General features: G+C 42.2%; 100 protein-coding genes, 8 pseudogenes and 3 riboswitches (2 of these 111 only partly in view). Of the genes and pseudogenes, 77 read left to right on the forward strand and 31 right to left on the reverse strand.

All coding sequences use genetic code 11. The features are described 5' to 3' along the window. On the forward strand, nucleotides 1–24 hold the end of the coding sequence (locus MUO15_RS14710) for a carbohydrate ABC transporter permease (RefSeq protein ID WP_245036045.1). The gene continues 795 nt to the left of window position 1, outside the view; 24 of the gene's 819 nt are visible here — the last part of the coding sequence; its start codon lies beyond the left edge, outside the window; the stop codon is at nucleotides 22–24. Nucleotides 25–136: 112 nt separating this feature from the next. Here the strand turns inward: MUO15_RS14710 and MUO15_RS14715 are convergent, their stop codons facing one another. Together MUO15_RS14715 and MUO15_RS14720 are read right to left on the reverse strand one after the other, a co-directional pair. Beyond that, nucleotides 137–853 carry a 3-ketoacyl-ACP reductase gene (locus MUO15_RS14715; RefSeq protein WP_245030276.1) on the reverse strand — a complete coding sequence of 239 codons (717 nt, stop codon included), beginning with the start codon at nucleotides 851–853 and terminating at the stop codon, nucleotides 137–139. A gap of 3 nt (nucleotides 854–856) precedes the next feature. Further along, nucleotides 857–1,884 (reverse strand): annotated as a pseudogene (locus MUO15_RS14720) (LLM class flavin-dependent oxidoreductase). 244 nt (nucleotides 1,885–2,128) lie between these two features. Between MUO15_RS14720 and MUO15_RS14725 the strand changes: the two are divergent. From MUO15_RS14725 to MUO15_RS14790, 14 genes and pseudogenes are all read left to right on the forward strand, one after another. Continuing rightward, nucleotides 2,129–2,440 carry a YrhK family protein gene (locus tag MUO15_RS14725; protein ID WP_245030278.1) on the forward strand — a complete coding sequence of 104 codons (312 nt, stop codon included), beginning with the start codon at nucleotides 2,129–2,131 and terminating at the stop codon, nucleotides 2,438–2,440. A gap of 221 nt (nucleotides 2,441–2,661) precedes the next feature. Continuing rightward, nucleotides 2,662–4,563: a 1,4-alpha-glucan branching protein GlgB gene (gene glgB, locus MUO15_RS14730; protein WP_245036046.1), complete on the forward strand. Its 1,902-nt coding sequence runs from the start codon at nucleotides 2,662–2,664 to the stop codon at nucleotides 4,561–4,563. Next, nucleotides 4,553–5,712 (forward strand): annotated as a pseudogene (locus MUO15_RS14735) (glucose-1-phosphate adenylyltransferase). The gene glgB and the pseudogene MUO15_RS14735 overlap by 11 nt, the downstream one beginning before the upstream one ends. 13 nt (nucleotides 5,713–5,725) lie before the next feature. Continuing rightward, a pseudogene (gene glgD / locus MUO15_RS14740) lies at nucleotides 5,726–6,831 on the forward strand (glucose-1-phosphate adenylyltransferase subunit GlgD). A 289-nt stretch (nucleotides 6,832–7,120) separates the two neighbouring features. After that, a complete protein-coding gene (gene glgA / locus MUO15_RS14745; RefSeq protein WP_245030279.1) occupies nucleotides 7,121–8,551 on the forward strand; it encodes a glycogen synthase GlgA in 1,431 nt (476 codons plus the stop codon). Nucleotides 8,552–8,575: 24 nt separating this feature from the next. Further along, nucleotides 8,576–11,014, forward strand: a complete 2,439-nt coding sequence (locus MUO15_RS14750) for a glycogen/starch/alpha-glucan phosphorylase (RefSeq protein ID WP_245030280.1) — start codon at nucleotides 8,576–8,578, stop codon at nucleotides 11,012–11,014. Between the two features lie 23 nt (nucleotides 11,015–11,037). Beyond that, nucleotides 11,038–12,951 carry a glycoside hydrolase family 13 protein gene (locus MUO15_RS14755; protein ID WP_245030281.1) on the forward strand — a complete coding sequence of 638 codons (1,914 nt, stop codon included), beginning with the start codon at nucleotides 11,038–11,040 and terminating at the stop codon, nucleotides 12,949–12,951. A 112-nt stretch (nucleotides 12,952–13,063) separates the two neighbouring features. Further along, nucleotides 13,064–13,438 carry a PH domain-containing protein gene (locus MUO15_RS14760; RefSeq protein ID WP_245036047.1) on the forward strand — a complete coding sequence of 125 codons (375 nt, stop codon included), beginning with the start codon at nucleotides 13,064–13,066 and terminating at the stop codon, nucleotides 13,436–13,438. 280 nt (nucleotides 13,439–13,718) lie between these two features. Continuing rightward, nucleotides 13,719–14,297 (forward strand): biotin transporter BioY, encoded by a 579-nt coding sequence (locus MUO15_RS14765; protein ID WP_245030282.1) that lies wholly within the window; start codon nucleotides 13,719–13,721, stop codon nucleotides 14,295–14,297. Between the two features lie 63 nt (nucleotides 14,298–14,360). Next, nucleotides 14,361–15,830: an AMP-binding protein gene (locus MUO15_RS14770; RefSeq protein WP_245030283.1), complete on the forward strand. Its 1,470-nt coding sequence runs from the start codon at nucleotides 14,361–14,363 to the stop codon at nucleotides 15,828–15,830. Continuing rightward, nucleotides 15,831–16,966 (forward strand): annotated as a pseudogene (locus MUO15_RS14775) (thiolase family protein). It begins immediately after the preceding gene. A 392-nt stretch (nucleotides 16,967–17,358) separates the two neighbouring features. Beyond that, nucleotides 17,359–17,787 (forward strand): hypothetical protein, encoded by a 429-nt coding sequence (locus tag MUO15_RS14780; RefSeq protein WP_245030284.1) that lies wholly within the window; start codon nucleotides 17,359–17,361, stop codon nucleotides 17,785–17,787. Nucleotides 17,788–17,873: 86 nt separating this feature from the next. Continuing rightward, the gene (locus MUO15_RS14785) at nucleotides 17,874–19,337 is read left to right on the forward strand and encodes an aldehyde dehydrogenase family protein (protein WP_245030286.1); all 1,464 of its coding nucleotides are present in this window, start codon (nucleotides 17,874–17,876) and stop codon (nucleotides 19,335–19,337) included. A gap of 148 nt (nucleotides 19,338–19,485) precedes the next feature. Continuing rightward, complete coding sequence (locus MUO15_RS14790) at nucleotides 19,486–20,694, forward strand: CynX/NimT family MFS transporter (RefSeq protein WP_245030288.1); 1,209 nt, start codon at nucleotides 19,486–19,488, stop codon at nucleotides 20,692–20,694. Between the two features lie 163 nt (nucleotides 20,695–20,857). Here MUO15_RS14790 and MUO15_RS14795 read toward each other — a convergent pair whose 3' ends face one another. Both MUO15_RS14795 and MUO15_RS14800 read right to left on the reverse strand, forming a co-directional pair. Next, nucleotides 20,858–21,676, reverse strand: a complete 819-nt coding sequence (locus MUO15_RS14795; protein ID WP_245030290.1) for an alpha/beta fold hydrolase — start codon at nucleotides 21,674–21,676, stop codon at nucleotides 20,858–20,860. Nucleotides 21,677–22,027: 351 nt separating this feature from the next. Further along, nucleotides 22,028–22,933, reverse strand: coding sequence for an N-acetylmuramoyl-L-alanine amidase (locus MUO15_RS14800; protein WP_245030292.1), 906 nt, complete (start codon nucleotides 22,931–22,933; stop codon nucleotides 22,028–22,030). A gap of 336 nt (nucleotides 22,934–23,269) precedes the next feature. Then, nucleotides 23,270–23,452, forward strand: a riboswitch (cobalamin riboswitch). 145 nt (nucleotides 23,453–23,597) lie between these two features. On the opposite strand from MUO15_RS14800, the gene MUO15_RS14805 reads away from it, so the two are divergent. The 19 genes and pseudogenes from MUO15_RS14805 (at nucleotide 23,598) to purU (ending at nucleotide 39,913) form a co-directional block, all read left to right on the forward strand. Further along, nucleotides 23,598–24,587 carry an ABC transporter substrate-binding protein gene (locus MUO15_RS14805; protein WP_245030294.1) on the forward strand — a complete coding sequence of 330 codons (990 nt, stop codon included), beginning with the start codon at nucleotides 23,598–23,600 and terminating at the stop codon, nucleotides 24,585–24,587. Beyond that, nucleotides 24,580–25,604: pseudogene (locus MUO15_RS14810) on the forward strand (FecCD family ABC transporter permease). Before MUO15_RS14805 ends, MUO15_RS14810 begins: the two are co-directional and overlap by 8 nt. Next, entirely contained in the window at nucleotides 25,601–26,485 is an 885-nt protein-coding gene (locus MUO15_RS14815; protein ID WP_245030296.1) for an ABC transporter ATP-binding protein, read from the forward strand. The pseudogene MUO15_RS14810 and the gene MUO15_RS14815 overlap by 4 nt, the downstream one beginning before the upstream one ends. Next, nucleotides 26,485–27,066 carry an adenosylcobinamide amidohydrolase gene (locus MUO15_RS14820; protein WP_245030298.1) on the forward strand — a complete coding sequence of 194 codons (582 nt, stop codon included), beginning with the start codon at nucleotides 26,485–26,487 and terminating at the stop codon, nucleotides 27,064–27,066. Before MUO15_RS14815 ends, MUO15_RS14820 begins: the two co-directional genes overlap by 1 nt. A 2-nt stretch (nucleotides 27,067–27,068) precedes the next feature. Beyond that, on the forward strand, nucleotides 27,069–28,028 hold the full coding sequence (cbiB, locus tag MUO15_RS14825) for an adenosylcobinamide-phosphate synthase CbiB (protein ID WP_245036048.1): 960 nt from the start codon (nucleotides 27,069–27,071) through the stop codon (nucleotides 28,026–28,028). Continuing rightward, nucleotides 28,003–29,070, forward strand: coding sequence for a threonine-phosphate decarboxylase CobD (gene cobD, locus MUO15_RS14830; protein WP_245030300.1), 1,068 nt, complete (start codon nucleotides 28,003–28,005; stop codon nucleotides 29,068–29,070). The genes cbiB and cobD overlap by 26 nt, the downstream gene beginning before the upstream one ends. Beyond that, a complete protein-coding gene (locus MUO15_RS14835; protein ID WP_245030301.1) occupies nucleotides 29,067–29,600 on the forward strand; it encodes a bifunctional adenosylcobinamide kinase/adenosylcobinamide-phosphate guanylyltransferase in 534 nt (177 codons plus the stop codon). The genes cobD and MUO15_RS14835 overlap by 4 nt, the downstream gene beginning before the upstream one ends. Then, on the forward strand, nucleotides 29,597–31,069 hold the full coding sequence (locus MUO15_RS14840; protein ID WP_245030303.1) for a cobyric acid synthase: 1,473 nt from the start codon (nucleotides 29,597–29,599) through the stop codon (nucleotides 31,067–31,069). The genes MUO15_RS14835 and MUO15_RS14840 overlap by 4 nt, the downstream gene beginning before the upstream one ends. Next, the gene (gene cobS / locus MUO15_RS14845) at nucleotides 31,066–31,842 is read left to right on the forward strand and encodes an adenosylcobinamide-GDP ribazoletransferase (RefSeq protein WP_245030305.1); all 777 of its coding nucleotides are present in this window, start codon (nucleotides 31,066–31,068) and stop codon (nucleotides 31,840–31,842) included. Before MUO15_RS14840 ends, cobS begins: the two co-directional genes overlap by 4 nt. Further along, on the forward strand, nucleotides 31,815–32,411 hold the full coding sequence (locus MUO15_RS14850; RefSeq protein WP_245030306.1) for a histidine phosphatase family protein: 597 nt from the start codon (nucleotides 31,815–31,817) through the stop codon (nucleotides 32,409–32,411). The genes cobS and MUO15_RS14850 overlap by 28 nt, the downstream gene beginning before the upstream one ends. Further along, nucleotides 32,372–32,776 carry a bifunctional adenosylcobinamide kinase/adenosylcobinamide-phosphate guanylyltransferase gene (locus tag MUO15_RS14855; RefSeq protein WP_245030308.1) on the forward strand — a complete coding sequence of 135 codons (405 nt, stop codon included), beginning with the start codon at nucleotides 32,372–32,374 and terminating at the stop codon, nucleotides 32,774–32,776. Before MUO15_RS14850 ends, MUO15_RS14855 begins: the two co-directional genes overlap by 40 nt. Nucleotides 32,777–32,789: 13 nt before the next feature. Further along, nucleotides 32,790–33,377 carry a cob(I)yrinic acid a,c-diamide adenosyltransferase gene (locus MUO15_RS14860; protein ID WP_245030310.1) on the forward strand — a complete coding sequence of 196 codons (588 nt, stop codon included), beginning with the start codon at nucleotides 32,790–32,792 and terminating at the stop codon, nucleotides 33,375–33,377. A gap of 4 nt (nucleotides 33,378–33,381) precedes the next feature. Beyond that, a complete protein-coding gene (locus MUO15_RS14865; protein WP_245030312.1) occupies nucleotides 33,382–34,092 on the forward strand; it encodes an ATPase in 711 nt (236 codons plus the stop codon). 180 nt (nucleotides 34,093–34,272) lie between these two features. Beyond that, a complete protein-coding gene (locus MUO15_RS14870) occupies nucleotides 34,273–34,458 on the forward strand; it encodes a hypothetical protein (protein ID WP_245030314.1) in 186 nt (61 codons plus the stop codon). 1,102 nt (nucleotides 34,459–35,560) lie between these two features. Continuing rightward, complete coding sequence (locus MUO15_RS14875; protein ID WP_245030316.1) at nucleotides 35,561–36,259, forward strand: phosphatase PAP2 family protein; 699 nt, start codon at nucleotides 35,561–35,563, stop codon at nucleotides 36,257–36,259. Beyond that, a complete protein-coding gene (locus MUO15_RS14880; RefSeq protein ID WP_245030318.1) occupies nucleotides 36,256–36,408 on the forward strand; it encodes a hypothetical protein in 153 nt (50 codons plus the stop codon). The genes MUO15_RS14875 and MUO15_RS14880 overlap by 4 nt, the downstream gene beginning before the upstream one ends. Before the next feature lie 23 nt (nucleotides 36,409–36,431). Further along, on the forward strand, nucleotides 36,432–37,145 hold the full coding sequence (locus MUO15_RS14885) for a metallophosphoesterase (protein ID WP_245030320.1): 714 nt from the start codon (nucleotides 36,432–36,434) through the stop codon (nucleotides 37,143–37,145). A 361-nt stretch (nucleotides 37,146–37,506) separates the two neighbouring features. Beyond that, nucleotides 37,507–38,508: a S8 family peptidase gene (locus MUO15_RS14890; RefSeq protein ID WP_245030322.1), complete on the forward strand. Its 1,002-nt coding sequence runs from the start codon at nucleotides 37,507–37,509 to the stop codon at nucleotides 38,506–38,508. Nucleotides 38,509–39,013: 505 nt separating this feature from the next. Then, nucleotides 39,014–39,913 carry a formyltetrahydrofolate deformylase gene (gene purU / locus MUO15_RS14895; RefSeq protein ID WP_245030324.1) on the forward strand — a complete coding sequence of 300 codons (900 nt, stop codon included), beginning with the start codon at nucleotides 39,014–39,016 and terminating at the stop codon, nucleotides 39,911–39,913. A 76-nt stretch (nucleotides 39,914–39,989) separates the two neighbouring features. Here purU and MUO15_RS14900 read toward each other — a convergent pair whose 3' ends face one another. Next, nucleotides 39,990–41,051 carry a DmpA family aminopeptidase gene (locus tag MUO15_RS14900; RefSeq protein ID WP_245030326.1) on the reverse strand — a complete coding sequence of 354 codons (1,062 nt, stop codon included), beginning with the start codon at nucleotides 41,049–41,051 and terminating at the stop codon, nucleotides 39,990–39,992. A gap of 351 nt (nucleotides 41,052–41,402) precedes the next feature. Between MUO15_RS14900 and gltB the strand changes: the two genes are divergently transcribed. The 3 genes from gltB (at nucleotide 41,403) to MUO15_RS14915 (ending at nucleotide 49,800) form a co-directional block, all read left to right on the forward strand. Continuing rightward, a complete protein-coding gene (gltB, locus tag MUO15_RS14905) occupies nucleotides 41,403–45,995 on the forward strand; it encodes a glutamate synthase large subunit (RefSeq protein WP_245030327.1) in 4,593 nt (1,530 codons plus the stop codon). Nucleotides 45,996–46,019: 24 nt separating this feature from the next. Further along, entirely contained in the window at nucleotides 46,020–47,507 is a 1,488-nt protein-coding gene (locus tag MUO15_RS14910) for a glutamate synthase subunit beta (RefSeq protein ID WP_245030329.1), read from the forward strand. A 241-nt stretch (nucleotides 47,508–47,748) separates the two neighbouring features. After that, entirely contained in the window at nucleotides 47,749–49,800 is a 2,052-nt protein-coding gene (locus tag MUO15_RS14915; RefSeq protein ID WP_245030331.1) for a catalase, read from the forward strand. Between the two features lie 267 nt (nucleotides 49,801–50,067). On the opposite strand, the gene MUO15_RS14920 is transcribed toward MUO15_RS14915, so the two are convergent. From MUO15_RS14920 to gnd, 4 genes are all read right to left on the reverse strand, one after another. Next, nucleotides 50,068–52,497: a molybdopterin-dependent oxidoreductase gene (locus MUO15_RS14920; RefSeq protein WP_245030332.1), complete on the reverse strand. Its 2,430-nt coding sequence runs from the start codon at nucleotides 52,495–52,497 to the stop codon at nucleotides 50,068–50,070. Between the two features lie 15 nt (nucleotides 52,498–52,512). Continuing rightward, a complete protein-coding gene (locus tag MUO15_RS14925; protein ID WP_245030334.1) occupies nucleotides 52,513–52,935 on the reverse strand; it encodes a hypothetical protein in 423 nt (140 codons plus the stop codon). Nucleotides 52,936–53,065: 130 nt separating this feature from the next. Next, nucleotides 53,066–54,607: a gluconokinase gene (gntK, locus tag MUO15_RS14930; protein ID WP_245030336.1), complete on the reverse strand. Its 1,542-nt coding sequence runs from the start codon at nucleotides 54,605–54,607 to the stop codon at nucleotides 53,066–53,068. A gap of 79 nt (nucleotides 54,608–54,686) precedes the next feature. Further along, nucleotides 54,687–55,583, reverse strand: coding sequence for a phosphogluconate dehydrogenase (NAD(+)-dependent, decarboxylating) (gene gnd / locus MUO15_RS14935; RefSeq protein ID WP_245030338.1), 897 nt, complete (start codon nucleotides 55,581–55,583; stop codon nucleotides 54,687–54,689). A gap of 139 nt (nucleotides 55,584–55,722) precedes the next feature. Here gnd and MUO15_RS14940 point away from each other — a divergent pair, with 139 nt between their 5' ends. After that, entirely contained in the window at nucleotides 55,723–56,577 is an 855-nt protein-coding gene (locus MUO15_RS14940) for a MurR/RpiR family transcriptional regulator (RefSeq protein WP_245030340.1), read from the forward strand. A gap of 310 nt (nucleotides 56,578–56,887) precedes the next feature. Here the strand turns inward: MUO15_RS14940 and MUO15_RS14945 are convergent. Beyond that, nucleotides 56,888–58,530 (reverse strand): annotated as a pseudogene (locus MUO15_RS14945) (SLC13 family permease). Nucleotides 58,531–58,676: 146 nt separating this feature from the next. Here MUO15_RS14945 and MUO15_RS14950 point away from each other — a divergent pair. After that, complete coding sequence (locus tag MUO15_RS14950) at nucleotides 58,677–60,026, forward strand: dipeptidase (RefSeq protein WP_245030342.1); 1,350 nt, start codon at nucleotides 58,677–58,679, stop codon at nucleotides 60,024–60,026. Nucleotides 60,027–60,071: 45 nt separating this feature from the next. Here the strand turns inward: MUO15_RS14950 and MUO15_RS21710 are convergent, their stop codons facing one another. From MUO15_RS21710 to MUO15_RS14965, 4 genes are all read right to left on the reverse strand, one after another. Then, nucleotides 60,072–60,206 (reverse strand): hypothetical protein, encoded by a 135-nt coding sequence (locus tag MUO15_RS21710; protein ID WP_256464135.1) that lies wholly within the window; start codon nucleotides 60,204–60,206, stop codon nucleotides 60,072–60,074. A gap of 17 nt (nucleotides 60,207–60,223) precedes the next feature. Beyond that, nucleotides 60,224–60,580, reverse strand: coding sequence for a DUF488 domain-containing protein (locus MUO15_RS14955; protein WP_245030344.1), 357 nt, complete (start codon nucleotides 60,578–60,580; stop codon nucleotides 60,224–60,226). A 91-nt stretch (nucleotides 60,581–60,671) separates the two neighbouring features. Continuing rightward, nucleotides 60,672–61,874 carry an MFS transporter gene (locus MUO15_RS14960; RefSeq protein WP_245030345.1) on the reverse strand — a complete coding sequence of 401 codons (1,203 nt, stop codon included), beginning with the start codon at nucleotides 61,872–61,874 and terminating at the stop codon, nucleotides 60,672–60,674. Continuing rightward, a complete protein-coding gene (locus tag MUO15_RS14965; protein ID WP_245030347.1) occupies nucleotides 61,861–62,301 on the reverse strand; it encodes a MarR family winged helix-turn-helix transcriptional regulator in 441 nt (146 codons plus the stop codon). The genes MUO15_RS14960 and MUO15_RS14965 overlap by 14 nt, the downstream gene beginning before the upstream one ends. A gap of 202 nt (nucleotides 62,302–62,503) precedes the next feature. Between MUO15_RS14965 and MUO15_RS14970 the strand changes: the two genes are divergently transcribed. From MUO15_RS14970 to MUO15_RS14985, 4 genes are all read left to right on the forward strand, one after another. Next, a complete protein-coding gene (locus tag MUO15_RS14970; protein ID WP_245030349.1) occupies nucleotides 62,504–63,703 on the forward strand; it encodes a class I SAM-dependent rRNA methyltransferase in 1,200 nt (399 codons plus the stop codon). A gap of 116 nt (nucleotides 63,704–63,819) precedes the next feature. After that, nucleotides 63,820–64,584 (forward strand): SDR family NAD(P)-dependent oxidoreductase, encoded by a 765-nt coding sequence (locus tag MUO15_RS14975; protein ID WP_245030351.1) that lies wholly within the window; start codon nucleotides 63,820–63,822, stop codon nucleotides 64,582–64,584. 613 nt (nucleotides 64,585–65,197) lie between these two features. Further along, on the forward strand, nucleotides 65,198–66,367 hold the full coding sequence (locus MUO15_RS14980; protein WP_245030353.1) for a ParM/StbA family protein: 1,170 nt from the start codon (nucleotides 65,198–65,200) through the stop codon (nucleotides 66,365–66,367). Between the two features lie 9 nt (nucleotides 66,368–66,376). Continuing rightward, nucleotides 66,377–66,967 carry a hypothetical protein gene (locus MUO15_RS14985; protein ID WP_245030355.1) on the forward strand — a complete coding sequence of 197 codons (591 nt, stop codon included), beginning with the start codon at nucleotides 66,377–66,379 and terminating at the stop codon, nucleotides 66,965–66,967. Nucleotides 66,968–67,086: 119 nt separating this feature from the next. Here the strand turns inward: MUO15_RS14985 and MUO15_RS14990 are convergent, their stop codons facing one another. Next, nucleotides 67,087–67,332: a DNA alkylation repair protein gene (locus tag MUO15_RS14990; RefSeq protein ID WP_245030357.1), complete on the reverse strand. Its 246-nt coding sequence runs from the start codon at nucleotides 67,330–67,332 to the stop codon at nucleotides 67,087–67,089. Nucleotides 67,333–67,539: 207 nt separating this feature from the next. On the opposite strand from MUO15_RS14990, the gene MUO15_RS14995 reads away from it, so the two are divergent. Further along, nucleotides 67,540–68,268 carry a sulfite exporter TauE/SafE family protein gene (locus MUO15_RS14995; RefSeq protein WP_245036049.1) on the forward strand — a complete coding sequence of 243 codons (729 nt, stop codon included), beginning with the start codon at nucleotides 67,540–67,542 and terminating at the stop codon, nucleotides 68,266–68,268. A gap of 306 nt (nucleotides 68,269–68,574) precedes the next feature. On the opposite strand, the gene MUO15_RS15000 is transcribed toward MUO15_RS14995, so the two are convergent. Together MUO15_RS15000 and MUO15_RS15005 are read right to left on the reverse strand one after the other, a co-directional pair. Next, nucleotides 68,575–69,486, reverse strand: a complete 912-nt coding sequence (locus MUO15_RS15000) for an IS3 family transposase (RefSeq protein ID WP_245030359.1) — start codon at nucleotides 69,484–69,486, stop codon at nucleotides 68,575–68,577. Beyond that, nucleotides 69,486–69,791, reverse strand: coding sequence for a transposase (locus MUO15_RS15005; RefSeq protein ID WP_245029473.1), 306 nt, complete (start codon nucleotides 69,789–69,791; stop codon nucleotides 69,486–69,488). Before MUO15_RS15005 ends, MUO15_RS15000 begins: the two co-directional genes overlap by 1 nt. A gap of 288 nt (nucleotides 69,792–70,079) precedes the next feature. On the opposite strand from MUO15_RS15005, the gene MUO15_RS15010 reads away from it, so the two are divergent. Next, nucleotides 70,080–70,253, forward strand: a complete 174-nt coding sequence (locus MUO15_RS15010; RefSeq protein ID WP_245030361.1) for a hypothetical protein — start codon at nucleotides 70,080–70,082, stop codon at nucleotides 70,251–70,253. Nucleotides 70,254–70,468: 215 nt separating this feature from the next. Here the strand turns inward: MUO15_RS15010 and MUO15_RS15015 are convergent, their stop codons facing one another. The 4 genes and pseudogenes from MUO15_RS15015 to MUO15_RS15030 all read right to left on the reverse strand — a co-directional run bounded on the left by MUO15_RS15015 (nucleotide 70,469) and on the right by MUO15_RS15030 (nucleotide 73,146). Then, nucleotides 70,469–70,801, reverse strand: a complete 333-nt coding sequence (locus MUO15_RS15015) for a winged helix-turn-helix transcriptional regulator (protein WP_245030363.1) — start codon at nucleotides 70,799–70,801, stop codon at nucleotides 70,469–70,471. A 147-nt stretch (nucleotides 70,802–70,948) separates the two neighbouring features. Continuing rightward, a complete protein-coding gene (locus tag MUO15_RS15020; RefSeq protein ID WP_245030365.1) occupies nucleotides 70,949–72,085 on the reverse strand; it encodes a CapA family protein in 1,137 nt (378 codons plus the stop codon). Nucleotides 72,086–72,277: 192 nt separating this feature from the next. Then, nucleotides 72,278–72,630: pseudogene (locus tag MUO15_RS22200) on the reverse strand (biotin transporter BioY). Between the two features lie 60 nt (nucleotides 72,631–72,690). Continuing rightward, nucleotides 72,691–73,146, reverse strand: coding sequence for a DinB family protein (locus MUO15_RS15030; RefSeq protein WP_245030367.1), 456 nt, complete (start codon nucleotides 73,144–73,146; stop codon nucleotides 72,691–72,693). Between the two features lie 252 nt (nucleotides 73,147–73,398). Between MUO15_RS15030 and MUO15_RS15035 the strand changes: the two genes are divergently transcribed. The 6 genes from MUO15_RS15035 to MUO15_RS15060 all read left to right on the forward strand — a co-directional run bounded on the left by MUO15_RS15035 (nucleotide 73,399) and on the right by MUO15_RS15060 (nucleotide 81,412). After that, nucleotides 73,399–75,312: an LTA synthase family protein gene (locus MUO15_RS15035; RefSeq protein WP_245030369.1), complete on the forward strand. Its 1,914-nt coding sequence runs from the start codon at nucleotides 73,399–73,401 to the stop codon at nucleotides 75,310–75,312. 200 nt (nucleotides 75,313–75,512) lie between these two features. After that, nucleotides 75,513–76,250 carry a Cof-type HAD-IIB family hydrolase gene (locus MUO15_RS15040; RefSeq protein ID WP_245030371.1) on the forward strand — a complete coding sequence of 246 codons (738 nt, stop codon included), beginning with the start codon at nucleotides 75,513–75,515 and terminating at the stop codon, nucleotides 76,248–76,250. A gap of 382 nt (nucleotides 76,251–76,632) precedes the next feature. Then, nucleotides 76,633–77,781 (forward strand): acyl-CoA dehydrogenase family protein, encoded by a 1,149-nt coding sequence (locus MUO15_RS15045; protein ID WP_245030373.1) that lies wholly within the window; start codon nucleotides 76,633–76,635, stop codon nucleotides 77,779–77,781. Between the two features lie 24 nt (nucleotides 77,782–77,805). Beyond that, nucleotides 77,806–78,960 carry a thiolase family protein gene (locus MUO15_RS15050; RefSeq protein WP_245030375.1) on the forward strand — a complete coding sequence of 385 codons (1,155 nt, stop codon included), beginning with the start codon at nucleotides 77,806–77,808 and terminating at the stop codon, nucleotides 78,958–78,960. A gap of 2 nt (nucleotides 78,961–78,962) precedes the next feature. Continuing rightward, nucleotides 78,963–79,730 carry a 3-hydroxyacyl-CoA dehydrogenase gene (locus MUO15_RS15055; RefSeq protein ID WP_245030377.1) on the forward strand — a complete coding sequence of 256 codons (768 nt, stop codon included), beginning with the start codon at nucleotides 78,963–78,965 and terminating at the stop codon, nucleotides 79,728–79,730. A gap of 125 nt (nucleotides 79,731–79,855) precedes the next feature. After that, a complete protein-coding gene (locus MUO15_RS15060) occupies nucleotides 79,856–81,412 on the forward strand; it encodes a long-chain-fatty-acid--CoA ligase (RefSeq protein WP_245030380.1) in 1,557 nt (518 codons plus the stop codon). Nucleotides 81,413–81,524: 112 nt separating this feature from the next. On the opposite strand, the gene ligD is transcribed toward MUO15_RS15060, so the two are convergent. Next, nucleotides 81,525–83,297, reverse strand: coding sequence for a DNA ligase D (gene ligD, locus MUO15_RS15065; protein ID WP_245030382.1), 1,773 nt, complete (start codon nucleotides 83,295–83,297; stop codon nucleotides 81,525–81,527). A 132-nt stretch (nucleotides 83,298–83,429) separates the two neighbouring features. Between ligD and ku the strand changes: the two genes are divergently transcribed. The 11 genes from ku (at nucleotide 83,430) to MUO15_RS15120 (ending at nucleotide 92,015) form a co-directional block, all read left to right on the forward strand. Further along, the gene (ku, locus tag MUO15_RS15070) at nucleotides 83,430–84,284 is read left to right on the forward strand and encodes a non-homologous end joining protein Ku (protein WP_245030384.1); all 855 of its coding nucleotides are present in this window, start codon (nucleotides 83,430–83,432) and stop codon (nucleotides 84,282–84,284) included. A 97-nt stretch (nucleotides 84,285–84,381) separates the two neighbouring features. Further along, nucleotides 84,382–84,561: a hypothetical protein gene (locus MUO15_RS15075; protein ID WP_245030386.1), complete on the forward strand. Its 180-nt coding sequence runs from the start codon at nucleotides 84,382–84,384 to the stop codon at nucleotides 84,559–84,561. Continuing rightward, the gene (locus MUO15_RS15080; RefSeq protein WP_245030388.1) at nucleotides 84,554–85,147 is read left to right on the forward strand and encodes a Fic/DOC family protein; all 594 of its coding nucleotides are present in this window, start codon (nucleotides 84,554–84,556) and stop codon (nucleotides 85,145–85,147) included. The genes MUO15_RS15075 and MUO15_RS15080 overlap by 8 nt, the downstream gene beginning before the upstream one ends. A gap of 103 nt (nucleotides 85,148–85,250) precedes the next feature. Next, nucleotides 85,251–86,219 carry a pyridoxal-phosphate dependent enzyme gene (locus MUO15_RS15085; protein ID WP_245030390.1) on the forward strand — a complete coding sequence of 323 codons (969 nt, stop codon included), beginning with the start codon at nucleotides 85,251–85,253 and terminating at the stop codon, nucleotides 86,217–86,219. Between the two features lie 18 nt (nucleotides 86,220–86,237). Next, nucleotides 86,238–87,923 (forward strand): PucR family transcriptional regulator, encoded by a 1,686-nt coding sequence (locus MUO15_RS15090; RefSeq protein ID WP_245030392.1) that lies wholly within the window; start codon nucleotides 86,238–86,240, stop codon nucleotides 87,921–87,923. Between the two features lie 56 nt (nucleotides 87,924–87,979). After that, a riboswitch (TPP riboswitch) is annotated at nucleotides 87,980–88,091 on the forward strand. 123 nt (nucleotides 88,092–88,214) lie between these two features. Beyond that, entirely contained in the window at nucleotides 88,215–88,709 is a 495-nt protein-coding gene (gene thiW / locus MUO15_RS15095; protein WP_245030394.1) for an energy coupling factor transporter S component ThiW, read from the forward strand. A gap of 5 nt (nucleotides 88,710–88,714) precedes the next feature. After that, a riboswitch (TPP riboswitch) is annotated at nucleotides 88,715–88,818 on the forward strand. Between the two features lie 40 nt (nucleotides 88,819–88,858). Then, entirely contained in the window at nucleotides 88,859–89,548 is a 690-nt protein-coding gene (gene tenA / locus MUO15_RS15100; protein ID WP_245030396.1) for a thiaminase II, read from the forward strand. Then, the gene (gene thiD / locus MUO15_RS15105; protein WP_245030398.1) at nucleotides 89,545–90,357 is read left to right on the forward strand and encodes a bifunctional hydroxymethylpyrimidine kinase/phosphomethylpyrimidine kinase; all 813 of its coding nucleotides are present in this window, start codon (nucleotides 89,545–89,547) and stop codon (nucleotides 90,355–90,357) included. The genes tenA and thiD overlap by 4 nt, the downstream gene beginning before the upstream one ends. Beyond that, on the forward strand, nucleotides 90,348–91,124 hold the full coding sequence (gene thiM, locus MUO15_RS15110; protein ID WP_245030400.1) for a hydroxyethylthiazole kinase: 777 nt from the start codon (nucleotides 90,348–90,350) through the stop codon (nucleotides 91,122–91,124). Before thiD ends, thiM begins: the two co-directional genes overlap by 10 nt. Continuing rightward, nucleotides 91,121–91,738, forward strand: a complete 618-nt coding sequence (gene thiE / locus MUO15_RS15115) for a thiamine phosphate synthase (protein ID WP_245030402.1) — start codon at nucleotides 91,121–91,123, stop codon at nucleotides 91,736–91,738. Before thiM ends, thiE begins: the two co-directional genes overlap by 4 nt. A gap of 13 nt (nucleotides 91,739–91,751) precedes the next feature. Further along, the gene (locus MUO15_RS15120; RefSeq protein ID WP_245030404.1) at nucleotides 91,752–92,015 is read left to right on the forward strand and encodes a hypothetical protein; all 264 of its coding nucleotides are present in this window, start codon (nucleotides 91,752–91,754) and stop codon (nucleotides 92,013–92,015) included. Here MUO15_RS15120 and MUO15_RS15125 read toward each other — a convergent pair. Continuing rightward, complete coding sequence (locus MUO15_RS15125; protein ID WP_245030406.1) at nucleotides 92,005–92,811, reverse strand: alpha/beta fold hydrolase; 807 nt, start codon at nucleotides 92,809–92,811, stop codon at nucleotides 92,005–92,007. The genes MUO15_RS15120 and MUO15_RS15125 overlap by 11 nt on opposite strands. Nucleotides 92,812–93,117: 306 nt before the next feature. On the opposite strand from MUO15_RS15125, the gene MUO15_RS15130 reads away from it, so the two are divergent. After that, nucleotides 93,118–93,390 (forward strand): spore morphogenesis/germination protein YwcE, encoded by a 273-nt coding sequence (locus MUO15_RS15130; RefSeq protein ID WP_245030408.1) that lies wholly within the window; start codon nucleotides 93,118–93,120, stop codon nucleotides 93,388–93,390. A 53-nt stretch (nucleotides 93,391–93,443) separates the two neighbouring features. Here MUO15_RS15130 and MUO15_RS15135 read toward each other — a convergent pair whose 3' ends face one another. The 6 genes from MUO15_RS15135 to MUO15_RS15160 all read right to left on the reverse strand — a co-directional run bounded on the left by MUO15_RS15135 (nucleotide 93,444) and on the right by MUO15_RS15160 (nucleotide 99,380). After that, on the reverse strand, nucleotides 93,444–93,665 hold the full coding sequence (locus MUO15_RS15135) for a hypothetical protein (protein ID WP_245030410.1): 222 nt from the start codon (nucleotides 93,663–93,665) through the stop codon (nucleotides 93,444–93,446). An 81-nt stretch (nucleotides 93,666–93,746) separates the two neighbouring features. Beyond that, nucleotides 93,747–94,112, reverse strand: a complete 366-nt coding sequence (qoxD, locus tag MUO15_RS15140; RefSeq protein ID WP_245030412.1) for a cytochrome aa3 quinol oxidase subunit IV — start codon at nucleotides 94,110–94,112, stop codon at nucleotides 93,747–93,749. 1 nt (nucleotide 94,113) lies between these two features. After that, complete coding sequence (qoxC, locus tag MUO15_RS15145) at nucleotides 94,114–94,719, reverse strand: cytochrome aa3 quinol oxidase subunit III (RefSeq protein WP_245030414.1); 606 nt, start codon at nucleotides 94,717–94,719, stop codon at nucleotides 94,114–94,116. Between the two features lies 1 nt (nucleotide 94,720). Further along, nucleotides 94,721–96,655 (reverse strand): cytochrome aa3 quinol oxidase subunit I, encoded by a 1,935-nt coding sequence (qoxB, locus tag MUO15_RS15150; RefSeq protein ID WP_245030416.1) that lies wholly within the window; start codon nucleotides 96,653–96,655, stop codon nucleotides 94,721–94,723. 23 nt (nucleotides 96,656–96,678) lie between these two features. After that, nucleotides 96,679–97,593 (reverse strand): cytochrome aa3 quinol oxidase subunit II, encoded by a 915-nt coding sequence (qoxA, locus tag MUO15_RS15155; RefSeq protein ID WP_245030418.1) that lies wholly within the window; start codon nucleotides 97,591–97,593, stop codon nucleotides 96,679–96,681. Nucleotides 97,594–98,201: 608 nt separating this feature from the next. Next, nucleotides 98,202–99,380, reverse strand: a complete 1,179-nt coding sequence (locus MUO15_RS15160) for an IS256 family transposase (protein WP_245030420.1) — start codon at nucleotides 99,378–99,380, stop codon at nucleotides 98,202–98,204. 603 nt (nucleotides 99,381–99,983) lie between these two features. Between MUO15_RS15160 and MUO15_RS15165 the strand changes: the two genes are divergently transcribed. The 12 genes and pseudogenes from MUO15_RS15165 (at nucleotide 99,984) to MUO15_RS15215 (ending at nucleotide 111,554) form a co-directional block, all read left to right on the forward strand. After that, the gene (locus tag MUO15_RS15165; RefSeq protein WP_245030422.1) at nucleotides 99,984–101,195 is read left to right on the forward strand and encodes a M24 family metallopeptidase; all 1,212 of its coding nucleotides are present in this window, start codon (nucleotides 99,984–99,986) and stop codon (nucleotides 101,193–101,195) included. A gap of 14 nt (nucleotides 101,196–101,209) precedes the next feature. After that, on the forward strand, nucleotides 101,210–102,178 hold the full coding sequence (locus MUO15_RS15170) for a cyclodeaminase (protein ID WP_245030424.1): 969 nt from the start codon (nucleotides 101,210–101,212) through the stop codon (nucleotides 102,176–102,178). Next, a complete protein-coding gene (locus tag MUO15_RS15175; protein WP_245030426.1) occupies nucleotides 102,171–103,370 on the forward strand; it encodes a cystathionine gamma-synthase family protein in 1,200 nt (399 codons plus the stop codon). The genes MUO15_RS15170 and MUO15_RS15175 overlap by 8 nt, the downstream gene beginning before the upstream one ends. A gap of 16 nt (nucleotides 103,371–103,386) precedes the next feature. Next, a complete protein-coding gene (locus MUO15_RS15180; protein ID WP_318036165.1) occupies nucleotides 103,387–104,268 on the forward strand; it encodes a M20 metallopeptidase family protein in 882 nt (293 codons plus the stop codon). Nucleotides 104,269–104,312: 44 nt separating this feature from the next. Next, on the forward strand, nucleotides 104,313–104,567 hold the full coding sequence (locus MUO15_RS21990; RefSeq protein ID WP_318036234.1) for a M20/M25/M40 family metallo-hydrolase: 255 nt from the start codon (nucleotides 104,313–104,315) through the stop codon (nucleotides 104,565–104,567). 12 nt (nucleotides 104,568–104,579) lie between these two features. Further along, the gene (locus MUO15_RS15185) at nucleotides 104,580–105,632 is read left to right on the forward strand and encodes a homoserine dehydrogenase (protein WP_245036050.1); all 1,053 of its coding nucleotides are present in this window, start codon (nucleotides 104,580–104,582) and stop codon (nucleotides 105,630–105,632) included. Nucleotides 105,633–105,646: 14 nt separating this feature from the next. Next, complete coding sequence (locus MUO15_RS15190) at nucleotides 105,647–107,095, forward strand: aldehyde dehydrogenase family protein (protein ID WP_245030427.1); 1,449 nt, start codon at nucleotides 105,647–105,649, stop codon at nucleotides 107,093–107,095. Between the two features lie 180 nt (nucleotides 107,096–107,275). Next, nucleotides 107,276–107,956, forward strand: a complete 681-nt coding sequence (locus MUO15_RS15195; protein WP_245030428.1) for a CAP domain-containing protein — start codon at nucleotides 107,276–107,278, stop codon at nucleotides 107,954–107,956. Nucleotides 107,957–108,118: 162 nt separating this feature from the next. Further along, nucleotides 108,119–108,829 (forward strand): SGNH/GDSL hydrolase family protein, encoded by a 711-nt coding sequence (locus tag MUO15_RS15200; protein WP_245030429.1) that lies wholly within the window; start codon nucleotides 108,119–108,121, stop codon nucleotides 108,827–108,829. A 105-nt stretch (nucleotides 108,830–108,934) separates the two neighbouring features. Next, nucleotides 108,935–109,803: pseudogene (locus MUO15_RS15205) on the forward strand (alpha/beta fold hydrolase). Then, nucleotides 109,790–110,305 carry a GrpB family protein gene (locus MUO15_RS15210; protein WP_245030431.1) on the forward strand — a complete coding sequence of 172 codons (516 nt, stop codon included), beginning with the start codon at nucleotides 109,790–109,792 and terminating at the stop codon, nucleotides 110,303–110,305. Before MUO15_RS15205 ends, MUO15_RS15210 begins: the two are co-directional and overlap by 14 nt. Nucleotides 110,306–110,567: 262 nt before the next feature. Continuing rightward, on the forward strand, nucleotides 110,568–111,554 hold the full coding sequence (locus MUO15_RS15215) for a Gfo/Idh/MocA family protein (RefSeq protein WP_245036051.1): 987 nt from the start codon (nucleotides 110,568–110,570) through the stop codon (nucleotides 111,552–111,554). Nucleotides 111,555–111,605: 51 nt separating this feature from the next. Here MUO15_RS15215 and MUO15_RS15220 read toward each other — a convergent pair whose 3' ends face one another. Together MUO15_RS15220 and MUO15_RS15225 are read right to left on the reverse strand one after the other, a co-directional pair. Continuing rightward, complete coding sequence (locus tag MUO15_RS15220; protein WP_245030432.1) at nucleotides 111,606–111,944, reverse strand: winged helix-turn-helix transcriptional regulator; 339 nt, start codon at nucleotides 111,942–111,944, stop codon at nucleotides 111,606–111,608. Nucleotides 111,945–111,966: 22 nt separating this feature from the next. Then, entirely contained in the window at nucleotides 111,967–112,149 is a 183-nt protein-coding gene (locus tag MUO15_RS15225; protein ID WP_245030438.1) for a hypothetical protein, read from the reverse strand. 596 nt (nucleotides 112,150–112,745) lie between these two features. On the opposite strand from MUO15_RS15225, the gene MUO15_RS15230 reads away from it, so the two are divergent. Continuing rightward, entirely contained in the window at nucleotides 112,746–114,455 is a 1,710-nt protein-coding gene (locus tag MUO15_RS15230; RefSeq protein WP_245030440.1) for an ABC transporter ATP-binding protein, read from the forward strand. After that, a protein-coding gene (locus MUO15_RS15235) for an ABC transporter ATP-binding protein (protein WP_245030442.1) crosses the window boundary here: on the forward strand, nucleotides 114,455–115,343 show its 5' end (the start). The gene runs 932 nt beyond the window's last position; only the first 889 of its 1,821 coding nucleotides appear in the window; the start codon lies at nucleotides 114,455–114,457; its stop codon lies off the right edge, out of view. Before MUO15_RS15230 ends, MUO15_RS15235 begins: the two co-directional genes overlap by 1 nt.

The raw sequence follows: 115,343 nt of genomic DNA on the forward strand, positions 1-115,343 counted from the left end.
ACAGAAGGGGCTATCAAAGGGTAAGGTTTTCGGAGGTTGCGAAGTTGGCATTCGCGGTGAAGGTGAAATAATCGATCATCCTTTTAAAAGGCAACTCCCCCAAGGCGTCTCTCGCACCTTGGGGGAGTTTTTATCCTTAAAAAGGATTCGTCGCCCATAGACTGGCAGACTTAACAAACGTTCGCGGATTAAGTTTAAGCTGGGAAACAATATATTCAGCTAAGTCCTCAGGCTGCATCAAATGTTCAGTTTCCTCATCTGCTTGATACTGTCCAGTAAAGTTTGTGACCACCCGGCTTGGTGTGATCGCATTCACACGAATGTTGTGCTTTCTTACTTCCTGCATTAAGGATTCAGACAGACCAAGTATACCGAACTTTGATGCACTGTAGGCACTTGAGTTAGCTGTTCCTCTTAGCCCTGAGGTGGAAGAAATATTAACGATGTCACCGCTCTTCTGTTCTACCATCCCCGGCAAAACGGCCCTAGTGACATAATAGGTACCCATTAAGTTAACCTGGATCACTTTTTCCCATTCTTCAGGATTTAAGTCCATAAATCCGCCATATTTACCAATTCCAGCGTTGTTAATTAGGATATCGATGGAACCTAGATCGTTTTTTACTTTCTTAACAGCTTGATTGACAGATTCGATATCAGACACATCTGCTGAGACAATTGATCTCTTTACGCCAACGCTATCAAGTTCTGCTGAAACTTTTTCTAAATGGGCTTCGGTTAACCCGACTAATCCAATATGAACACCTTCTTGTGCTAAGGCGATTGCAGTGGCTCGGCCGATTCCGCGGCCTGCTCCGGTAATTAATGCCTTTTTCCCTTGTAGTGATTGCATTCTTTATCCCTCCTCTTTAATCTCAGCTACGATTTCATAGGAGCGCAGACGTTTTTTATGGTCATAGATTTGCGAGGTAATCATGAGTTCATCTGCCTGCGTCTCCTCAATGAACGACTGCAGTTTTTGCTTCACTGTTTCCTTACTTCCGATTATGGAAGCCCCTAACTGTTGCTGCAAAGCGGCCTTCTCGTGTTCAGTCCAAATTTCATCCATGTTTTCAATAGGCGGCTGCAGGGGTGTCTCACGATTTCGAATGATGTTCAGGAATTGCTGTTGTAAGGTTGTGGCCAGGTACTCAGCTTCCTCATCCGTGTCTGCTGCAACGACATTGACACCTAACATCGCGTGCGGAGCTTCGAGCGTTTTTGATGGTTTAAAGTTGCGGCGGTATAAGTCAAGAGCAGACATCGTGTTGTTTGGTGAGAAATGGCTAGCGAATGAAAAAGGCAGTCCGAGCTGACCGGAAAGCTGGGCGCTGAAGCCGCTTGAACCTAATAGCCATATCGGGATATTCAAACCTTCCCTGGAACTGCTCTGACATGATTTTTTTCTGAACGTAAATCAGGGTCAAAATAAGCACGTAGTTCGGCGAGCTGCTGCGGAAAATCACTGCCGTCACTTCTTGAATCTCTTCTTAGTGCTCTGATTGTGAGTGGATCTGTTCCTGGTGCTCGTCCTAAACCAAGGTCAACTCTACCGGGAAAAAGTGATTCAAGTGTTCCGAATTGTTCAGCTATGACGAGGGGTGCATGATTTGGCAGCATCACACCACCAGAGCCGACCCTTATTGTTGAGGTATGGGCGGCGACATGTCCAATAATAACGGAAGTCGCTGAACTGGCGATAAATGGCATGTTATGGTGCTCAGCCATCCAATATCTGTTGTAGTCCCATTTCTCCACATGCTTGGCCAGATCAATCGTGTTCTTAAAGGCATCTGATGCTGTATGCCCGACGGTGATCGGAGCAAGGTCAAGTACTGAAAATGGGATCGTATTCAACTGTTTGGATTTCGTTTCTTCAGACATGATTTCATCTTCCTTCTTTTTGTACTTAAATACAGCTACATCTTATCAATGATTATTCGTGTCTCAAAATAACTTGCTTTTAAGAGGTTGTTCAAAAAGTCACCAAATGATAAGCGGCGAATCTCTTCGTTAGCTTGCTTCTCATTTGGCAACTTTTTGAACACTCATTTTAAATAGGTTTATTGTGGCATTGATTAGGAAAAATAAAACAAGGAGATTTTTTACGATAAAAGGAGCGGTGCCTGTGGCGACACGTAAGGAGCAAACAGCTAATGCGCAAACGAATAGCAAGCAAGATTACGTGGATATAAAGATGGGCAATCATGACCTTTTTGTTAAAAAAGGCTATGACATGATGTATACCATCAATGATTTTTTGCTAGGAATGTGGTTCCTGATCGGAAGTATTTTCTTTTATTTCGAATCGTTAAAAGATTGGGGCGTGACGTTATTTGTCCTAGGAAGTGTGCAGATGTTAATACGTCCGACGATTCGTTTATTTCATCGCTTTCAGCTACGAAAGCATTATGAAAATGAGTATGACCGAAAACAATAGCTATTTATGAAGATGTGGAAGAGTTTCAGGCTCCTCCACATCTTTTTTTGTATCATCTATTATAGGTGTGCAAGATTCTCCATAAGTTGACAAATTTTTCAGAAAATTTTAATTGTAATCGTTACATGAACCTTTTATGCTTATAGTACAAACAAAAAAGTTATGTTATGAAAAATCTAGCATATGAATAGGGGAGTAATGGTGTGGTAGACGAAACAGCAATGGATCACGATATTTATTTGTTTCACCAAGGAAATCTTCGCTATAGCTATCAGCTCCTCGGAGCACATGTGAGAACAGTGGATGGAAAAGCAGGGGTCCGATTTATAGTATGGGCTCCGAATGCTGAGCAAGTAAGTGTCGTAGGAATCTTTAATGAGTGGGATGGCAGGCAGCATCGGATGGAGAAGCTGAGTGAAAACGGCTTGTGGTGTTTGTTCATTCCTAAACTAGAGAAGGGCACCATTTATAAGTATGAAGTTTTGACGGCACATGGGCACTTACAGTTAAAGGCTGATCCCTATGCGTTCACAAGTGAGATTCGCCCCGCTACAGCTTCGGTCGTGCATTCGCTCGATGATTACGTTTGGCAGGATGAACAGTGGATGAAGCGGCGAGAGGAGATGAATCTATATGAATCACCCATGTCTATCTATGAACTGCATTTGGGATCATGGAAAAATATTGAGACAGAAGTTTTTTATAACTATCGCGATTACGCGGAAATGGTTATTCCCTATGTGAAGGAGCTTGGTTATACACATATTGAACTGCTGCCGTTAACGGAGCATCCGTTTGATCGCTCGTGGGGGTATCAGGCTACCGGCTATTACGCGGTTACTGCAAGGTATGGAACACCTGATGATTTTCGCTATTTCGTTGATCAGTGTCATGAGCACGGCATAGGAGTGATTCTTGACTGGGTACCCGGTCATTTTTGTAAAGACCAACACGGACTGAGACGCTTTGATGGGGAGGCCCTCTATGAATATGCTGACCCTAAAAAGGCAGAGAAAACGCAGTGGGGAACGCTGACTTTTGATTTTGCTAGGAACGAGGTTCAGAGTTTTCTAATCTCTAATGCGATTTATTGGTTAAAAGAGTTCCATTTGGATGGACTGAGAGTCGATGCTGTTGCTAGTATGTTGTATTTGGATTTTGGTAAAGAAGATGGGGAATGGGAGTTAAATGAATATGGGGGAAGAGAGAATCTTGAGGCGGTCGATTTTATTAAAGGAATGAATGAGGCGATCTTTGAAGAGGTGCCAAATGTGCTAATGATGGCTGAAGAATCAACGTCGTGGCCGCTTGTGAGCTCACCTACATACATAGGAGGACTTGGATTTAACTATAAATGGAATATGGGCTGGATGAATGACATGCTTCGTTATATGGAGATGGAGCCGATTCACCGCAAACACCATCACAACCTGATTACCTTCTCGCTTCATTATGCCTATTCAGAGAACTTTGTGCTGCCGATTTCTCATGATGAAGTCGTCCATGGGAAGAAATCGTTGTTAAATAAAATGCCGGGTGATTATTGGCAAAAGTTTGCTAATCTCCGTGTGTTTTTAGCTTATATGTATGCACATCCCGGGAAAAAGCTTTTATTTATGGGAGGTGAATTCGGGCAGTTTGATGAATGGAAGGATATGGATGACCTGGACTGGGAATTGTTGGAGTATGACTCCCATGGGGCCATTTTGAATTTTATGAAACAGCTCCATCAATTGTACCTGGATATGCCCGCGCTATGGGAACTTGATCATGATCAAAAAGGTTTCTGTTGGATTGATCCGCATAATTTTGAGCAAAGTATTCTTTCTTTTGTACGGAATAGCCGTTCTACAAATGATCAGCTTGTAGTTGTTTGCAACTTCACTCCTGAGGTTTACCACGGCTACAAGGTTGGTGTGCCGAAAAACGGTACGTATAAAGAAATCTTTACAAGTGACGCGGTTCATTTTGGTGGCTCAGGGCAATCGAATGGCCTTACATTAGAAGCAATCACCGAGCCCTGGCAAGGCCAGGATCAACATATCGAGATGACGATCCCGCCACTCGCCGTAAGCTTTTTGAAATGTACATCAAAAGTAAAGGGGGAGGCCCATGAAAGGTAAAGAATGTGTGGCAATGCTATTAGCTGGTGGTCAAGGCACAAGGTTAAAGTCTCTAACGAAGAAGATCGCAAAGCCAGCCGTATATTTCGGCGGTAAATATCGAATCATTGATTTTCCTTTAAGCAATTGCACGAATTCTGGAATCGACACTGTTGGGGTCCTGACCCAATATGAACCGCTTATTTTAAACAATTATATCGGGATAGGTTCTTCGTGGGACTTGGACCGTAAACATGGCGGTGTATCTGTGCTTCCTCCGTATATGCAAGCAGAAGGCGGCGGCTGGTACACAGGAACGGCCAATGCAATCTACCGGAATATCGATTTTTTAAATCAATACAATCCTGAACACGTGCTGATTCTATCAGGGGATCATATTTATAAAATGGATTACGGAGAAATGCTAGATTACCATCGCGGCAGTGGAGCAGATGCTACGATATCAGTCATTGAGGTGCCCTGGGAGGAAGCGAGTCGATTCGGGATCATGAATACAGATGGGCAAGGGCGAATTACCGAATTTGACGAGAAGCCGGAGTATCCAATGAGCAACCTTGCGTCAATGGGTGTGTACATTTTTCGCTGGGATGTTTTGAAAAGTTATTTAATTGAGGATGAAGAGAAAAGCCACTCCTCTCATGATTTTGGGAAAGATATCATACCTAAACTGCTTGCTGATCAGAAAAGGCTGATGGCCTACACGTTTGAAGGATACTGGAAGGATGTTGGAACGGTCGAAAGCTTGTGGGAAGCGAATATGGATTTGCTTAAAAAACAACCCGAACTTAATTTAAGTGATCACACGTGGCGGATCTATTCGAAAAACCCAAATCAGCCGGCTCAATACATTTCCCCCTCAGCCTCGGTTCGAGGGCTTTGATCAATGAAGGCTGCCGGATTTCCGGCACGGTTGACATGTCGATTATTTTTTATGGTGTGCACGTAAATGAAGGGACCATTGTTAAAGATTCAGTCGTCATGCCAAATGTGAAAATTGGCAAAAATGTAAAGATTAATCGGGCCATTATTGCTGAGGGAAGTGTGATTGAGGACAATGCCGTGGTCGGTGATCCCGCACCAGACAGTGAGATCACTTTAGTGGCAGATGAAGGGAGTGTCATGGCGACGAGTTATGCAGCAAATAACTAAGGAGGAAGCTCTCATGGATCGAATAGCCGGCGTTATTAATCTGGATCATGAACAAGATGTGTTAGATGAACTCACTTATTTTCGCTGTGGGGCGGCGGTCCCATTCGCTGGTCGCTATCGAATGATTGATTTTGCAATATCCAATATGACGAATTCGCGGATCGAATCGGTAGCCGTTTTTGCACGGCGCAAGTATCGTTCCCTAATGGATCATTTAGAACAGGGAAAGGCATGGGATTTAGACCGTAAGCGTGGCGGGCTGTTTATTTTGCCACCGGATTGGAATGACCCTACTGATATTTCTCGGGGGATTTGCAGCATTTTCATAATAATATCGATTTTATTGAAAGAACTTATGCTGACTACATCTTAGTTTCTGGCTCGCAGAACATTTGTAATATTAACTTTCAGGATGTGTTAGAAGCTCATAAGGAATCGAATGCGGAAGTTACGGTCATTTATAAAAAGGTAGATGAACTGTATCCTGAGCACAATCTGGCCCACAAGCTCAGCTTTGACGATAATCAAAGGGTTACGGGGATTCATAATGATAAACGGTCTAGAAATGTCTATATGGATATGTACTTAATCGAAAAAAATTGCATGCATGAGCTGATCGAAGAGGGAATTGCTCATGGGAGCTCACACTTTTTCCTTGATGGAATAAAGGCAAGGCTTCCGAATATTCATATTCATGCCTATGAGTATGAGGGTGCCCATGCACTGATTAATTCCGTTGAAAGCTATTATCGCCACAGTGCGAGCTTACTTAATGAAAAGGAGCATAATAAGTTATTTAAAGACGATTTTCCGATCTTTACAAAGGTGAAAAATGAAGCGCCATCGAAGTATTCCCAAACATCGAATGTGACGAATACGCTCGTAGCCAATGGTTGTGTGATCGATGGTCAGGTTGAGGACAGTATCCTTTTCCGAGGAGTCAAGATAGGGGAAGGTGCGGTTGTGAAAAATTCAATCATCATGCAGCGTTGTGAAATTGAGAGTGGTGCCGTGCTTGAAAATGTCATTCTGGATAAAGACTGTAAAATATCGCAAGGGCGGATGTTAATTGGTGCACCAGAAAAGCCTTTTGTCCTCGCCAAGCGAAAAACGATGTAAGGTTTGATAGGAGGAACTGTCTGAACTACTATTCTGGCAGTTCTTTTTACATAATATAAGTGTGTGTCAAAAAGTTGCCAAATTAGAACGTCGACAAAGATCGTCACATCCTGTGACAAAGTCGACACTAGCACGTCCTGTGCGTCGCAAGAAGTTCGAGGCGCGAAAGTTTTGAGAACCACAGCGTATGTCTTTCATACGTGAGGATCGGAAAAACCGAGCAACGAAGAAATTCGCCGTTTATCATTTGGTGACTTTTTGAACATCCTCTATAAGGAGTGAATTGTAGATGAACGTGTTAATGGTTGGGTCTGAGTGTACCCCTTTTATTAAAACAGGTGGACTTGCTGATGTGCTTGGGTCTTTGCCCCAGGCGTTAGTTGCCCAGGGGCATGACGTGCGTGTCGTGCTGCCTAAATATGAGGAGATGAGTGACGAATGGAAGGAACAGTTGAGCTTACTGCATCAACTGAATGTGCAGATAGGCTGGCGCAACCAATATGCAGGTGTTGAGTACATTGAATATGATGGGATCCCTGTTTATTTTATTGATAATGAGTATTATTTTAAGCGGTCGAATCTGTATGGATATGAGGATGAAGCGGAGCGGTTTGTCTTCTTTAACAAGGCTGTGCTTGAAATGGTGTGTGCGCTTGAGTGGACTCCTGATGTTTTGCATTGCCACGATTGGCAGACAGGCTTGATTCCTGTTTTCTTACATACTCATTACCAGGATGATGAAAAGGTAAAAGGTATGAAAACCGTGTTTACGATTCATAATTTGAAGTACCAGGGGATCTTTGCTGACTCGGTGCTGCACGATTTGATGGATTTGGACGAACGGATGATGACGGAAGATGGATTGGAATTTTTCGGAGACATCAATTTTATGAAAGGGGCCTTAAATCACGCAGATGCAATCACAACCGTGAGTGAAACCTATGCAAAGGAGATTCAAACCCCTTATTATGGGGAAAACTTAGATGGGGTACTCAGAAAACAATCCGACAGTTTAGCGGGGATCGTAAATGGGATTAATGATAAAGACTACAATCCGTTAAGCGATGCAGCTCTCGCTTTTCCTTACCGCAGTTCACTTTCGAAAAAGACTCAAAATAAAACATGGCTGCAGGAGAAATTGGGGCTGCCTATTCGGAAGGACGTGCCGATGATCGGCATCGTTTCGAGGCTCGTCGAGCAAAAAGGCTTCGACCTTGTTGCGCGAGTGATGGACGAGCTTTTATATCACGAGGATATTCAACTAGTACTACTCGGAACAGGTGAATATGATTATGAGCAAATGTTTGAGTGGGCGCAAGTAAAGTATCCAGAAAAGGTGTCTGCGAATATCATGTTTAGTGAAGCTCTATCTCGACAGGTGTATGCGGCTAGTGATCTATTTTTAGTGCCATCTCGGTTTGAACCTTGCGGGATTGGCCAACTGATCGCATTAAGGTATTTAGCTGTACCTATCGTTCGTGAAACCGGCGGGCTCGTTGATACCGTAATTCCATTTAATGAAAAGACAGAAGAAGGAAGTGGCTTCACCTTTACCAATTATAATGCACACGACATGCTGTTTACGATCCGCCGTGCGCTCGAACTTTATCATAATAAGGATGCATGGAAGAAGCTAATGAAAAACATGGCGAAGACTCAGTTCCCATGGAAATATTCTGCTCGACGATATAGTGAGGTGTATGAGTCGACGCTTCAGTAGCAGGGAATGAATGGAGGATACGATATGTTCAACAGCAAAGAGGAGTTCATACAGGCCTTTTCTGAAAAGCTCGAAACTGAGCTTGGAATGGGTGTGGAAACAGCGACGGAGCACGATGCTTATCGATCTCTTGGTGCGTTAGTAAAAGATCATATCAACAAAAACTGGCTGCAAACAAACCACCAGTATGAAAGTAACCAAAACAAACAAGTGTACTATTTTTCGATGGAATTTTTAATGGGACGTCTGTTGGGTAATAATTTGCTGAATATGCAGTTGCTTTCACTAGTGAAAGAAGGCCTGGCTGATTTAGGCTTTTCTTTAACGAGTCTTGAAGAACAAGAGAATGATGCGGGCCTTGGGAATGGAGGGTTAGGTCGTTTAGCTGCTTGTTTTTTAGATTCGTTAGCTTCTTTAGGTTTAGCTGGTCATGGGTATGGCATTCGCTACAAATACGGCATGTTTGAACAAGCAATCATTGATGGCTATCAAGTGGAGCTCCCTGATCGTTGGCTCGCCAATGAATTTGTTTGGGAGGTTCGCAGGCCGGAGCAATCCCTTGAGGTTCGGTTTGGCGGTCATGTTAATTCTAGAGTAAGTTCTGATGGCACCCTGATTTTTGAGCATGTGGATTATGAACAAGTGCAAGCTGTTCCTTATGATGTGCCAGTGGTTGGTTATAACAACGAAACGGTGAACACTCTAAGGCTGTGGTCGGCTGAAGCATCGCAAGAAGATACATTAAAAAGGGCATCACAGCAGGATGGATTCGGTAACTTCCTTACTCATAAGCGGTCACTGGAGGAAATGTCCGAGTTTCTCTATCCAGATGATTCCCATGAAGCAGGGAGGAAATTACGATTGAAGCAGGAGTACTTCCTCGTTTCAGCGGGTGTGCAAAGTGCGATTCGTTCGTTTGAACACTTGAATTTACCTCTATCCTCCTTTCCGGAAAAAGTATCACTTCATATTAATGATACCCACCCTGCCCTCGTCATTCCTGAATTGATGCGTGTATTGATCGATGAGAAAGGACTCGGCTGGGAGGCAGCATGGACAATTACGCAAGCATCTGTCTCTTATACGAACCACACCACACTTAGTGAGGCGCTTGAGACGTGGCCTGTGGATTTCGTACGCACACTGCTTCCGAGGCTTCACATGGTAATCGAGGAAATCAATGAACGTTTTTGTCAACAGCTTTGGGGTCAAGATCCAGGCGACTTTGACCGCATTGCCAAGCTTGCTATTATAGCTGATGGCCAGGTGAAAATGGCTCATCTGGCCATAGTAGGCAGTCATAGTGTGAATGGTGTTGCCAAGTTGCACACGGAAATTTTGAAGACCCGTGAAATGAAGAACTTCTATGCTGTTTTTCCAGAACGTTTTAACAATAAAACAAATGGCATTACCCACAGGCGCTGGCTTTTGCATGCCAACAAACTGTTAGCTAATCATATTAAGGAAGCGATTGGAGACCGCTGGATTTCCCAGCCGGATCAATTAAGAGATTTGATTGGGAAGAAAGATGACGAAGCCTTTTTAGACCAACTGGGCGGGATTAAGCAGCAGAAGAAACGGGAACTTGCTTCATTTATTAAAGATAATTATGGAATTGCCGTTGACACTAATTCTATATTTGATGTTCACATTAAACGACTGCACGGCTACAAACGCCAGCTGTTAAATGTGCTTCATATTATGTATGTCTATCATGAGCTGAAGTCAAATCCATCGTTTGAAATGACACCCAGGACGTTTATTTTTGCCGCTAAAGCAGCACCGAGCTATCATTTTGCCAAAAAGGTAATTAAGCTCATTACGAGGGTGGCAGGCGTTGTGAATAATGATCCTGCTGTAAACGGACAAATGAAGGTTGTTTTTCTAGAAAATTATTCTGTTTCACTTGCTGAACGGATCATCCCTGCTACAGATATTAGTGAACAAATTTCAACGGCTAGTAAGGAAGCTTCGGGAACAGGAAACATGAAGTTTATGATGAATGGTGCCTTGACGCTTGGGACGATGGATGGAGCTAACGTTGAAATTCACGATTTGGTTGGGGATAAGGCTATCTACACATTTGGGTTAAGTTCTGAGGACGTGCTAAGCTATGGACAAAATGGAGGGTACTCTTCACGTGAAGTGTATGAGTCAGATGAACGTGTCCGCCGCACCCTAGATCAACTCGTCCATTATAGCCCTTTTTCAAAAGGAGAAACCGAATTTCGGGATCTTTATGACTCGCTGCTCGCTTACAACGATGAATACTTTGTTGTGAAGGATTTTGCCAATTATGTAGCCACTCAGCAGCGAATTGGCTATGATTATCAACAAAAACGAGAATGGAACGCTAAAAGTCTGCTGAATATCGCTCATTCCGGCAGGTTCTCAAGTGACCGTACAATACAAGAATATGCACAAGATATATGGGATATACGACCAGTACGTACCTTGAAGTGACAATCTTGAGGGGAGATTATGCCGTGAAATCGCTGGATATTTACCATAATAGTTTTGCACTACAGTATCGGGAACCTTTTGGTGCTGTGCCAAAAGGCTCTTCGGTTACATTAACCATTGATATCGATCAACGTCATCCTTTATTACATGTGATTCTTCACTGCATTCATGACAAGACAAATGAGGAACAGACGATTGAGATGGATCAAGTTAGTGGAAGGAACTCATATTGTACCTTTGAAGCGAACCTTATTATGCCAGAGGAGCCCCAGCTCGTTTGGTATTTTTTCGAGATCCAGCTTGAGGATAAAATGATGTATTACGGTCGATTAAATAGTGAGGAGAGCGGGGAGGGCGAAGTATATGAGGAGCATCCCCCATCCTGGCAAATTACTGTTTATGACCCAAGTTACCAAACCCCTGCCTGGTGGAAGAATGCGACCATGTATCAAATCTTTCCTGACCGATTTAAGAATGCAGGTGGACTGAAGTTTGAAGATGCACCGAAAACAAGTCTCATGCATAATCATTGGGAAAACGATCCTTTCTATATCCGTAATGAAAAAGGAGAGGTGGTTCGTTGGGATTTCTTTGGAGGTAATATTCAAGGAATTATTGAAAAACTCGACTACATTGAATCGCTAGGCGCAACAGTGATTTATTTGAACCCGATTTTTGAAGCAGAAAGTAATCATCGTTATGACACAGGGGACTATCACAAAATTGATCCACTGCTTGGCAGTAAGGAAGACTTCGAGAGACTTGTAAAAGAAGCTTCTAAACGAGAGATTGAGGTGATGCTCGATGGTGTGTTTAGTCACACAGGCAGCAACAGCAAGTATTTTAACCAAAGGGATCAGTACGACACGGTCGGTGCCTATCAATCTACTGACTCTCCCTATTACTCTTGGTACACTTTTCATGATTATCCTGATGAGTACGAAGCTTGGTGGGGAGTAGGTACACTTCCGACATTAAATAAAGAGGACAAAAGCTATCAAAACTTTCTAATTTATGATGACGATAGTGTGATAAAAACTTGGCAGCAATCAGGTGTAAAACATTGGCGTCTTGATGTTGCCGATGAGCTGACAGATTGTTTAATTAAGCAAATCTATCAACAGCTGAAAGAGGGGGATCCATCGAGTGTGTTGTTAGGAGAAGTATGGGAGGATGCCTCCAATAAATCTGCCTACGGAAAACGTAGGGATTACTTTCTGGGTGGTGTACTTGATTCTGTGATGAATTATCCTTTACGAGAGTTAATGCTCGGTTTCATAAAAGGGGAAGTGGACGCTTACTACATTCACCGTCGGCTCCTTACATTAAGTGAGCATTATCCAGCTCAATACTTTTATTCCCTCATGAACATGCTGTCTAGTCATGATGTAGAACGAGTGAAGACGTTGCTTCAAGGATTTTTGCCAAAAGAGGGGATTGACCAAGAGAAAACCGTTAAAAGTCAATTGAAGTCTTTGAGTCTATGGCTCTATACATTTCCGGGGATTCCATCGCTTTATTATGGGGATGAAGCGGGGCTGACAGGTGGAGAAGATCCTGATAATCGTAAGCCATATCCTTGGGGAAGAGAAGATCAAGAGCTTGTTTCATGGTATAAAACACTAGGAGGCTTGAGAGCGAACTATCCATCACTGAGGACAGGAAGCTGGGTGCCACATGCTCCACATGAAGATGTCTATGGCTTTGAACGCTTAATTGAAAATGAGGTTGATCAGTTTGGTGAATATGCAATGGATGAGCATATGATTTACCTCATTAATCGAAATGCGAGTGAGGAAAGGGAGGTTACGTTACCGGTACGAAAAGGAAGATGGCAGCATGTGATTAACAAACAGCGAATGTTCCACGTGAAACAAAGTGGGATAACGATAACACTAGGTCCTTGCGAAAGTGTATTGCTGAGGCGTTTAAATTGAGTGTTCCATCCATTTATTGGATGACCTGAGGTGGGAGTTTATGGAATGCTTTGAGTGGGGGAGGGTAAAATGGTTTTTAAAAGTCGATTATCCATACAAGGGAGTGTTTACTATCGGGTTTTTAGATGGATTAATGGGAAATGCAAGTGAAGTCGATCGTGAGGCGATTGCCAAAGAGCTTGAGGAAGTTCTTGTAGAAGGAGAAGAATTCCAAAGCGGTTATAAAGTATTGCGTGATTCATTCATTTTCACGAATAAGCGTTTGATTCTGATTGACAAACAAGGGATGACAGGTAAGAAGGTAGGGTACCATTCCATTCCTTATAATAGTGTTACCCACTTTAGTGTAGAGACGGCAGGCGGTTTCGATCTAGAATCAGAATTGAAAATATGGTTGTCTGGGACTAGTGAACCTATTGGAAAGACTTTTAAAAAGGACAGTCCGATTCAAGAAGTACAAAGGAATCTTGCTAAGTATGTTTTGTAATTGTACGGCGTCAGCTTCCTAGTAAGGGAGGCTGACCCTTTTTATGTGGGCGCATTTTCTAGATTAAAACCGAAATATGCAATTAATCTTCCTTCTGTGAAATTATGGTTTATTTCGTGCAAATAAGCTCTCAAATCGTGCATAAATCAAGAAATATGTGCAATTATTTCTGTCACCCTTCATGGACAAACATAAGTTAACCATAAACTATCGCAGGTTGACAGATTAAAGGGGATAAGATAATCTTCACTACATACATACTGAAAAGCAGGTGTTGATTGTGAAGCTTAGAACAATGGTTTATGCATCTTTGTTTGCAGCAATAATCGGAGCGCTCGGTCTACTACCACCGATCGTCACTCCATTTACTCCTGTACCGATCACAGCTCAAACCTTAGGAGTTATGCTGGCCGGTTCTATCCTAGGAGCGAAACGAGGCGGGTTAAGTCTATTAGTCTTTGTCTTACTAGTAACATTTGGTGCCCCCCTGCTTTCAGGAGGGCGGGGCGGCTTAGGAGTTCTATTTGGCCCCTCAGGCGGTTACATACTGGCCTGGCCATTTGCCGCTGTTACGATAGGTTTTCTCATAGAATGTTTCTGGAAAAAACTAAATATTGGCCTCTATATTGCTATTAATGTAATAGGAGGTGTTCTTTTAGTTTACGCATTTGGGGTAACCTATCTTTCTATGATTACGGAGACCCCATGGACGAAAGCTGCATGGGCAGCACTGGTTTTTATTCCTGGTGATCTTGTTAAAGTTGTAGTCGCTTCTTTACTCGCTAGACAAATAAATCGAGTGTATCCATTAATTGAAATGGAGAAAAGCCGTAATAACCGTAAATCTAAAGCTGCCTGAAAAAAGGTTTGCCTTACCTAGGGCAAACCTTTTTTGAGAATATAAGTAATTGAGGTGTGTAGAATGGCTTTTATCGGAACGTGTATAAAAGAAATAGCTGAGCAATCTCCTAAGCGGATAGCCATTGAAACGAGAAATAACCGAATAACCTACCAAGAATTTTATCATTCAGTTCTATTGCTTCAGCGGAAACTCTCCCGTCTACTCCCTGAAGGCAAAGGAAAAAAGATCGGTTTTTTGCTTCCTAATGAGCCGAAATGGTTAGAATTGTTTATAGCGATCAGTTCAAGTGGAGGGATTGCCATTCCGTTTGATCCTAAATGGAGTCCTTTCCAGTTAAATGATGTGATTAAAGATTCTCAGCCTGATCTTGTCATCTATGATGACGCCTTTGCTGATCGATTTAGGAACACCACTTTTGTTCAAACTTGGACGATAGACGCACTAGATTTACTTTTTACATCCGAGCAAAGCAGAAACCTCTTCTTGGATCAAGATCCTTTTTATATTGGATATACATCTGGCACGACTGGCCAGCCAAAGGGTTTTATAAGAAGTCATGCATCTTGGGCGGATTGTTTCTCCCTAGGCCGCCAAGTTTTTTCTTTAGATAAGGAAGACCAGATACTATGTCCAGGACCTCTTGTACATTCACACTTCTTATATGCTGCTGTCCAGTGTCTACATCTCGGTGCCACCCTACATTTATGTTCGACCTTTAGCGAAAGGGAAGTATGGGAGGTTCTACAGAAAAAAGACATTACCGTCATGTATATCGTTCCGACGATGTTTGAAGCTTTGAATAAGAAGGGGGATGGCAAAATATCGCAGCACTTAAAAACATTGATTTCTTCCGGAGCAAAATGGGCTGCGGCATCTAAACAGTCAGCCAGTCAAGTTTTTCCCCACGCGTCCATTTATGAATTCTACGGCGCTTCTGAATTGAGCTTTATTAGTTTTCGCGAGGTGAATGACGGTGATCTCCCCGAAGGATCGATAGGGCAGCCTTTTCCTCAGGTAAAGATTTTGATTCTCTCCGACGATGGCCGGCTTGTAAGTCAAGGCGAAGTTGGCAATTTGTTTGTGAGCAGTCCATGGGTTTTTGACGGATATTTGAATCGCCCCGAGGAAACGGCGGATGTTTTTAATGGGAAGTGGGCAACGGTTGGTGATCTCGCTTTTGTGGATGAGAAAGGGCACATCATTCTTAAAGGAAGGAAGAAAAGTATGATCATCAGTGGTGGCCTTAATATCTATCCTGAAGAGGTGGAACAGGTAATTCGAGATCATCCAGCTATTGATGAAGCGGTCGTAAAAGGTGTGGAAGATGATTACTGGGGTGAAAAGGTCATTGCTTTTGTTACCCGTACAGAAGGAGAGCCGCTTTTTATTGATGATGTGAAAGGTCACCTTACAAAGCTTTTGCCAAAATATAAATGCCCTAAAGAATGGATTGAGTTGAACGAGTTCCCTTATACAAGCAGTGGGAAAATCGCCCGAAAAGAACTTCTAATGCCTGTAAGGAGGGATTAGATGAAGGAAGCAGTGATTGTCAAAGCAAAACGCACACCTATTGGGAAGGTAGGAGGAGTACTTTCTCATCTCCCCCTGAAAAACTGATCCGCCCACTTCTTAAGGATTTAATACAGGGGCTAGATCCAGGGGAAATCAATGACGTTATTTTAGGAAACGTTGTTGGTCCTGGAGGGAATATGGCAAGGCTCTCCCTATTGGAAGCGGGGCTGCCAATGACAGTGTCTGGAGTAACAATAGATAGGCAATGTGGGTCGGGTTTAGAAGCCATTAATATAGCTGGACGCCTTGTCCAGGCAGGCGCTGGAGACATTTATATTGCCGGCGGTGTAGAGAGCACGAGCTTGGCCCCGTGGAAAATTAAAAAGCCCGATTCTATACATAGTCCAAACGGTCCTGAATTGTACACAAGAGCACGGTTCTCACCTGAATCAATCGGTGATCCTGAGATGGGGGAAGCGGCTGAAAACGTAGCGGAACACTATGGCGTTACACGAGGTGAGCAGGATGAATTTGCCTATCATAGTCACCTCAAGGCTGTTAATGCTCAACGTAACGGGGTTTTTGATAAAGAAATCATTCCAGTAGGTGGAATCCATTCAGATGAGTGTCCACGACCAAACACATCGCTTGCCAAATTATCTACTCTGAAGCCGGTGTTTAAACAAGGGGGTACGGTGACAGCAGGAAATGCATGTCCGATGAATGACGGAGCTGCGGCTGTATTAATCATGTCGCTAGAGAAATGTCGCAAACTTGGTCTGAAGCCATTAGCCCGCTTTGTAGATAGCACCACAGTAGGGGTTGATCCTCATTTACTCGGGATTGGACCGATTCCAGCTGTGAAAAAATTGTGGAAGCGCCAGCATTTGACGGGAAGGGATATTGATCTTGTAGAATTCAATGAAGCGTTTGCCTCCCAAGTCATCGCCTCATTAAAAAGTCTTGAAATTCCATACGAAAAAGTGAATCGGTCTGGCGGTGCCCTTGCGTTAGGTCATCCCTATGGTGCCTCAGGAGCTATTCTAGTCACGCGACTTGTATCTGAACTAGCGAGAAATGGTCTAAAGCGTGGGGTAGCAACTCTTGGTATTGGTGGTGGAATGGGATTGGCTACCTTATTTGAATCAATGTAAGAATTCGCTCCCTATAAAAGTAACGCGAAGGATAGCGATGAAAAGATCACACACAAAAACAGAGCTGCCATTACTTTGTCATCAACTCTGAACCAAGCCCAGCACTGGCAGATAATTTTTAAGGCTGGTCACTGAAAAGTGATCAGCTTTTTCAATCAATAAAACCATAAATGTCATCAACTTTTAACTAAGGACCGGCAACGACATCTAGCGTTTATATTTAATTCAAACATTAAGGTGGAAACGATCTTCCTAAAAAATGTATATTTCCTATTGACCTAAGCAACCTATAAAAGCACTTTAAATTAGACATTTAAACCATCGAAAAACTTGGGCTTCTCGTCACGGTATTAAGTGTTTTTGTTGTCAAACAACTATTGGAGGTATTGGAGATGAATATTTTCCTGCTTGTTCTGGCTTTGATTCTCCCTTGGACTTTATTATTCTTCTTTGAGAAAAAGACCATTAAGAGATATATGCCTGTCACAATTTTCACAGCTTTACTAATGACGATCATCTTTCAAATCGCTTATACATATGAGTGGTGGATCATCCATGAGTACATCGTACCGTGGGGGTATATGATTGACGTTAGTTTCGCTTATGGTTGTTTTGCCGTTGGAACGTTTATGATTTTTTACTTTACCTCCCACAAATTTTGGCTGTATTTACTTGTTAACTTAGTGACTGACGCTTTTTTCGGGTTTGTGATTCTGGGTATTGTGTTAAAAAAGATGGGAGTCGCAGAGTATAAAACCTTATCAGGGTGGCAATATTGGCTCATCATTTGCGCTGTCAATCGTCATTTACGTCTACCATAAGTGGCAGAAGGGAATCTTTTCTGATGAACACGCTAAGGGTAAATCGTAGTGTAGGGTCAGAGTTAATAAGGAGTGTGCTTAATTAAATGGAAAGTTTTACAGAGAACTTCAATAAGAACTATTTAGACGGAAAATGGGTAGATGGGGATACAGGAGAAACCCATAATATTTTGAATCCATATGATGATTCAATCATAGCAACGGTTCAATTAGCCTCCTTACAACAATTAAAAAGCACCTATGAAGTTGCTGAAGTTCGGCAAAAAGATTGGGCCCACTCCTCTGTTGAGGATCGAAAAGAAATCCTTCGTAAGGCTGCTGAATTTTTGCAAAATAATCGTGATGAAATTATTCGTATCGCAAATTTAGAAACAGGTGGGACATTACTTAAAGTCGAGTTGGAATTAAATCTTGCTATTGATGTATTAAAAGAAACGTTCGACTATATGGATACCATTGACGAGGTGAAGGAAGTTCATGCGACGATTGATGGGAAAAAGAACAAAATTTATCGACAGCCATTAGGTGTGATTTCATCTATTTCCCCATTTAACTTTCCGTTGAATTTGTCGATGCGATCCATTGCACCAGCCATTGCACTAGGCAATACAGTTGTTCATAAGGCAGATTTGCAAGTAGGCTTAACAGGTGGATCAATTATTGCACGTGCATTTGATTACGCTGGATTGCCGGGCGGTGTATTCCAATCTGTTTTAACAACACCAGAAAAAATTGGTGATGAAATGCTTGAGAATCCAGTCGTACAATTAGTTGCTTTTACGGGTTCGACTGGGTTTGGGAAACATATTGGAGAAATTGCCGGAAAAAACTTAAAGCGGGTAGCATTAGAGCTTGGTGGTAATAATCCGTTCATAGTTTTACAGGATGCAAATATTGAAAGAGCCGTTGATGCGGCGGTGTTTGGTAAATTCATGCACCAAGGACAAATATGTATGTGTATTAATCGAATGATTGTCCATCAAGATGTGTACGAGAAATTTACGGATAAATTTGTTGAACGTGCATCCCAACTGCCATATGGTGACCAAACTGACCCCGATACAGTCATTGGGCCGTTAATTAATAAAAAGCAAGTGGAGAAAGTATTGGAAGTCATTGAAAAGGCGGAGAAAGCCGGAGTGAATGTTGCCCTGAAAGGAAAACGAGAAGGAAATGTGCTCACACCGCATATTTTTGTCGATGTAGATAATTCAGATGACATCGCACAGACTGAACTGTTCTCACCAGTTGTATCGATCATAAAGGCAGATTCCGATGATCATGCCATTGAATTAGCAAACGATACCATTTACGGGCTTACTTCCGCGCTATTCACATCCGACTTAGAAAAGGGAGAAGCATATAGCTTGAAGATAGATAGTGGGATGACGCATGTTAACGACCAAACGGTAAATGATGCAGCCAATGTTCCGTTTGGCGGGAACAAACAAAGTGGCCTAGGTCGATTTGGAAATCCATGGGTGATTGATGAATTTACTAAATTGAAGTGGGTATCGGTCCAGGAAGAATACCGAAAATTCCCATTTTAGCTAAGAGGACAAATACACTTTCTAATGGTGTATTTGTCCTCTTTTATTTATATACAGAAAGAAGGTACTTTGGGAAGGAGTATAGAAGAAGGATTGTTATGAAAAATAAATGGTTATAAATTTACTTTACGGATAGGGAGTCATACATATGGGAACAAAACCCCAGCTTAATACAAAAAAGGCATTATCTATCATTGGTATCATTTTTGTTGCCTTTAACTTGCGTCCAGCCATAACATCTGTTGGCCCGCTAATTAGCTCGATTATGAAGGATATCGGGATTTCCAACGCTGCTGCGGGGTTCATTACAACCCTGCCACTCCTGTCGTTTGCCGTTTTCTCCTTGCTTGCCCCTAAGCTGGGTTACCGATTCGGATATGAACGAATGGTTTTTATTGGCTTATTGACATTAATAACGGGAATCGTTATCAGGTTTATCTCACTGACATTCACATTGTTTGCAGGAACTGCTTTAATTGGGATCGGGATTGCTATCTCAAATGTGTTGCTGCCTGGTATTGTGAAAGGGAAATATCCTCAAAAGGTTGGGTTGATGACAGCTGTTTATACAACATGTATGTCCGTGTTTTCAGCAATAGGAACTGGACTAAGTATTCCCTTAGCCAAAAATTTAGGTCTAGGCTGGGAAAAAACATTATTATGTTGGGCTTCGTTAGCCTTGTTAGCAGCAGTTGCATGGCTGCCCCAACTACGCAAACCATCGAAATTTAATGACGTGAAAACATCTACATTACAAGGAAATTCAATATGGCGTTCCAAAATCGCCTGGCAGGTGACCATTTTTATGGGGTTACAATCTTTTTTATTTTATTCCATGATTGCGTGGTTGCCTGAAATTCTTAATGGGCGGGGTCTAAGCATCTCAACAGCAGGTTGGATGGTATCAATCATGCAGCTAACAGGTCTTCCAATAACCTTTCTTACTCCTGTCCTTGCTGCTCGCTTCCACAGTCAAAGAGGGATTGTAGGTTTGATTGGTTTTCTTTATACTGCAGGGCTATTGGGAGTTCTGTCCGGTAGCAGCATTGGCGTGCTGACTGTCAGTGTCATGCTGATGGGAATTGGCCAGGCAGCTTCGATTAGTTTAGCCCTAACGTTACTTGGGCTTCGGACTGCCAATGCCCAGCAAAGTGCTGCATTGTCAGGAATGTCTCAATCAGTCGGGTATTCGCTTGCGGCGGTGGGCCCAGTATTGATCGGCATACTGCTGGATGTTACGGCATCCGTGACCGTACCGTTACTGTTGTTCATTGCCATTATTATTGTGATGGTGACAGCAGGTCTTGGAGCAGGGAGGAATCAGACGGTTTTTAACGAGAATAGGGCTTACGATTAGTCAAAGCTTCAACGTAGCACTCTTGTGATATGAAGCTTTCCTTCCTGGCTCAACTACTGAATAGTAATGTAGCTAAAGGTACATAGAGCTACAAAATGATTTCACTATAAGAAGGTCTTAAGCGAACACTTGGGGGCGCTGTAATAAGGTGGATCTTTGAAAGTTACCCAATAAAGCCGGCCAGTTCATGATTAAATTTTTCCATCTCACAATAGAATAATCCATGACCACTATACATAAAAGGAACGAGTTCTGACCCCTTGATCCCTGCTTGCAGCGCTTCGGCAAGTGTGAAGGGGCAAATCTCATCATGTACACCATGGAAAATGCCAGTAGGTACATGAATCTTGGACATATCTTGCCATAACTCTTCATCACGGAGGGAAACCGCAGTCTTCGCTGTTGCATTTCCAGATGCCGTGAGTCCTAATCCCTGAAACCATTCTTTGAAGCTTTCTGTTATATTTTGATAGAAAAACATTTTCCCAAAGTTATGCAGCATTTCGGGGCGATCAGTATAGGTAGCCTTAATTAATTCATTTACTCTTTCCTTTGTAATAGTGGTTAGTCCATAAGGGTAACCTTGACGTTGGGTAAAGATGGGTGCTGCTGCTGCGATAAGGGCAAGTTTAAAAATCTTATGCCCCGCATGACGAGCCATATATCGAATGGCAATAGCTCCGCCCATAGAGTGCCCGGTAAGGGTGACATGTTCAAGCTTTAATGTGTCAATAACCGAACGAATATCATCTGCTAGACGATCATAAGAATATCCAGTCCAAGGATTATCCGATTTGCCGAATCCGCGTAAATCAACACCTATGCAGCGATAACCTGCTTTTGGAAGTTGGTCGTACTGATACTCAAATACTCGATGGTTGAGGGGCCATCCGTGTATGAATAAGATTGGCTGGCCGTCTTCTGGGCCGTAGTCCTCTATATAAATATTCACATTATGTTCAACAGTAATGTAATATCCCATCTAAGCCCTCCCATATTATTATTCTTTCGGCACACTTTACACTTTATTAGCAGGTGTCGGATTTTATGAAAAAACCTCTAAATATAGCAATTGTCTATTGACCTTAGTGTGTAAAATATTAGTAGTGGTTATAAGGTATGTACCCATTTGAAAATGATTGTGACATGAATAAGACACCGTATCAAAAGTAATGAAGAAGGATGTTTTATTTCAGAAAATAAAATGGTGATGGAAGTCAGTAGGAAGATTTCCATCACCATTTTAATCAAGGCTTCTATGATAATCATATAGCAATCTGCTTAGATATTTTAGAGGGCCGGAAACAGCCATGCCCCTATATATCTTCAAAGACTAATACTCCTCTATGCCCTTGACAATGCCCTTCGCTATTTGCTCGCGATAATCTTCGCTTTTTAACAACTCGGCATCCTCTTTATTCGAGACAAACCCAGTTTCTGCAAGAATCGCTGGCATATTAGTATGACGCAAAACAAAGTAATCTGCTTTAAACACCCCGCGGCTCAGGTTGCTAGTTTTAGAGATAACGTGTTCCTGGACTAAGTCTGCAAGGTTTCTTGCTTTTGAACCCCCTGCACTATAAAAGGTTTCAATACCTTTAGCACTGGAGTCATGGTACCCGTTGGCATGAATACTAATAAAAAGATCAGCCCCCCAGGTATTGGCTTGTTTTGCACGATTTTCAAGGGTAACAAAGGTATCATCTGTCCGCGTCATTAAAATATCATAACCTTTTTCAAGTAGTTTAGACTCAACGCGCTTAGCAATGTTCAGAACGACGTCTTTTTCCTGAAGAGAGTTCCCGATGGCACCGGGATCTTTGCCTCCATGACCAGGGTCTAGAACAATGCGTTCGACGTCCTGAGTTTCGGTTTGATTAGGGTTTATCTCCCTGAATTCGTCTGTTTTTTTCACATCTTTCTCTTCTACTTGTTTTTCTTCCTCAATGCGATCCCAAGCAACTTCTGATAGAAAGGCTGTGCTCACAAACCCTAGTTCTCCTTGGTAAGTGATTTGCCCCCACCCATTTCCAAGTTCAATATATTCCACTCGTTGCCCCGGTAAGAGACTTCCGATGACCTTAGCATTCAAACTAGGCGCTTGCCGTACATTTAAGGATGACTGGGTGTCAACTTCGCCTGTTTGTGCGGCTTCAACTGGCTGGGCAATCGTCAGTGCAGATATAACGATTAGTACAAAAGAAAGAACCACCGTTATGAAACGCGTTCTCATGTTCATAGATAACTCCTCCCGACTATTAAAAGTGAAAACTTTTATTCTATGAAAAACTGAATCATACTATTAATCTTGGTCAAGTTTTCAATGATCTATTCATCATAAGGCTGTTAAATCTAATCTAGGATTATATATGGTTAGCATTATTCAAAAGTTATGCTTCATGAGCAGTTTATCTCTGACTCACTGGACAAATAAATATTATAGCTATTAATACTGAACAATGAATATTTATATAATGTAGTGAACCATGTTGTCACATGCCATAAGGAAAATATTTGACAAAAAAGTCTAAAAACCAAGCATTTTTTCATAATCTTTAGTAGAATAATAGATAGTTGAATAGGCGAAGAAACAGGCGTGATGTGATTCATCACTTAATAGGGAAGTTGGTTCAAATCCAACGCGGTCCCGCCACTGTATTTGAGAGCAACCTGCACGATTCCACTGTGTGATAAACATGGGAAGGAGCAGGAAGCCATGACCATAAGTCAGGAGACCTACCTGTTTTTCTCACCAATAACCTACGCGGATAGGAGGTGTATAGTAAAAAAGGAGGCTGCCTGCATGTACTTAAGCAGCATGCAAAATCCTTTGTGTACACATCTTCAATGCGAGATGTGTTTTTTTGTGCTCAAAAACTTTTTATTACAGGGGAGAGAGGAACTTGAAACGACTATCGAATTACATATTTATGCTTCTAATGACGATTGGATTGCTAGTAGGCTGTGCAAGCAATGAGGGATCGAGTCAACCAGAGGAAAACCAGAATGAGAAAGGTACTAATTCAGAAGAAGCGCAAGGACAGGCATCGACTTATCCTCTGACTGTGGAGGATTCTACAGGGAACGAGGTTGTCCTAGAGGAAGACCCTGAAAGAATTGTATCTCTTATTCCAAGTAATACAGAGATTGTGTTTGCCCTTGGTGCAGGGGAAGAGGTTGTAGGGGTCTCTGACAATGATAATTACCCTGAGCAGGTGAATGAGATTGATAAGGTTGGCGGGATGCAAATTAATACGGAGAAAGTTCTATCATTAAAGCCTGATCTCGTGCTTGCACACGGTTCAAGTGCTCATAATTTCCAGGCAGCGATTGATCAAATCAGAAATGCTGGGATTCCAGTTTATGTGGTTAAGAATGCTTCCGATTTTAAAGGCGTTTATGAAACGATTCAATCAGTTGGTAAATTGGTAGATGAGCAGGAAAAAGCCGAGAGCATCGTAACAGGGATGAAAGAGAAACTTAAAGGAATTAAAGAAAAAGCATCTGACATCAAAGATCCTAAAAGTGTATTTGTAGAAGTGTCTCCGGCTCCGGAAATTTATACAACTGGAACGGGTACATTCATGAATCAAATGCTCCAAGCGATCAACGCCGAGAATGCTGCTGCTGGCCAAGAAGGATGGGTGAAAATGAATGAAGAGGCTATTATTAACTTACAGCCAGATGTCATCATTACGACCTATGGCTATTACACAGAGAAACCTGTAGAAAAAGTGCTTTCTAGAGAAGGTTGGGAAGAAGTACCCGCAATCGAAAAGAAACAGGTCTATGATGTTCACTCTGATCTTGTTACACGTGCGGGTCCGCGCTTGATTGAAGGGGTAGAGCGGTTGGCTGAAGCTGTTTATCCGGAAACGTTCGGTGATGAATAAACCAGTAGCTTATATAGGGAGCTTAATGATTTTAGTGGGTGCATGGCTGGCAGGAGTAGCTGTTGGCAGTGTACCTATTCCGCTTCCTGTCATTATCGGAGCGATAGCAGAAACGATAAGTCCTTATCAGTCCAATGTTGATCCGATAAATATCAGTATTATTGTGGATGTCCGCTTGCCGCGCGTCGTATTAGCAGGGTTAGTGGGTGCGTCACTTGCAATAGCTGGAGCGTCTTTTCAGGGCTTGCTGCAAAATCCGTTAGCTGATCCTTATACATTAGGTGTGTCTTCAGGTGCGTCTGTCGGAGCAGTATTGGTTTTGTTTGTAGGATTTTCCCTCCCGGTTTTCTCTTCTTTCACACTTCCCATTGTCAGCATTTGTACTGCAGTTCTAACGCTGCTTTTCGTTATTGGGTTTGCACGTATGCTTGATCGTACACTTTCGATTGAAACTCTCATACTGACAGGGATCGTGATGGGGTCTTTTCTCGGATCGGTTATTTCTCTCATGATTGCGCTTACAGGAGAGGAGCTTCGCCAAATTGTCGGCTGGCTCCTTGGAAGTGTAGCGATGCGGGATGGAATCACGTGGGGCTGCTGCTCCCATTTTTTATTGTTGGTGTGCTGCTTCTTTTAACTCAAGGACAGGAATTAAATGCGATGTCGTTAGGCGAGGAACGGGCAAAGCAACTTGGTGTTCCTACCGAGAAAAGAAAAGCGCTGATCTTATTAGCTGCTTCGATCTTAACTGGGGCGGCAGTTGCTGTGTCAGGGACAATCGGCTTCGTCGGTCTAGTCGTTCCTCATATTTGCCGAAGGATTTTTGGTACAGACCACCGTCACCTTATTCCACTGTCTTTAATTAATGGAGCGACCTTCTTAATATTGGCGGACCTCGTATCACGAACGGTTATTGCCCCTGCTGAGTTACCTATTGGGGTGATCACATCGCTCATAGGAGCACCGATTTTTGCTTTTATTCTTTACCAGCAGAGGAAAAAAGGGGCGAGTGTATGATTGAAGTAACCAATATGACGGGTGGATATGAAACTAAGCCCATTGTTGATCATGTCGATTTTCAAGTCAATCGTGGTGAGTTCTTTGGTGTGGTTGGTCCTAACGGAAGTGGAAAAACAACCTTATTTAAGTTGATGAGTGGGATTCTTCCTCTATGGGAAGGGGAGGTGGTTATTGATCGGAAGCCCCTTGAACATTACCCTCGTAAACAACTTGCTCGCAAGGTTGCGACATTGCCCCAGGTTCAGCAGAGCTTTTTTTCCTACAATGTCTATGAAACCGTGATGATGGGACGTTATGCATACCAATCGGGCTTTTTTAAGCAGCCGACCGAGCGGGATAAAGAAGTGGCTGAACAGGTATTAGAGCAAACGGGGCTGACAGATATGTATTCTCTCCCTCTCGACCACTTGAGTGGAGGAGAAAGGCAGCGTGTATATCTGGCCCAAGCCCTTGTTCAGGAACCGGATATTTTGCTGCTTGATGAGCCAACGAATTACCTTGATTTTAGTTATCAAAAACAGCTCCTTGATGAACTGAAACAGTTATCGCTGACAAATCATTTAACGGTGGTGTCGATTTTTCACGACTTAAATATAGCTAGCCTGTATTGTGATCGACTGTTACTGATCGACCAAGGGCAGATCACTCAGATAGGCAAGCCGGAAGAAGTGATGCAAAAGCCCTTACTTGAACGAGTCTATCATTCTTCTATCGATGTTCATGCTAATCCTACGTTATCAAGCCCTCAGATGAACTTGCTGCCGGATTATTTTTTAGACAAAACAAGGACTGCTATCAAACCTGAGCTTGTGGAAGCCACAGAGGAGAAGGTTTTAGTAAGAACCCCCAGCTGCTTAAAACCTTTTCATCAGCTGTGATGGGAGGGGGATTTGGCTGGTATCGGAACTTTGTTAACTATCATGTTGATAAAAGCTTTAATTGTGATTCCCCTTCCCCATTCATGATAGAAAAATGTCAGCAGTGGGGGCTGGCTGAGCATGACACCTTAGCGATGATGACAGCAGCCCACCTACCGGATTATTCGGAACGATTTTTCCAGGGAGACGGTGTCTCTATCTTGATTTTAGTTACAGCTGGGTTAGGTAATGCAGTAGATGTTGTTCACGGGACTAAACGAGTAGCGGAGCATCAGCCTGGGACGGTTAATACATGGATTTTCGTTGATGGTCACCTCTCTGAGCAAGCATTTATTCAAGGAATTGTAACGGCGACGGAAGCGAAGACGCAAGCTTTTTCGAGATGTGAAATTAAAGATCCACTGACAAATACTGCAGCTACAGGAACGTCTACAGACAGTATTATGATTGCGAGTACTCAAACAGGGATACAGCTAGAATATGCGGGGCCGATTACCTTTCTCGGGAGCAAGGTTGGGCAGATGGTTTATGAAGCTACGAAGGAAGCCATTAAACGCTATTTGGAAAGAATGAAGCCCTGATGATCGAGCATCTCATTGCCTTAACTGCAGCGCTTTTACTAGATTTATGGCTTGGGGATCCGCGTTGGCTCCCACATCCCGTCCGCATGATGGGAAGCGTGATTCATTTTCTTGAAAACAGATTGAATAAAGGGAGATTTCGCCGCTTCAAAGGGGTGACTATGGTTCTCATGGTCTGCAGTTTTGTTTTCGTGATTACATGGTCTGTTACTGCAATTAGCTATCACGTTCACATCTTGCTCGGTGTGGCCGTGGAGTGCTTTTTTATTTGGACGACGATCGCATTAAGGGGGTTGAAGGAAGCGTCGATGGACGTATATACACCGTTAATACAGTCTGACTATACTCAAGCACGCCATCATTTATCCATGATTGTTGGGAGGGATACCGACAATTTAGATGAACCTGAGGTGGCGAGAGGTGCGATTGAAACAGTTGCTGAAAATACAAGTGACGGCATTACAGCACCCCTTTTCTTCGCTTTTTTAGGCGGTGCGCCTCTGGCTATGCTTTATCGTGCCGTGAATACGTGTGACTCGATGGTCGGGTACCGACATGAGCGATTCTACCATTTTGGCTGGGCTTCGGCTCGATTGGACGATGTGCTGAATTGGATTCCGGCCCGGCTGACATCGATGTTACTTTTATTACTAGAGAAAACTCCTTTTCAAACGAAAAGAGAAGCGATTGCTTTATTATTCCATCATTCAAAGCGTCATCCGAGTCCTAATAGTGGCTGGGGTGAAGCAGCTTTTGCTATTTTAATGGGGATTCAGTTAGGTGGTGAAAATCGGTATTTCGGCGAAGTATCCACGCGTCCTACGATTGGGGTTCCCTATAAGGAGATCGGCGCTGAGCATATTAAAGCGGCCCATCACTTTATGGTAAGAGCTACAGTTTATATTATTTTATTGTTATGGATAGGAGGTGCAGTCATTGAAGTGGCCGTCACATGGGGCTAACCCGCAATATTTAACCGACCCCTTACAGCTGCCAGAGGTGACCTATGATTTTAGTGTGAATGTGAATCCATTAGGGCCTCCGCCTTGGCTGGGGGAGAAGTGGGGAGATCTTTTCGAGCTGATCACGATTTATCCAGATCCCCATGTTGAAGATCTCCGTCATACGATCGCTTTACAAGAGGGGATTTCGGAAAAACAAATTCTGGTAGGGAATGGTGCGTCGGAGCTGCTTACATTATTAGGGCAGGAGTTTGCCGGCAAGCGTCTATTGATTGTTGAACCGACTTTTGTTGAATATCGAATGATTGCTGAGATGAATGGTTGTATAGTAGAGTCTATTTTTCTAACCGAGTCGGAAGGGTGGCAACTGCCTTTAGAACGGCTCAAATCTAAGCTTACTGGTGTAGACCTTGTGATGGTCTGCAATCCAAATAACCCTACAGGCGTTGCCTACAAACAAAGTAAGTTAGTCGAATTGTTGAATGAGCTTGAAAAGAGAGAAGTCTCTCTTCTAATCGATGAAGCGTTTTATGATTTTGTTCAAAACGAGCCGTCCCTAATTCAGCAAATAAACAAGTCATCTCACCTTATCATTTTGCGTTCACTGACGAAGATGTACTCCATCCCAGGATTAAGGGTCGGTTATCTTGCTGGATCGGAAGCGATGGTTCAAAAATTAGCGTCCTATCAGCCGACATGGAGTGTAAATGCTTTGGCTCAACACATTGCTAAGGGATGTATCAAGGATCATTCCTTCCGTCAACAAACAAGAGACTTGATTCAAGCTGAGCGAGAGCGAATTTTCCCTAGGCTTCAGGAGCTTGCTTTTACTGTCTCGAAAAGCGATGTAAACTACTATTTATTAGGGGGATATCCTTCTTTAAGTGATACCTTGCTGCCTTTTCTGTTGAAAAATCGATTGGCTGTTCGCCATACAAATAATTTCCCGGGGCTAGATGGCAAATTTGTACGAGTAGCTGTTCGCACACAAAAGGACAATGACTACTTGCTTGAACTCCTAAAAAGGTGGGTGCAAACATGATGATCTTTGTCTGTGGAGGTGTAAGAAGTGGGAAGACGAGTTATGCAGAGAGCTGTATGTTGCAATCGAATCTGCCACACCTCCACTATGTGGCAACGGGGGTGGTGACAGATTCAGAAATGCTAGACCGTGTAACCCGCCACAAAAAGGACCGCAAGCAAAGTAAAGGGTCATGGCAAACATGGGAACAGCCGACAGCCATTGATCAGCTTTCATTTACAGCGGAAGATGCTATCCTGATCGACTGTTTAACTACATGGGTCACGAATGAAATGATGGCCGAGGAGTATGTGCCTCCGGATGATATGGTTACTTTTCTCATGAAACAGCTGGACCGTCTAATCACAGGTGCCGGGGAAGTATATATTGTTTCTAATGACCTTGACCGTGATCTGCCTTCACCTTATAAAATGGTTCGTGACTATCTATACATTCTTAATTCCATACATAGATACGTTGTGAGGAAAGCAGATGAGGCGATTGAAATGGTATTTGGCCGGCCATTTTTTCATAAGGGGGTAGAAGCATGAAGGGAGTCATGATCCAAGGGACAGCATCAAATGTAGGGAAAAGCTGGATTGCGACTGGCCTATGCCGGCTACTCGTTTGCCATGGTCTAGCCATCGCTCCATTTAAATCGCAAAACATGTCAAACAACTCCTATATAACAAGGAATGAAGAAGAGATTGGTCGTGCTCAAGGAATTCAGGCTGAGGCTGCTTTCGTTGAGGCAACCGTTGACATGAATCCGATCTTGTTAAAGCCGACAAGTGACCAGCGATCTGAAGTGATTATCCATGGAGTCAGTCAAGCTGCCTGGACGGGATCAGAATATCGAACCCATTGGTATGAACAAGGGAAGCAGGCCATCAAGCAATCTGTTCAACGATTGGAGCAGGACTATGACGCGTTAGTGATCGAAGGAGCCGGCAGCCCTGTTGAGGTGAATTTGAATGACCGTGAGTTGGTGAATATGTCAGTTGCTGATCTGATTGATGTGCCAGTTATTTTAGTTGCGGATATTGACCGAGGTGGGGTGTTCGCTAGCATCGTCGGGACGCTAGAGTTATTGTCTGAGAAGCATCGGAAGCGTGTTAAAGGACTAATTATTAACAAGTTTCGCGGAGAACGTGCTTTATTTGAAAGTGGGATAGAATGGATTGAAAACTATACAGGCGTACCTGTTTTAGGTGTGCTGCCACATTTAGAAGATCACGGGATTGAGGGAGAAGACTCATTAACGGTCCAATCTACGTCAGCTAAAAGGGAAAAGTCCTTAGATATAGCTGTGATTCATTGGCCTTATTTATCTAATGAAACGGATATATCACCACTTACTCAAGAACAGGATGTATCGATTCGTTACGTTCGCTCCGTCGATCAGCTTGGAAAACCAGATGCACTTATTTTACCAGGAACGCGAAGCACAATTGAAGACTACCTTGCATGTGAGGAAAAGGGGCTGACAGAAGCGATCAGGGTTTATGCCGAGCGAGGAGGAGTGATCGTAGGGATTTGTGGTGGCTATCAGATCCTTTCTGATGTCATGTATCGTCATGAAGCTGATAGAGAGGGTGTGCAAGGAATAGGAATATTTCCTCTCTCAACAACTTTTGTGAAAAACAAACAAACGATTCGTGTAAGCGGACATATTCACGAAGCAAGCGGTTACTCTCCTGTGCCCATGTCTGGTTATGAGATTCATCTTGGGCGAACGGCTGGATCTATCAAGTATCCCTTCCTTCAATTGAACGATGAGCCTGAGGGAATCAGTCTTGATCAGGGGCGTTTGATTGGCACTTACCTTCATGATTGTTTTCATAATGATGGGTGGAGAACGGAATGGTTGAATCGTTTGCGTAGAAAATCGGGTTTATCCGAACAGGTAATGATTGATACAAGCGATCGAGACGAGCGTTATGAACGTCTGGCTAAACATTTAGAAACCTATCTCAATACCGAAAAGATTATAAAGATGATCGAGGAGAGCGCGCCATGAAAAATTTCGGATTGGGTGGATTATTTGCCTTGCAATTCTTCTCTGTGTTTCCTATCCGAAAAGGCATTGACCCGAACCCGGCTGTCGTTCGCAGTTGTCTTATGTGGCTGCCAATTCTAGGGCTGGTAATCGGAGGGTCTAATGCGTTTATTTTCTATGGACTCTCCCCTCTAACAACTATGAGTCTAGTTAGTTTAACTGTTTTTGCGTTGATGATTCCGGCCGTATGGAGCGGGGGGCTTCATCTTGACGGATTAATGGATACAGGAGATGCCTTCTTCTCCTATCAAGACCAGCAAAAGCGCTTGGAAGTGATGCAGGACCCTCGGACAGGAGCTTTCGGAGTATTGGTTTTACTGGCCGTGTTAATTCTCCGTTTTGTATTCATGTATGAATCGTTTCTTGCTGATTTATCGATGCTCTGGTTTATTTTATTGATTCCCTTTTTATCAAGATGTGTGATGGTGTTGATGTTAGGACATACCCCTTCAGCAAGACAGAAGGGCTTAAGCTATTTCTTTAAAAATCACTATAGCCAAAGTGTGACGGTTTGGGTTGTAAGTCTGATGATTGTGGTGAGTGTTGTAACAGCCTTTTTCTCTTGGAGTCATTTTATCGTCAGCTTAGTAATGGGCTTAGCTGCTATGATCGGAATGTGGGGAATTCGTAGATGGGCGGTACGGTCGTTTGGTGGAATAACAGGTGATGTTTGTGGGGCGACACTTGAAGGAATGGAGACATATTTATGGTTCATCGTTTGGTTGTGTATTTGATTCGTCACGGGGAAACCCGCTCAAATGTACAAAGACGTTATCTCGGTTGGAGAAATGAGGCAATGTCTGAACAAGGGCGAAAGCAAGTTGACTTTTTAAAAAAACGTCTTCCTGAACTTTCAAAAATCTATGCTAGTGACCTTGATCGTTGTAGCGAGACAGCGTCTATCCTCTTCCCATCAGTTGAAACGACAGAGAAGCTACGCGAATATAACTTTGGAGATTTTGATGGCTGGACATACAAAGAGTTAAAGGAGAGGGACGACTATAAGCAGTGGCTGACCCATATGGAAACAGTCACCCCACCTAATGGGGAGAGTTTTGTTGATTTCAAAGATCGCGTCCTTCGCTTTGCTGACCAAATCCTTGGGTATCAACGCAATTTAGAAGAGCCGATTGCCTTTGTTACTCATGGAGGGGTGATACGTACAATACTCCACCAATGGTCAAAGGAATCGAATTCTATTTGGGATTGGCCGATAGCACCGGGAGAGGCTTACAAAATTCTACTGGAGAAGGAGAGGGAGCAATGGATTTTGTCACAGGAGGAGCATATAACGGGAAGCTAGATTGGGTGATTGAGAATTATGACAGCGATTACACGATTTTAAAGGACGACCAGCAGCCTGAATCTGTTGATACACCTCGTCTGATTATAGATAAGCTTGAAGATAGGATTTATAACTACTTGAGTGACCAAGATGAAGAGACGGAGAAGTGGCAGAAATATTATCGTTCATTAATGAAATGGGAACAAACTTTTACATCAAGACAGCTCGTAATTATAGGGACAGATATCACAGGAGGGATCGTCCCTATGGATAAGCAGAACCGATTATGGAGAGATATGACGGGATTTATTTATCAGCAATTAACAAAAGATGCCCAGAGAGTATTCCGAGTATGGTTCGGAATCCCTCAACAACTAAAATAGGAGCGTGTTAAACATGAGATTATATACAAAAACAGGTGACAAAGGACAGACGAGCGTTATTGGCGGCAGAGTGGATAAAGATGATGTGCGTGTAGAGGCTTATGGAACGGTTGACGAGGCGAATAGTTTTGTAGGGAAGGCACGCTCAGAATTAACAGATTTCCGCTTTAGTGATGTTCAAGAGGAACTTGAGAAAATCCAACATGAACTGTTCGACTGTGGCAGTGATTTGGCAAATAAAAAGTCAAACCGTCCCTTCAAGCTTCAAGAAGAGAGTGTCGAGTGGCTGGAGCAGCGGATGGATGATTACATTAAGCAGGCACCAGAATTGGAGCGGTTTATTTTACCGGGTGGATCACCAGCATCCTCAACACTACACATCGCTCGAACCATTACTCGCCGTGCCGAACGTCTCGTCGTCTCCTTGCAAAAACATGAAACGATCCATCCTGTCTGCCTGACTTATTTGAACCGACTATCCGATTACTTTTTTGCTCTGGCACGCTATGTGAATATGGTCCTCGAAACAAAGGATGTTGAGTACATTCGCAGTGCGAAAGTATTCCGTTCCGCGAAGAAAAAATCGAAAGACGAAGAGTGATTAAATGGGACAACCATTGTTTATTCCTATGGAGGAGGGACGTGAACTTGTCATAGCCACTGATAATTCAGGAGGGATTGGTTTAAAACCAGATGACATGGTTCACGTCTCTTATAAAACAGTTGTAGAGTCCTTGTTTCGTGTGTCGCTAATGGATTGTTTAGCAGTAGGGGCAACACCGTTTGCTGTAACGATCAGTAACTTTGTTGGCGACGAGGTGTGGGAAGAACTCGAACAAACCGTTAGAAACCTTGGGAATTCGCTTGGTTACTCTCTGGATATTACCGGAAGTACTGAATCGAATATGGAAATGAGTCAGTCGGCGATAAGCTTATCTATTCTTGGATGGGTTGATTCGAGTGAAAAAAGAATTGGTATTTCCCCGGAAATATGTGGGGTAGCGATCATCGGTGAGCCACTTGTCGGGAAGGATGTTCTCGCACATCCTGAAAAAATTGCCCCGCTTGAACTGTTTTTAACGATTGCAGAACAAGATTGGGTTTATGAAATTTTGCCTGTTGGTTCTAAAGGTATCCAACATAGTGTCAAAGAGTTGGAAAAAAGAAATGGTTGGACGAAGAGGGGTTTAGACATTCCATTTGATGAGAAAGCTTCTGGCGGTCCATCGACCAGTTTTATGATTACTTATGATCAGAAATATCAGCAAGACTTATTACGTCTAACAGGTAAATACACAACCTTTTTCAATAACTAAATTGTGCGGTGATTCTTTAAATCGCAGAAAATTAGCTTATCGTGGTTAAGTCTTGTTTGTAACGGATAAAATGAAAAGTGAAGATAGGGTTAACTAGACGTGGTTAGGGCATGGAGAGTGGGGGATTTGCTATGTATGTTCTAGTCCAATGAATGATTGACTATCTAAAGGAGCTTCATTATGAACGATACCAAAAATTTGAGAATGATCGTAAGTATTTTAATGGGTATTATGTTAGTCGTGGGATTTCAGATTGGTTTATCGCTGACAGGAAGCACTGTTATTAGTATTATGATTTCTTTAATCATAGGTCTGTTTACACGTATGATCGGTTATTTCCTCATTAAGGTTCTTAGTTCTACATAAATGAAGGAAGGGCACCTATCCAATTTATACCTCTACGCGAAGGCAAATGGCCAACACTCTTACTGTAACTGCAAATGCCGGTTCAGTAGGTAGAAGACCCTTTAGTAGTACTTATAATAACGCTAAAAAGACCTTTGTTCATTTTATCACTTTTCCTCTTTGCAATTTTTCAGCGTAAGAGTTGGTAATTATCGAAATAAAGTAAGTTTCAGCATCACTCCTTGTCTTGCAATTTTGAATAAAAAGATATACCCACACCTATTGCGACGGTGTGGGTTCTTTTTTTACCCAGGGAGAATACGGGTTTCCCTATGGAGAGTACTCTGAATTAGTTTCACATTTGTTTTATGCATTGTACTGAACCATTTCTATTCTTAATGAAGTGGCTATATAGTTGGTAAAAGGCACAGCATGATACGTTCAGGTATGTCAACTGTGGTTAGTGTTATGGTCTTATTTATTAAAAGGGTAAGGTACTCGTCTTTTTTTTAAAAATAATTTAGTTAGAGGATTATTCAGTAAGAAAACATCGTCTTCCAAAAACTTCGATAGTATGAGTTGATCTGAATAGGTAAATTCTTTGAACATAGGAAGCATCCTCGTGATGTTGTTAACAGATAAAGAGGAATAGGGCGGAGCTAACACAACCAAACAGGGAACATTTGTTTTGGTATTTATATTCTATATTCTATATTCTTATTAACTACTACACAGGTTTTTATTAAGGCTGGTTGTGAATCTCTACCAATAAATCATTTTTAAGAGGTAAGACAGGAAGGAGAATCTATGATGATTAAACACTCAATCAAAAAAACTGAGGAGGAATAGCACATGACAGTTGTTTAAACTTAGGCTGCTTAAAGATCTAAAGGGGTTTAATTATCGCCGGACACTATGTTTATATACGAACACAAGATTGTGGTGGTGTTGAGTGAGGTGATTGTGTCGATCATTGCACCTGGGTTGACTTCCACTTTGTTGGGAGGATGAATTTTGATAAAAAGGTTTGAATGTATAAAAAATAGGAAAATAGTAATGGCAGGCAAAAAGGTCCCGTAGAGGGATCATTTTGTTAGATGGAAGTTGTGAAGGGGAGAGGAACATGTATTTTGCGGATCGGAAGCTTTCTGATTTGAATAATGGCACAAGGTTGTTGCTTCTTTTTATTGGCCTTCTGCTTTTAGTAGGAACCTATTATGCTGTTCAGCTGACGTTGAACGTCCTTTCAGAAAAGCAGCTGGAGGTTGACCAGGATGTCTTTGAACTTGTGAAGGCAACGTCACCTGAGGGCAAGGAGCTTATTTTTCAATGGATCAGCAAGCTTGGTTCTGTACCTGTTCTCGCCACGGCCTCGGTTCTCACCGCTCTATATTTTCTGTTTTTATCTCCATTCAGCAAATGGCTGGCGCTTTATTTTGCGATTGGAATGGCAGGCATCAGTGGACTGACCAAGCTCGCGAAGAGTCTTACATCACGTACGCGTCCTGAACTTCTCGGTGAATATCACGGGACGACATCAAGCTTCCCCAGCGGTCATGCCTCTGCGGCCGTCGTCTATTACGGCTTCATAATTTATATCATCGGCGCCATCCAGCTCGGAACGAAATGGAAGGTGGCTATCAGCTCAGTTCTCACCCTCATCATTGTCGGCATTTGTATTGGCCGTGTTTATCTGGGTGTCCACTACTATTCAGATGTCATCGCTGGTTTTTTTCTTGGCTGTGTTTGGCTGTTCCTGTGCATCGCCGGTTTTGAAATCACCATGATGTGCAAGCAAAAAAGTAAGGAGCGTTCTACGTGAAAAAAAGAAAAATGATAGGGCTCCTTGTGATCGCCGGCTTTGTTTTACTGATTTCCTGGGGAATGGTGGAGCCCTACTTGCTTGAAGTCGAGGAGGAAACCGCCGAAATTGATTACCTCCCCCTGAATGGGAAGGACGAACCATTATAACAGTTGGGGATTTCCAGGTAGGGATGTGGCTTGATAACGACAGGAATCTCGAGGATATGGTTGAAACGATCATTGAAAGAGACCCGGACATCGTGTTGCTGCTTGGAGATTATGTCTATCATTCGGTTGAGAATCATGAGGAGGAAATGGAGAAAGTCGTTTCTTACTTGAAGCCTTTAGCGGAAACGGATATTCCTGTCTTTGCATCGCTTGGAAACCATGATTACAGCATGAGCGAGAAAGACGGAAATCCAAATATAGAAACCGCCGAGCGCGTCATCCGGAAGCTAGGCATGATCGGAATCGAAGTATTGCAAAATGAATCTGTTCCGGTAACGCTCGGGGAGACGGAAGAGCCACTTTATCTTGTAGGAATCGGGGCGCGTTGGCCAGAGAAAGATCACCTGGAGGAAGCGTATGAGGAGTTAGAGGAGAAAGCTCCAAGATTCTCCTTTATGCATAATCCGAATACATTTGTGAAAATCGAAGCAAACCATGCCCCTGTAGCGGTGGCCGGCCATACTCATGGTGGGCAGATCCGCATTCCTTTTACCCCGCATTGGTCTTGGAAGAATTTGATTGTTGAAGGGGAAGCCCACATGGATGGCTGGATTGAAGAGGATTATGGAGCAGAGGGCAACCATCTTTACGTAAACAGGGGTATAGGTGTCAGCATTGCACCGATCCGTATTAACAATTTTCCTGAAATTACCGAGTTCACTTTACAGCAAGGCTAGTTCTATGATTGGAGCTGGCTTTCCTGTTTTGTCGAAGATAAAGCAGTGTTGAGTGAGGCTGCATGTAACCATTATCCAATATAGGGTGAAATAGGGGTTATACATGGAATGTTGATTAGGGAACAACATGCACTACATATTTTCGATAGGCACTTATATATAGAAACCCTCCAGCTGTTTACCAGTAAATTCCCTCAAACAAACGCGCTTTACCAAGGGATAGAGTATTTTGAGTATATTGACATATTATTCTGACATTAATCAAGTGATATAATTGCGTATAAGACCGCATCCTTGGAATCTAACATACTAGTATTACCTGAAAGAGAGTGTTAACAATTCAATCCTAGGAGGGAAAAACATGAGTGAAGTAAGATTGATTCCGTACCGAACGGAAGAAGTTCTAGAAACCACCTCAGAAGTACCTAAAGGAATTGAGATGATCGAAGCCCCCGCTCTTTGGGAACGTACAGAGCGAGGCAAAGGAAATGTCATAGCTATCATTGATACGGGCTGCGAGGCAGACCACCCTGATCTTAAAGGTCGTATCATCGATGGAAAGAACTTTACTACAGATTATGATGGGGACGGAGCGAATTTTAGTGATAATAATGGGCATGGAACTCACGTATCAGGAACTGTTGCTGCGATAGAAGATGGAAAGGGAGTAGTTGGAGCAGCACCTCAAGCAAGTCTTCTTGTGTTAAAAGTTTTGACTGGAGAGGGCAGCGGAAAGATGCAGTGGATTATTGACGCCATTGATTACGCTACAAACTGGACTGGGCCTGATGGTGAAAAGGTAAGAGTCATATCGATGTCGTTAGGTGGCCCTACAGATATACCTGAACTTCATAAGGTTATTCAAGAAGCGGTGAACCAGGAAATCTCAGTCGTTTGTGCAGCCGGAAATGAAGGGGATGGTCGTGAGGAGACAGGTGAGTACGCCTATCCTGGAGCCTATAATGAGGTCATTCAAGTAGGGGCGGTAGATTTTGAGTGCAATCTCGCTGAGTTTACCAATACAAATAATGAGATTGACCTTGTCGCACCTGGGGTAAACATTCTATCAACTTATCTGGAGAGCAAGTATGCAAGGCTATCTGGAACCTCTATGGCTACCCCGCATGTTTCAGGAGCCATAGCCCTGATCATTAATTTAGTGGAGGAACAGTTCCAACGGCGGATGACTGAAGCTGAAATCTTTGCACAGTTGGTAAAAAGGACAGTCCCTCTCGGCCATTCTAAGGTGGCAGAAGGGAACGGGCTTTTGTCGTTAGCCCTTCAGGATAAGTTAGAGGGTCTACTTCTTGCTCCTAATAGAAAGCAGGAAAGTTTAGTACGGCCTTATTCTACTACTAGATAACTAGGTGGTTACAACAGCACAATAATAGAGGTTGTTCAAAAAGTCACCAAATGATAAGCGGCGAATCTCTTCGTTGGCTTGCTTTTGAAGAGCATGTGCCCCTGTGTCTACGAGCCTATTCGAAGGAGTAAATTCCTCGGGGTAAGGCAGCAGTGGAACTTCTACTAAAACCGTGCACGGTCCTGTGCACAACGTAGAAGTCAGCACGTTCTGTGCAAGTCCGTTCCTTGGAAAAGAAGGACACTTTTCCTTCGTGCGAAGCCAATTCGGGGAAGATTTCCTTGGTGCTCAAAGCTACACCGCCTCGACCTTCTTGCTTCTAATTTGGCAACTTTTTGAACACACACTAATACAGATTTTATCTTAAGCCAGCCCGCAAAATTTGCAGGGTTGGCTTTTTTGTTGATTAAACTTATAGTAAAGGAATAATTAAAGTAGCTATCGTCTATTTATATGTGTTCCTGTTAACATTATAATAAGTATTATACGAAGAGAGGAGTCCGATATGAAGTCATATATTCAAGACCACATCGATACATTTCAAGAAAGCAATGAGAATAAGGGACGTTTATTAGTCAAATGTCCAGACCAACCCGGCATCGTTTCAGCCATATCCTTGTTTTTAGGTGAACACGATGCTAATATCATCGAGTCCAACCAATACACAACTGATCCAGAGAATGGGATCTTTTTTCTCCGCATGGAGTTTGAATGCCCGAACTTGCAGGAAAAGAGAAAAAAGCTAGAGAAGCAATTTTTAGAGGTCGCTTATAAATTTTCTATGGAATGGGAAATCAATTTTCTCTATGATGTCAAAAAGACCGCTATTTTTGTATCAAAAGAACTGCATTGTTTACGAGAGCTGTTGCTAGAGTGGCAGAGTGGGGATCTTATGACAGATGTTGTCCTCGTAATCAGTAATCATGAAGAATGCCGCGAGATTGTTGAATCCTTTAATATTCCTTTCTATTATATACCTGCAAACAAAGATATTCGTAAAGAGGTGGAAGCAAAGCAATTGCAGCTATTAAAGGATTACGAGATAGACCTGATTGTGCTGGCTCGTTATATGCAAATTCTAACACCGGAATTTGTCCGCGCCCATCAAGCTCAGATTATTAACATCCATCATTCTTTCTTACCGGCCTTTGTTGGAGCAAATCCGCATAAACGTGCATTTGAACGGGGAGTCAAGCTAATAGGGGCAACAGCACATTACGTGACAAACGATTTGGACGAAGGACCGATCATTGAACAAGATATTATTCGTGTCGACCACCGTGACACAGTAGAGGATTTAAAGAAAAAGGGGCGTTCTGTTGAGCGCAGTGTCCTGGCCCGTGGTGTGAAGTGGGCAATAGAGGACCGTTTAATTGTCCATGAGAACAAGACGATTGTTTTATGATGAAGGGGTTAGAAAAGGAGAGGCTTTAGGTTGTTCTCCTTTTCTTTACTTAAGTGGTTGCTAACGGTTTTGGAAGTCATAGTTGGGTGTCATGCTTTACAAGCAAATCAGATAGGGCCGGCCGCATATTACCGTCCCTGCCTACAGTATGTCGTGCAGTAACTAACGCATTCAGTACAGCCTCCTCTGTGGCTTCACCAACTGCTCGAAACGGGAGATCGATATCCTCCTCATGAATTGTCGGAATGGACAAACAATGATTCGGTTTTTCATGAGGGATTTTCGTTGCTGTTGAAAACCCGATGACAATATCACCGCTTCCATTCGAAATCGTTGAACCTGTACGGGCCAATCCGGTTACGGTACGTTTGATGATTCGATTAAGCTGTCTTTCTGAGACGGGCAAGTCTGTTGCAACGATTACCATAACGGATCCTTTATCCTTTTCCTCTGGGATACGAAGGAGAGCTTCGCGCAACTCAACTCCTACAGCCCTTCCATTAATCGTTAAGTCGCTTAACATACCAAAATTAGCCAATACTAAAATCCCTATCGTATAGGTCCCATGATCAAGTTCAATTTTCCGCGAAGAGGTTCCAATCCCCCCTTTTAGCGAGTAGCAAAGCATTCCTGCTCCTGCGCCTGCAGCCCCTTCCTCGAATTTTGAGGCAGCTGAATCTAGTGCTTCCAAGACATGGTGCTTTTCTACAAACTGGGCACGAATATCGTTAAGATACATGTCATTACATTCACCAATTACTGGATTGATTGTTCCAGTTGTTCTGCCGATCTCTGGATTTTGTGCCATCATATATTCCGTTAATGCTAGGGCAGCTGTGCCGATGTTCAATGTATTCGTTAAGACAATTGGCGTTTCGATTGTACCTAGTTCCTCCATTTGAATCGTCCCCATGGTTTTACCAAAGCCGTTAATCACATGACTTGAGGCGATCAGTTTCTCTTTAAATAGATTCCCCTGGTGAGGGATAATGGCTGTGACTCCTGTCTGCATCCCTTTGTTACTAAGCGTGACATGTCCCACTGTAACACCTTCAACATCGGTAATTGAATTTAGGCTGCCGGTTTGCAATTGGCCGACTTTCAAATTATAATCCCGTATTCTCTTTTGATCGTTCATCGTAAATAATCACTCCTAATCTACTTCTTATATCACTATTTCGTTACATTGTCGAAACAACCCTTTTTAACTAAAAGATATATTAAATTTCGTTTCTCATTAAAAAAAATTAAAAAAATTTCCGAATAGTTTTGATTGCGCTTACATTTTTAATCGTCTATATTTAAGGTCAATAAAGACAGGAGTTTTGTTAGAATTATATTAGTTATAGTATTCAGATAATTATACTGAAACTAGCGTTTAAAGCGCCCTTACATAGTGAATACAGTTTATTTTCATGCTATAATAATAAAAAACTGTAAAAGACAGAATTTTAACTTTTTTACAATGAATAGATGAGGGGGACCTGTTATGCAAAAAAATGGCTATCCTATTCCGCAAGGGCTGTATCATCCAGACTTTGAACATGAGGCCTGCGGAATTGGCATGATCGCAAACATAGATGGGACAAAATCACATAGCATTGTTGAAAATGCAATAACAATCCTATGTAACCTGGAGCACCGAGGAGGCCAGGCTGCTGATGTGAGTACAGGGGACGGAGCGGGAATACTAACGCAAATTCCTCACTACTTCTTTGAGAAACAATGTGAAAAGGAAGATATAGAGCTGCCTGCAGAAGGCGAATATGGCGTAGGGATGTTATTTCTCCCACACGATCACGATACCCGAATGAAGTGTAAGGAAATCTTTGAAGATATTGTGAAGGAAGAGGGACAAACTTTCCTTGGCTGGCGTACTGTACCAGTTAACGATTCCTTTGTCGGTAATGATGCTAAAAAGACAAAACCGTTTATTCGTCAAGCATTCGTTGCACCTAGTGAAGGCATTAAAGATAGGATGGAATTTGAGCGAAGACTATATATTATTCGCAAGCGTGCTGAGATGACGATGGCAAAAATGGAAGGCTTTGATGACTTTTACTTATGCAGCTTGTCAACGAGCACAATTGTTTATAAAGGAATGCTCGTACCTGAGCAACTAGATTCCTTTTATATTGACTTGAACCACCCTGATTTCAAAACGGCTCTTGCCTTAGTGCATTCACGTTTCAGCACGAACACGTTCCCGAGCTGGAAACGTTCCCACCCGAACCGTTTTACGATTCATAATGGTGAGTTTAATACGTTAAGAGGTAATGTGAACTGGATGCGGGCTCGACAGGAACTTTGCAAATCGGAATACTTCAATGAAGAAGACCTCCAAAAATTGCTGCCTGTTATTGATGCGAACGGCAGTGATTCCTCAATGTTCGATAATGCGTTTGAATTCCTTTATTTATCTGGACGATCACTTGCCCACACGGCAATGATGATGGTGCCTGAGCCGTGGTCAAATGATGATACGATCCATCCGGAGAAAAAGGATTTCTATGAATACCATAGTTGCTTAATGGAGCCATGGGACGGTCCTGCTGCTCTCGCTTATACGGATGGAAAACAAATCGGGGCTTGTTTAGACCGGAATGGTTTGCGCCCGGCCCGTTATTATGTGACGAAGGATGGCATGATTGTCCTAGGGTCCGAAGTGGGCGCGTTAGATATTTTTGCTGACGATATTGAATATAAAGACAGACTTCATCCAGGGAAAATGCTTCTTGTTGATTTGGAAAAGGGAAAAATTATACCGGATGAAGACATCAAATTGGAAATTTCTGGGGAAAAGCCGTATAGAGAATGGTTAGATGAGTACAAGTGGGACCTGGAAGATTTGCCTGTGCCTATGCATCAGCCAAGTACGCATGTAGAAAATTTGATTGATCATCAATTGGCTTTTGGTTATACAACTGAAGAATTAAATAAAATATTGATCCCACTTGTTTCAGATGGAAAAGACCCTGTTGGTTCAATGGGATATGATTCTCCACTCGCAGTTCTTTCGAAAAAGCCTCAGCTTTTATACAGCTACTTTAAACAGCTTTTTGCCCAAGTGACGAACCCACCGATTGATGCGATCCGTGAAAAGATCATAACAATGGTTGAGACAACGATTGGCGCAGAAGGGAACTTAGTGAACCCGCAGCCAGAGTCCTGCAGAAAAATAAAATTGGAAACGCCAATTTTAACGAATCTGGAATTAGAAAAGCTGCGTCAACAAAAACTTGAAGGCTTTGAAGCAGAAACACTTTCGATTCTGTTTAACACTGCAAATCAATCTGATCAAATGGAGCATGTACTTGATGCTTTATTTAAACAAGCTGATCAAGCGATTGAAAATGGTACGACCTTACTCATTCTATCTGATCGGGGTGTTGATGAGAACCACGCAGCAATGCCGGCGTTGCTAGCTGTATCAGGTTTGCACCATCACTTAATTCGTCAAGGAACAAGAACGAAGGTCAGTTTGCTCGTTGAGTCGGGCGAGCCGCGTGAGGTGCACCATTTTGCTACGCTTCTAGGTTATGGTGCAGAAGGAATCAATCCGTATCTAGCGTATGAATCGTTAGGTGCGCTCATTGAAAAGGGAGATATCGCTGTTGCTTCGCTAGATGAAGCAGTGGACCGTTATATTCACTCTGTTACGGATGGAGTTATAAAAGTTCTTTCAAAAATGGGAATATCAACGATCCAAAGTTATCGTGGAGCACAAATCTTCGAGGCAGTGGGTATCCACACTGATGTGATTGACAAGTATTTCACTCGAACGGCATCTCGTCTGGGCGGAGTTGGCTTAGACATTATTGAAAAAGAGGTACGCATGCGTCATGAACGCGGATTTAGTGAACAAAGAGTCAGCGGGAGAACACTTGATGCAGGCGATGAATTCCAATATCGAGCAAATGGAGAGGATCATCAGTATAACCCTAAAACGATCCATACTCTACAACATGCATGCCGTACGAATAACTACAACCTTTTTAAAGACTACTCGAAACTGCTCACAGATGAAACGAGCAACTTGCAATCGCTGCGTGGACTTATCTCCTTTAAGAAGCGAAGAGCTATTCCTCTTGAAGAAGTAGAGTCTGTAGAAGAAATTACAAGAAGGTTCAAAACAGGTGCAATGTCTTACGGATCAATCAGCCAGGAAGCTCACGAGGCCCTTGCTATTGCGATGAACCGTGTCGGTGGCCGCAGTAACACAGGGGAAGGCGGGGAAGACCCTGATCGTTTTACTCCAGACGAGAATGGTGACTCACGTCGAAGCTCGATTAAACAAGTGGCATCAGGACGCTTTGGAGTAAACAGTCATTATCTTGTGAATGCAGATGAAATCCAAATTAAAATTGCCCAGGGTGCGAAGCCAGGTGAAGGTGGGCACCTTCCGGGGAAAAAGGTTTACCCATGGATTGCAGAAGTGCGTGGTTCCACACCAGGTGTCGAACTAATTTCACCACCGCCACACCATGATATTTATTCGATTGAGGATTTAGCCGAGCTGATTCACAACTTGAAAAACGCTAACCCTAGAGCACGTGTAAGTGTGAAGCTAGTGTCGGCTGTTGGAGTAGGAACGATAGCTGCTGGTGTAGCCAAAGGACGTGCGGATCTCGTGCTAATTAGCGGTTATGATGGCGGAACAGGCGCGGCTCCTAGAACGAGTCTTAAACATACAGGATTGCCATGGGAAATTGGCTTAGCGGAAACCCACCAAACCCTGATGCTGAACCGTTTGCGTGATCGAATCGTCGTTGAAACGGATGGGAAAATGATGACAGGACGTGATATTGTTGTCGCAACCCTTCTTGGCGCTGAGGAATACGGGTTCTCTACGGCTCCTCTTGTTGTACTTGGCTGTGTAATGATGCGCGTTTGCCACCTCGACACATGTCCCGTAGGTGTAGCTACCCAAAACCCTGAGCTTAGGAAGAAATTCGGCGGCGACCCTGAGCATGTCGCAAACTTTATGCGTTTTATTGCACAGGAAGCACGTGAGCTCATGGCAGAACTAGGGTTTAGAACAATTAATGAAATGATTGGAAGATCAGATGTCCTGCAAGCAAATGAAGCGATTGATCATTGGAAGGCAAAAGGTGTAGATTTATCTGCTCTGCTTTACCAACCGGAAGTTGCTCCAGGAGTAGGCCATTATGCCATGTACGAACAGGATCACGGCTTAGATAAGACAGTCGACCGTGAAGAACTCATCCCACTATGTAAAAATGCACTGGAAAACCAGGAGCCGGTTAAAAGTACAGGATCGATCAGAAACATTCATCGTGTAACAGGAACCATTCTTGGTAGTGAGATTACTAGACGATACGGAGCTGCCGGCTTAAAAGAGGATACCATTCAATTGACGTTTAAAGGGTCCGCGGGACAGAGCTTCGGTGCTTTTATCCCTAGAGGAATGACGTTAAGACTCGTGGGAGATGCCAATGACTATGTTGGAAAAGGCTTATCTGGCGGTAAGATCATCGTCCATCCTTCAAGGAAGTCTACATTCCCTCCAGAAGAAAATACGGTTATCGGCAATGTATCACTCTACGGTGCTTCAGATGGCGAAGCCTATATCAACGGTCTTGCTGGGGAACGTTTTTGTGTAAGAAATAGTGGTGCTGAAGTTGTTGTAGAAGGCGTAGGCGATCATGGCTGTGAATATATGACAGGTGGAAAGGTTGTTATACTTGGGGGCACAGGTCGAAACTTTGGTGCCGGAATGTCCGGTGGTGTCGCTTACGTACTTGATGATTCAGAAGCAGCCTTCGATACAAAATGTAATAAAGAACTCGTACACGTGCAGCAGTTAACTGATCAGCAGGAAATCGAAGAATTACATGAACTAGTGAGAAAGCATGTGGTTTACACGCACAGTCCAAAGGGACAACGTATCCTTGAGGATTGGGATGATATTTTACCGATGTTTAAACGTGTTATTCCAAAAGCATATCTAGAAGTGCAAGATAGAATTAAAGTTTTGAAGACAGAAGGATTAAGCAAGTTTGATGCTGAAATGCAAGCATTTGAAGAAAGCAAACAAGAGAAGAAGCCTGTAGAAGCTTAAACATATAGATAAGGAGGGGATATGATGGGGAAATCTACTGGATTTATGGAATATCAACGTCAGTCTCAAACCGAACGAGATCCGGCTGAACGGACGAAGGATTGGAAAGATTACACCATTCCTATGTCAGATGAAGAGGTTCAAAAACAGGGAGCACGTTGCATGGATTGTGGCATCCCAACGTGTCATACAGGCATGGAGATCAACGGTTCAACAACAGGATGTCCCGTCTATCATTTAATCCCAGAGTGGAATGACCTTGTGTATAAAGGTCAGTGGAAAGAAGCTTTGCAAAAGGAACATGAAATGAATAACTTTCCTGAGTTTACTGGGTTCGCGTGCCCTGCACCATGTGAAGGGGCTTGTGTGCTTGGGATCAATGAACCTCCAGTTGCGATCCGTACAGTAGAACGCTCCATTATTGAAAAAGGGTTTGATGAGGGCTGGGTAGTGCCAGAACCGCCTTCAAGCCGAACAGGTAAAAAGGTTGCTGTTGTTGGTTCAGGACCAGCTGGTTTGGCGGCGGCTGCTCAACTGAATAAAGCGGGACATACAGTAACTGTTTTTGAGAGGAATGACCGGGTGGGTGGATTGCTTACGTACGGTATTCCTGAAATGAAACTCCCTTATTCCGTTGTCGAGCGACGTGTGAGTCTTTTAAAGCAGGAAGGAATTAAATTTGTTACCAATACAGAAGTTGGTCGAAATTATCCGACCTCTCGTTTACGCGAGGAGTTTGACTCGATCATTCTTTGTGGAGGAGCAACGATTCCACGTAATATAGAAGCAGAAGGTAGAGGGCTCAAAGGCATTCATTATGCAATGGATTTCCTTCATGCCAATACTAAGAGTTTGCTAGATTCAAATCTTGAAGATGAAAATTATATTTCGGCCGAAGGGAAAGATGTCATTGTCATTGGCGGGGGAGATACTGGTACAGACTGTATTTCAACATCTGTTCGCCATAATTGTAAGAGTCTTACTCAATTCGACATTTACGATAAGAAAATGGATGAACGTGATGACCTGACAAATCCATGGCCTCAATATCCAATCGTTCACCGTGTCGAGTACGGACAAAAGGAAGCGGGATCTGTGTTTGGTCGCGACCCAAGGGCCTATTCGGTCATGACAAAGAAATTTGTCGGTGATGAGAACGGTCGTGTTAAAGAAGTTCACACGGTTAACGTGGAACTAGTATTTGATGAGAAAGGGAATCGATCCCGTAGAGAGATTCCTGGTACTGAAAAAGTCTGGAAAGCTGATCTCGTCCTACTAGCGATCGGATTCGGCGGACCTGAGCAGGACCTCATCGAAAAACTTGAAATTGAAACAGATGATCGCACAAATGTTAAAGCGGAATATGGAGAATATATGACAAGTGAAGAAGGAATTTTCTCTGCCGGCGATATGCGTCGCGGCCAAAGTTTGATTGTTTGGGCAATCAATGAAGGAAGAGAATCTGCCCGTGAATGTGATCGCTATTTAATGGGAGAAACTGTCTTGCCATAGGATGCTGTTGATTCATAATTATTTTTGACCCACTCTACTTGAAGAGTGGGTTTTTTAATGACTGTATCTCCAAAAACTTCCACCTCAGGTCATCCATTTTATGGATGACCTGAGGTGGAAGTTTTTGGTTGTTTGTGGTTACAACGAGATTGAATCTTCTTAAGATTAGGTGTTTATTTTGCTTTATTATGGGTATTAGGAAAGAGTAGTTACATTTTAATTCTGAAGGAGGACTAGATGTATGGGCGATGACCACAAGGGAAGAAACAATAAAAAAGATAAACAACTGGAACAGTTCAGAACAGATGATAGAGACAAAAAAATGACGACTGACCAAGGTGTCAAGGTATCAGAGGACGAATTTTCCTTGAAAGCAGGAGAACGTGGTCCCACCCTCATGGAGGACTTCCACTTTCGCGAAAAGATGACACATTTTGACCACGAGCGAATCCCTGAAAGAGCTGTACATGCACGCGGGTTTGCTGCACATGGTGAGTTTCAAGTCTATGAGTCCATGAAGGAATATACCAAAGCCGGATTTTTACAGGATCCATCGGTTAAAACACCAGTTTTCGTCCGGTTTTCAACAGTTGCAGGTTCAAAGGGTTCTGCAGAAACCGCCCGTGATGCGCGCGGTTTTGCTACAAAGTTTTACACAGAAGAAGGAAATTATGATTTAGTCGGAAACAACATTCCGGTATTTTTCATCCAGGATGCAATTAAGTTTCCAGACTTAGTTCATTCGTTTAAGCCAGAACCTCACAACGGGATGCCGCAAGCAGCTACTGCCCATGATACATTTTGGGATTTCGTCGCAAATAACCAAGAGGCGGCCCATATGGTGATGTGGACGATGTCAGATCGAGCGCTGCCAAGAAGTTTCAGAATGATGGAAGGATTCGGTGTGCATACGTTCCGCTTTGTGAATGACAAAGGGGAGGCGCATTTTGTGAAGTTCCACTGGAAACCAGTACTTGGAACACATTCCCTTGTCTGGGACGAAGCGCAAAAAATTGGCGGGAAAGATCCAGATTTCCACCGTGGTGATTTATACGGATCGATTGAGGCAGGCAATTATCCAGAGTTTGAGCTTGGTGTCCAAATTATTAAAGAGGAAGACGAATTCAAGTTCGACTTCGACATTCTTGATGCAACGAAGCTTTGGCCTGAAGAAGATGTACCTGTCAAAATTATTGGCAAGATGACGTTAAACCGCAATGTCGATAATGTTTTTGCAGAAACAGAACAAGTGGCCTTCCACCCGGGGAATGTCGTGCCAGGTATAGACTTTTCGAATGATCCACTTTTGCAAGGGCGTTTATTTTCTTATACGGATACACAATTAATTCGCCTTGGCGGGCCGAATTTCCATGAGCTGCCGATTAATAGGCCCGTGTGTCCTTATCACAATAACCAGCGTGATGGCTATAATCGGATGACGATCAATAAAGGGCCAGTGAGCTACCATAATAATTCTCTCGCTAACAATACACCGGCGACTTCAACAGAAGAAGAAGGCGGCTATGTCCATTACCAGGAGAAAGTGGAAGGGCGCAAGGTGAGAAGCCGCAGTGAGAGCTTTAAAGATCACTTTTCACAGGCTGCGCTGTTTTGGAACAGTATGAGTGAAACTGAAAAGGAGCATATCATTTCCGGATTCAGTTTTGAACTTGGTAAGGTAGGGAGCAAATCTGTCCAGCAACAAAACGTTGATATGTTTGCCAATGTCAGCCTTGATTTGGCAAAGGCAATTGCAGACAATATTGGTGTGAATCCTCCAGAGGGCGGAGGTTCAGATGTTACAAAAACTTCTCCTGCCTTAAGCCAGGAAAATACGAAGAAAACCCCTTCGACTAGAAAAGTAGCCGTTCTTGTTTCTGAAGGTTTTGATGGTTCTGAGGTGTCCTCTGTGTTAGCGGCATTGAAAGTTGAAGGTGTCATTCCTGAAATCGTTAGCAATAAGCTAGGGACGGTGAAGGGATCAGATAACGCTGAGTTCAATGTTGACCACACCTTTTTAACGGCTGACTCGGTGCTGTTTGATGCGGTTTATGCTGTTGGCGGCAATGATGTGAGTCAAAAATTCCATCAAGATGCAATGTACTTTGTTGATGAAGCTTTCAAGCACTTTAAACCAATTGGAGCAACACATGAAGGGAAGAAGTGGTTGAAAAAAGCTGATCTTGAAAAAAGTTCAGGTGTTATTCTTGGGGATGATGATTCAAGTGAATTTGCGAGGAATTTTAGTGAGGCAATTGGTGCTCACCGTTTCTGGGATCGGCAAATCGTTTAATGAATTTACAATAAAATGAAAGTCCCATCAGTGGGAGCTTTCTTCCTCTCCTGCTGATGATTATTGAGGTCTACACGACATGGGTCACACAGACGTTGTCACAGGACGTGGCGACCTTAATCTGTGTTCCTTAAAATCGGACATCAACGGGCAGTTGATCACCACTTAAACTTCTTATTTATAATGAAATCTTGAAATGGGAGTCTTAATGTTAGTTAATACGAGATAAAAGAGCCTAATGCTTATTAGAAATAAGCATTAGGCTCTTTATGTTTTAATATCAAATGGTATCGAGTAATCCTCCACTTCTACTTCGTGAATCTTAAGAGGTATTTCTAAAGTAGTTCCCTCTACAATCGAGTCCTCTATTAACCGATTGGCTTGCATTAATTGACTAGTTGTTAAATGATAGTCCTGGGCGATGGCGGCCAATGTCTCACCGTTCTTCACTCGATGTCTGCCCCGATCCTTTCCTAATTGGCAAACTGAATTTTTATAAAGGGGTTGATGGGACAGAGGATCAACAACATCGATCGTTAATTCGTTGGCTGCTTGCTCTTTTTCAAAGTTTCCGAAATGAAAAGGACTAAATACCGTCCCCTTACTTATTGAATTACTAACCCTAGCTGGCACCTTAATCGATCCCCGAGGTGAAGTAACATTTACTTCTTCTCCTGGAAGAATTCCTAGTTGATCAACATCTTCTTCATGAATTTCTACGTACGCTTCTTTTGCAGCATTGTCCAAGTACGGGGAACGCCCTGTTTTCGTCCGAGTATGCCAATGCCAGACGATTCTTCCTGTGTTAAACCAGAAAGGGTAGTCCTGACTCGGCTGTTCAGATGGTTCATAGTAGGGGGTAGAGTAAAATATCGCTTTCCCTGCTTCACTCTTTTCTTTATATTCATTTCGAGAAAGCGGTCTTCCTGTAATTATATCTTTTCCATAGCTTTGGGCATAATCGAGTTCTGTGTTGAATTGAAAGTCTTCATATAATCGCGTCGTTCCTTCAGGATTCTCTTCATTAGCAGGCCATTGCATGCCTCTACTTTCTTCAAGTTTTTGATAACTCATGGCTGTCATGTCACTTGGTCTTCCTTTAGAAACTTTTTTCCATTCTTCAAAGGCTTCTTCAGGTGTTTCATATTGAATTAATGGCTGATCATCTTTATCCTGAAAGCCCATTCTCTTAGCAAAATCCAGTAAGATATCAAGGTCAGATTTGACACCGTTTGGCGGTTCCACAGCTTTTCTTAATAGGTTAATGGTTCGGTCGGCATTTTCCATCGTTCCTTCTTTTTCACCCCACATGGCAGGAGGTAAGACGACGTCGGCGATCTTGGCCGTTTCTGTTAAAAAAGGGTCCTGTACAACGACGAACGGTTTCTTCAAGGCTTCCTTTGCTCGCTTAAGATTGGGTAAGGAAACGAGCGGATTGGTATGAATGTTCCAGAAAAAACCGATTTGGTCGTTTTCCATCATTTCAATTTGTTTGATGATTCCTTTTTCTGGACCGACTTCAAGCTTGTCTTCTTCGACATTCCATAACTCAGCCATTTCTCTTAAATGTCTAGGATTGATGGGGTTGCGGTTACCTGGATACGTACCAACACCACCAACTGTACGGTTGGCTGAGGAGCTTGGCTGTCCAGCCATATGCAACGGGCCAGATCCTTGTTTTCCAATCAATCCCCTCATAAGATGTAGGTTGTTAATCGCTACACAGGTAGCCGTGGCATCGGCGGCTTGGTAGGCACCTTGAAGTGTTGTGCTGACAAGACTCGATGTTTGGCCAAGCTGCTCCACAGCTTGCTCCAATTTTTCAATCGGAATCTCCGTATTTTCCATTGTTTCTTCTAACGACCACTCTTTGGCTGTCTCCTTCATTTCATCAAAGTGAACGGTATGCTGTTGAACAAAAGGAGCATCTACATAATTTCGAGCAATCATCTCGGAGATTAAACCATTTAGTAAAGCTAAATTAGATCCTGGTTTTAAAGGTAAGTGTAAATCGGCCGCTTCAGCTGTTAAGGTTCTACGCGGGTCTACGACAATCATGTAAGGCTTACCTGTTTTCTTTTTGCGAGTCATCACTCTCTCAAATAAAACAGACCCTGTTTCTGCGGGGTTGTGACCAAAGAACATCACGGTATCTGTATGGTCTAAGTCCTCAAACGAGGCAGGAACGCCGTCTGAACCAAAAGATTGAATCAGACAATACTCTGTGGTTGCCGTACACAATCTAGTATTCGCATCCAATAGATGTGTCCCGATCCCAGCCCGGCCAATTTTAGCGATGGTGTAATAGTCTTCAAGAAATCCCTGGCCTGTACTGTAGATGGCCGCACCATTCGGCCCCTTCTCTTGAATAACTTCTTTCGCTTTATCGACAATCTTACTCATCGCCTGATCCCATGTCGCTTCCTTGAGCTTGCCTTCGTGGTTTCGAACTAGGGGGTGTAGCAGACGATCAGGGCTGTTATTAGCAATCCATTGATCCTTCGCTTTAGGGTCAAGACGTCCTAAGTTGGTCTGATGCTCTTGCATGCCGCGCACACCAATCAGCTTATTTTCTTTCACAGCAATTTCGCATCCACAGCCAATGGAGCATAAATTGCAGGTGCTATGAACCCATTGATCGACTTCCTGCTGGTCTTTAATATGATGATCATTTTTTGTTGGACCCCATTTTTCCATAAGGACTCCCTCCATCTATCTGTTTTTGGAACGATATAACGCTGGGACAACATATTTAATATCATCATCCCCTAAAATTTCTTCTAAAAGGGGTATCGCTAGCTGCAAGTCCCTTTTCACCTGGCTTTTATATTTACTCATTTCTTTTACTGTACTTTTTCCCTTTAGCCCGTTCCATTTCGTGGCTCTTTTCCAGGCGCCGAAAAGTAAATTCCCTACTTCATCTGAGTGGTAGATTTCAAACGAGAGGGTATGAAATCTATCTTTATTCATTTTGTTTTCATTTAGCAGTGTTAATGCTTGAGAAAGACTGGTTTGTTTGTTACCAAGTGTGAGCCTGAATCGCTGTTCAAGGGAATTATCATTGACGATCGGTATGTTGAGTAAGTACGTTGTGACCCGATAGGCATTTGAAAGATGGTGATAGCCTTCGATCATAAGAGCCTCCTTTTTAACCTTTGTAAAATTAAGTAGATAGTAGACATTTCCCGACAGTAAAACAGTTAAACATATACAGTTGGACACAAAAAACCCCCTTCACTAACGATTAGTGAAGGGGATGAAGTAGTTATTTAATGTGTTTGCGCTGGAAGTTGGAAATCGACTCATACTCTTCTTCAAGCAAGCGAGACAGGCGAATATAAATAGGAAGAAGTTCTCTATAAACTCCTGTCGTCTCTTCGTCTGGATTGTGTGTATGTGTGTGGCCGATCATGTCAGATACAATACTGAAATCTTTAATCTCCCCTGTAGCATACATGCCAAGCACAACAGCTCCAAGGCAAGAGCTCTCATAGCTTTCAGGGACAACAACAGGTTTATCAAAAATGTCGGTCATCATTTGTCTCCACATTTCTGATCTTGCAAAACCGCCAGTGGCTTGAATACGCTTTGGCTCACCCGTTAATTCCTCAAGAGCTAACAGAACAGTGTACAAATTATAGACGATTCCTTCCAATACTGCACGTACCATATGCTGTTTCTTGTGGTGAATACTTAATCCAAAAAAGGAGCCGCGGGCATTCGAATTCCATAATGGAGCACGTTCTCCTGTAAGGAAGGGGTGGAAGATTAGGCCATCGGAGCCGGGAGCAATCGATGAAGCAATTTTTGTTAACACATCATAAGGGTCGATTCCGAGGCGTTTGGCCGTCTCAACTTCGGAGGCGGCGAATTCATCACGCAGCCACCTTAACACCATGCCGCCATTGTTGACAGGTCCGCCAATAATCCAATGATCCTCTGTTAACGCATAACAAAAGATCCGTCCTTTAGGATCTGTTCTAGGTTTACTTGAAACCGTACGGATTGCCCCACTTGTCCCAATTGTTACAGCGATCACTCCAGGGTCAATTGCATTTACACCGAGATTTGAAAGCACTCCGTCACTAGCTCCGATAATAAAAGGGGTGTGGTCAGACAGGTTTAGAACCTGCTGATATTCAGGTTTTAAGCCAGTTAAGGAGTGTGTTGTCGGAACAAGTGTAGATAGATGATCAGGGGTGATCCCTGTTAGTTCTAGGGCCTCTTGATCCCATTCTAATGCTTCTAAATTGAATAACCCTGTTGCAGAAGCAATCGAGTGGTCCACAACATACTGATCAAATAATTTATAAAACACGTACTCTTTAATAGAAATAAATTTAGCTGCTTTAGCAAAGGTATCCGGTTCTTCTGCCTTTAACCAGACTAATTTTGATAGGGGGGACATGGCGTGAATCGGCGTGCCTGTCCGCAAATAAATCTCGTGTCCGTTGTGGTTTTCTTTTATGTCTCGTGCATATTCGGCACTTCTCGTATCCGCCCATGTAATGCTGTTTGTTAATAATGAGCCGTGCTTATCAACTGCAATAAAGCTATGCATGGCTGAACTGAATGAAATGAACTGAATCTGACTTGTATCTACTTTGCTTTCGTTAACGGCTTCTCGGATCGTACCAAGTACAGCCTCAAAGATTTCATCGGGGTCTTGTTCAGCTACTAAGGGGTTCGGAGTTTGCAGTGGATAATTGATCGTATGCTGTGTAATGATTTTACCCTTTTTGTTAAAGAGAACTGACTTTGTGCTTGTTGTGCCGATGTCGACGCCTAAATAATAGTGTGCATTCATGCTGTGCCTCCTCTTTGCTCTTTATGTATGATTTCATATACAGAAAAAGGGCAGTCGCAGTCCTGCCCCAGTTTATTTTCTATTTCTTGACGACAGCATGACCGCCAAATTCATTACGTAAGGCAGCAACTACTTTTCCAGTAAACGTGTCGTCCTCTAACGAGCGATAACGCATCATTAGCGATAAAGCTATGACGGGGGCAGCTACTTGATGATCAAGGGCTGTTTCAACTGTCCATTTTCCTTCACCTGAGGAGTTCATCACACCTTTTATTTCATCAAGATTCGCGTCTTTAGCAAAGGCTTGCTCTGTCAGTTCCATTAACCATGAACGAATGACTGAACCGTGATTCCATACCTTAGCAACCTTTTCGTAATCATAATCAAATTCACTTTTGTTCAGAATATCGAATCCTTCTGCAATCGACTGCATCATCCCGTATTCAATCCCATTGTGAATCATTTTCAAAAAGTGTCCACTACCTGCTTTTCCTGTATAAAGGTATCCATTCTCAATCGAAACATCTTCAAAAAGTGGTTCGATGTGTTTAAATTTATCAGGATGGCCTCCTACCATTGTGCAAGCACCATTACGAGCTCCATCTGTACCACCGCTCGTCCCGCAATCGAAAAAGTACATGTCTTTTTCTTCAAGGATGGCCGCGTGTCTTAAGGTTTCTTTGTAATTAGAGTTACCGCCGTCAATGACCATATCCCCAGCTTCTAAAAGGCCTGTTAATTCACTAATTACAGATTCTGTTATCTCGCCTGCAGGAACCATCATCCACACGACGCGTGGGGTTGGAAGTTCATTGACAACCTTTGCTAAAGAATCTTGGTATTCGAACTGCTGATGTGAAATTTTTTCTTTAATAGTTAAGTCTGTATCATATCCTACGACCTCATGGTCATGATCCAGCAAATTTAATGTTAAATTTAGCCCCATTTTTCCTAGGCCTATCATGCCGACTTTCATATAAGTTCCTCCTAGTGATGAAGAATTATTTTTCATTCTAAACTAAGTGTATCAAATATTTTTCCGTAATCAATGGATTTAAAAAAACTTTTTTTCTTATATAATGAGAATAACAAAGGAAAAGCGAGGAGATCGAATAATGGAGAATGAGACACAGCATGGATTAGCAAGAATTCGAAGCAGCTATGGGAAATTTAGTGACAAGGAAAAGAAAATAGCCGATTACATTCTAAATAACCCTGAAACGATCATTCACCATACGATTAATCAAGTATCAGACGAACTGGGTGTAGCTGAATCAACCGTTTTTCGTTTTTGTAAGCGGATTGGTTTTAAGGGGTATCAGGCTTTAAAGATTGCTCTTGCCGCAGAGATTGTCACTCCTATAAAAGATATCCATGAAAAAATAAATGATGGAGACAACGTTTCGACAGTTTCAGAAAAAGTATTCCGCTCGAACATTAAAACGCTTGAGAGCACGCTGCAAATCGTTGATGGGGCAACAATAATAGAGGCAGTGAATGCCATGTTGCAAGCTCGTAAAATTGATTTTTTCGGTTGTGGGGGCTCAGCTGTAGTAGCATTGGACTGCTATCATAAATTTATTCGTAGTGGGCTTCTAGTGGGTGCACAACTTGAGTCTCACATGCAGCTTATGTCTGCCTCACAGCTTACGAAGGAGGATGTAGCTGTAGTGATTTCACATTCGGGGTCAACGAAAGACACTCTAGACGTCATGCAAGTTTTGAAGGAGAACGAAGTGAAAACGATCTGTATCACTAATTTTGCGAAATCACCGTTGACGAAGGAAGCGGATATCCCTCTTTATACGGTGGCAGAGGAAACGGATTTCCGCTCAGAAGCTTTCTCGTCACGGATTGCTCAATTGAGTATAATTGATGCTCTGTACACGAACGTGATGATGGCTAAAGAACAAGGGGGAAAGCAGGCATTACAAAATATGCGTAAGGCGATGTCATTAAAGCGATTATAAGAATTTTCAAGAGATATAATCAGACTGAACTATTTGGGAGTAGGAAAAACGTATGATTTTAGATTGAATTGTTTCGTTACGTAGATAATAAGGGAAAGGGAAATTAACTAAAATGAAAAGAGGGTGTTCTTATGCTAAGAACGATATTAATGATTATTGGATTAATCGTGGTCATAGGCTTCATTATTTCATTGTTTTAACTTTTAATCTATAAACTTCCACCTCAGGTCATCCAAATTATGGATGACCTGAGGTGGGAGAAAATGCAAATTCAAAGGCCCTCGAAATGTAAATTTCGAGGGCCTTTGTTTTAACGCAGGTTACTAGGGAATTCTGTGAGTGTAATCCCCCATACTAATGGAATAAGGAAATAAACGGCTATGGCTAAAATGAAAATGGAAATGATATTTAACCAAAAGCCTGCCTTAGCCATGTCAGGAATTCTCAGGTAGCCTGATCCGAATACCACCGCGTTTGGCGGTGTTGCCACAGGCAGCATAAATGCGCATGATGCGGCTACTCCGGCACCAATCATTAAACTGTATGGGTGTACATTAATCGCGACAGCAAGGGAGGCCATAATCGGGAACATCATTGTCGCTGTTGCTGTATTTGATGTAATTTCAGTTAAGAAAATGACTAGTGTAATGACAGCAAGCAAGATGATAAAGAAGGGTACTCCCTCTAATACGGTTAACTGTTCTCCAATCCATTGAGCAAGACCAGAATCTCTAAATCCGGCTGCTATAGCCAAACCACCACCAAAGAGTAAGAGGATACCCCAAGGCAGCTCCTTTGCTGTATCCCAGTTCATTAATGCCTTAGCCTTCTTATTTCGGGCTGGAATAACAAATAGAACAATGGAAGCGGCAATCGCAATAACGGCATCGTCAATACCCGGAACAAGGGGAGCGAGTATAAATGAGCGTGAGATCCATGCTAACGCAGTGATAACAAATACAGTCATAACTGCTTTTTCCTCATAGCTCATGTTTCCTAATGCTTTTCTTTCATCAGAGATAACCTTCCGTCCTCCTGGGATTTCTTTTAACTTCATTGGATAGGCTACTTTTACAAGATACACCCAAGCGATCGCCAATAAAACAACCGCAATCGGTACACCAAACAACATCCAGCGGGCAAAAGAAATATCTATGCCATAAAGTTCATCAATTGTACCCGCAAAGATCGTATTAGGGGCGTACCTATTAAGGTGCCAAGCCCGCCAATTGAAGCCGAATAAGCAATCCCAAGCATAAGAGCTTTACCAAAATTAAAGTTTTCTTTAGATGTATCAATCGGGTCATTCTTAAGAGAGTCAGCCACTTGATAAATAATAGCAAGGCCAATAGGGACCATCATCATCGCTGTAGCTGTATTTGAAATCCACATCGATAGAAATCCGGTGGCGACCATGAAACCGAGGATGATGCGCTCCGTATTTGTCCCAATCGCTGATATGATACCAAGAGCGATTCGCTTATGTAGATTCCATCTTTCCATTGCAAGTGCAATAATAAATCCACCCATAAATAAGAAAATAGTATCAGAGCCGTAGGAGGAAGTCGTTGCATCAAGGTCTAAGCCTCCAGTGATCGGGAATAGCACGATAGGTAACAGTGAAGTAACGGGAATAGGTATAGCTTCACTAATCCACCACGTCGCAATCCAAATGGTCGAGGCTAAAATAGCTTGCCCTTCACTTGATAACGTTTCAGGGTTGAAAAAGATCATCATAATAGCAAATAATAACGGACCAAGCCAGAGACCGATTTTTTGAGCTGGTTTATAATGGACTGGCGGTTCATCACCACCGCCATCTTCTTCTTCTTTGTGGCTTTTCTCTTCAAAAGAACTGCCTGTGTTTCCGCTTACAAAAAAGCTTAGCAGATCTTTTGCCTGCTGGTGGAGTTTCCACATATCATTCCACCAGTGGGAAAGTGCGTACTTCATAGGTTTTCCTCCTTTTAGGTGTGTGAACTTTTAAACTATTACGAAATCGCTCGAATTTCAAGTGTTTTACACTAGGATAATTTTGTATATTATCATCTATCACCATTATAATAGACATATAACAGCAATTATAGGAGGCTAAAGTAATGAGAGAACAAGTAGAGTTACATAAAGGCAAATTTTTAGAAGAACTGCAAGAATTTTTAAGAATACCGAGTATTTCTAGCTTATCAGAGCATAAACAAGATGTTCAAAAAGGTGCCGATTGGGTAGCGAATGCTCTAGAGAAAATAGGTATGGAGAATATTGAAGTCATTGAGACCGACGGCCATCCAATTGTTTATGCAGACTGGCTTCATGCAGATGACCGACCCACGGTGCTTATTTATGGTCACTATGATGTTCAGCCTGCAGATCCGCTTGAGTTATGGGATTCAAAGCCATTTGCTCCTGATATTAAGGACGGTAAAATTTATGCTAGAGGCGCGACGGATGATAAAGGGCAACTGTTTATTCATATTAAGGCATTAGAACTTCTTATGACCGAACACAGATCTCTGCCCGTCAATGTAAAGTTCTGCATTGAAGGGGAAGAGGAGATTGCAAGCCCGCATCTACCACCATATATTGATAAGAATACAGAGAAGCTTTCTGCTGATGCTGTGCTGATTTCCGACACTTCTTTTATTGAAAAAGGGCAGCCAGCGATATGTACATCATTACGTGGGGCTCTTGCCATGGAGGTAGGTGTGAAAACGGCCAATACAGACCTGCATTCCGGCTCGTATGGAGGCGGTGTTCCTAATGCCATTCACTCGCTCGTTCACATTCTCGACACCCTCCATGATCAAAAGGGAAAAATAGCCGTGGATGGTTTTTATGAAGGAGTTCCGACTGTAACGGATAACCTTAGAAAAGAAGTCGCAGCTATACCCTTTGATGAAGGAAAAACGATGCAAGAATTGGGATTAGACTCACTGTACGGAGAAAAAGGATTCACCTTTCAGGAGCAAACGGGGATCCGTCCGACTTTAGAAATCAATGGGATCACCGGCGGTTTTCAAGGTGAAGGCATTAAAACCATTGTACCTAGTGAGGCAAGTGCGAAAATAAGCTGCCGCCTTGTTGGTGAACAGGATCCTCAAGAGGTTTATGAGCGTATTGAACGGCATATGAAAACACATAAATTAGAAGGAAGCCGCATCACAGTAAATTCATTGATTCAAGCAAAACCAGTTTCATTAAATTCACAGGAACCTATGATCCAAAAAGCCGCAGAAGCGTATGAAAAAGTGTACGGTGTCAGACCGCTTTTTCCTAAAGAAGGCGGTTCAATTCCAATCGTTGAAGTATTTTCCAGAGTACTTGATGCCCCTGTTGTCCTGATGGGATTCGGTTTGCCATCGGAAAATCTGCATGCGCCAAATGAACACTTTCACTTAGAAAATTTCACACAAGGGATCGAAACCGTGTGCGAGTATTTAGAGAACCTCTAACATTCAAACGGGGCAGCTTATTTCGTGAAAGCCTGCCCCGCTATTTTATGAGCCTTCTTTTTCGTCTGCACAGTCAAAGCAATAAAGCGTTTTATCTTCACCAACCACACCATTCAAAAAACCATCTAAACAAGAGATTTCTTTGCCGCACTGACGGCAATTGCCTACGAGCTCCTGCATGCTATCACCATCCTGTGTTAATGATCTTCAATCAATTCCTTTAGTACAACGGCATGGTTGTATTCCGTTTCTTTTGCTGCAAAAAGAAGGACAAGCCGCTCGCTGTCAGCCATCTTTTTTAGTTCATCAAGTTTTTCAGTCCGTTCAGAGCTTTGCTGAATTTCCTTTTTATAAGACTTCTTGAATTCATAAAATTTCTCAGGATCATGGTCGAACCATTTTCTTAATGAGGAACTTGGTGCAATATCCTTCATCCATTCATCAAGGTCGGCATCCTCTTTTGATATACCTCGCGGCCAAACACGGTCGATTAGTATTCTATTACCACCTGTACGAGTGTCTTCATCATAGATGCGTTTGAGTACAACTGACATTCTATCACCTTCCTTGAAATTATTGTATAGTATTCCTTTACCCTAAATGAGTGAGATCAATCCCTGAAAACAAACCACTTTTTGACAAACACTAAGCTTTCATGGATGCACGAACATGCTGTTGCTTTCTTTGTTTAGACTGATAAAAAAGGAATAAACCAAACACACCAAGTACAACAACGGCGCAAAAGATATAAAGTGCTGAAAAACTTGCGAACGCAATTAGAAGGCCTAATACATAGGAGCCAATCGCAATACCTGTATCGTATAAAGTGAAGAAAGTGGCTGTAGCATGGCCGCTGCGATAATCAGAAGTGGATTGAACAGCTATCGTTTGGAGGCTTGGCAGTAAAGATCCATACCCCAAGCCGATTAACCCCGCTGATATTAACAATCCCCAGGCAGATTGGATGAAGCTTAGGCTGACTAATCCAACCGCAAAAATAAGTAAACATGGTAAAATGACAAAGCCAGGGCCTTTTACATCAAAGGTACGACCCATATAGGGGCGAGATAAAATCATGACAAAAGCAAAAACAACAAAAAAGTAACTGGAGACTTCTGACAATCCTAGAGAATTAGCGTACACGGAGATAAATGAAATAATCCCAGAGTAAGCAAAAGCTACCAAGCTACTAATGAACGCGATAGGCAAGGCTTTTACTTCAAATAAATCATGAATGGAAAGCTTGCTTCTAGTTGGAGATGAAGTTTGCTCTAGTTGTTTTGGCACATGAACAACACAAGAACAAACGAGACCAATGACCATCGATACACTTAAGGTTAAAAATAGTGTGTGGAATGAGGTGAATTGAAGCATGGTCAAGCCAATAAACGGCCCTACAACGACAGCTAAATTCATCGCCATAGCGAAATATCCTAGCCCCTCTCCACGCCTTTCGGACGGGATCACATCGGCTGCAATAGCTCCTGTTGCTGTTGTCAGCACCCCAAAGGAGAGACCATGAAAGAACCTTAATGCTAACAATGCCTCATATTGCGTGATCCACATATATAAGAATGTGGTCGCAGCAAATAGGGTAACCGACAGAACTAGGCCTCTCTTTTTGCCTATTTGCTCAAGTAGTCTGCCAGAAAATGGACGGACAACGATAGCGGCTATAAGCATCATCGTCACGAGTAACCCACCCTGCGCTCCACTTCCATCTAGGTTTTCTATTACATAAATAGGTAATGTCGTTAGTAAAGTATAAAAAGTTATAAAAACTACGAAATGTGCCAACGACACACTTATAAAGCTTTTAGTCCAAATCGGTTTTCTATTGTTCTTCATAATTGTTATTCCGCTCCTTGGACCCTAGTTTTCTCAAAAGCAATCTCAGTTGTTCTTCTTCTTTTGCAGACAAGCCTATTAAAATTTCATCCTCGTATGTTCTAATTATTTCTACTAATTCAGCCACTTTAGCATGTGCCTCGTTTGAAATCTCTATGATCCGTTCTCTTTTGTCTGATCCCTTTTCACGGGTGACCCAACCTTTTTCCACAAGACGAGTAATGGTTCTGGTAACAGTAGGTGCTTCTACATTTAAATATTGCCAGATGGATGTTTGTGTCATGGGACCCTTCTTATACAAACAATAAAGAATAGACCACTGTGAGAGGAACAATCCGTGGACCTTCAATCTTTCGTTAACTTGTTTATTCAACGTACGGACTTGTTGATTTAAAAGGTGTAACAAATGATGATTAGAAAAATTCACTATATTCACTCCTGATATTTACTTAGGTAAGTAATGCGCATGAAGAACATACTAAAAGATCATGATTCTTTTGTAAAGAGAAGAGCCCTAACTTATAACCAGTAATCCCTCTCACCAAGTGAATTTGCTCGCTAGGTGAGGGGGTTTTTTTGTGTTATCTTATCTATAGTTATTCAATCACGTAATAAGGCAGGAGAATGGTATGTCGAAGGAAATTATAGTGAAAATAAGCGAAAAGCACGTAAATAAGTATAGAAAAGGGTATCCGTTGCTGCACAAAGAGGCGATGATCAATCAACACGAGTTACGGGATGAGGGCACAACCTTGAAGCTTGTTGATAGAAGAGGAAATTTTATCGGAAAAGCTTACTATGGAAAACAAAACAAAGGTTCTGGCTGGATAGTGACCCGCAATGAGTCGGAAGCTATCGATGAGACTCTTTTTAATAAAAAAATTAAACGAGCATTGAAGGATAGAGAGAACTTATTTATGGATCCAGAAACCACAGCCTTTCGAGTATTCAATGGAGAAGGGGATGGCATTGGCGGTTTTACCATTGATTATTATGCTGGCTACTATTTAATCAATTGGTACAGCGAAGGAATCTATTCATTTCGTAATCATGTCATCGAATCATTGAAAAGTAATGTTGAATACAAAGCCATTTACCAGAAGAAACGCTTTGGAAAGCAAGGCCAATATATTGAAGAAGATGAGTTTGTCGCTGGAGAGCGTGGGGAGTTTCCTATTATAGTCAAAGAAAATGGTGTGGATTTTGCTGTCTATTTAAATGAAGGTGCCATGGTAGGGATCTTCCTTGATCAGCGTGAAGTGAGAAGAGCTATCCGAGATCAGTATGCCAAAGGTAAGACGGTGCTTAACACCTTCTCCTATACGGGTGCCTTCTCAGTGTTTTCCGCACTTGGCGAAGCATCACATACAACGAGTGTCGATTTAGCGAACCGCAGCTATGCGAAAACGATCGAGAACTTTAGTCTTAATGGGATTGATTATGAAGCTCAGGATATTATTGTCGATGACGTATTCAAATACTTTAAATATGCTAAAAAGAAGCAGAAATCGTTTGACCTAGTTATTCTTGATCCCCCAAGCTTTGCCCGGTCAAAGAAATTCACCTTCCGTGCTGAGAAGGACTATACGAATCTGCTGAAAGAAGCGATTGCGATTACTGAAGAACAAGGTGTCATTATAGCTTCAACAAACTGCAGCAAATTTGGTATGAAGAAGTTCAAAACATTTATTGATAAGGCTTTTAAAGATGCTTCAGTAGCATATAAGCTGATTGAGGAGTATTCGCTTCCTGAAGATTACAAAACGATTTCTGAATTTAAAGAAGGGGATTATCTTAAAGTTGTTTCTATACAATTGCTAAAAGGATAAGCTTGTCTTAATCATGTCTCTCCTATAAATAACATTCGTTTATGGTCAGTTTGGGTAAATACGAGGGTGGGAAAACTGAGTATAGACGATTTTTATATAAAAGGAGCGGTTAGAATATGGGTAAATTAGATGGTAAAACAGCTTATATTACTGGTGGTGCAGGCGGTATTGGCAAAGAAACAGCCAAGTGCTTCTTGCAAGAGGGAGCTAAAGTTGCACTTGTTGATCTAGAGGAAGAGGCTCTGAGTAAAGCTAAATCTGAAGTTGAGGAATTTGGTGAAGTCGTTACCATTCAAGCCGATGTAACAAATGAATCTGAGGTAAAGAAATATGTACAAAAGGCAGTGTCAGAATTAGGTTCACCTAATATCTTCTTTAATAATGCTGGTATTGAGGGAAAAGTTGCGCCTATTGTTGAACAATCAGTGGATGATTTCGATAAAGTAATGGGAGTGAATGTTCGAGGAGTCTTTTTAGGTCTAAAACATGTATTGCCCGTTATGGCGAAAGAAGGCAGCATCATCAATATGTCCTCTGTAGCTGGTTTAATGGGAAGTCCTGGTGTAGCTCCTTATGTTGCATCAAAGCATGGTGTTGTGGGTTTAACTAAAACAGCTGCACTTGAGGCTGCCGAGGAAAATATCAGAGTGAACTCCATCCATCCATCACCAGTAAACACACGAATGATGAGATCACTGGAAGAAGGAATGAATCCTGGTAAAGGCGAAGAGGCAAAAGAATCCTTCACAAGTACCATTCCTCTCCATCGTTATGGGGAAACAGCTGATATAGCAAATTTAGTATTATTCCTAGCTTCTGACGATAGTAAATTTGTTACCGGCGGACAATATCGTGTAGATGGTGGAATGGGCGCAACATAATTCATGTAAGGAATTGGAGGGCAGCTTTAAAAGGCTGCTCTTCTTTTTTGTGTTTTTCATACTGAGTAGGGGTAATGATTTTTTCTTTATGACGCAAAAGCATCTTTAAGGCCTTCTGTGAGCTTTCTTAGCAATTAAGGTCTTATGGCATGTCAAATCTATTAAACCGCCTTTAAAAGGCTTTTATTTCATTTAAATTTGACTCGATTGTACATTATTTTAGAACTTTTACTCTATTATCCATTCCTGAAGCATTTTCGTAGTTTAGTTCATCTTGTTTTGCTACAGATAAATCCTATAGTTCTTGTTTACAATAACTGTGAGAAAAGGGGGTAGTTACTAACAGGAGAATAGAATATACAAAAAAGTGTACTTGCAAACAATTTGTTTTCAAAAAGAACACATTTCAGTTTGCAAGTAAACAAATAAGTACGCAAGCTGCTTTTACAGTAGGTGTGCTTATTTGTGTGCAAGAATTCATTTTTGTGTTCTTGCGTGCACAAAAGAACACGCAAAAAGGCACATTGACTATTATGAGAAATTTTAATATGTTTGATATAGAGGCAGGTTATCTCTAGTAACCTACTGTTTGAAATAAAAAGGAGAGTTTAAAATGACAAAATCAAGAATTGCAGCTGTTGATGTAGGAAATGATGCAGTAAAAGCAAATTTCGGAAAATTGGAATCTGAACTATATATCCCTAATGTCATTGCAAGAGACTTAGAAGATCGCCCTGTTATAGGCATTGAAGATCTAGATGACAAGGACCCACTCGACAACTTACATATACGTGTCCATTCACCGGCACTCGCTGAAAATAATGCTATCTATCGTGTAGGAAACCTTGCAGCAAAAAGTGACAACTCTACAGAGCTTGATCCTGGGAGCAGTAAATCAGAGGAAGATCAAACACTTGTAATGCTATTTGCATCTCTAGCAATGGATTCAGTAGCTAATAAAGATGCTAAATCCTCAAAGAATAATGTTGTCGAGGCTAATTACACATTAGGAACAGGGTTGCCTCTCCGTGAAGTTAAAGAAGGCAAAGACGTAGGCTATCGTTCACAACTTCTAGGCTCTGTGCATCAAGTTGAATTTCTCGTTACACCGAAATACCAAGGTATGAAAGTGAATATCAAATTCGATGAAGTCAAAGTGTACCCTGAGGGATTTGCAGCGTTCGTTAACCTTGTTATGGATAATGACCTTACTATCATTAATAAGGACTTGATTGATAAGCAAATCCTTATTCAGGATATCGGTGGTCTATCTACTGATATTGCGGTGATTAGAAATAGAAATGTAGACGATGATAAGGCTCAGGGCTTTAACCTTGGTGTGGCAGAATCGTTGGAGCAGATCAGAGAGGAAATCTTGACGAAACATGGAGTGGAGTTAGACAGTCGTCGTGATGTGGTCGACATTATCACAAGGAAAAATGATCGTCATCACATTATGGTTAGGGGAAGCCGTACAAGTGTCCATGACATTACAGATCGCATTTTGTTGGAATTGGCTAAAAAGCAATACCGCTTTTTAAGAAATGTATGGCAGAAAAACTCTCAGTCCGAGATTTGCTATTTTGTTGGCGGTGGATCTGCTGTACTGAAAGACTACATTAAAACACTTAACAATAAACTGGATGGCTTCAACATTGACTTTTTTGAAGATGAAAATGAAAGCATTTGGATGATGGCCAATGCGTATTATAAGCTCATTTCTGACTTCGTGCGTAAATCTGAGAAAGAAAACAAGAAAACAGAAGTTACTCCATCAAAGTAAGGTGATTAAATGAGTAACACCAAGAAGAGTGTTGAGCGGGGACAGTCCATTACGTTTCGTGTTCCTTCCGACACTCCTGATCACTTATTGAAGCAATTGACCGAGCTTAAAGAAAAAGAAAGAAGAAACTTTTCAAGTAAAATTGCACAATACGTTATGGATGGGGTTAGTGAATCAATTTCTAAAGAAAAAGAAACAGTCACAATCCCACTACCTAGAAAACTGACGAAAGAACAACGAAGCTGGATGAAGCATGAGCATTCTGAAGCGCTAATGGGAAGCATCATCTACCAGCTTATGATCGATCCAACAAGAGCAATGACACTTTTAGCCTCACTAAACAGTAACTCCGTAGATATCAACGACGCATTGTATTTACAAGAAGAAACAGCAGCAACAATGTCAAATGTTGAATATGAAGTGCAAAAAGAACCTGATGTTACTGAAGAAGCTGAAATGGAATTTGATGATAGTGCTCTAGATGACTTAAGCCTTGATAATCTTCATGGTGAACTGCATCAAAATCAGAGTGAAGAGCAAGGGGAAAAAGAGGAAGATGATGACCTTCTTGGTGATTTTCTGTCCAGTATGAATAAATAATACCGAGAGCCAAAAGCCTATAAAGCTTTTGGCTCTTTCAAATTCCCGGACTTAGGAGCCAAATTCCCAGACTTAGTTATATGTATAATGAAAGAACTGCTATAATTATAGCAGTTCTTTTACAATGGGTTATGGTCGGCAAAGGCAAGAAAAGTTCTCTCTTCTTCAATTAATCCACAAGCTCCGCATTGGACTTTATATTCCGGGCCTCTATAGTCCATATGGAAGGTAGCTAATTGGCCAGTATCGCATTCTGATAGGACTTCACCAGTTTTGGGGTCCAGTTTAACTGAAGTAGAAAGTTGTTTGATTTTATTAAATCTGGAACGGTTCGTCTTGCAGTTAGGGCATAAATATGGATGCATATTTTTCACCTCCAGGAATTATTTTATACTATTACCCCCTCCTTATACAAAAAGTAGTACAAAATGTTATGAAAACTAACTAATCCTACTACATTAACTGAAAAGTCGACATTTCCCGGGAAATATCGATTAATATCTACAGAAGATTAAATAGAAAAGTGGGATAGCTGAGAAATTTCGTGTAATACAGAAGGGTAAGTGAGTAAGATGGATGCAATTGTTCTTTTTAGTATCATCATTGTGGCAGCCTCTATTCTACAAACGAGTACTGGTTTTGGTTTTTCAATAATGGCAACACCATTTTTACTATTATTGTTTGAACCAAAAGAAGCGATCCAAATAAACTTGATACTATCATTAGTGATTTCAGTAGCTCTTATACGGAAGGTCCATCAGGATGTAGATGTGACTATATTAAAGAGGTTTATCACAGGTAGCTTCTCAGGATTAGTATTAGGAATCGTTATATTCTTATATGTTAATACAGCTCAATTGAAGCTAGTAGTAAGCTTGGTTATTTTACTGTTAACATTTCTGTTGATCCTTTCTTTTCGGGTGAAGCAAACAAAAGAAAGAGATTTTTTCGTAGGGGGTATTTCCGGGGCTTTAACGACTAGCATTGGTATGCCAGGCCCGCCTTTACTTCTTTACTTTTCAGGTACGGGAGCAAGTAAAGAAAAGATCAGAGCAACCACTCTTGCCTTTTATTTGTTTATCTATTCAGCAAGCTTAGCTGTCCAGATTGTGTTTGTGGGAGCGACTCAAACTGTATGGGTGTCAAGTGCATTAGCTTTGCCGCTAGTGATCATTGGATTGGTTGTAGGTCAAAAGCTTTTCATGTGGGTGAGTCAACGTTTGTTTAGGCTATTTACTTATATCCTCTTGCTGTTTACTGGCTTTTATTTACTTCTAGAACGTTTAATCTCAAATGGGTAAAAGGAGAAAAAGTCAGCCTGCTGGGCTGACTAAAGATCCAATGAATTAAATGTATTACCACATGAGCTGTGTTAGGAGGGGCGGTTATGCTCGTTGTTTATTAAGGAAAATCCTTCCTTTGTAGGTTTTTTTACTAGCTCTCTTTTCTTTTGTACACGCTTAGGGGAAATTTTGTTTTGGAGATCTGTCAATATAGTGGACATTCATAGACCGGTATTTGAACCATTCTTTTTCTTCCGCGCGTCCTCTTTCGAGACGCTTGGATGCCTCCGCCTAAAGGAAAGAATCAAAAACCAATTCATTCCTTTAGGCAGAGGACATTTGGTTCTTTTTGAGCTTTTTATCATGGTTCATTTTATAGCTCTTTTCTTTTTCTAACGGAGTTAAATAGTCCAATGTAGAATGGAGTCGTTTTTGGTTATAAAAATTGATGTAAAACTGAATGGCTAGTTTGGCTTCTGCTTTTGTCTCATAAACATGTTTGTACAGGTATTCTTTTTTCAGAGAGGCAAAGAAACTCTCTGCACATGCATTGTCGTAGGGGTTTCCCTTCCGACTCATACTTATGGTCGCTCCTGCCTCCTTAAGTGTATCTAAATAAGCCTTAGAACAGTACTGAGAGCCACGATCTGAATGGTGAATCCAACCCGACTTAGGGTTACGAATGGCCAAAGCCTTTTCTAAAGCTTTTAAGCACAGGGTGTGATCCATATGATCGTCTAACTGATAACTTATGATCCGTCGGGAAGCAAGATCAATGACAGGATTCAGATATAAAAAGCCTTCTCCTGTGTGAATATAAGTAATATCAGTAGCCCAAACCTGGTCTGGGGCCTCTGGAAGAAAGTCACGGTTTAAATGGTTTGAGTGAATGGTTTCATCGTGATCAGAGTCTGTCGTATTGATGAACTTTTTAGGTGGTGTGGCATAAAGGTCCAGTTCTCTCATTCGATTCGTCACTTTCTTTTGAGAAACCTCCACCTGATCCACTTCTCGAAGCATAAAGTGGATGCGAGGGCTGCCGTAACACCCATAATTATCATGATAATGGAAGAGGATCCGTTCATCGATATAACGGTTCCAAGCCTCTCTTTTCGTTTCTTCTCTGTCCAGGCGATTCAAATAATCATAATAACCAGATTTAGACACACCAAGAACTTGGCACATCCTCGAAATGGTGTGTTCGTGTCGGTGTTCATGAATGAACTCGAACTTCACTACTTTTCCTGATTGAAGATGTGCATGGCCTTTTTTAAAATGTCGACTTCCTCCTGGAGCTCTACGTTACTTTTTTTCTCTTTTTCATACATTTCCTTGTACTCAGAGGCGGTCAACAGTTGATTCTGTGCTTCTTTTTCTTCCTTCTTTTTTTGGTCACGATACTCCGTCTTCCATCTTTTAAGGTTACCGTAGGGAATATCGAGTTTCTGACTAAGGTCCGTCATTTTGTGTCCGTCCAATTCCATTAACTTCACAACATAAAGCTTAAACTCAGGGTCATAATTTCTGTACTTTTGGGTCAATGTGAACACGTCCTTTAATGCTTTGTGATGATTAAAACATGGTTCAATACTTGTGTCCACTTTTTATACTAACTCTAAAAGGAGGGGGAGTTAGCTCCCGCTTTTCGTGAATTTGACCACAACAATAATGTGGTGACTTTACCATCGGGTGATAAAGCCATAATCCTTTTTTTGCAACCTTCATGTAATAGGTGCGAGGATATTATTTCTTACATAAAAAAAGCACCCTCTTTAAGAAATAAGTTGTACGTTATTTCAAAAGAAAAAGTTCTTGAAGAGTCGGGGAATTTGCCGATTAATGTTCATTTAATCACTTCAGAGACTGTTCTAAAAAACTACGGTATCAAAGACTTTCCGTCGGTTATTTCTATTGAGGGTGAGTTAGTAAAAAAAGTCTATTTCCAGACCAACGTAGATGAAGTAATTGAACTTATGAAAGAGGAGCAGTTTAAGGCTGTATAATAATGCTCGTAGAGTGAAAACTGCTATTCAAAGCCAATTTGTGAAGGGGTCTTTATAAAATTGTCTTGTCAAATGTGCAAATAAAACGTGGTTGCCGGGGAGTATAATGGATTCGTTATAATAAAAGAGCTATCTATTTCGCGTTTATCAACAAGAAATAGGTAGCTCTTTATTTTTTAAGGATTCCTCAGTGACTTGAGATCCCTTTTTTGAAGTTATTTAGTTATCGTGCCGTTTTCTTCAAGGTCGACCCAATCATGAGCCCATTTCTCGATGTCATCCATAATTGGTTTTAAAGACAAGCCTTTTTCAGTTAAAGAATATTCAATGCGGACAGGGGTTTCGGGAAACACGTCTCGCTTTACCAATCCACTTTTCTCCATGTCTTTTAATCGGTCTGAAAGTACTTTTCCGCTAATGCCAATAGAGGATTCTATTGTACAGAAGCGTTGTTTACCTTCTAAAAGCTGGTAGATGATTAAACCTGTCCAGCGTTGACTTAGGAGGCCAATTGCTTTTTCAAAACGAGGACATATCGATTTGTTCATGTCTCATCACTCCCATTACCTTCATTATATCATTAGCCTGCATGTTATTAAATGATATTTATTGCCTTAATAATGAAAAATAACCTCATTACTTAAAGTAACAAAGGCACTTGAATTAAGCATTATTTCAAGTGTCTTTGCTTGTCCTTATTCTATAAAAGCTAGCTCAGGGAGCCATTGAGAGAGGTGTTGCTTTTGTTCTTCCATAACTTGCTTATAATTTTTAAGCTGCGTTGGGGTTAGCTTATGCATTGGGATGACCTCATAGTTATGTGCACCAGATGATGTAACATAGGTTAGCAGGAATCGGGGATTCTTAACTTGTACGTTGTTTTGATCTTTTACAATGTTGAATTTTATAATGCCACCAATTCTCTTCATAAATGCATCCTGACCTGAAAAGAAATTTCCCAGGGAATAAACAGCAAGCATTTTATTGCCTTGTTTGCCTTCTACCCATTCGATTGGCTGTAGCACATGTGGATGGTGTCCGATGACTACGTCTACACCCAGATCAGCTGTGAATTGAACAAGCTTCTTCTGCCGCTGATTAGGCATTGGTTCGTATTGTTTGCCGAAATGCAGGCTTAAAATGACAGCATCACTGATCTCCTTAGCCTGTGCGATATCTTGTTTCATTTCTCTCTTATCGATAAGGTTAACAAGATAAGGTTCACTTTCAGGAACAGGTATGCCGTTCGTTCCATAGGTGTAGCTTAAAAAGGCTATGTCGATCTCTTGTTTAGTTTCGTACACCCGAATATCTTTGCTATCCTCTTTACTCTTATAAACGCCTGTGTACATCATCCCGATGGTCTCCCAATGCTCGATTGCACTACGAATGCCTCGGGCTCCCTTATCTAGGCTATGATTATTAGCCAGTGTTACCACATCTACTCCGAGTTCCTTGAGGTTATTACCCATTTCTTTAGGGGTATTAAAGGCAGGGTACCCAGATAAACCGAGATCTTCTCCGCCAATCATCGTTTCCTGGTTAGCCATTGTAATTGTTGTATCTTCTAAGTATGGTTTGACTTGTTTAAGCATTGGCATGAAGTCGTAGCCGTTACTCGTTTTAGCATCATTATACACACGGTCATGTATGAGCATGTCACCAATAGCTGAGATACTTATTTCTGAGGGCCGCTCAGGGATGGCCTTTTGCTCAAGGGAAGACTGGGAGGAGGGCGATAACTTTGCTTCTTCAACAGGGGAAGTTTTCCCTTCACAAGCAGCCGCAAAAATGCTTATAAATAAGAGGAGGAATATAGGGTGAAAACGCATAACATCACGATCCCTTTTAATAATTAGGAATAAAGTCGAACTTTGTCTTTATTATAACAGATGTTTTACGCTTTTTTTAATAGGTTAAAGTGTCAATGAAAAACCTGACCAATTAATGGTCAGGTTATATATTAGACGATTTCTTATATGTCTTGGTGATTAGGCTTGCTTAAATTAGCCGTTTTCTTACAGTTATCCCCACCAACTTGCCAGAAAGGCTTTGATCAATCCGACGACTACAAATCGATAAACGCCTGCTGCAAGTGCTTCATTCCATCCTAAATCTACACTGAATTTTAATTGAATCGTGCCAAACAGTAATGTGATGATCATGCCTGCAGTATTGGCGATCATTGCCATACGTAAGGTGAAGCTCGTTTTTCTAATATAATTCCAGTGAAAAAGGCGGCTGCAATAAAACCAATAATGTACCCGCCGGTTGGTCCTGCTAATATTTGGGGGCAAACGCTAAACCCCGCAAATACCGGAATCCCGATTGCCCCTGTAGCTGCATAGCCTTTGTAGCTGAGGAAAAAGAAAATTATTTGTTAAATGAAAGATGAAGAGGGAATAGGAAGGGCCGCCTTCATAGGCGACCCTTATAATTAAACTTTTACATACATAGGAAGGTCGGTATGCCCTATTTCTCGAAGGTAAACAAAAAGATTGCCTTTATGATTGATTTCGTGATCCATTGCCATGTTTAGCAGTTGACTAGCAGGAATCCTTTTCCCGACTATTTGACTTACATCAATCACTTGTTCAAAGTTATCATCAGATAACGAACTAAGCAATTTAACGGTGGCTTCTGTGTACGTGTTCACCTTTTCGGATAATTCTGTGGAATCAATTTCATCAAAAAGTTTCTCGGGGTCTTGTTTGTTTGCTAGTCTTACGAAAGTGTACGTTGTTTCGATGATATGATTGACTAGCTTCTGTGCTTCCATAGATGTAGGTGTAGGTTTGTACGTATAATGTTCAGGATCAATTTTTGCAGCTAATTCTTTTGTTACCTCGCGGTGTGATAAGAAGTAATCAATGAATTGGGCGCTTTTACTCATATTCGGTCCCCTCCTGTAAAAATAGTTACTCCTTCACAATTAAAGCTAGTATTCTTGTAACCAACCGTCAATCAAAAACGTCTATATTACACGAAGACATTTTATGTAGTAGTTTATGACCATTTTTATGATCAGAACGTTGTTTAAACTGTTACAATTATTTCATTTTGTTAAAAGAGGGTGTTTTCTGGTTCAAAAAGGAGTAAAAATAATGTAAAATGGGTAAGTGTAATTTTAACGGAGGTTTTTCAAATGTTTAAAAAAGAAAAATATTTAAATAAAAATACAATGTTAAAAGTATTAGTCTACGCCCTTGTTATCGGGATGTTTTGGCTCAAAATGACCTACATTCAGTTTAACATCTTTGATCTAGGTGTTGAAAACACGAATGAAGGTTTTATTTTAGCTTTTAACCCGCTGAGCAGTATCTTACTCATCTTTGGTCTAGGTATTTTAGTAGCCGGTCGTAAAGGTATGCTCGTTTCCTATATTCTTGGGTCATTGCTTTTGTACGTAAATATTCTTTTTTACCGCGAATATAGTGATTTCATTACGATTCCCATGCTTGAACAAGTTGTCAACTTAGCTGGAATGGGAAGCAGTATTACCAGCATCCTTGCAGCGACAGATGCCTTTCTGTTTATTGATGTCCTTGTGGCTGCCTTTCTATTATTCTATTTAAAAGCAGAGCGTCTGCGTTTATTTTTGCCAAAACGGAGAGAAGGATTGGTATTAGCTATTGTTGCGATTCCGCTTTTCCTAGTAAACTTGGCATGGGCTGAGACAGAGCGTACGGATCTTCTTCAACGTACTTTTGACCGTAATATGCTTGTGAAATATATTGGTTTAATTAACTACCATGTATATGATGCTGTTTTGCAAGGGAAGACGGAAATGAAGAAGACTTTGGCTGACAGTAACGAACTTGTTCCTGTTATTAACTATTTAAATGAAAAGAATACACCTTTAAATGCCGAATATGCAGGCGTAGCAAAAGGTAAAAATGTGATTGCGATCTCACTAGAAAGTACTCAAACATTTGTTGTTGATAATAAGTTACATGGTGAAGAGATTACACCATACTTTAATGATTTGAAGGAAGAAGGGCTCTACTTTGATAACTTCTACCATCAAGTTAAGCAGGGACGGACATCAGATTCAGAATTTCTTCTAGCTAACTCCATGTACCCTACGAACCGTGGTGCTGTCTTCTTTACCCATTCAAGTAATGAGTATGAGGCAATGCCGGAAGTGTTAGGTGAGAATGGTTACTCAACGAGTGTTATGCACGCTAATGATAAGACTTTCTGGAACAGAAACGTGATGTATGATTCACTAGGGATTGATAAGTTTTATTCAAAGGAAGATTATAATGTGACCGAAGAGAATTCCTATGGGTGGGGATTGTTAGACGAACATTTCTTTGCTCAATCGTTGGATAAAATGAAAAAAATAGAGCAGCCATTCTACACCAGGATGATCACATTAACGAACCATCACCCATTTACATTGCCGGAAGATAAGAAATATATCGAAGAAGGAAACACATCAAGTGGTACGTTAAATCGTTATTTCCAAACCATTCGCTATCAAGATGAAGTGTTGAAGCAGTTTGTAGAAAACTTTAAGAAATCTGAACTCTATGATGATACGATTCTAATGATCTACGGAGACCATTTCGGGATCTCAGAAAATCACCAAAAAGCTATGGGTGAGTATTTAGGTAAAGACATTAATGAATTTGAACAATTTCAACTTCAGCGTGTACCACTATTGTTTTACGGCAAGGGAATAGAACCACAGGTGAACCATACAGTGGGCGGTCAGGTTGATCTTCGTCCTACACTAATGAACATGCTCGGAATTGAAGATAACAACCCAATTCAATTTGGTCATGATTTATTAAATGAAGATCGTCGCCAGTTGATGGTTACTCGCGACGGGGACTTTGCAAGTGAAAAATATGTCGGAATTCAAGGTTCTTGTTATGACAGGCAGACAGGTGAAGAAATCGAAGCAGAGCTTTGTGACCCTGGGTTTAAACAAGCCAAAGAAGAACTAACGATGTCTGATTCAGTGATATACGGAGATCTCCTCCGTTATCTTGATGAAACAAGAGTCGTAGAGCCAATGGATGAACAGAATAAACAAAAGCAGGAAGAATAGTCGAGAAACCCTCATCACATAGGTGGTGAGGGTTTTTTAGATAAAGTACAGTAGTGCTATAAAGAAAGTTGTCAGCGCGTAACAAAATGGAATGACCCCATTTTGTGGATCCCCTTTTCAATGCAAAAATACACTCTGCTGTATCAATTCTTTATAATGTACTAAAATAGAGGGAGCAAACGAGAGGACGTGAACAAACGATGGCAGAAGACATTAAACTTATTGCGTTAGATATGGATGGCACATTGCTAAACCCTGAACATAGGGTATCAAAGAGAAATCGTGAAGCTATTCAACAGGCAAAGGATCAGGGGGTGCACGTTGTATTAAGTACGGGGCGCTCCTTAGCTACCTGTAAAGATATTGCAAAGTCACTTGGTCGTTCATCTTATATTGTGACGATTAATGGTGGTGAAATTTATGATGAAGACTTTAAGCTTGTTGAACAAAATCTTCTTGCCCCTAAGCATGTTGAACGATTATGGGAGATCACAAATGGACATGGTATCCACTTTTGGACATCAACTGTACAAGGTCAATTTAGCAGCCAGGAGCCTTTTGAAAAGGAAATCGTTGATTATGATTGGTTGAAGTTTGGCTATGACGTTGAGGATGATGAGGTGCGTCAAGTTATATTGGATGAACTAAATAACAATGACGCCTTTGAGATCACCAATTCTAGTCCCACAAATATTGAAATTAATCCTGTTGGTGTAAATAAAGCAGCTGCGCTGTTAAAGGTATGTGGTAAGTTAGGCTTGAAGATGAGCCAAGTAATGGCAGTTGGGGATAGCATGAATGATCTTGCCATGATTCGTGAAGCTGGATTTGGAGTAGCGATGGGGAATGCTCAAGAAATCCTTAAAGAAGAGGCGAACTGGGTGACACAAACAAATGAAAATGACGGTGTTGCTCACGCGATAGACCGAGTTTTGTAGTGCTAGGAAGAGGGATTGTAGGCATATTTACGCTTTCCCATCATAAACTAAACTAACCCTATCCCAAAGTCTCCTCCCTGTTATAAGAAATGTAAAGATATCTATGTAGTCCAGCTAGAAAAAGAAAAGCATCCTTGCTCCCTTTAGTACAATAAGAAGCATCGTTACTCACTATGAATAACGATGCCTATTTTTTATTTTCTTAATGGAGCACGCAGGTTTCCCCTTCTACTCAAACTCTTTTTAGATGAAAAATCAATGATTGAAAAATTAGATTCCCTATACAGCAGGAAAAGCAAAGTTTTAGAAGAATAGTAAAGATAGAGAATATTTTTTTGTAAATTTAATTCCGAATATTCTGTTGATTTGAGGGGGATATCTCATGGAAAAACCTTACTTAAAGGAAGAGCATAAGATATTACGTGAATCCTTACGCAAGTTTTTAGCAAAAGAGGCCTACCCCTATTTTGATGAATGGGAAAAACAAGGAAGTATTCCGCGTTCATTTTGGAAGAAACTTGGACAGCTGGGTTACCTTTGCCCATGGCTCGAAGAAAAATATGGTGGGCTTGAGGCTGATTTCGGTTATTCAGTGGTCATTAATGAAGAACTTGAAAAAGTCGGAACAGGTTTGATTGGTATTGGCCTCCATAACGATATTGTAGTCCCTTATTTAGCGGAGTATGGCACAGAGGAACAAAAACAAAGATGGCTGCCGAAGTGTGCGTCAGGTGAAATTATAACAGCGATTGCCATGACTGAACCAGGCACGGGGTCTGACTTGGCAAATATACGTACCACCGCGAAGCTGCAAGAGGACTACTATGTTGTAAACGGTGAAAAAACGTTTATTACAAATGGAATTCACGCGGATCTTACAATCTTGGTTTGTAAAACAGATAAGAAAGCAAGCACACCGCATAAGGGAATCAGTTTGCTGGTTGTTGAGAATGATACGGAGGGATTTTCGCGTGGTAAGAAGTTAAATAAGGTTGGCTTACACAGCCAGGACACCGCTGAACTTATTTTTGACGAGGCAAAGGTACCAAAAGAGAATTTGCTCGGTGACCACAACAAGGGGTTTTATTACCTTATGGAAAAGTTGCAGCAAGAGCGTCTAATTGTTGCCATTGGAGGAATTGCCGCAAGTGAACGGATGCTTGAGCTAACGGTTGACTATGTCAAACAGCGTCAAGCATTTGGGAGATCTATAGCTTCTTTTCAAAATACCCAGTTTACATTAGCCGAGCTGCAAACAGAGGTAGAAATTGGACAAACCTTTCTAGATCGTACCATCGAAGCACATATGAATGGAGAGGATGTCGTAAAAGAAGTATCGATGGCGAAGTGGTGGATTACGGATCTTGTTAAAAAGGTTGCAGCTGCGTGTATGCAATTGCATGGGGGTTACGGTTATATGGAAGAGTATGAGATTGCGAGAAGGTTTAGGGACGCTCCCGTTACGGCTATCTATGCCGGCTCAAATGAAATAATGAAATCAATTATCGCGAAAAAGATGGGTCTTTTATAAATCGAATATATGGAGGAACGTATCATGAATGAAGTTGTGATCGTAGAAGCAGTTAGGACACCAGTCGGCAGGAGGAATGGGTTTCTTAGTGATATAAGGCCTGACGAGTTATTTGCAAAAGTATTGAAAGAATTGGTCTGTCGAGTCAATCTTGATCCGGCAGAAGTGGAGGATGTTATTGCCGGCTGTGTATCACAAGTCGGTGAGCAAGCAGGTGATGTAGCAAGAGTTGCTTCACTTATTTCCGGGTTTCCAAAAGAGGTTCCTGGTGTCACTATTGATCGCCAGTGTGGATCAAGCCAGCAAGCTGTTCACTTTGCATCACAAGCAATTGCAAGTGGAGATATGGATGTCGTCATTGCAGGTGGAGTAGAATCGATGTCTCGTGTTCCAATGTTTTCAAATATGAAAGGATCTGAGTATAGTAAGAAGCTTACGAGCCAATATGAAATCATTAACCAGGGTTTATCTGCAGAACGGATTGCTGAGCACTGGAAATTAAGCAAGCAGGAACTGGATGAGTTTGCAGTGAAAAGCCATGAAAAGGCATTAACAGCAATTGAAGAAGCGCGTTTTGAAAGAGAAATCGTGCCATTAGAAGTAAAAGATAAGAATGGGCTACCGATTACGATGAAGGATGATGAGGGACCCCGTGCTGGGACATCATCTGAAAGTCTTGGGCATTTAAAGCCGGCATTTCAAGGAGATGGAGTGATTACAGCCGGAAATGCCAGTCAAATTAGTGATGGAGCTTCTGCTGTTTTGCTTATGTCGCGTCAAAAAGCTGAATCTCTTGGTTTAAAGCCTCGTTTTCGAGTTGTGGCACGTTCTGTTGTTGGGTCGGATCCGACCTTTATGCTTACAGGTCCAGTACCGGCTACTCAGAAAGTTTTACAAAAGGCCGGACTGAGACTTGAAGAAATAGATTTATTTGAAGTGAATGAAGCTTTTGCCCCTGTACCACTATTTTGGTTGAAAGAGACAGGAGCTGATCCTGATAAACTAAACGTAAACGGTGGTGCTATTGCACTAGGGCATCCGCTTGGGGCGACGGGCACTAAGCTGATGACAACGCTCATGCATGAATTGGAAAGGACCGGAGGACGGTATGGGCTCCAAGCTGTTTGTGAAGGTATGGGGATGGCCAATGCGACAATCATTGAACGATTGGAGGGATGAGAGTGGACGTGAGGAATGTAGTTGCCGTTGTAACAGGTGGAGCGTCTGGACTTGGCGAAGCAACTGTAAGAACCATCGTAGGTAAAGGTGGGCGAGCAATTATAGCTGACCGTGATTTAGAAAAGGGGAGAAGCTTAGCTGAGGAGTTAGGTAGCCAGGCTCTTTTTCATAAAGTTGATGTTACTTCTGAACAACAAGTTTCAAACATGCTAACTGAGGCCATAAGTCATTTTGGAAAAGTGACGGCACTTGTTAACTGTGCGGGTGTTGCGATTGGTGAGAAAGTATTAAATAAAGAAGGCGTACATGGCCTTGCGTCTTTTCAGAATGTGATAGAGGTCAACCTTATAGGCACTTTTAATATGATCCGCCTCGTCTCCGAGCGAATGAAGGAGAATGGGTCTAATGATGATGGTGAACGAGGTGTTATTATCAACACAGCGTCAATTGCAGCCTTTGAGGGACAAGTTGGACAAGCCGCCTACAGCGCTTCAAAGGGTGGGGTGGTTGGGTTAACTCTCCCTATTTCAAGGGAACTTGCACGTCATGGGATTCGAGTGATGACAATTGCGCCAGGATTATTTGACACACCTATGTTCGAAACGCTCCCTGATTCAGCTAAGAAATTATTAGGTGAAACCACACCTTTTCCCATGAGATTAGGACACCCGGGTGAATACGGAAAGCTTGTCCATAGCATCATTGATAATCCCATGTTAAATGGGGAGGTGATTCGCCTCGACGGAGCCATACGTATGCAGCCAAATTAATCGTATCCACCTCAGGTCATCCATTTTTTGGATGACCTGAGGTGGAAAAAGTAGGTAATTTAGCGGATCTGTGAAAGGGAGTCATTAGTTTTAGTTTTCAAACGATATTAAAGGGGTGGAGAAGGATGGGGCCAACACTTAAAAGTATGTTTGAACAAACTGTAGCAAAATTTCCGAATAAAGAGGGGATAGTGGATGTAAGGTTAGGAACAAGGTGGACGTATCAGGAATGGGATGAGGAGGTGAACAGGCTGGCCAATGCGCTGACAGATTCCGGTGTGCACAAAGGAGATAAGGTTTCTACCGTACTTTTTAATACGGCAGAATTTGCGACAACGTTATTTGCCTGTATGAAAATCGGCGCCGTTTTTAATCCAATCAACTTTCGCCTTACCTCAAATGAAATTAGTTTTATCATTAAAGATGCTGATCCGAAAATAGTTTTGTTTGAAAAGGCAACCGCACCACAGCTAAAAGCGATCGCAAACGAAAGAACACATATTGGCTTTTGGACCATTGATGAACAGCGGGACGTTGCGTTAGCCCGAAACTATTATGATGTCATCGAGGGGGTAGATCGAACTCGCCCAGATTATGTAGTAGAAGAAGAAGATTACTATGCTATTATGTACACCTCTGGTACTACGGGTGCTCCTAAGGGTGTTCTTCACACCCATAGAGACATGGTCGATCAAGCCTTAATCCTTACCGCGACATTAAGACTTACAAATCAAGATCGCGGGTTAACAGTTGCTCCAATGTTTCATTGTGCTGAACTCCATTGTACATTTCTCCCAAGAGTCATGATGGGGGCCTCAACCGTTATCCTACACCACTTTGATGCCAAAGAAATGATTCAAACCATCCGTGAAGAACAGATTTCCACCCTGTTTGCGGCCCCTACGATGTGGAATATGATCTTGCAAGAGAAATTTAGCAAACGTGATTTCGAAACATTTAGGCAAGGTCTTTATGGAGGCGCCCCAATGGCTCCAGCATTAACCACACGTTTACATGAAACCCTAGGTGTCCAGCTTATCCAAGCGTATGGTATGACTGAAATGGGCCCTGCGATCACTGTACTCCTTGAGGACGAACAATTAATGAAAGCTGGATCTGCTGGACGAGCATTGATAAACCATGAGGTACGGGTTGTCCGCACACTGGAGGACGGACCTGCTGAACCTGATGACATTTGCAAACCAGACGAACTCGGGGAAATTATCGTCCGAGGTCCAAGTATGATGCCAGGATATTACAATCGGCGTGAGGATTCTGAGGAAGTACTGTACAAAGGATGGTACCACTCAGGCGATATTGGGTCTTTCGATGAAGACGGCTACCTTTGGGTGAGCGATCGTGTAAAAGATATGATCATTTCCGGGGGTGAAAACATCTATTCACGCGAAGTAGAAGATGCCCTGTTTGAACATCCTTCAATACTTGATGCTGCAGTTGTCGGTGAACCTGACGAAATGTGGGGCGAGAGAGTGGTGGCATATGTTGTGAAAAAAGGTGATTTGGAACAGGATGAACTCGAAGAATTTTGCATATCAGGCAATCGTCTAGCACGGTATAAACGCCCGCGCCGTTATGTGTTTGTAGATGAATTGCCCCGAAATGCAAGCGGAAAACTGCAGAAGTTTAAGCTAAGGGAACAAGCGGAAAGCGTCACAGAATAGAAAAAGTAGTGCCTCGAGGTCACATCTCGAGGCACTATTATTACCTATAGACGTGCCATAGTAGAAACCCCGCCTTCATCGTAAGTTTCCACCTTATAGTTCAGTACTTCGCTTACCCTCCCAATTGCTTCATTACATCAATTGGTTGTATGCTCCGCACTCGGTCATATTGTTGAAAAGGGCAGCCAAATTCCTGGACTCGCTTTACAACATTTTTAATAGTGAAGTTTTCGGGGTTTAAATGCTCGGTAACTTCATTCCAAAAGACAGGGGCAGCTACCGTTCCTTTCGAATTGGCCCGCGCCGAGTAAGGTGAAACAATAGTTTTGCCCTCAGCATGCTGAATATAATCAAGATAAAGCCGTTGCCCTCGCTTCTTCTTTAATCGTTCAATTGTAAACAGGTCTGGGCTTTCCTTTATAAGCAGGTCGACTAAACTCTTCGTAAACCCTCTTGTTTCATCATATGTCATGCTTCCTTCTTGAATTGGAATATGGATCTGCATGCCTTTGTTGCCAGAGGTTTTAACAAAGCAATGCACCTCAAGCTTGTCAAGTAAATGTTTCAATAGTTGTGCAGCTGTAACAGCAAGATAAAACTCTTCACGATCAGGCGGATCAAGGTCAAAGACAATCTCATCTGGATTATTTGCACCGGCCTTTTGGAAGGGTATATGAAATTCAAGTGCTCCTTGATTGCTTAGCCAAACCAGGCTTGAGAGACCATTACTTATCATGAAGGTTTCGTCTTCTTCCTCCCAGCTTTCTACATAGTCAGGTGCATGGTCAGAGCGGTGTTTTTGAAAAAAGGATTTATCCCCGACTCCATGAGGATAGCGGATTAATGTCAGCTTTTTCCCTTTTATAAACGGAATCATATAGGGTGCAACAGCCCTGATATACATAAGGTAATCACGCTTGCTAAACTGCATGTCAGGCCATAAGATTTTATCCGGGTGAGTAATCTCTACGTTGCTAGGAAACAAAAGCAGATCCCAGTCCCGATTAGCAACTGTACAATCACCAGGCTCTAAATCAAAGCGGAACCGATCAAATAGCGGCTCACGCATTTCACCATCTTTCGCCATTAGACAATGGATCGCTGCACAAACACTGGGAGCAAGGTTCCAGTTCGTCCCCTTTTCTTTGAAAAAGTTCTGTAGCGTCTTCGCTTGGTCTGGTTTTAATCCATGCTTAAAGATGCCTAATGGGACCCGTTTACCCTCATGCCAGATTTCCACCTTGTAATATTCGTTTTGGGGGTCAAATGAGGTTAAAAAACCTGATACTGTGCGCCATTGTTTATGCTTTAGCCATTGTCTCGTACGTCCAATTTGGTATGGGCTCTTCTTTTGTTTCGCAACAATTCCTTCACCTAAATGGAGATGAAGAAGTTGGCGAATCACGGCTGCATCATCAAAGGTCTCTACAAATTGAATTCTTAGGAAATCAATGGTGTCGATGATTTTTTTTAGCTGTTGTTTTCGTTTGGTGTACGCAGAAGAAGTTAAAATTCCACCATGTTCTAGAAGGTCGAAAGCCATGAATGTAGCTGGCCGCTGTTCGGCACGGTGTTGAATGGTTGTTTTGTTACTCATGCGGCCTCTTTTCTGTAAAAGAGGGAAGTTTGCTTGATAGGGGGTATTAAGAATAACGATCTCCCCATCAAGAACAAGTGGAAATTGATCTGGTGAAGCGGCTTCTTGTTCCGCTTCAATGAGCTCTGGAAATCGATCAGATAAATCCTGTCCGTTTCTACTTATAAGCTTGATCCCTTTTTCGGTCCATTTAAGAAAAGCCCGATAACCGTCATATTTCACTTCATATATCCATTCGTCACCCTCCGGTAAATCCTCAGACAATGTTGGAAGCATTGGTTTATCCATATCTCTCACCTTCTTTTCTACCCATTATTTTAAGCAAGTGATTAGTTTTTAGTCATATTTTCAACACCGAAGTAAAAGCTAATAGCAAAAGAGCAAGCGTCTAGGCGCTAAGCTAGAAAAGAGGCGAACGAAATGCATACAATGTGGAAGGGAACGATAAGTTTCGGGCTTGTAAATATTCCGATTAAATTGCATGCTGCAACGGAAAACAAAGACATTAAATTACGCCAGTTACATGAAAAATGTAAGTCCCCCATTGAATACAAGAAAAGGTGTCCTGTTTGTGAAGAAGAAGTCAACAATGAGGAGATAGTAAAGGCCTATGAATATGCTAAGAATAAATTTGTTGTGCTCGACCCAGAGGACTTAGAAAATTTAAAGAAGGAACAAGAGGACAAATCGGTTGAGATCCTTGATTTTGTTAAGCTCGAAGAAATCGATCCGATCTATTTTGAGAAGAGCTATTTTATGTCTCCAAACAGTGGAGGGACAAAAGCCTATAGTCTCCTCAGAAAAGCCCTCAAGGACACAGGAAAAATAGGTATTGCCAAAATCATCATCCGTTCCAAGGAGCAGTTGGCAATCGTAAGATTATATCAAGATACATTGATCATGGAGACGATTCATTATCCAGATGAGGTAAGGAATGTTGCGGATGTGCCGAACGTTCCTGAGCAAACCGAACTAAGTAAAAAAGAAGTAGACACAGCCGTAGCCTTAATTGATCAGCTGACAGCTGAATTTGAGCCGGAAAAATATAATGATGAATATCGAACAGCCCTAATGGAGCTTATTGAGGCGAAACGAAATAATGAGGAAGTAACGACAGCTAAGGATAAAAAGCGTCCTGATAATGTAACAGATCTTATGGCAGCATTAGAGAAGTCACTAGATGAGTCAAAAAATAAAAAGAAGGTTGCGCCTAAAAAGGCAGAACCTAAAAAGAAGACGACGAAGAAATCAACCTCCAAGAAAAAGACCTCGTAAACCTGTAATAGCCAGTTTTGTCGAACGTTTAGCTGTATTTTAACATCGTAATGTAGTATAATTATTTATAGAATCACAAAAGTCAGAGGGTGTTTGAATGGGCGTTCGTTCCGAAGAAAAAGCAGAACATTTGATGCACTCCGCTAAAGCTTCCATGGCTATTGAAGGCTTAAGCTTAAATCAAGCGCAGGAAAACTTAGTGAAGAAATGTTTAACTGGTAGAATCTCACACAACGAATTTCTAAAGCGGGCTCTGGAATTATCTCGCCATGCCTAACTCAAGGTATGGGAGTGGATCCTCCCGTTATTGTTATGTAGGGACATCTATCTTAATTAATCATTATGATATTATGGATGACCGCCAGCTCGAAAGTATGGAAATGATGTTAGCAACAAAACGTTTGTCCGAATTGCAAGAATCCCCTATACTGGGGGAATTTGATTTGCGGCATCTGCAAAAAATACATGAATATATTTTTAAAGATTTGTATCCATTTGCCGGGGAGTTAAGAACGGAGAACATTACTAAAGACGGCTTCTCCTTTGCTCAAGCCTCATTTATCCCGGAAGCGTCTGACGTTATTTTTACCGACTTGATGGCAGTTGACTGGGAACAGCCTGAAGGCAATCAGTTAGCTGAGCATCTTACTTATTTCATGGCTGAATTGAATGTGCTTCATCCTTTTCGCGAGGGTAATGGACGAAGCTTGCGAGAGTTTATTCGCTGTTTGGCTTTGGAAGCAGGATACAATTTGGACTGGGCAGTGATGCCGCGTGACCAAGTACTTCGTGCCAGCATTGAATCAGTTAATGATTTGCACCATTTACAAAAAGTTATAAACCATTCTTTAATTAAAAAATAACAGAGATCATCCATCATCATGGTATGATCTTTATTTTTATGGTACATTATCTGAAAAATCTGAACCATGTTTACATACATATAAATAAGAGGAGGGCTTCACCTTGAGCGAAAAGCTATCCCTGAGGAGTATCTGGAAGGCAAAGCAGCGCATCATTGGAATCGCTGCTCAAACACGATTGATTTACTCGGAAGCATTGTCAAAGAACACAGGAGATCACGTGTATCTGAAACTTGAAAATGAGCAGCCTACGGGGGCTTTTAAGCTAAGAGGAGCAGCTAACAAGATCCTTTCCCTCTCTTTAAAAGAGCAGCAAAAAGGAGTAGCCACATTTTCGACAGGAAATCATGGAATTGCTGTCGCCTATGTAGCAAAACAGCTTGGTATTCATTCAATCGTATGCATTTCATCCCGTGTGCCTAATGGTAAGGTGAATCGGCTAAAGCAGCTCGGAGCAGAAGTAATTGTCGTTGGAGACAATCAGGATGATGCCGAGGACTATTGCTATCAACTGGAAAGGGAAAAGGGTGTTTCTGTGATTAAGCCATTCGATGACCTTGATATCATTGCAGGCCAGGGAACGATTGGGCTTGAAGTTATGGATCAATGTCCTGATATAGACGAAGTGATCGTTCCGCTCTCAGGAGGGGGCTTGCTCTCTGGGGTTGCCTATACGTTGAAAGCTATTGAGCCTTCTATTCGTGTCACTGGCGTTACAATGGAGAACGCTGCCGTAATGCATGAAAGTCTTAAACAAGGATATCCAGTAAAAATGGCTGAGTCGCCTACAATAGCAGACAGTTTATTAGGTGGGATTGGACCGAATAACGAGCACACCTTTTCATTAACACAGCAGTATATGGATGAAAGTCTTCTTCTCTCTGAAAAGGCAATATCAGAAGGGGTATTGTTTATGATTGAGCATCATAAAATGGTGATAGAAGGTGCAGCAGGTGCAGGGGTTGGGCAGCTGCTTCTAAAAAAGAAGGGGAAAGAGCGTACAATTGTGGTGATTGTCAGTGGTAATAATGTAGACCATGAAACGGTGCGTGAGTTGCTTGAAACTAGATAAGCTTGCGGGGTGTGATGGATGGGAATAACTGTGAAGGATGTCTTGCAATTACCTGTAATGAAGTCGGCAAAAGTCCATGTTGGGCAAGAGAGTGTAGAAACCAATTATGTAGAATGGATTTCAGTCATTGAAACACCTGTAGAGAATTTTGTTCGAAAAAACGAGTTTGTGCTCAGTACAGGGGTTGGTTGCGGGGATGACCCTAATTGTTTAGAAACTTATGTCAAGGATGTTATGCAATCAGGGGCATCTGCCCTTGCTTTTGCTACAGGACGGCACATTTTCAAAATTCCTGATCGCATCCAGCAGCTTGCCTTCGACGAGAACTTTATCATCATCGAAATTCCATGGGACGTCCGCTTCGGAGATATTTTGCAGGATGTATTAATTGAAATTAGCAAAGAGAAAGAAGTCGAACAAAGGCATGCCGAAGGAATCAGACAAGAGTTAATAAATTGTGTACTAAATGGAAAAGGCTTGCAAGAAATCATGACCATTCTTTATCAACATTCAAGGATTCCTGTCGCGATCAGTGACCACAATAAAATTGTGCGTGCTAATTATGACTTTGACCAGAAAATGATCGATGTCTTGAACGGCGTGACTGAAGGGGATTACGAACTGATTCCGGCAGAGGATACTCCATTTCGTGATCACCCTCTCTATCATTACATTGAAGAATATAAGATTGGTGTGCAATACTGCTATCAACTTACTATTCTGTCTAATCATAAAAAGCAAGGCTACCTTCTATTTCAACCAAAAGGTGATGAAGAACTAACATGGCCTGTCCTAAACATTCTAGAGCATGCGCTAACCGCTTGTGCTCTATATTTTGTAAAAGAAGATGCCATTGAAATGACAGAAATCCGGCTTAGAGATCATTTCCTATTAGACCTAGCCAAGAATGATATCAACTTAGATAAACAAATGCTGTCAAAAGCCCAATTGTTAGGCTATGACTTAACCCTTCCATACATTTGCCTTGTCGGTTCCATCCGCTTCAAGAAAAAGGTAGATAACCTTATCGGGTCAACAGATCACAAAGTACAGTCCTCATCAATGCACAGCCGCAATTATTATATTCAAAAAGAGGTCACCCACGCCGGTGAGGTTCTGAAACGGCGAACGATGGCAACATTTGAGGACGGAGAAGTGATCGTCTACTTGGAAGCAGATAGCCATCCGTATGTCGAGACAAGTAATCAATTTCTCGATCTCATTGAACGGAGATTAAACGAATTACTTGCTGGAATAAATATTTCCTGGGGAATATCTTTTCATAAAAGAGGAATTCTTTCTTTCCACCAAAGCTACGATGAAGCTGTAACTGCTTTAAATATTGGAAAACAACAGCACGAGGAAGGAAACCGCACCTTTTTTAGTGATACCCGAATGAACAGGCTTCTTATGGCTCTTTCCCATGAAAAAGAAATTGAGAGCATTGTGAAAGATACACTGCAGCCTTTAATTGAATATGATCAGAAGCGGCAGACCGATCTCATTCAGACGTTTATTGTTTATAACAAATATAACAGTAATGTGAGTCAAACAGCGAGGGCCTTGACTTTGCATCGTCAGTCCTTACTTCATAGATTACGTAACATTGAGCAATTAACGGGATTATCACTGTTAAATGCCGACGACTTGTTTTTGCTTGAGCTTAGTGTTAGGTTATGGATGTTGAAAAAAGTGGAAGAGTGAACAGTGACAAACGAAAAATGCTTTGTTATGATGAAATCAACCAAGTGAATAGTTAGTAAAACTACTAGGGGGGCCCGAGTGTGGGCTGAGAGGAAAGCAAGTAAGCTTTCCGACTCTTATGAACCTGATCTGGTTAACACCAGCGGAGGGAAGTAGTCAGACGAAATGTCTTATGACTTTATCCATTCGAAGCCAGGTCCACTCTAGGATCTGGCTTTTTTAGTGTTCAATCGCTTCCCTCAATGTGTGTGAAGGTTTCTTGATCTACATTTAAAGAAAGGAGGAAACGACGTGAATCGTACTCGACTATTAACGACGATGGCGATATTTGTGGCAATTGGAACGCTTGGGTCCCAGTTGCTTTGGTTTCCGGCCGGTATTGCTAAAGCTTACCCTGTTCAGCATGCCGTCAATGTGATGGCAGCCATCACGCTTGGGCCGATCCCAGCGGTCGGAATCGCTTTTACGATCGGCTTGCTACGAAATCTGCTAGGACTCGGTACATTGCTTGCGTTTCCAGGAGGCATGATTGGAGCCCTGCTCGCGGGTTACTTTTACAAATGGTCTAAAAAACCCTGGATGGCAGCGTCAGGCGAAATGATTGGTTCTGGCATGATTGGTGCGCTGTTCTCTGTCCCCTATGCAAATGTTCTAATGGGCAGTTCGGCGGGAGCCTTAGCCTTTTTACCATCATTTCTTATAAGCAGTACAACCGGTGCTTTACTTGGCTTGTTTGTCGTATCTAGATTGCGTCAATCGAACGCTATCCCACAACCAAATCTATGACTTTCGGAAACTACTAGGGGCGCGAGTGCGCTGAGATAAGGATTCTTCCTTAGTCCCTTGGAACCTGATCTGGGTAATACCAGCGAAAGGGAAGTAGCCTCACAAAACCTCTTAGTAGCTTCTTTTTTAAAATTAAGGAGGCAAAATTTATGACATTTACCGAAATAGTTAGAAAAGAAAATAATGAGTTATTTGAAGCAATTTTTAACCACCCCTTTGTTGAGGGAATCGGGAAAGGTGAGGTTCCAGAACAAGCCTTAGCCCACTACATTAAAGCCGATTATGAATACTTAAACGCTTTTATGCACGTGTATGGTGTCGCGATTTCGAAGTCAACCGAACGCCGCGACATGGGTTATTTTAGTGAACAAGTCGGTTTTGTATTAAATAGCGAAACACACCCACACCACAACTTTTGCGATGTGATTGGGGCAGGTTATGACGAACTACAAGGCTATCCATTGCCGCCGACAGCTGATCACTACGTCAAACACATGATGTATCATGCGCAAATGGGCGGCCTCGGCGAAATTCTGGCCGCTTTGCTTCCATGTCCATGGACGTACGTTGAAATTGGCAACCACTTGATGAAAAAGTATCAGCCGACACCGAATCACACGTTCTATCCTTGGATAGAGTTCTACGCGAATGAGGATTTTGATACGCTATCAATGGCCATGTGTGAACGTCTTGATGAGCTCGCCGAAGAAGCGTCAGAGGTTGAGCTGCGTCGTATGAAAGATGCCTTTCGAAAGAGTTGCCAACTTGAATTGAATTTCTGGGAAATGGCGTACACTTGTGAAGAATGGCCGACAGGGGAGGCGGTGAGTTCGAAATGAAGCAAGCAGCCTGTGCGTTAACAATTGCTGGCACCGACCCGAGTGGTGGTGCCGGTATTCAAGCTGACTTAAAGACGTTTCAAGAATTACAAAGCTACGGGATGAGTGTAATCACTTCCATCGTTGCTCAAAATACTACGGGGGTGAAGAGTGTTCATCATCTTCCCATTGAGATGCTGAAAGATCAGCTTGAGGCGATTTCTTCTGACATGCCTGTCCATGCTTTCAAAACAGGGATGATCTCAAACGTCAGTATGATGAAGGCGGTTGCCGAGTGGGTTCCGCAGGTGTCAGCACCTTACGTGATGGACCCTGTCATGGTTGCCCAAAGCGGTGATCCTCTGATTGAAGAGGAGTCCCGCGTATGGCTCCGTGAGAATTTACTGCCGCTAACTTCGCTTGTGACACCGAATATCCCTGAGGCAGAGGATATTTTAGGGGAATCGATGGAGAGCAGTGAGGATATGAAAGAAGCAGCACAGCAAATGGTTACGAGATTTGGTGCTGGTGCTGCCTTAGTAAAAGGTGGTCATATGAAGGGAGAAGCGGTCGACTTTTTATATGACGGATCTGAGATTCATACCTTTACAAGTGAACGAATTGATACAAAAAATACCCATGGAACTGGATGTACGTATTCAGCAGCGATAACGGCCTACTTAAGTCAAGGGTTGCCTTTGGTAGAAGCAGTCAAGCAAGCAAAGTATTTTGTAACCGAAGCCATTCGCCACTCATTCAATCTCGGCAATGGAAGTGGTCCGACTAATCACTTTGCAACACGTGAGGAGGTTTTTAACAAATGGTTTTAGATATTATTTCCGAAGTGAGAGAGAAACAGCCGCTAATTCACAACTTAACGAACCAAGTTGTCATGAACTTTAGTGCCAATGGATTGTTGGCCTTTGGTGGCTCACCGATTATGGCGATGGCTAAGGAAGATGCAGCAGAGATAGCGAAATTGTCAGATGGTGTGTTGATAAATATCGGTACGTTAGCAGAGGCGCAGGTTCAATCAATGATTATAGCTGGGAAGGCAGCAAACGAGAAGGGGATTCCTGTCGTGATAGACCCTGTTGGTGTGGCGGCAACAACACTTCGTACGAAAGCTTTTCAGCGGATCGCTGCAGAAGTGCAGCCTACAGCCATTAAAGGAAATGCAGGCGAGCTAGCCCATCTTGTAGGGATGTCTTTGGAAACAAAAGGCGTCGATTCCGTCGATACAGACAATGCCGATGAGATCACTCGGAAAGTTGCTAATAAATTTGACACGCTAGCTATTGTGACGGGTAAAGTGGATGTGATTTCAGACGGGGAAGAGATGATCAGCAATCAAACAGGTCATGCCTGGCTGTCGCAAGTGACTGGGGCTGGTTGCTTACTCGGATCGATCTTGACAGCCTGCTTGTCAACGACAGGTACACCTCTGAAACAAGCTTATACAGCCGTTAAGTTTTATGGGCTAGCCGCAGAGCAGGCTGCCTCTCAACCTGAGGTAAATGGTCCAGGTACGTTTGCCGCTCATTTTATCGATGCGCTAGCTATGGATCTATCACAATTAGAGGGATCTTCTTCATGAATCTACAGGAGAGACTAAGGAAATACCTCATTATGGGCAGTCAAAATTGCCAGCGTGATTCTGTTGCGATTCTAGAAGAGGCGATTGCAGGTGGAATCACGGCCTTTCAATTTCGTGAAAAAGGGCCGAATGCGCTTGAGGGAGAGGAAAAGCTCGAACTTGGTTTGAAGTTACGCCAGCTTTGCCGGAAGCATCATGTGTTGTTTATTGTAAATGATGATAGCGTTTTGGTGGAACCATTAGAAGCGGATGGTATTCATGTCGGGCAAGACGATATGGACGTTGAGGATTTACGTTCGACTTTTCCTAATAAGATTATAGGATTATCGGTTTCTAGTGAAGCTGAGGTTAGGAATAGTGCAATAGATGTAGTAGATTATTTGGGAGCGGGTCCAGTATTCGGGACATCGACGAAGGTGGATGCCAAGGCGCCTGTTGGCGTGGAGTGGATTACGAGTGTGAAAGCGATGTTTCCCGATATGCCACTCGTTGGAATTGGCGGGATTACGGCCCAGAATTCTCGCTCTGTGTTGGTAGCGGGTGCTGATGGGGTATCTGTCATATCGGCGGTGACGCATGCTGATGATGTCCGCAGTGTAGTGGAGCAACTCTAGGCGCTAGGCCGCCGTGTTATCGGCGGCCAGCGCCGATAAAAGTAAAGTGAGCGCCGATAAAAGTAAAGTGAGCGCCGATAAAAGTAAAGTGAGCGCCGATAAAAGTAAAGTGAGCGCCGATAAAAGTAAAGTGAGCGCCGATAAAAGTAAAGTGAGCGCCGATAAAAGTAAAGTGAGCGCCGATAAAAGTAAAGTGAGCGCCGATAAAAGTAAAAGGAGCCAGGAGCAAAAATTTAGCCCCTGGCTCCTTCTACTTTCATCATTCTTCAGTCAATAGTTTGAATAAATGAATCTACTATATTGTTAAACCGCTCGGGCTCTTCTAAAAAGGGGCAGTGGCAGCTATTTTCAAAAAGTTCTAAGCGGGAATTTGCAATTTCTTTGTGCAAATGTTCCCCTGCAGCGACGGGAATAAGTTTCTCAGCTTTGCCGAAGCAAAGTAAAGTAGGTACCGTAATCGATGATAGGTATGGCCGGCAGTCGATTATTGATTGGTCAAATAGAATTGCACTTGCAATCGAAGCGGGAAGCCGCGTTGTTTCCTCGAGCATCCACTCCATCTCTTGTTTAGGTATGTCATCCTTAAACATTAAGGGGATAAACCCAGATAATAATCCTCTTTGATCTGTTTGGATATCACGCATCATGCCAGTTAATGCAGGAAGGTCAAATGCACCAATATCGAAGTCATCCCATTTAAAATCAGATGCCAATTCATCAACGATAACCGTCGCTTTGATATTTTTTTGCCCAAATTGATGAAGGTATTCCCAAATTACAAAGGCGCCCATTGACCAGCCTAAAAGAGTTATATCCTTGAGTTTAAGCTTATCAACGAATTGCTTTACATCCCGAGCGTAAGTGGCTACTGTATGCCCAAAACTCACATGTGAGGATCGACCGTGCCCCCGCAGGTCTAAAGTTATCACCCGATAACTTTCACGAAAGTAGGGAAGTTGCTTTTGAAAAAAACGGCTACTCATCCAAACTCCATGAAGGAATAATATTGGCTTTCCTTCTCCAACATCCTCATAATACAGCTCTGTACCATCATCAAGATGTATAGATGACATTACGATCGCCTCCCTGTTTTATTTACTTATTACTATGTTTCAATTAAAAGTTTTATCTTCTAGAGCAGTGGGATCACCTCTAAACCCATTCCATTCTTTCATCTTAAATCCCTTCTAATTTTTAAAAAGTTCACTTAAAAGCACTTATCTAGAGGATGTTCATAGCCCATTCTCTCTTAAAATTAAATTTACAAAAAATCAAGAGAAAATTAGGAAGTTTATGTGTCATTTATGAGGATATTCTGTTACAATTATTATAATAAGAATACGCTTACAAGGAATCATTTAAATAAGGAGATGGATTCAATGGGTATTGTGCTAATGTTTCTATTAATTGCAACGGTTGCCCCATTTGTGTTTATTCATTTGAAAAAGACGAAGCTTGCTATTGTTCAAACGATTTTGCTCGTGGGGATGTGGCTGTATTTCTTTGAGGCGATGTTCATAGTAGCTCCTGCAGCCTTTTCTATTCCATGGGTCATGTTCTATTTGAGCCTCGTTGTTTCTGAAATAGCTTGGATCATGTTTGTAATACACGTTGCCAATTCACATGCAAAATATCAGGCGAGCTATCAGTAAAAAATAAAAGCCTCCTTTCCATTTTCAGGAAAGGAGGCTTTTTGTTCTGTGCTCTATTGCCGAGCTTGAACATAAAATAACTGCAGCAATGCTTGTAAAAAAGCAATGACTGATATGACGAATAGCAGAGTCTTAAACGTATAATCCGAATAAAGTGCTCCCCAAAGTGTAAAAGATGCCAATATGATGCAAAGAACAAAGCTAATTATATTCTTCCAAGGCAATCCACCAGGCTCATGGCCGTATCCGCCGTATAGTTCTTTATTTTTTTCCAAACCCTACACCACCCTGGAGAATTTTAAAGTGTTTTTCCTAAGATTGAATAATTTCTGTGTTAGCATCTGCCAATACATATTTTAATGGCCGCTATGTTGCTCATGCTGTTCTAGTTGCTCTTGTTGATGATGCTCACCGCCATTATGGTCATGGCCAAACGACATTGTAAATAGAGAACCAGCGACTACGATAGCCGCCAGAACAAAACCGTGAAACATCATGTTCCATGGTACATGACCGCTGCGGCTTTCGGATTCAGTCATATGCATGAACATGAACAACTGGATTCCAGCCTGAATGACTGCTAGAACCATGATCGAAACGATGATCCAAGTCGTTGACAAATTGGATCCAAGTGCAGCCCAAACGGCAAGCAGCGTTAAGGCAATAGACAAGACGAAGCCAACAATGTGTTGAACAGGAATACGTTTTGTATGTTCTGCCATGTTAAACCACCATCCCGATTAAATAAACGCTTGTAAAGATGAAGATCCAGACGACGTCAAGGAAGTGCCAATATAGGCTGATAATGAAGACTTTTCGACTGGTAACAGGAGTCAGACCACGTTTCGCAAGTTGTAATAACAAAAGGATGGCCCAACCAATTCCGAGCGTCACGTGCAAGCCGTGTGTACCTGCCAGCACGAAGAAGCTTGACCAGAAGGCACTCGATTGTAATGTAGCCCCTTCATGGGCATAATGAATGAACTCATATATTTCAAAACCAAGGAACCCAAGGCCAAGGAGCAATGTAATAATCAGCCAGGTTGTCAGTCCTTTTACGGAACCCCTTCGCATTTCATGAATAGCAATACCACATGTAAAGGAGCTTGTGAGCAACATAAACGTCATAATGAGCACGATCCCTGGTTCAAACAGCTCCCCTGGTAATGGTGCATCAGCTGTCCGTCCGAACAAGACAGCATAGGTAGCAAAGAGTGTGGCAAACAGCACAATTTCTGCACCGAGGAAAATCCAAAAACCGAGAATGTTCATCTGCCCTTGTTCCGTGCGATATTCTAACGGACCGGATTTTAGTTCATGTGAACTCATGTTATAACCCCCTTGCCGAGCGTTCAGTACGCTTAATTTCGTCTACTTCAACATGAAATCCATCATCATAATCAAATGACCGGATTCCCATCATTATTAGAACACCGATTAGACCAGCGATAGCCATCCACAACCACTCGAAGACAAGACCAAAACTAGCGATAAACATGATACCCATCATGATGAACGGATGTCCTGTATTACTTGGCATATGAATCGGTTCAAGTTTATCCTCTTCAAACGTTGTTTTGCCTTTTTTCTTCATATCTAAAAAGGCGTCATGGTCCTCAATGTGTGGAACCGTCGCGAAGTTGTAAAAAGGTACTGGTGTTGGAGTGGCCCATTCAAGTGTTCTGCCATCCCAGGAATCGCCAGTTTGTTCACGTTCGCTGTAACGGAAACTGTAGTAAATGTTGTAAACGAAGATAACAAAGCCAATCCCCATGCCGAACGCACCTACAGTAGAAATGACGTTAAGCGGCATCCATTCTGGGATGATTGTGAAAACCCGACGCGGCATACCATCTAAGCCCACGAAATATTGCGGGAAGAAGCAAACATGGAAGCCGATGAGAAAGAACCAGAAGCTTAATTTACCGATCTTCTCATTGAGCTTGTGTCCAAACATCTTCGGGTACCAATAGACAAGGCCTGCAAAACAGGCAAATACTGTACCGGCAATAAGAACGTAATGGAAGTGAGCGACTAAGAAATAAGAATTGTGAAATTGATAGTCTGCTGCGGCCATGCCTAGCATGACACCAGTAACGCCGCCGATAACGAAACTCGGGATAAAGGCGAGTGCCCATAAATTCGCTACGGTAAATTGAATTTTAGATTTATATAATGTAGCTAACCAGTTGAATATTTTCACACCGGTTGGAACAGCAATTAGCATAGTAGAAATAGAGAATACAGAGTTAACGAACGCTCCGGCACCCATTGTAAAGAAGTGGTGTACCCATACGAGAAAGCTTAATCCTGCAATCAAAATCATTGACCACACCATAGCTTTATAACCGAACAGCTGTTTGCGGGCGAATGTGGCAATAATCTCTGAAAAGATACCAAATGCCGGTAGGATAACAATATATACTTCCGGGTGTCCCCACATCCAGAATAAGTTTGCCCACATCATCGGCAAGCCTTCCCCTGTCAAGGTGAAGAATTGGGAACCGAAAATTCTGTCGATCGTCATCAATGCTAAAGCAACTGTCAAAATAGGGAAGGCAAAGACAATGATAAAGGACGTGACTAGGGTTGACCAAGTGAAAATCGGCATTCTAAACATTTTCATGCCTGGAGCACGCATTTTAATAATCGTGACCATAAAGTTAACACCTGTAGCCAATGTTCCTATTCCTGAAAGTTGCAAACCTAGTAAATAAAAGTTCTGGCCAGGGCCGGGACTCATCGCGGCACCGGCGAGGGGTGTATAACTGGTCCAACCCGCATCAGGTGACCCGCCGATAACAAACGAAATATTAAATAACATGGCACCAAAAAGAAACGACCAGAAACTCAGTGCGTTTAAATATGGAAAAGCAACGTCTCGGGCACCAATTTGTAACGGTACGATCACGTTCATTAGCCCGATTAAAAATGGCATGGCCATGAAGATGATCATAACGGTACCGTGGGTTGTGAAAATCTCATTATAGTGTTGTGAATTTAGAAAATTCATGTCTGGAAAAGCCAATTGTGTTCTCATCATCAGTGCATCTACACCACCACGGAACAGCATGGCAAGAGCACTCAGTAAATACATGATTCCAATTTTTTTATGGTCAACGGTGGTCAACCATTCACGCCACAGCCAACCCCACTTTTTAAAGTAGGTTAGGATAAAGATGGTAGCCGCTGTTACGAGCGCGATGGAAACCATCCCTGCATAAATAAGCGGTTCACCTGTGACAAAAAACTCATCTAGTTGCATTATGTTTCACCTGCTTTCTTTGATCACTCTTCATGCGTATCTTCTTCCTCGCCATTTTTCAAATGCAGTGTTTTTCCGTAGGCCTCGCGATGTCGCTTAATAGCATAATCCATCCCAGGAAGCGTACCATGTTTAACCCACTGCAAATGAGTTGATGAGAAAGCCATTTCATCTAACAATCCTGGCTTAAGTAAGGCATTATATTGATCTTGCGTCAGTTTTGGCGCTTCGCTTTGTGTTTCTTCTACCCAATTAGCGAATTCCTCGTCACTTTCGGCATAGACCTCAAATGTCTGTCTAGTAAAGCCCTCTCCATTAAAGTTGGAATTACGGCCATCATAGACTCCAGGTTCATCGGCCTGCAGATAGAGGGTGTTTTGCATCCCGGCCATATTGTACTTTTGGCCACCAAGAGCTGGGATCCAAAGTGCTGCCATCGAATCAGCTGACGATAAACGGAATTCAATCGCTCGGTCAGTCGGAATGTGCAAATAATTCACTGTTTCGATCCCTTGTTCTGGATAGCTGAAGAACCATTTCCAATCTGCAGATGTTGCGTAAATGACAAGCGGTTCTTCATCACTCGTCGAGGCTGGTGGTTTTTCCAATTCATATATGGTTTGCACTGTCGGTACAGATAGAGCAGTGACAATGATAATTGGAATTACTGTCCAAACAATCTCTATAGGGGTGTTCCCGTGAATGTCAGGGGCATAGTCCTTGTTCCCTCGTCCCGGCCGGTCCCGGAATCTTACGACCATGTACGTGAATAAGACAAAGACAACCAAAACAATGACCAGCATGAACACGATAGAATAGATGATTAGTTCTTTCTGACTTTCGGCGACAGGGCCTTTCGGATCAAGTACGGTGATTTCACCACAGCCGCTTAACAATAAAACAAGGCTGAGCGGCAACAATGTCAGCCATTTCTTCATATGTCGTTTCCTGTGTTCCACTTGGGCAATACACTCCTTCTCACATCTTATTTTTAAAGAGTTTTATGTTTTGTTCATAAATGACTAGGGGTAGTATAGCAAATAAACTTGAAACCTAGACATTCTTGAATGAATTGTCATATAAAAATCACTTTTTTTATAAAATCTTGACACAAATTATTCAAACTTTAGAAACACTTTGAGTATCGGTTGTCTGTTTAGACCTTTTATTCGGATTTAATATGTTACTTGAAGGGTTGACTGTAAAGCCTTATGTTATTCAGTGTCTGCTTCGCTTGCACCTTTAGGTTTGCATCAGCGTTTAATTTTTAAATGTTTCGGTGTGTATGTATAGATCTATTGATTTTATTGCTTCTTGTAAAATAAAGAAGACACTTCCTCCCATAATAGAAGAGTGTCTATTGGTGAAATGAATTCTTTGTACATTGTGCTTCCTAATGTTATTTCATTTTTCTAATCCATCCACAATTTTAATTCTAGTTAAAATGGTTTCTCCACAATTTAAGCAAGAGTATAGATTGAAACTGATCACTGGGACTGTCAATAATTTTGTGTAAATAACCATATACCTCTTCTTGTAGCTGCTGTTACTCGTTAAACATTTCTGCTATTTCAGACCTTGCTTGATCAAAACCAATGTGGCAACGTGTTGCGAAACGCTGGTTGTATTCTTCGAACTGAGTGACGAGAAATCGGTCCAGTGATTCTTCATTGGGGAACTGCTCTTTGCGCTTGCTGTATTTCTTGATCTTCTTAGTGAAGGACTCGATTAAATTGGTGGAGTAGATACTCTTTCGAATGGACTTGGGGAAGTCATAAAACGTGAAAAGATCCTGGTTATCGCTAAGGGATTGAGTGACCTTCGCATATGATTTCTTCCACTTCTCTATAAATGCTTCCATCGCTTCCTCAGCTTTCTCTTTATTATCCGCACGGTAAAGGGTCTTCAGGTCTTCACATATTTCTTTTCGATCTGAAACACGGACTTTATGGGCGATATTACGGGAAACATGGACGAAACAGGTTTGGTACTTGGCCTTGGGGAACACCGAATAAATGCTTTCTTTGATCCCTTTTAATCCATCCGAAATAAAAAGGAGCACCTCCTCAACACCACGAGCTTGAATATCCTCAATTAACTCTTTCCAAACGTACGCAGATTCGGTTGGAGCAATCGTGTAAGCGAGCACCTCTTTAGATCCGTCTTCCCGAATTCCAACGGCAATATAGACAGCTTCCTTGGATACGGTATCTCGCTTGACGGGAAGAAAGGTCGCATCTAAATAAACGCATACGTAACGCTTGGATAAAGTTCGTTGGCGAAATGCTTCTACTTCTTCGCCGATCGCTTTGGTCATGTTTGAAATCGTTTGGGGCGTATAATGGTGGCCATACATTCGTTCAATCAAATTGGATACTTCGGACATGGTGACACCCTTTTGGAACATATGTATGACGAAGGACTCCAGGGTATCGTTGGTGCGCTTATAAGGAGCCACTGTTTGTTGTTTGAACTCTCGATTTCGATCACGAGGGATGGAGATCTCAAGCTCACCATACTCGGTTTTTAAGGTACGGGAATAAGAGCCGTTGCGAGAGTTTCCGGTATGAAAGCCTAGACGATCATACTTTTCGTAGTCTAAGAAGGCTGTCAATTCCGTTTGAAGCAGCGTATTCACCGCGCTTTCCAGGTGGCTGCGAAAGATTTCCGAAATATCCTCTTTTTTCACTAGAGCTTGTATAATATCTGATGTAAAATGATCCATAAGGGAAGACCTCTTTTCTTTGGATTGGTTGTGGTGACTTAATTCTACAAGAAAAGGTCTTCCTTTTTCTATTTGGAAAGAATTCTATTTACACAAAATATTTTACACTCTCTGATCACTTCCTATTTACTAGTCTTATTTTATACCATTATCTCAACAAACTCATAACCTTCCCATTTTTCCCCGCAATGACTGCTCCAAATTTAATGCCTCGCCAAATAATTCTTCACACGCAAGCTTCTATATATCAACATGGTCAAACGTTGTATGCCATGCCCTAGATTGTATTCAATCAGTGATAATGTTACCTCTTTAGATTACTTCCAGTTCACAAACCGCCAAAGCATGTGAATCATACGGGCAAAAATACCTGCTCCATTTAAACTCGTTTCATTCTCTCTTCTGATAATCTTTCTTTTGCCGAATCATACAATTTTTTTATGAAAACTGTACAATCACACCATCACCAGAGCCGGATTCCTAAATTGTACAAAATTTATCTTTAAAACTTCATACATTTTTTACATTACATTAAAAGAGTCTAGTGAATACAATGGATGTAATAGTAATTTAACTATTCAGATAATGACGGGAGGGAAAAATATGGTGCTTCCATTTGATATTTTAGAGTATCAAAGTCGTCTGAAGAAGACGAAGGAACGTATGGCTGATAAGGGAATTGAAGTGTTATTAATTACGGATCCTGCAAATATGAATTATTTATCCGGTTATGATGCGTGGTCATTTTACGTGCATCAGATGCTTGTGATTATGATTGATGAACCGCAGCCGATATGGATTGGGCGCTTTCAAGATGCAAATGGTGCCAGGGTTAAGACGTGGATCTATGATGAGAACATTATTTCTTATCCTGATTACTATGTGCACTCAAGTGTCTATCACCCAATGGACTTTATTTCTGAAATTTTGACGCAAATTGGTCAGGGCACTCGTGACATCGGTGTTGAGATGGATCATTATTATTTCACAGCAATGGCTCTTGATCGCCTGAAACGGGGAATGCCTAACGCAAAGTTTCATGATGCTTCAGTACTTGTCAATGGGGTTCGGATTGTTAAATCGGATCAAGAAATTGAATATATGAAGCGGGCCGCTACAATTGCAGACTTGGCAATGACCAAAGGGGCTGAGAGTATCCGTGCAGGTGGCCGGGAATGTGATACGGCCGCAGAGATCTACTACCACATGGTTCGCGGTACCTCGGAATTCGGTGGTGATTATCCAGCCATTGTACCACTACTGCCGACAGGGGAGAATACATCGATTCCCCATCTCACATGGACAGATAGACCGTTCGTTGAAGGCAGTGCTGTCATTGTAGAGCTGGCAGGTTGTTATAAACGATATCATGTTCCGCTGGCACGAACCGTTTCAATAGGTCAACCGAGTGAAAGACTCAACAACCTCTCCTCCGTAGTCACGGAAGGCATTCAAAATGTGCTTCAAGCCGCAAAGCCGGGTGTGACTTGTAGTGATTTAGAAGAAGTATGGAGTAAAAGTATTCAAAAGTACGGTTTTGAGAAGGAATCTCGCCTTGGTTATTCGGTGGGGTTGAATTACCCTCCAGATTGGGGAGAGCATACAGCAAGCATTCGTAAAGGTGACACAACTGTTCTACAGCCAAATATGACTTTTCATTTGATACCAGCTCTTTGGTTCGATTCCGATGGCATTGAAATTAGCGAAACATTCCGGGTGACAGAGACAGGAAGTGAACGGTTTACGACCTATCCGCAGGAATTGATTGTTAGAAACGACCCATTCAACATTAGCTCAAACGGTCAAATCAGCTAGGAGGTGTGGGAAGCATGCGTCTCTATACAAAAGATGAAATTCAACACGCAGTCCGATTAAACACTACTGTCATCGATAGCATTGAAAGCGCATTCACATCACTTGAAACAAAAAAGGTTACGATGCCACCGATTATGCGGATTGACATCCCTGCTAACAATGGCGAAGTTGATATTAAATCTGCCTATATTGAAGGGTATGACAGTTTTGCCGTTAAACTTTCGTCTGGATTTTTCAACAATGCAAAACTAGGGCTTCCCAGTGGAAATGGCATGATGATCCTCATTAGTACAACGACCGGCGAACCGCAAGCTATCCTCGCAGACAACGGATTGCTCACAGATATTCGCACAGCTGCCGCAGGGGCCGTAGCTGCTAAGCATCTCAGTCGGGAAGACAGCCGGACAGTTGGCATCATCGGGACAGGATCACAATCCAGATATCAACTACAAGCCCTTACACACGTCCGGCCCATTGAGCAAGTTCAAGTATACGGACGAAGTCGTGAAAAAGCAGAACAATATAAATCATTTATTGAAAAGTCGTTAAACGTGAGCGTTGACATTAAAGGTACGCCGTACGAAGCCGTCTGCAACAGCGACATTATTATTACAGCCACCCCGGCAACAGAGCCGGTCCTTATGGCTGAGTGGCTCAGCGAAGGCCAGCATATTACCGCCATGGGTTCAGATGCGGAGCACAAGCAGGAGCTTGAAACTAATGTACTCGAAAAGGCGGACTTAGTCGTTTGTGATGTAAAGGAGCAGTCGCTCATACTTGGCGAGCTAAGATCGTGTTTAAACAGTGAAATAATTAATCAAGTACATGAATTAGGAGAAATAACGAGCGGTCAAAAGCCTGGGAGAACAGGTTATAACCAAATCACTGTTTGCGATCTGACAGGAACAGGGGTGCAAGACACGCAAATCGCTCGCTATGCCTATCAACAATTAAACTTTAAGGAGGATGATGATAATGAGTGAAGCTAAATTTAGCACAAAATCAATCTGGGCTGGGGAGAGAGACTCACTTGCCTTTGGCGCTACGCAAGTTCCAGTCGTTCATAGTGTATCGTTTGGTTATGACGATATGGATGAATGGTACGAAGTGGCAATTGGCAACAAGCCAGGCCACATATATGGACGTAATACGAACCCAACTGTTCAAGCTTTTGAAGAGAAGATCCGCATCCTGGAAGGAGCAGAGGCAGCAACAAGCTTCTCGACAGGCATGGCTGCAATCAGTAACACCCTTGGGACCTTGCTATTTCCAGGCGACCGCATCGTATCAATTAAAGATACGTATGGCGGGACAAATAAAATTTTCACGGAATTTCTTCCCAAACAGCAAGTAGATGTCGTGCTTTGCGATACAGGTGACCATGAGGCGATTGAACAAGAAATTGAGAGAGGTTGTAAAGTGCTTTATTTGGAAAGTCCAACAAACCCAACCGTAAAAATAACCGATATTAAGCGAATGGCTAAGGCTGGGAAAGCTGCCGGAGCTATCGTAGTCGTTGATAATACGTTTGCCACTCCTGTCAACCAGAACCCACTTGAACTTGGTGCCGATTTAGTAATTCATAGTGCCACGAAGTTCCTTGGTGGCCATGCTGATGCACTTGGCGGGTCTGTTTGTGGAAGCAAAGAACTTGTTGAAGCGATCTATCACTATCGTGAAATTAATGGTGCCACCCTTGATCCGATGGCAGCTTACTTGCTTCTTCGCGGCATGAAAACACTGAAGCTGCGCATCGATCAGCAAAATAAAAATGCCCAGGAAATTGCAGAGTTTCTCCAAGGAATAGAACTTGTTGATGACGTATTTTACCCTGGACTTGAGAGTCATCCAAACCATGATATTGCTAAAGAACAAATGAAAGGCTTTGGTGGGATGCTTAGCTTTTCTGTTAAAGGTGGTGTGGAAACCGTTCGTCAGCTGCTGCCAAAACTGCAGTATGCCAATCGGGCGGCGAATCTAGGTTCAGTGGAAACGGTAGTTGGACCATCCAGAACGACGAGTCATGTGGAATGTACTCCTGAAGAACGTGCAGCAATGGGAATTCCTGAAGGTTTGATTCGTTATTCAGCTGGGATAGAAGATATTGACGACTTGAGGAAGGACTTGGAGCAAGCTTTTAAAGCACTGCCAGCTGATCTTTTGATCAAGAACTAAGGGAGGGGGGTTTCCTGTGACAACCAAAACTACGGACTTAGTTGAACGTTCTGTAGAAATACTTCCAGAAATCATTAAATGGAGACGGCATTTCCACCAATTCCCTGAACTTAGTTTTCAGGAAAAGGCAACGAGTGAGACCATTGTGCAAATCCTCCGTTCGTTTGATGTTTATACGATCGAGACAAAAGTTGGAGGATATGGTGTTGTGGCTACTCTTACGTCAGGGGAAGAAAGACCTGTGATTGGTCTGCGGGCCGATATGGATGCTCTGCCGATTTATGAGCAGACGGAACTCTCGTACAGCTCCAAACATCCTGGGGTGATGCATGCTTGTGGACACGACGCCCACATCGCTATTCTTTTGGGTGCAGCAAAGCTGCTGGCTGAAGATGCGAAGAATGGACTCTTTAAAGGAACAGTGAAGTTAATCTTTCAGCCGGCTGAAGAAAATTGTGATGTGCTTGGGGAGACGGGAGCAATGAAGATGCTCGAATCTGGTGCCCTTGACGACGTCGAAGCGGTATTTGCATTGCATGTGTGTCCTTGGCTTAAGTCAGGCGAAATTCAGGTTAATGATGGACCAAGTATGGCTAATAATGATGATTTTCATTTGATTATAAAAGGCAACGGCGGACATGGAGGTTACCCACATCATACAAATGATCCGGTATGGATGTCCACGTATCTATTGCAGGCGTTGTATAGCTTAAATGGACGCAGGGTAGATCCTCTTGAGGTTGGCACGATTAGTGTCGGGCAAATTCATGCTGGAGAAGCGAATAATGTCATTCCGGGTTTAGTTGAGATTCAAGGAACCGTTCGATCATACAAGAATGAAGTTCGAGAACTTCTCATTAAAGAGATTGGGGGGCCGCTCGAGTCGTTACGGCTTTAGGTGGGGACTTTGAGTTAACAGTAAATCACGGGGAACCAGCCCTTCTGAACGACCCTGCAGTCAATAACGTAATTCGGAGTGCAGCTGCCGGAATGAAGATTATTAATGAACCTTTCGGGATGGGCAGTGAAGATTTCAGCCATATGACAGCCCGCATCCCTGGAGCGATGTTTTTCCTAGGGTGCGGGCTTGAGGAGGAACGAAGCTTGCACCACCCTCTTTTTGATATTGATGAAAAGGCTCTGTCAGATGGAGTAGCGATTTTTATAAAAAGTGTGTATCAGCTTCTGGAAGTGTAAAGGAGGGAAAGCATAATGGTAAATATAGCATTTGTTGGATTTGGGGGCGTCGGGCAGGCTCTTGCTGAAATTTTGCTTCAGCGAAAAGATAGCTTGAATGATTCGTACGGCCTTGATGCAAAAGTTGTAGCTGTTGCTGATATGATGAAAGGTTCGGTATATGATCCAGATGGGTTGGATGTGGAAAAATTGCTTGAAGCGGTTCGTGAAGATGGATCAGTTGAGAACCTTTCAGGAGGATCACGGATGAAAAGAGGGTGGAACAGCTTGGATACGATTGCCCATTCCAATGCAGATGTGATTGTTGAGGTAACCTTTACGGATGTAAATACAGGGGAACCGGCGATTACACATTGTCGGACTGCTTTTGAAAATAAAAAAAGTGTAGTGACAACGAATAAAGGACCAGTCGCTTTAGCCTATCGTGAACTAGCTGAGTTGGCGAAAAGTCAAGGAGTTTTCTTTGGATTTGAAGGAACGGTAATGAGCGGTACCCCTGCCCTAAGGATGCCTGTTGAAACACTTGCAGGCAATCAAATTAAAGAGATAAAGGGGATTCTTAATGGAACAACGAATTACATTTTGACAGAAATGGAGAAAGGGTATTCCTACCAAGATTCTCTAGAAAAGGCACAGAAGCTTGGCTACGCTGAGGCAGATCCTACTAGTGATGTTGAAGGATATGATGCTCGGTACAAAGCAGCAATTTTAGCTAACTATTTAATGGGGGAACCTCTTTCTCATACCGAGATTGAGTGTGAAGGGATCAGTGAAGTGACGTCTGAACAAGTGCAAGAGGCCCTGCTTGATGGTAAGAAATTACGCTTACTTGCTCGCGTTAAAAATGAACAAGGAATAATTAAGGCAAGTGTGAAGCCGGAGCGAATTGATGCAGATGATCCGCTTGCAGGAGTTATGGGAGCCACAAACGCAATCGTCTATGAATGTGATCTTGCTGGGCCAATTATGCTGACTGGAGCAGGTGCAGGGTTAAAAGAAACTGGCTTTTCACTGCTGATTGACCTCATTCATTATCAGAAGGAGAAACAGCTGGCTAAAATATAAAGGAGGGGACCCCAGTGCATACAAAAATAAAGGCGATGAAGATGTTGATTGGCGGAAAGTGGGTTAGTGCCGAAGAAACGTTCGAAGTGCGCGACCCTCAAGATAATGAAGTGATCGCCCGCGTTCCTCTCGCATCAAAACAAGATATGACATTCGCGATTGAAGAGGCTGAACGAACGTACAGGAACACCCAAGTATGGCCAACGCATGAGCGAATTGCGATTTTGAACAGAGTCGCAAATTATATAAAGGAACATGCTGAGGAATTTGCTCAATTAATAGCTTCTGAAGGAAGTAAAACCATTAATGAGGCACGGGGTGAAGTAAAGCGGACCACACAAACGATTCAAATCAGTGCTGAAGAAGCACGGAGAATGAATGGTGAAACTATAAATTTTGACCAAAGTGAAGGAAGCGAAAATCGTATTGGCTATCAGTATCGTTTCCCTGTTGGTGTGATTGGGGCGATCACACCATTTAATGATCCCTTGAATCTTGTGGCACACAAAATCGGACCTGCAATTGCCTCGGGTAATGCCATTGTTGTCAAACCGGCTTCCGTTACACCGCTAAGTGCCCTGAAATTGGCAGAGGCTTTTGTAGAATCAGGGCTTCCGGAAGGGTTTTTATCGGTAGTCACAGGATCGGGGCGTGAGCTTGGGGATACACTCGTCACACATTCATCTGTAAAAATGATTTCTTTTACTGGCGGGCCAAACGCTGGAGAGAAAATCACTCAAAAAGCCGGTGCGAAAAAAATCAGCATGGAGCTTGGTTCCAATTCCCCGGTTATTGTCTTGAAGGATGCTGATCTTCACGATGCCGTCCAGTCCTCAGTATCTGGGGCATTTTCGGCAGTTGGCCAAAATTGTATTGGAGTACAGCGAATTTATGTGGAAAGAGAGATCTATTCTACATTTCTGGACACGTTCGTTAATCGAACCGCTGAACTAATAGTTGGAGACAAAATGGATGAACTGACAGATGTCGGCCCAATGATCGAGCAACGTGAAGCTGAGCGTGTGGAAGCATGGGTGAACGAAGCAGTCACTGACGGAGCTAAAATTGAGGTAGGCGGTAAACGGCAAGGTGTTTATTACTATCCAACTGTTTTAACAAATGTCCCCGCGACAGCTAAAATCGCGAAAGAAGAAATTTTCGGTCCTGTTGTATTGATTCAACCTGTTGAGGATTTGAGTCAAGCTGTCGAGCAGGCAAACGATGTGGACTACGGTTTGCAAGCGGGTATTTTCACAAGCAACATTCATCATGCTTTTTACACAATAAAACATATGAATGTTGGCGGCGTTATGATTAATGACAGCAGTGATTACCGAATTGATGCCATGCCATTCGGCGGGACCAAAGGCTCGGGAGTCGGTCGTGAAGGAGTTCGTTATGCGATGGAGTCGATGACTGAATCTAAAGTTGTTTGCTTCCGGCTGCAAGAGAATATGCTTTAGTATTTGTAAACCCTGATGCGATCATGCATCAGGGATTCAATTATTTTAGGATCATTTTAAAGTGACTGGTATTTACTATTTCATTTCAGTAAGAGTACTGTGATCCTCCCCATGTTTCAAGGATAAATTTTTCATCGTTGCAAATAGTAATGATGATCAATTCCTTAAGGAGGATACAAGATGAAAAAGGATTTATTATTAGTATTTTTCACAGTACTTATGACTGTCGTTCTGACAGCATGTGGGGGAAATGATAAAGAAGCTGTTGAGCGAGAATCGTATAACTACAATCTTGTAGATTACGGACCAGAACAACGAGAGGAAATAGGAGTGGGACCAGGACAGAATCGGTTTGAAGCCAACATTCCTTCAGAAGGGAGAAATCCTCACGTTCCTATGGAGGATCCCGAAGCGCGAAATCAAGATCTTTTTGAAGCAGACGGGGATCATTTAGGTACAAACCGTCAGCGGGTCGATGAAGTGACAGGTGCGTTTCGCGAACAAGTTGTCCAATTAACGAACCAGGCCCGTAAAAAAGAAGGACTTGAACCGCTTGAAATAAACGGTGAGCTAGTCAAAGTCGCTCAAGCTAAATCAAGGGACATGGCCAAGAAGGATTACTTTTCGCATACTTCACCAACATACGGAAGTCCTTTCCAAATGCTCAAACAGTTCGGGATTGAATACAAAACAGCTGCTGAAAATATTGCAGTGGGTCAACAAACTCCAGACGAAGTTGTAAAAGGTTGGTTGGAAAGTCCTAGCCATCGTAAAAACATTATGAAAGAGAGTGTAACAGAAATAGGTGTTGGTTACACAGAAGACGGACAATATTGGACACAACTATTTATTGGTAAATAAGCAACAAGGCGCCTGCTTACTGGCGTCTTGTTTTTTTTCGGATGTAAAAGAAAATATAGGATGGTCTTTACATGACTGAATTTCTCGTTTTTCTGGAATACTTAGCAGTAAGCGGGTTAATAACAGAACTCTTTTTACCCGTGAAGAAAGGGTGACTGTTTTTTGAGAATAATTACTACCCTTTTGTGCGTTAGCCTATTCTTTATAGGAAGTTTGCTTGCCCCACAGCCAATTCATGCGCGCGAGTCAGAGCAGCTTGTAGCGATAGGTGATTCAATTCCTTATGGTTATAATTTAACAAAAGATAACACTCTTCCCTCAGGGGGAGCATTTCCTTACATCATAGGTAATGAAGCCGATTTAGAGGTAACGAACCTAGGTGTACCAGGACTGACTTCCGCGGAACTACTTGCGGCCGTTCGCTCCAACGACAAGTTTCGCAGTACGCTTAAAGATGCGGATTATGTTGTTGTTAATATAGGTGGGAATGACCTATTGAACCTCCTGAAAGAAAATAAAGGTCTTAAAGGCATTAACATGGAAGAAGTCGCTCTTGTTGTCCGTGATCTAATTTTTAATGTGTATTCGACCATAATCGAGCTCGAACGTCTGACTCAGGGGGAAATACTTGTGTATAACATATACAATCCCTATCCCGAAGCTGGTGACAAATTAGACACCCCACTGAGTTACATTAACACGCAGTATAGCTCACTTATTGAACTTTTAAGTCACTTTACTAATGTAAAGCTTGTGAACGCTTATCAGTCATTTAGGGGTCACCCTGAATATATTATTAAAGGTGATGTTCACCCCACCAGACAAGGACAAAACGTATTAGCTAGATTAGGGTTAAAGCATATAAAGGATTAAGAGCCTGCACAGAAGGTGTAGGCTTTTAATGTGCGAAGAAGGTTTTTAACTGAAAAGATCGAAATAAGATAGTGAAGATCTTTTTTGCGAAAAGGGGGTATTAACATGAATGGGTGGGAGGAAAGCTTAGTTGAAACGTCCCGTGGAACGTTTGAAGTGTTTATGAAAGGGAAGGGACAGCCTCTTTGTGTCACACATCTCTACTCAGAGTTTAATGATTCAGGCGACTATTTTGCCGAGGTATTTACAGATCACCATCGTGTTTGCTTAGTTAATTTACGAGAAACAGGCCGCTCGGCAAAAGCAGCAGAACCCCATCACTTAAGTATGTTTGAATCTGTTTTAGACTTAGAAGCTATTCGGGACATGCTCGGTTATAAAAAATGGGGGGTTGCCGGACATTCTACCGGGGGATGCTTGGCGTTCTATATAGCATTTACTTTTCCGAACACTTATACTTTCAGTTAATTGTAGGGGCGGCTGCAAGAGAGTACATGACCTTTTCGGACCAATGCATTTATAATGAGAATCATCCAAACTTCGCTTTCATGCAAAGCCTTATAGAAAAATTAAAGCACAGCGATTTATCCGAGAACAGACGAAAGGAATTGACCATCGAACGAACGAAGTTATCACTACATAGGCCCGAACTGTATGAAGAACTATTTAATGGACGTTCCCATAAGACAATGTCTGCTGTCCGCATGAATTATTTTGTAAGGGAGCTGCCTATATTTGATGTGACCCGCAAATTGCAATTGGTTGATACACCGACTTTAATTTTATGTGGAAAACATGATGTCCAGTGTCCATTAGAATATTCCCTGGAAATGAATGAGCACATACCCGGTTCTAGGCTTGTCGTGTTTGAAGATAGTAATCATTACCCATTTTTAGAGGAACCAACGAAATTTAAACAGGCTGTCAATCAATTTGCCACTGAGATAAGGAAGGCAGATGATGCGAAAAATTGAAGTCATTCCTTATAAGGCGCAGTGGGCCTCTGAGTTTAAGCAAGAAGCTGCCCTTCTAAATCAAGTCCTTAGTCGGGAAATTGTCTGTATCCATCATATTGGAAGCACGGCTGTTGAAGGATTAAAAGCCAAGCCTGTCATTGATATCATGCCGGTGTGTAAAGATATTTATAGCATTGATGCTTACAACCAAGCTATGGCGGAAATTGGTTATGTAGCAAAAGGAGAGAATGGACTTTCTGGGCGAAGGTATTTTGAAAAGGGTGGTCATCAGCGAACGCACCATGTACATATTTATCAGGAAGGTAATCCTGAGGCAGACCGGCATTTAGCTTTTCGTGATTATTTGAGAACCCACCCTAAAGAAGCTGCGCGATATGGCGGTATTAAAGAAGATTTGGCTCGGCTTTTTCCGTATGATATACAATCCTACATAATGAGGAAGCATATAATTGTGAACGAGATCGAACGTAAAGCACTTGTATGGTACGGCAAATCGTGATTAGAGGAGAGAAGTGATGACTAAAATTAAATCCATTACCTTTATCTTAATCACCCTCACAGCCCTCTCCTTGACCGTTTCCTTTAATTGCCGGTTCCTCGAACAGGCAGTCAACCAGTGTTTGAATAATAGTGGGACTCCTGCAGTTGAACGGGATTTATTGGCGGTTAATTGGACAGTAGCATGCGAGATAGATAAAAAAAGATGAGGGCCTGATTGATTGATATACTATAGTAAGAAACGAAAAGGGGCGAAAGAACGTATGATTCGATTCGGCATAATTGGAACCAATTCTATAACAAAGTTAATGATTGAGGCGGGACAGTATGTGACAGACTTTGAGCTGAAGGCCGTCTATTCCAGAACTGAAGCAAAGGCGAAACAGTTTGCTAAGGAGTATGGAGCAGACCTAACCTTTACATCAGTTGAAGAAATGGCCCAGTGTGAAGAAGTGGATGCCATTTATATTGCCAGTCCTAATTCCTTTCACGCTGAACAGGCTATTACAGTAATGAAACACGGCAAGCATGTGTTGTGTGAAAAACCGATGGCGTCCAACCAGCGTGAAGCAGCCCGAATGGTGGACGCAGCCAAAGAGAATAACGTCCTGCTTATGGAGGCTGTTAAGTCAACATTGATGCCGGCTTTTGCAAGCATCCAAGAACACCTGCATAAAATCGGCAAGGTGCGCCGCTATGTGGGGAACTTTTGTAAGTATTCCTCTCGTTATGATGCATACCGAGAGGGCACAGTACTCAATGCATTTAATCCTGCTTTCTCCAATGGATCGTTAATGGATCTAGGTGTGTATGGGGTGTATCCGATGGTTGTACTTTTCGGAAATCCTAGGTCATTGAAAGCGAATGGTGTTCCACTTGCATCAGGTGTGGATGGACAAGGCAGCATTCTTGCTAAGTATGAAGGGATGGAGGCTGTGGTGACTCATTCGAAGACTAATCACTCTTATGCCCCTTCGGAAATCCAAGGAGAAGAAGGTGTCATGATCATCCCAAACATTTCAGAACCAAAACATGTTGAGATTCGATTTAATAATGGCACCGCTGAAATCCTAGCTAATCAGGGAGAGCTCCCACCAATGTATTATGAGCTACAAGAATTTATTGCCCTTGCTAAAGAAGGCAAGACTCAGTCCGCTGTTAATTCTCATGAAAACACGTTGATTACCGCCCAAATTTTGCAGGAAGCGCGCAGGCAAATGGGGATTAGTTATCCCGCCGATCAGAACTAGAATAGATGTAAACGAACATTCCTATATAAAAGGACGTTCGTTCACGTATAACTAAACCTTTTGTTCCACTTCCTCCTCATTGATTATATCTGCCATCTCGCTTTTTTTCATAATTTCTAGGAATGAAGCGGTGGTTTGGCCGTATGGAGTAATCTGATATTCTACCTTAGGGGGCATTGTTTCGTAATCAATGCGTTCGATCAGCCCATCTTCAATAAGCTTGTGGAGCTCTCTTGATAGGATGCGTGAGGAAATATCCCCATCAATGGAGCGGCGTAATTCATTAAAGCGAACGGCCTCTTCATGAAGCAGCTTCCATAATATGAGGCCTTTCCATTTTCCGCAAACAACTTCCAGCGTAATATCAATTCCTGTTTCTACTTCTTTCACCTAATTCACCCGATCTCACTCTCTATTTTCTTCTCTTCACCGCTTTTTGATAACCTTCTGTGACTCCTTGGGCATAGACCCGGTTTAACACTGTCATTATCTGAGGAATGACTAGGTTGTCAGTGGAACCAGAGTGTTGGCTTAGCAAGTCTACTAATTCCAGAAATTCGTCTGTCACTGGAAAAATGGGCTTAACATTATTCATTTGTGGTTCACCTTCCTCATGATATAGGAAAACATTACTATTATAGAGGGAGCTCAAAAAGTCACCAAATGAAAGAGGCGAGTCTCTACGTTGGCTTGCTTTTGAAGAGCATGAGCACCTGCGTCTACCTACGCCTATTCAAGAAGTAAATTCCTTGGTGCAAGGCAGCGAAGAAGAATATTTTCTGAAGTTGCCTCGCTACTCACATATCATTAAGATTAAGCAGCAGTGGAACTTCTACTAAAACCGTGCACGTCCGTTCATTGGAAAAGAAGGACACTTTTCCTTTGTGCGAGGTCGATTCGGAGAAAGTTTCCTTGATGCTCAAAACTATGCCGCCTCGATCTTCTTGCGATGCATAGGACGTGGCGATCTTGTCGACCTTCTAATTTGGCAACTTTTTGAACACTCCTTATAATTTTATGTCGTTTTCCATATCACCACAAGTACTTACAATATTGTAACTGCCCAACTATTTACTTGTTCAACCCTATGGATAGAATATTTGTTGGGGATAGTTACCCGTAAACAATTTCTCAGTTTTCTCTCTATCCTGTATAATAATAGGAACTTTCAGACATATCGGAGGACATCTTATGCAAAAGGTTTTTTCGTATGCATCTACATATAAAAGGTCCGCAATCATTGCCATCTTTTTAATGCTTATTGAATTGGTTGTTGAACTCGTGCAGCCCTTAGTAATGGCAAAAATCATAGATGAGGGAATTTTACAGGAGAATTATACGGTTGTCTCGATTTGGGGAGGCCTACTTGTTGGATTCTCTTTACTTGCCTTTGCTGCAGGCGTGATCAACTCATTTTTTGCTGCTAGAGTCAGTCAAGGTGTTGGATATGATATAAGGCGTGATATTTTTAAAAAAGTACAGGAGTTTACAACGACTAACTTTCAAGTTCATTCTACGCCCGGTCTTGTCACGCGAATGACGAGCGATGTGCTTCAAATTCAAAATTTGGTCCACGTGATGATGAGGATTGCGTTGCGAGCACCGTTATTTATCATCTTTGCCCTGGTGATGGCTTTTACGATTCATTTTGAATTAGCTTTAATTCTAGTTGTAACTGTCCCACTGCTCGGTGCTTTTTTATTTTGGGTGTTGACGAAAGGGGTTAAGCTGTTCAGGCTTGTGCAAAACAAACTTGATAGCGTCAATACAGTGATCCGTGAGAATTTAACGGGGATCCGTTTAATCAAAGGCTTTAATCGCGGTGAATACGAGGAGGATCGCTTTCACAAGGTCAATCATTCTTTAATGGGGGAAAATAAACGCGCGCTTTGGCTGATGGAGTTAGCCATGCCTGTTGTTATGCTAGGGATGAATATCATCATTCTCATCGTTCTATGGGTGGGGGCTACCCAACTTAACTTTGGAAATGCTCAGGCAGGGGAAATTGTAGCAATTATTAATTATGCGACTAGAATTATGTTCACCTTTTCTGTCTTTTCCTTTTTAATTATGGTTTTTTCAAGAGGAAGTGCCTCGGCTAATCGGATTACAGAGGTCCTTGATGAAGAGACACCTGATTTTCTCCATGTTATCAATGGTGTAAAACCTGAGCTTAAGGGTCACATTCACTTTCAAAATGTTTCTTTTTCACGTGATGGGCGTGAGACACTTGAGGATATTAGTTTTCAAGCCAGAGCAGGGGAAACGATTGGTATTTTAGGAGAGACGGGGTCAGGTAAAACGAGCTTGCTTCAGCTTATTCCAAGGCTATTTGACAAATCGTCCGGTCAGATTTTCCTTGATAACATTGATATAAGCGAGTTTGATGTGAAACATCTGCGCAGGCAGATTAGTCTTGTGCCGCAGGAAATCCATTTGTTCTCAGGGAGTATTGCAGAAAATATCGCCTGGGGCAAAGAGGATGCGACTATGAGAGAAATTACAGAAGCAGCCAAACAAGCTCAAATTCACTCCTTTGTGGCCCAACTGCCAAATGGTTATGATACCCGCCTTGGGCAGAAGGGCATTACGTTCTCAGGTGGACAAAAGCAGCGGTTATCGATTGCAAGGGCACTAGTCCGAAATCCGAAGATCCTCATTTTGGACGACAGCACAAGTGCACTTGATGCCCATACGGAGGCGCGCCTCATGCACTCAGTAAATCAGCAAGATTGCACCGTTCTCATGGTAGCTCAGAAAATTAGCTCACTTAAAGCAGCAGATAAGATTTTGCTGCTTCATGATGGGAAACTGATCGCTGAAGGCAGTCACTCGACATTGTTACACGAAAGCCCTTATTACGAACAAGTATATCAATCTCAACAGGAGGAAGTGATGTAATGGCTGGTCCTGATAAACAAGGGCGCACACCCGTTCAACGCCACCAGGGCATCGGTACTGCGCCTCCTAAAGTAGATGAGATGAAAGCGACCCTAAAGCGGATTTTTGGCTATATGGTCCGTGAGAAAAAGCTTTTCATGCTTGTGCTGGGGATTATTTTCGTAAGCTCAGCCCTTTCATTGCTCGGCCCCTTTTTACTTGGTGTAGCCGTCGATCGTGTCATAGCTAGTCCGACCACGGACACATTAATAGTTATGCTTGTTTTGTTGTTAGGTGTTTATTCATTTCACTCGCTGTTTTTATGGTTGCAAAATTACTGGATGATCGGCATTGCCCAACATACGGTCTATGCCATGAGAAAGCATTTATTCTCCCATTTGCAGCGACTGCCGATCTTATTTTTTCAAGAACGTCAACAAGGTGAATTGATGAGCCGGTTAACAAATGACATGGAAAATGTCAGCCGTACATTGAATGTGGCTGTCATTCAATTTGTTACGAGCATCCTTACCATTTCAGGAACAATTGTGATTATGTTCTGGCTCAGCCCCTTGCTTGCGTTGCTGACACTTACGATTGTTCCTGTCATGTACTTTGGAATGAAATGGATTACAAAGAGGACGGGGCAGTTTTTCAAGGACCAACAGAAGCATCTTGGGGACATGAATGGCTATGTAGAGGAGATGTTTTCAGGTCAAAAAATTATCGCGATGTTTTCACGTGAAGACCATGTGATTGCTGATTTTAAGGAGAAAAATGAAGCCTTGAGACGGTCAGGTTATTGGGCCCAAACCTACTCTGGTTTTATCCCTAAGTTGATGAATATGCTGAACAATGTCAGCTTTGCGATTATTGTTGGAGCGGGAGGACTGCTTGCCTTAAGCGAAG

Source organism: Halobacillus amylolyticus, from assembly GCF_022921115.1.
Lineage (GTDB): Bacteria > Bacillota > Bacilli > Bacillales > Halobacillaceae > Halobacillus_A > Halobacillus_A amylolyticus.

Coding starts and splice junctions, on each gene's coding strand:
- MUO15_RS14715 (WP_245030276.1), bottom strand. CDS start 853: ATGCAATCACTACAAGGGAAAAAGGCATTAATTACCGGAGCAGGCCGC.
- glgB (WP_245036046.1), top strand. CDS start 2,662: ATGGATCACGATATTTATTTGTTTCACCAAGGAAATCTTCGCTATAGC.
- glgA (WP_245030279.1), top strand. CDS start 7,121: ATGAACGTGTTAATGGTTGGGTCTGAGTGTACCCCTTTTATTAAAACA.
- MUO15_RS14750 (WP_245030280.1), top strand. CDS start 8,576: ATGTTCAACAGCAAAGAGGAGTTCATACAGGCCTTTTCTGAAAAGCTC.
- MUO15_RS14770 (WP_245030283.1), top strand. CDS start 14,361: ATGGCTTTTATCGGAACGTGTATAAAAGAAATAGCTGAGCAATCTCCT.
- MUO15_RS14780 (WP_245030284.1), top strand. CDS start 17,359: ATGAATATTTTCCTGCTTGTTCTGGCTTTGATTCTCCCTTGGACTTTA.
- MUO15_RS14785 (WP_245030286.1), top strand. CDS start 17,874: ATGGAAAGTTTTACAGAGAACTTCAATAAGAACTATTTAGACGGAAAA.
- MUO15_RS14790 (WP_245030288.1), top strand. CDS start 19,486: ATGGGAACAAAACCCCAGCTTAATACAAAAAAGGCATTATCTATCATT.
- MUO15_RS14795 (WP_245030290.1), bottom strand. CDS start 21,676: ATGGGATATTACATTACTGTTGAACATAATGTGAATATTTATATAGAG.
- MUO15_RS14800 (WP_245030292.1), bottom strand. CDS start 22,933: ATGAACATGAGAACGCGTTTCATAACGGTGGTTCTTTCTTTTGTACTA.
- MUO15_RS14815 (WP_245030296.1), top strand. CDS start 25,601: ATGATTGAAGTAACCAATATGACGGGTGGATATGAAACTAAGCCCATT.
- MUO15_RS14820 (WP_245030298.1), top strand. CDS start 26,485: ATGGGAGGGGGATTTGGCTGGTATCGGAACTTTGTTAACTATCATGTT.
- MUO15_RS14835 (WP_245030301.1), top strand. CDS start 29,067: ATGATGATCTTTGTCTGTGGAGGTGTAAGAAGTGGGAAGACGAGTTAT.
- MUO15_RS14840 (WP_245030303.1), top strand. CDS start 29,597: ATGAAGGGAGTCATGATCCAAGGGACAGCATCAAATGTAGGGAAAAGC.
- cobS (WP_245030305.1), top strand. CDS start 31,066: ATGAAAAATTTCGGATTGGGTGGATTATTTGCCTTGCAATTCTTCTCT.
- MUO15_RS14850 (WP_245030306.1), top strand. CDS start 31,815: ATGGTTCATCGTTTGGTTGTGTATTTGATTCGTCACGGGGAAACCCGC.
- MUO15_RS14855 (WP_245030308.1), top strand. CDS start 32,372: ATGGATTTTGTCACAGGAGGAGCATATAACGGGAAGCTAGATTGGGTG.
- MUO15_RS14860 (WP_245030310.1), top strand. CDS start 32,790: ATGAGATTATATACAAAAACAGGTGACAAAGGACAGACGAGCGTTATT.
- MUO15_RS14865 (WP_245030312.1), top strand. CDS start 33,382: ATGGGACAACCATTGTTTATTCCTATGGAGGAGGGACGTGAACTTGTC.
- MUO15_RS14870 (WP_245030314.1), top strand. CDS start 34,273: ATGAACGATACCAAAAATTTGAGAATGATCGTAAGTATTTTAATGGGT.
- MUO15_RS14875 (WP_245030316.1), top strand. CDS start 35,561: ATGTATTTTGCGGATCGGAAGCTTTCTGATTTGAATAATGGCACAAGG.
- MUO15_RS14885 (WP_245030320.1), top strand. CDS start 36,432: ATGTGGCTTGATAACGACAGGAATCTCGAGGATATGGTTGAAACGATC.
- MUO15_RS14890 (WP_245030322.1), top strand. CDS start 37,507: ATGAGTGAAGTAAGATTGATTCCGTACCGAACGGAAGAAGTTCTAGAA.
- purU (WP_245030324.1), top strand. CDS start 39,014: ATGAAGTCATATATTCAAGACCACATCGATACATTTCAAGAAAGCAAT.
- MUO15_RS14900 (WP_245030326.1), bottom strand. CDS start 41,051: ATGAACGATCAAAAGAGAATACGGGATTATAATTTGAAAGTCGGCCAA.
- gltB (WP_245030327.1), top strand. CDS start 41,403: ATGCAAAAAAATGGCTATCCTATTCCGCAAGGGCTGTATCATCCAGAC.
- MUO15_RS14910 (WP_245030329.1), top strand. CDS start 46,020: ATGGGGAAATCTACTGGATTTATGGAATATCAACGTCAGTCTCAAACC.
- MUO15_RS14915 (WP_245030331.1), top strand. CDS start 47,749: ATGGGCGATGACCACAAGGGAAGAAACAATAAAAAAGATAAACAACTG.
- MUO15_RS14920 (WP_245030332.1), bottom strand. CDS start 52,497: ATGGAAAAATGGGGTCCAACAAAAAATGATCATCATATTAAAGACCAG.
- MUO15_RS14925 (WP_245030334.1), bottom strand. CDS start 52,935: ATGATCGAAGGCTATCACCATCTTTCAAATGCCTATCGGGTCACAACG.
- gntK (WP_245030336.1), bottom strand. CDS start 54,607: ATGAATGCACACTATTATTTAGGCGTCGACATCGGCACAACAAGCACA.
- gnd (WP_245030338.1), bottom strand. CDS start 55,583: ATGAAAGTCGGCATGATAGGCCTAGGAAAAATGGGGCTAAATTTAACA.
- MUO15_RS14940 (WP_245030340.1), top strand. CDS start 55,723: ATGGAGAATGAGACACAGCATGGATTAGCAAGAATTCGAAGCAGCTAT.
- MUO15_RS14950 (WP_245030342.1), top strand. CDS start 58,677: ATGAGAGAACAAGTAGAGTTACATAAAGGCAAATTTTTAGAAGAACTG.
- MUO15_RS21710 (WP_256464135.1), bottom strand. CDS start 60,206: ATGCAGGAGCTCGTAGGCAATTGCCGTCAGTGCGGCAAAGAAATCTCT.
- MUO15_RS14955 (WP_245030344.1), bottom strand. CDS start 60,580: ATGTCAGTTGTACTCAAACGCATCTATGATGAAGACACTCGTACAGGT.
- MUO15_RS14960 (WP_245030345.1), bottom strand. CDS start 61,874: ATGAAGAACAATAGAAAACCGATTTGGACTAAAAGCTTTATAAGTGTG.
- MUO15_RS14970 (WP_245030349.1), top strand. CDS start 62,504: ATGTCGAAGGAAATTATAGTGAAAATAAGCGAAAAGCACGTAAATAAG.
- MUO15_RS14975 (WP_245030351.1), top strand. CDS start 63,820: ATGGGTAAATTAGATGGTAAAACAGCTTATATTACTGGTGGTGCAGGC.
- MUO15_RS14980 (WP_245030353.1), top strand. CDS start 65,198: ATGACAAAATCAAGAATTGCAGCTGTTGATGTAGGAAATGATGCAGTA.
- MUO15_RS14985 (WP_245030355.1), top strand. CDS start 66,377: ATGAGTAACACCAAGAAGAGTGTTGAGCGGGGACAGTCCATTACGTTT.
- MUO15_RS14990 (WP_245030357.1), bottom strand. CDS start 67,332: ATGCATCCATATTTATGCCCTAACTGCAAGACGAACCGTTCCAGATTT.
- MUO15_RS14995 (WP_245036049.1), top strand. CDS start 67,540: ATGGATGCAATTGTTCTTTTTAGTATCATCATTGTGGCAGCCTCTATT.
- MUO15_RS15015 (WP_245030363.1), bottom strand. CDS start 70,801: ATGAACAAATCGATATGTCCTCGTTTTGAAAAAGCAATTGGCCTCCTA.
- MUO15_RS15020 (WP_245030365.1), bottom strand. CDS start 72,085: ATGCGTTTTCACCCTATATTCCTCCTCTTATTTATAAGCATTTTTGCG.
- MUO15_RS15030 (WP_245030367.1), bottom strand. CDS start 73,146: ATGAGTAAAAGCGCCCAATTCATTGATTACTTCTTATCACACCGCGAG.
- MUO15_RS15035 (WP_245030369.1), top strand. CDS start 73,399: ATGTTTAAAAAAGAAAAATATTTAAATAAAAATACAATGTTAAAAGTA.
- MUO15_RS15040 (WP_245030371.1), top strand. CDS start 75,513: ATGGCAGAAGACATTAAACTTATTGCGTTAGATATGGATGGCACATTG.
- MUO15_RS15045 (WP_245030373.1), top strand. CDS start 76,633: ATGGAAAAACCTTACTTAAAGGAAGAGCATAAGATATTACGTGAATCC.
- MUO15_RS15050 (WP_245030375.1), top strand. CDS start 77,806: ATGAATGAAGTTGTGATCGTAGAAGCAGTTAGGACACCAGTCGGCAGG.
- MUO15_RS15060 (WP_245030380.1), top strand. CDS start 79,856: ATGGGGCCAACACTTAAAAGTATGTTTGAACAAACTGTAGCAAAATTT.
- ligD (WP_245030382.1), bottom strand. CDS start 83,297: ATGGATAAACCAATGCTTCCAACATTGTCTGAGGATTTACCGGAGGGT.
- ku (WP_245030384.1), top strand. CDS start 83,430: ATGCATACAATGTGGAAGGGAACGATAAGTTTCGGGCTTGTAAATATT.
- MUO15_RS15075 (WP_245030386.1), top strand. CDS start 84,382: ATGGGCGTTCGTTCCGAAGAAAAAGCAGAACATTTGATGCACTCCGCT.
- MUO15_RS15080 (WP_245030388.1), top strand. CDS start 84,554: ATGCCTAACTCAAGGTATGGGAGTGGATCCTCCCGTTATTGTTATGTA.
- MUO15_RS15090 (WP_245030392.1), top strand. CDS start 86,238: ATGGGAATAACTGTGAAGGATGTCTTGCAATTACCTGTAATGAAGTCG.
- tenA (WP_245030396.1), top strand. CDS start 88,859: ATGACATTTACCGAAATAGTTAGAAAAGAAAATAATGAGTTATTTGAA.
- thiD (WP_245030398.1), top strand. CDS start 89,545: ATGAAGCAAGCAGCCTGTGCGTTAACAATTGCTGGCACCGACCCGAGT.
- thiM (WP_245030400.1), top strand. CDS start 90,348: ATGGTTTTAGATATTATTTCCGAAGTGAGAGAGAAACAGCCGCTAATT.
- thiE (WP_245030402.1), top strand. CDS start 91,121: ATGAATCTACAGGAGAGACTAAGGAAATACCTCATTATGGGCAGTCAA.
- MUO15_RS15125 (WP_245030406.1), bottom strand. CDS start 92,811: ATGTCATCTATACATCTTGATGATGGTACAGAGCTGTATTATGAGGAT.
- MUO15_RS15130 (WP_245030408.1), top strand. CDS start 93,118: ATGGGTATTGTGCTAATGTTTCTATTAATTGCAACGGTTGCCCCATTT.
- qoxD (WP_245030412.1), bottom strand. CDS start 94,112: ATGGCAGAACATACAAAACGTATTCCTGTTCAACACATTGTTGGCTTC.
- qoxC (WP_245030414.1), bottom strand. CDS start 94,719: ATGAGTTCACATGAACTAAAATCCGGTCCGTTAGAATATCGCACGGAA.
- qoxB (WP_245030416.1), bottom strand. CDS start 96,655: ATGCAACTAGATGAGTTTTTTGTCACAGGTGAACCGCTTATTTATGCA.
- qoxA (WP_245030418.1), bottom strand. CDS start 97,593: ATGAAGAAATGGCTGACATTGTTGCCGCTCAGCCTTGTTTTATTGTTA.
- MUO15_RS15160 (WP_245030420.1), bottom strand. CDS start 99,380: ATGGATCATTTTACATCAGATATTATACAAGCTCTAGTGAAAAAAGAG.
- MUO15_RS15165 (WP_245030422.1), top strand. CDS start 99,984: ATGGTGCTTCCATTTGATATTTTAGAGTATCAAAGTCGTCTGAAGAAG.
- MUO15_RS15170 (WP_245030424.1), top strand. CDS start 101,210: ATGCGTCTCTATACAAAAGATGAAATTCAACACGCAGTCCGATTAAAC.
- MUO15_RS15175 (WP_245030426.1), top strand. CDS start 102,171: ATGAGTGAAGCTAAATTTAGCACAAAATCAATCTGGGCTGGGGAGAGA.
- MUO15_RS15195 (WP_245030428.1), top strand. CDS start 107,276: ATGAAAAAGGATTTATTATTAGTATTTTTCACAGTACTTATGACTGTC.
- MUO15_RS15210 (WP_245030431.1), top strand. CDS start 109,790: ATGCGAAAAATTGAAGTCATTCCTTATAAGGCGCAGTGGGCCTCTGAG.
- MUO15_RS15215 (WP_245036051.1), top strand. CDS start 110,568: ATGATTCGATTCGGCATAATTGGAACCAATTCTATAACAAAGTTAATG.
- MUO15_RS15225 (WP_245030438.1), bottom strand. CDS start 112,149: ATGAATAATGTTAAGCCCATTTTTCCAGTGACAGACGAATTTCTGGAA.
- MUO15_RS15230 (WP_245030440.1), top strand. CDS start 112,746: ATGCAAAAGGTTTTTTCGTATGCATCTACATATAAAAGGTCCGCAATC.